General features: G+C 31.8%; 93 protein-coding genes, 2 pseudogenes and 1 riboswitch (2 of these 96 cut by a window edge). Of the genes and pseudogenes, 35 read left to right on the top strand and 60 right to left on the bottom strand.

Features of this window, described 5'->3' with window-relative positions:
• A protein-coding gene (locus FVE72_RS06245) for a hypothetical protein (RefSeq protein ID WP_146966472.1) crosses the window boundary here: on the top strand, window positions 1-215 show its 3' portion. Its footprint begins 829 nt before the window's first position; 215 of the gene's 1,044 nt are visible here — the last part of the coding sequence; the start codon falls outside the window, past its left edge; the stop codon is at window positions 213-215.
• A 147-nt stretch (window positions 216-362) separates the two neighbouring features.
• On the opposite strand, the gene FVE72_RS06240 is transcribed toward FVE72_RS06245, so the two are convergent.
• A complete protein-coding gene (locus FVE72_RS06240; RefSeq protein WP_026737684.1) occupies window positions 363-764 on the bottom strand; it encodes a hypothetical protein in 402 nt (133 codons plus the stop codon).
• Between the two features lie 167 nt (window positions 765-931).
• On the opposite strand from FVE72_RS06240, the gene FVE72_RS06235 reads away from it, so the two are divergent.
• From FVE72_RS06235 to FVE72_RS06210, 6 genes are read left to right on the top strand one after another with little or no spacing between them, the layout of a single operon-like run.
• A complete protein-coding gene (locus FVE72_RS06235) occupies window positions 932-2,392 on the top strand; it encodes a sucrose-6-phosphate hydrolase (protein WP_026737683.1) in 1,461 nt (486 codons plus the stop codon).
• Window positions 2,383-3,702 (top strand): 16S rRNA (cytosine(967)-C(5))-methyltransferase RsmB, encoded by a 1,320-nt coding sequence (gene rsmB, locus FVE72_RS06230; RefSeq protein WP_036056122.1) that lies wholly within the window; start codon window positions 2,383-2,385, stop codon window positions 3,700-3,702. The genes FVE72_RS06235 and rsmB overlap by 10 nt, the downstream gene beginning before the upstream one ends.
• A 17-nt stretch (window positions 3,703-3,719) precedes the next feature.
• Window positions 3,720-5,480, top strand: a complete 1,761-nt coding sequence (locus tag FVE72_RS06225) for an NUDIX domain-containing protein (RefSeq protein ID WP_026737681.1) — start codon at window positions 3,720-3,722, stop codon at window positions 5,478-5,480.
• Window positions 5,481-5,504: 24 nt separating this feature from the next.
• The gene (locus tag FVE72_RS06220; RefSeq protein WP_036056120.1) at window positions 5,505-7,013 is read left to right on the top strand and encodes a YfcC family protein; all 1,509 of its coding nucleotides are present in this window, start codon (window positions 5,505-5,507) and stop codon (window positions 7,011-7,013) included.
• 21 nt (window positions 7,014-7,034) lie between these two features.
• Window positions 7,035-8,471, top strand: a complete 1,437-nt coding sequence (locus FVE72_RS06215) for an aminoacyl-histidine dipeptidase (protein ID WP_026737679.1) — start codon at window positions 7,035-7,037, stop codon at window positions 8,469-8,471.
• 31 nt (window positions 8,472-8,502) lie between these two features.
• The gene (locus FVE72_RS06210; RefSeq protein ID WP_026737678.1) at window positions 8,503-8,994 is read left to right on the top strand and encodes a prolyl-tRNA synthetase associated domain-containing protein; all 492 of its coding nucleotides are present in this window, start codon (window positions 8,503-8,505) and stop codon (window positions 8,992-8,994) included.
• A 268-nt stretch (window positions 8,995-9,262) separates the two neighbouring features.
• Here the strand turns inward: FVE72_RS06210 and FVE72_RS06205 are convergent, their stop codons facing one another.
• The gene (locus tag FVE72_RS06205) at window positions 9,263-10,474 is read right to left on the bottom strand and encodes an MFS transporter (RefSeq protein ID WP_051411759.1); all 1,212 of its coding nucleotides are present in this window, start codon (window positions 10,472-10,474) and stop codon (window positions 9,263-9,265) included.
• A 118-nt stretch (window positions 10,475-10,592) separates the two neighbouring features.
• Between FVE72_RS06205 and FVE72_RS06200 the strand changes: the two genes are divergently transcribed.
• The 5 genes from FVE72_RS06200 to FVE72_RS06180 all read left to right on the top strand — a co-directional run bounded on the left by FVE72_RS06200 (window position 10,593) and on the right by FVE72_RS06180 (window position 14,544).
• Complete coding sequence (locus FVE72_RS06200) at window positions 10,593-11,591, top strand: Gfo/Idh/MocA family protein (protein ID WP_026737677.1); 999 nt, start codon at window positions 10,593-10,595, stop codon at window positions 11,589-11,591.
• 78 nt (window positions 11,592-11,669) lie between these two features.
• Window positions 11,670-12,233 (top strand): hypothetical protein, encoded by a 564-nt coding sequence (locus FVE72_RS06195; protein WP_026737676.1) that lies wholly within the window; start codon window positions 11,670-11,672, stop codon window positions 12,231-12,233.
• A gap of 113 nt (window positions 12,234-12,346) precedes the next feature.
• Window positions 12,347-13,102: a tRNA threonylcarbamoyladenosine dehydratase gene (locus FVE72_RS06190; RefSeq protein WP_026737675.1), complete on the top strand. Its 756-nt coding sequence runs from the start codon at window positions 12,347-12,349 to the stop codon at window positions 13,100-13,102.
• A 15-nt stretch (window positions 13,103-13,117) separates the two neighbouring features.
• On the top strand, window positions 13,118-13,990 hold the full coding sequence (locus FVE72_RS06185; protein ID WP_026737674.1) for a hypothetical protein: 873 nt from the start codon (window positions 13,118-13,120) through the stop codon (window positions 13,988-13,990).
• 149 nt (window positions 13,991-14,139) lie between these two features.
• Entirely contained in the window at window positions 14,140-14,544 is a 405-nt protein-coding gene (locus FVE72_RS06180) for a pheromone cAD1 o protein (protein WP_026737673.1), read from the top strand.
• Window positions 14,545-14,631: 87 nt separating this feature from the next.
• On the opposite strand, the gene FVE72_RS06175 is transcribed toward FVE72_RS06180, so the two are convergent.
• From FVE72_RS06175 to FVE72_RS06170, 3 genes are all read right to left on the bottom strand, one after another.
• A complete protein-coding gene (locus tag FVE72_RS06175; RefSeq protein ID WP_026737672.1) occupies window positions 14,632-15,228 on the bottom strand; it encodes a hypothetical protein in 597 nt (198 codons plus the stop codon).
• Entirely contained in the window at window positions 15,229-15,396 is a 168-nt protein-coding gene (locus FVE72_RS11265; protein ID WP_169728676.1) for a hypothetical protein, read from the bottom strand.
• A 130-nt stretch (window positions 15,397-15,526) separates the two neighbouring features.
• On the bottom strand, window positions 15,527-16,456 hold the full coding sequence (locus tag FVE72_RS06170) for a toxin-antitoxin system YwqK family antitoxin (RefSeq protein ID WP_026737671.1): 930 nt from the start codon (window positions 16,454-16,456) through the stop codon (window positions 15,527-15,529).
• Between the two features lie 135 nt (window positions 16,457-16,591).
• On the opposite strand from FVE72_RS06170, the gene FVE72_RS06165 reads away from it, so the two are divergent.
• From FVE72_RS06165 to FVE72_RS06140, 6 genes are all read left to right on the top strand, one after another.
• On the top strand, window positions 16,592-17,551 hold the full coding sequence (locus tag FVE72_RS06165; protein WP_146966470.1) for a hypothetical protein: 960 nt from the start codon (window positions 16,592-16,594) through the stop codon (window positions 17,549-17,551).
• A 57-nt stretch (window positions 17,552-17,608) separates the two neighbouring features.
• Complete coding sequence (locus FVE72_RS06160; RefSeq protein ID WP_006807593.1) at window positions 17,609-19,543, top strand: tetratricopeptide repeat protein; 1,935 nt, start codon at window positions 17,609-17,611, stop codon at window positions 19,541-19,543.
• 27 nt (window positions 19,544-19,570) lie between these two features.
• Window positions 19,571-20,119, top strand: a complete 549-nt coding sequence (locus FVE72_RS06155) for a hypothetical protein (protein ID WP_006807589.1) — start codon at window positions 19,571-19,573, stop codon at window positions 20,117-20,119.
• Between the two features lie 51 nt (window positions 20,120-20,170).
• Entirely contained in the window at window positions 20,171-21,001 is an 831-nt protein-coding gene (locus FVE72_RS06150; RefSeq protein ID WP_309299799.1) for an N-acetylmuramoyl-L-alanine amidase, read from the top strand.
• 126 nt (window positions 21,002-21,127) lie between these two features.
• Window positions 21,128-22,330, top strand: coding sequence for a pyridoxal phosphate-dependent aminotransferase (locus FVE72_RS06145; RefSeq protein ID WP_026737668.1), 1,203 nt, complete (start codon window positions 21,128-21,130; stop codon window positions 22,328-22,330).
• 22 nt (window positions 22,331-22,352) lie between these two features.
• Window positions 22,353-23,057, top strand: a complete 705-nt coding sequence (locus FVE72_RS06140) for an epoxyqueuosine reductase QueH (protein WP_081724187.1) — start codon at window positions 22,353-22,355, stop codon at window positions 23,055-23,057.
• A gap of 134 nt (window positions 23,058-23,191) precedes the next feature.
• On the opposite strand, the gene mscL is transcribed toward FVE72_RS06140, so the two are convergent.
• A complete protein-coding gene (mscL, locus tag FVE72_RS06135; RefSeq protein ID WP_036056117.1) occupies window positions 23,192-23,593 on the bottom strand; it encodes a large-conductance mechanosensitive channel protein MscL in 402 nt (133 codons plus the stop codon).
• Between the two features lie 132 nt (window positions 23,594-23,725).
• Here mscL and lepA point away from each other — a divergent pair, with 132 nt between their 5' ends.
• The 6 genes from lepA (at window position 23,726) to FVE72_RS06105 (ending at window position 32,300) form a co-directional block, all read left to right on the top strand.
• Window positions 23,726-25,522: a translation elongation factor 4 gene (gene lepA / locus FVE72_RS06130; RefSeq protein WP_036056114.1), complete on the top strand. Its 1,797-nt coding sequence runs from the start codon at window positions 23,726-23,728 to the stop codon at window positions 25,520-25,522.
• A 15-nt stretch (window positions 25,523-25,537) separates the two neighbouring features.
• The gene (locus FVE72_RS06125; protein WP_026737664.1) at window positions 25,538-26,125 is read left to right on the top strand and encodes a 3'-5' exonuclease; all 588 of its coding nucleotides are present in this window, start codon (window positions 25,538-25,540) and stop codon (window positions 26,123-26,125) included.
• Between the two features lie 29 nt (window positions 26,126-26,154).
• Window positions 26,155-29,259, top strand: a complete 3,105-nt coding sequence (locus tag FVE72_RS06120) for a DUF3427 domain-containing protein (protein WP_026737663.1) — start codon at window positions 26,155-26,157, stop codon at window positions 29,257-29,259.
• 20 nt (window positions 29,260-29,279) lie between these two features.
• Entirely contained in the window at window positions 29,280-29,936 is a 657-nt protein-coding gene (locus FVE72_RS06115; protein WP_146966467.1) for a trimeric intracellular cation channel family protein, read from the top strand.
• A gap of 48 nt (window positions 29,937-29,984) precedes the next feature.
• Window positions 29,985-30,374: a PBECR3 domain-containing polyvalent protein gene (locus FVE72_RS06110; RefSeq protein ID WP_232049423.1), complete on the top strand. Its 390-nt coding sequence runs from the start codon at window positions 29,985-29,987 to the stop codon at window positions 30,372-30,374.
• 480 nt (window positions 30,375-30,854) lie between these two features.
• Window positions 30,855-32,300 carry an acyl-CoA dehydrogenase family protein gene (locus FVE72_RS06105; RefSeq protein WP_146966463.1) on the top strand — a complete coding sequence of 482 codons (1,446 nt, stop codon included), beginning with the start codon at window positions 30,855-30,857 and terminating at the stop codon, window positions 32,298-32,300.
• Between the two features lie 415 nt (window positions 32,301-32,715).
• Here the strand turns inward: FVE72_RS06105 and murJ are convergent, their stop codons facing one another.
• The 12 genes from murJ to FVE72_RS06045 form a co-directional block, all read right to left on the bottom strand.
• Window positions 32,716-34,194 carry a murein biosynthesis integral membrane protein MurJ gene (murJ, locus tag FVE72_RS06100; protein ID WP_026737662.1) on the bottom strand — a complete coding sequence of 493 codons (1,479 nt, stop codon included), beginning with the start codon at window positions 34,192-34,194 and terminating at the stop codon, window positions 32,716-32,718.
• A 14-nt stretch (window positions 34,195-34,208) separates the two neighbouring features.
• Window positions 34,209-34,907 (bottom strand): segregation and condensation protein A, encoded by a 699-nt coding sequence (locus FVE72_RS06095; protein ID WP_006807036.1) that lies wholly within the window; start codon window positions 34,905-34,907, stop codon window positions 34,209-34,211.
• The gene (gene ribF / locus FVE72_RS06090) at window positions 34,873-35,880 is read right to left on the bottom strand and encodes a riboflavin biosynthesis protein RibF (RefSeq protein ID WP_026737661.1); all 1,008 of its coding nucleotides are present in this window, start codon (window positions 35,878-35,880) and stop codon (window positions 34,873-34,875) included. The genes FVE72_RS06095 and ribF overlap by 35 nt, the downstream gene beginning before the upstream one ends.
• A 71-nt stretch (window positions 35,881-35,951) precedes the next feature.
• Complete coding sequence (locus tag FVE72_RS06085) at window positions 35,952-37,475, bottom strand: bifunctional ADP-dependent NAD(P)H-hydrate dehydratase/NAD(P)H-hydrate epimerase (protein WP_026737660.1); 1,524 nt, start codon at window positions 37,473-37,475, stop codon at window positions 35,952-35,954.
• Window positions 37,476-37,493: 18 nt separating this feature from the next.
• Entirely contained in the window at window positions 37,494-38,594 is a 1,101-nt protein-coding gene (locus FVE72_RS06080; protein ID WP_146966461.1) for an autotransporter domain-containing protein, read from the bottom strand.
• 20 nt (window positions 38,595-38,614) lie between these two features.
• Window positions 38,615-39,520 carry a UTP--glucose-1-phosphate uridylyltransferase GalU gene (gene galU, locus FVE72_RS06075; RefSeq protein WP_026737658.1) on the bottom strand — a complete coding sequence of 302 codons (906 nt, stop codon included), beginning with the start codon at window positions 39,518-39,520 and terminating at the stop codon, window positions 38,615-38,617.
• Window positions 39,521-39,556: 36 nt separating this feature from the next.
• Window positions 39,557-40,084, bottom strand: a complete 528-nt coding sequence (locus tag FVE72_RS06070) for a hypothetical protein (protein ID WP_006807026.1) — start codon at window positions 40,082-40,084, stop codon at window positions 39,557-39,559.
• Between the two features lie 54 nt (window positions 40,085-40,138).
• Window positions 40,139-40,783 (bottom strand): YdcF family protein, encoded by a 645-nt coding sequence (locus FVE72_RS06065; protein ID WP_026737657.1) that lies wholly within the window; start codon window positions 40,781-40,783, stop codon window positions 40,139-40,141.
• Window positions 40,776-42,662: an ABC transporter ATP-binding protein gene (locus FVE72_RS06060; RefSeq protein WP_026737656.1), complete on the bottom strand. Its 1,887-nt coding sequence runs from the start codon at window positions 42,660-42,662 to the stop codon at window positions 40,776-40,778. The genes FVE72_RS06065 and FVE72_RS06060 overlap by 8 nt, the downstream gene beginning before the upstream one ends.
• Entirely contained in the window at window positions 42,655-44,385 is a 1,731-nt protein-coding gene (locus FVE72_RS06055; protein WP_026737655.1) for an ABC transporter ATP-binding protein, read from the bottom strand. The genes FVE72_RS06060 and FVE72_RS06055 overlap by 8 nt, the downstream gene beginning before the upstream one ends.
• 93 nt (window positions 44,386-44,478) lie before the next feature.
• Window positions 44,479-45,213, bottom strand: coding sequence for an esterase family protein (locus tag FVE72_RS06050; RefSeq protein WP_026737654.1), 735 nt, complete (start codon window positions 45,211-45,213; stop codon window positions 44,479-44,481).
• Window positions 45,214-45,246: 33 nt separating this feature from the next.
• Window positions 45,247-46,446, bottom strand: a complete 1,200-nt coding sequence (locus FVE72_RS06045) for an ATP-grasp domain-containing protein (RefSeq protein ID WP_026737653.1) — start codon at window positions 46,444-46,446, stop codon at window positions 45,247-45,249.
• Between the two features lie 148 nt (window positions 46,447-46,594).
• Between FVE72_RS06045 and FVE72_RS06040 the strand changes: the two genes are divergently transcribed.
• The 4 genes from FVE72_RS06040 (at window position 46,595) to FVE72_RS06025 (ending at window position 48,520) form a co-directional block, all read left to right on the top strand.
• Window positions 46,595-47,074 (top strand): DUF5362 family protein, encoded by a 480-nt coding sequence (locus tag FVE72_RS06040; protein ID WP_026737652.1) that lies wholly within the window; start codon window positions 46,595-46,597, stop codon window positions 47,072-47,074.
• 126 nt (window positions 47,075-47,200) lie between these two features.
• Window positions 47,201-47,614, top strand: a complete 414-nt coding sequence (locus FVE72_RS06035) for a DUF5362 domain-containing protein (protein ID WP_026737651.1) — start codon at window positions 47,201-47,203, stop codon at window positions 47,612-47,614.
• Between the two features lie 15 nt (window positions 47,615-47,629).
• Complete coding sequence (locus FVE72_RS06030; RefSeq protein ID WP_026737650.1) at window positions 47,630-48,043, top strand: DUF5362 domain-containing protein; 414 nt, start codon at window positions 47,630-47,632, stop codon at window positions 48,041-48,043.
• Window positions 48,044-48,055: 12 nt separating this feature from the next.
• The gene (locus FVE72_RS06025; RefSeq protein ID WP_026737649.1) at window positions 48,056-48,520 is read left to right on the top strand and encodes a DUF5362 family protein; all 465 of its coding nucleotides are present in this window, start codon (window positions 48,056-48,058) and stop codon (window positions 48,518-48,520) included.
• Between the two features lie 209 nt (window positions 48,521-48,729).
• On the opposite strand, the gene rlmD is transcribed toward FVE72_RS06025, so the two are convergent.
• Both rlmD and FVE72_RS06015 read right to left on the bottom strand, forming a co-directional pair.
• A complete protein-coding gene (gene rlmD, locus FVE72_RS06020; protein ID WP_026737648.1) occupies window positions 48,730-50,175 on the bottom strand; it encodes a 23S rRNA (uracil(1939)-C(5))-methyltransferase RlmD in 1,446 nt (481 codons plus the stop codon).
• 15 nt (window positions 50,176-50,190) lie between these two features.
• A complete protein-coding gene (locus tag FVE72_RS06015) occupies window positions 50,191-51,339 on the bottom strand; it encodes a pyridoxal phosphate-dependent aminotransferase (RefSeq protein ID WP_026737647.1) in 1,149 nt (382 codons plus the stop codon).
• A 149-nt stretch (window positions 51,340-51,488) separates the two neighbouring features.
• Here FVE72_RS06015 and FVE72_RS06010 point away from each other — a divergent pair, with 149 nt between their 5' ends.
• From FVE72_RS06010 to FVE72_RS05995, 4 genes are all read left to right on the top strand, one after another.
• Window positions 51,489-52,238: a GumC domain-containing protein gene (locus FVE72_RS06010; RefSeq protein WP_006807906.1), complete on the top strand. Its 750-nt coding sequence runs from the start codon at window positions 51,489-51,491 to the stop codon at window positions 52,236-52,238.
• 19 nt (window positions 52,239-52,257) lie between these two features.
• The gene (locus FVE72_RS06005; protein WP_026737646.1) at window positions 52,258-53,202 is read left to right on the top strand and encodes an aldo/keto reductase; all 945 of its coding nucleotides are present in this window, start codon (window positions 52,258-52,260) and stop codon (window positions 53,200-53,202) included.
• 156 nt (window positions 53,203-53,358) lie between these two features.
• Window positions 53,359-53,562 (top strand): type II toxin-antitoxin system HicA family toxin, encoded by a 204-nt coding sequence (locus FVE72_RS06000; RefSeq protein WP_006807908.1) that lies wholly within the window; start codon window positions 53,359-53,361, stop codon window positions 53,560-53,562.
• Between the two features lie 36 nt (window positions 53,563-53,598).
• A complete protein-coding gene (locus tag FVE72_RS05995) occupies window positions 53,599-54,000 on the top strand; it encodes a type II toxin-antitoxin system HicB family antitoxin (RefSeq protein ID WP_006807892.1) in 402 nt (133 codons plus the stop codon).
• A 158-nt stretch (window positions 54,001-54,158) separates the two neighbouring features.
• Here FVE72_RS05995 and rbsK read toward each other — a convergent pair whose 3' ends face one another.
• The 6 genes from rbsK to FVE72_RS05965 form a co-directional block, all read right to left on the bottom strand.
• Window positions 54,159-55,085: a ribokinase gene (rbsK, locus tag FVE72_RS05990; protein WP_026737645.1), complete on the bottom strand. Its 927-nt coding sequence runs from the start codon at window positions 55,083-55,085 to the stop codon at window positions 54,159-54,161.
• A 614-nt stretch (window positions 55,086-55,699) separates the two neighbouring features.
• Window positions 55,700-56,638 (bottom strand): nucleoside hydrolase, encoded by a 939-nt coding sequence (locus FVE72_RS05985; RefSeq protein ID WP_036056113.1) that lies wholly within the window; start codon window positions 56,636-56,638, stop codon window positions 55,700-55,702.
• Between the two features lie 146 nt (window positions 56,639-56,784).
• Window positions 56,785-58,002 (bottom strand): ABC transporter permease, encoded by a 1,218-nt coding sequence (locus FVE72_RS05980; protein WP_026737642.1) that lies wholly within the window; start codon window positions 58,000-58,002, stop codon window positions 56,785-56,787.
• Window positions 58,003-58,695, bottom strand: coding sequence for an ABC transporter ATP-binding protein (locus tag FVE72_RS05975; protein WP_026737641.1), 693 nt, complete (start codon window positions 58,693-58,695; stop codon window positions 58,003-58,005). It abuts the gene before it with no gap.
• A 28-nt stretch (window positions 58,696-58,723) separates the two neighbouring features.
• Window positions 58,724-59,860 carry an efflux RND transporter periplasmic adaptor subunit gene (locus tag FVE72_RS05970; RefSeq protein ID WP_036056112.1) on the bottom strand — a complete coding sequence of 379 codons (1,137 nt, stop codon included), beginning with the start codon at window positions 59,858-59,860 and terminating at the stop codon, window positions 58,724-58,726.
• 32 nt (window positions 59,861-59,892) lie between these two features.
• Window positions 59,893-61,164: a TolC family protein gene (locus tag FVE72_RS05965; protein WP_026737640.1), complete on the bottom strand. Its 1,272-nt coding sequence runs from the start codon at window positions 61,162-61,164 to the stop codon at window positions 59,893-59,895.
• A gap of 175 nt (window positions 61,165-61,339) precedes the next feature.
• Between FVE72_RS05965 and ytvI the strand changes: the two genes are divergently transcribed.
• Window positions 61,340-62,575 carry a sporulation integral membrane protein YtvI gene (gene ytvI, locus FVE72_RS05960; protein ID WP_081724186.1) on the top strand — a complete coding sequence of 412 codons (1,236 nt, stop codon included), beginning with the start codon at window positions 61,340-61,342 and terminating at the stop codon, window positions 62,573-62,575.
• Between the two features lie 324 nt (window positions 62,576-62,899).
• Here ytvI and FVE72_RS11595 read toward each other — a convergent pair whose 3' ends face one another.
• The 7 genes and pseudogenes from FVE72_RS11595 to FVE72_RS11570 form a co-directional block, all read right to left on the bottom strand.
• Window positions 62,900-63,184, bottom strand: a complete 285-nt coding sequence (locus FVE72_RS11595) for a transposase (RefSeq protein ID WP_269472560.1) — start codon at window positions 63,182-63,184, stop codon at window positions 62,900-62,902.
• Window positions 63,151-63,444 (bottom strand): transposase, encoded by a 294-nt coding sequence (locus FVE72_RS11590; protein ID WP_269472572.1) that lies wholly within the window; start codon window positions 63,442-63,444, stop codon window positions 63,151-63,153. The genes FVE72_RS11595 and FVE72_RS11590 overlap by 34 nt, the downstream gene beginning before the upstream one ends.
• A gap of 55 nt (window positions 63,445-63,499) precedes the next feature.
• Window positions 63,500-63,700 (bottom strand): transposase, encoded by a 201-nt coding sequence (locus tag FVE72_RS11585; protein ID WP_269472559.1) that lies wholly within the window; start codon window positions 63,698-63,700, stop codon window positions 63,500-63,502.
• Between the two features lie 68 nt (window positions 63,701-63,768).
• Window positions 63,769-64,044, bottom strand: a pseudogene (locus FVE72_RS11580) (transposase zinc-binding domain-containing protein); the annotation flags it as partial.
• Between the two features lie 361 nt (window positions 64,045-64,405).
• Window positions 64,406-65,350 (bottom strand): nucleoside hydrolase, encoded by a 945-nt coding sequence (locus tag FVE72_RS05945; protein WP_146966459.1) that lies wholly within the window; start codon window positions 65,348-65,350, stop codon window positions 64,406-64,408.
• A 155-nt stretch (window positions 65,351-65,505) separates the two neighbouring features.
• A complete protein-coding gene (locus tag FVE72_RS11575) occupies window positions 65,506-69,660 on the bottom strand; it encodes an autotransporter outer membrane beta-barrel domain-containing protein (protein WP_269472558.1) in 4,155 nt (1,384 codons plus the stop codon).
• A 158-nt stretch (window positions 69,661-69,818) separates the two neighbouring features.
• On the bottom strand, window positions 69,819-77,519 hold the full coding sequence (locus FVE72_RS11570) for an autotransporter-associated N-terminal domain-containing protein (RefSeq protein ID WP_146966455.1): 7,701 nt from the start codon (window positions 77,517-77,519) through the stop codon (window positions 69,819-69,821).
• Between the two features lie 316 nt (window positions 77,520-77,835).
• On the opposite strand from FVE72_RS11570, the gene fabV reads away from it, so the two are divergent.
• Window positions 77,836-79,029 (top strand): enoyl-ACP reductase FabV, encoded by a 1,194-nt coding sequence (fabV, locus tag FVE72_RS05930; protein ID WP_026737639.1) that lies wholly within the window; start codon window positions 77,836-77,838, stop codon window positions 79,027-79,029.
• Window positions 79,030-79,176: 147 nt separating this feature from the next.
• Here the strand turns inward: fabV and purD are convergent, their stop codons facing one another.
• The 11 genes from purD to FVE72_RS05875 form a co-directional block, all read right to left on the bottom strand.
• Window positions 79,177-80,442, bottom strand: coding sequence for a phosphoribosylamine--glycine ligase (purD, locus tag FVE72_RS05925; protein WP_146966452.1), 1,266 nt, complete (start codon window positions 80,440-80,442; stop codon window positions 79,177-79,179).
• 369 nt (window positions 80,443-80,811) lie between these two features.
• On the bottom strand, window positions 80,812-82,332 hold the full coding sequence (purH, locus tag FVE72_RS05920) for a bifunctional phosphoribosylaminoimidazolecarboxamide formyltransferase/IMP cyclohydrolase (RefSeq protein ID WP_026737638.1): 1,521 nt from the start codon (window positions 82,330-82,332) through the stop codon (window positions 80,812-80,814).
• Between the two features lie 38 nt (window positions 82,333-82,370).
• A complete protein-coding gene (gene purN / locus FVE72_RS05915; RefSeq protein WP_026737637.1) occupies window positions 82,371-82,970 on the bottom strand; it encodes a phosphoribosylglycinamide formyltransferase in 600 nt (199 codons plus the stop codon).
• On the bottom strand, window positions 82,958-83,956 hold the full coding sequence (gene purM / locus FVE72_RS05910) for a phosphoribosylformylglycinamidine cyclo-ligase (RefSeq protein WP_146966450.1): 999 nt from the start codon (window positions 83,954-83,956) through the stop codon (window positions 82,958-82,960). Before purM ends, purN begins: the two co-directional genes overlap by 13 nt.
• A 40-nt stretch (window positions 83,957-83,996) precedes the next feature.
• Entirely contained in the window at window positions 83,997-85,370 is a 1,374-nt protein-coding gene (purF, locus tag FVE72_RS05905; protein ID WP_051411758.1) for an amidophosphoribosyltransferase, read from the bottom strand.
• A 5-nt stretch (window positions 85,371-85,375) separates the two neighbouring features.
• Complete coding sequence (purC, locus tag FVE72_RS05900; RefSeq protein WP_026737635.1) at window positions 85,376-86,083, bottom strand: phosphoribosylaminoimidazolesuccinocarboxamide synthase; 708 nt, start codon at window positions 86,081-86,083, stop codon at window positions 85,376-85,378.
• A gap of 96 nt (window positions 86,084-86,179) precedes the next feature.
• Window positions 86,180-86,659 carry a 5-(carboxyamino)imidazole ribonucleotide mutase gene (purE, locus tag FVE72_RS05895; RefSeq protein WP_026737634.1) on the bottom strand — a complete coding sequence of 160 codons (480 nt, stop codon included), beginning with the start codon at window positions 86,657-86,659 and terminating at the stop codon, window positions 86,180-86,182.
• Window positions 86,660-86,689: 30 nt separating this feature from the next.
• Window positions 86,690-90,496, bottom strand: coding sequence for a phosphoribosylformylglycinamidine synthase (locus FVE72_RS05890; protein ID WP_146966448.1), 3,807 nt, complete (start codon window positions 90,494-90,496; stop codon window positions 86,690-86,692).
• A gap of 241 nt (window positions 90,497-90,737) precedes the next feature.
• Window positions 90,738-90,835, bottom strand: a riboswitch (purine riboswitch).
• A gap of 145 nt (window positions 90,836-90,980) precedes the next feature.
• Window positions 90,981-92,624 (bottom strand): Na/Pi cotransporter family protein, encoded by a 1,644-nt coding sequence (locus FVE72_RS05885; RefSeq protein ID WP_197734913.1) that lies wholly within the window; start codon window positions 92,622-92,624, stop codon window positions 90,981-90,983.
• A 119-nt stretch (window positions 92,625-92,743) separates the two neighbouring features.
• Window positions 92,744-93,160 (bottom strand): hypothetical protein, encoded by a 417-nt coding sequence (locus FVE72_RS05880; RefSeq protein ID WP_026737633.1) that lies wholly within the window; start codon window positions 93,158-93,160, stop codon window positions 92,744-92,746.
• Window positions 93,161-93,237: 77 nt separating this feature from the next.
• Entirely contained in the window at window positions 93,238-93,582 is a 345-nt protein-coding gene (locus FVE72_RS05875) for a winged helix-turn-helix transcriptional regulator (protein ID WP_026737632.1), read from the bottom strand.
• A gap of 107 nt (window positions 93,583-93,689) precedes the next feature.
• Between FVE72_RS05875 and FVE72_RS05870 the strand changes: the two genes are divergently transcribed.
• Complete coding sequence (locus tag FVE72_RS05870; RefSeq protein ID WP_026737631.1) at window positions 93,690-94,217, top strand: NAD(P)H-dependent oxidoreductase; 528 nt, start codon at window positions 93,690-93,692, stop codon at window positions 94,215-94,217.
• Between the two features lie 57 nt (window positions 94,218-94,274).
• On the opposite strand, the gene FVE72_RS05865 is transcribed toward FVE72_RS05870, so the two are convergent.
• The 16 genes and pseudogenes from FVE72_RS05865 to FVE72_RS05790 all read right to left on the bottom strand — a co-directional run.
• Window positions 94,275-95,015 carry a class I SAM-dependent methyltransferase gene (locus FVE72_RS05865; protein ID WP_036056111.1) on the bottom strand — a complete coding sequence of 247 codons (741 nt, stop codon included), beginning with the start codon at window positions 95,013-95,015 and terminating at the stop codon, window positions 94,275-94,277.
• Window positions 95,016-95,125: 110 nt separating this feature from the next.
• Window positions 95,126-96,610: an aldehyde dehydrogenase family protein gene (locus FVE72_RS05860; protein WP_026737629.1), complete on the bottom strand. Its 1,485-nt coding sequence runs from the start codon at window positions 96,608-96,610 to the stop codon at window positions 95,126-95,128.
• A 114-nt stretch (window positions 96,611-96,724) separates the two neighbouring features.
• On the bottom strand, window positions 96,725-97,429 hold the full coding sequence (locus FVE72_RS05855) for a radical SAM protein (protein ID WP_026737628.1): 705 nt from the start codon (window positions 97,427-97,429) through the stop codon (window positions 96,725-96,727).
• A gap of 17 nt (window positions 97,430-97,446) precedes the next feature.
• Window positions 97,447-98,169 carry a queuosine precursor transporter gene (locus FVE72_RS05850; protein WP_026737627.1) on the bottom strand — a complete coding sequence of 241 codons (723 nt, stop codon included), beginning with the start codon at window positions 98,167-98,169 and terminating at the stop codon, window positions 97,447-97,449.
• Between the two features lie 258 nt (window positions 98,170-98,427).
• The gene (locus FVE72_RS05845) at window positions 98,428-98,622 is read right to left on the bottom strand and encodes a hypothetical protein (RefSeq protein ID WP_006806271.1); all 195 of its coding nucleotides are present in this window, start codon (window positions 98,620-98,622) and stop codon (window positions 98,428-98,430) included.
• Between the two features lie 457 nt (window positions 98,623-99,079).
• Window positions 99,080-100,807, bottom strand: coding sequence for a L,D-transpeptidase family protein (locus tag FVE72_RS05840; protein WP_026737626.1), 1,728 nt, complete (start codon window positions 100,805-100,807; stop codon window positions 99,080-99,082).
• A 27-nt stretch (window positions 100,808-100,834) separates the two neighbouring features.
• Window positions 100,835-102,376 (bottom strand): L,D-transpeptidase family protein, encoded by a 1,542-nt coding sequence (locus FVE72_RS05835; protein WP_051411757.1) that lies wholly within the window; start codon window positions 102,374-102,376, stop codon window positions 100,835-100,837.
• Window positions 102,377-102,685: 309 nt separating this feature from the next.
• The gene (locus tag FVE72_RS05830) at window positions 102,686-103,516 is read right to left on the bottom strand and encodes a MetQ/NlpA family ABC transporter substrate-binding protein (protein WP_026737625.1); all 831 of its coding nucleotides are present in this window, start codon (window positions 103,514-103,516) and stop codon (window positions 102,686-102,688) included.
• 54 nt (window positions 103,517-103,570) lie between these two features.
• Window positions 103,571-104,371, bottom strand: a pseudogene (locus FVE72_RS05825) (MetQ/NlpA family ABC transporter substrate-binding protein).
• 20 nt (window positions 104,372-104,391) lie between these two features.
• Complete coding sequence (locus tag FVE72_RS05820; RefSeq protein ID WP_051411809.1) at window positions 104,392-105,033, bottom strand: methionine ABC transporter permease; 642 nt, start codon at window positions 105,031-105,033, stop codon at window positions 104,392-104,394.
• Between the two features lie 38 nt (window positions 105,034-105,071).
• Window positions 105,072-106,133, bottom strand: a complete 1,062-nt coding sequence (locus FVE72_RS05815; RefSeq protein ID WP_146966445.1) for a methionine ABC transporter ATP-binding protein — start codon at window positions 106,131-106,133, stop codon at window positions 105,072-105,074.
• Between the two features lie 345 nt (window positions 106,134-106,478).
• Window positions 106,479-107,237, bottom strand: coding sequence for an SDR family NAD(P)-dependent oxidoreductase (locus FVE72_RS05810; protein ID WP_026737623.1), 759 nt, complete (start codon window positions 107,235-107,237; stop codon window positions 106,479-106,481).
• A gap of 15 nt (window positions 107,238-107,252) precedes the next feature.
• The gene (locus tag FVE72_RS05805; RefSeq protein WP_146966443.1) at window positions 107,253-110,765 is read right to left on the bottom strand and encodes an AAA domain-containing protein; all 3,513 of its coding nucleotides are present in this window, start codon (window positions 110,763-110,765) and stop codon (window positions 107,253-107,255) included.
• A 27-nt stretch (window positions 110,766-110,792) separates the two neighbouring features.
• Window positions 110,793-111,959 carry an MFS transporter gene (locus FVE72_RS05800; RefSeq protein ID WP_026737618.1) on the bottom strand — a complete coding sequence of 389 codons (1,167 nt, stop codon included), beginning with the start codon at window positions 111,957-111,959 and terminating at the stop codon, window positions 110,793-110,795.
• A gap of 124 nt (window positions 111,960-112,083) precedes the next feature.
• Window positions 112,084-114,549, bottom strand: a complete 2,466-nt coding sequence (locus FVE72_RS05795; protein ID WP_026737617.1) for an autotransporter outer membrane beta-barrel domain-containing protein — start codon at window positions 114,547-114,549, stop codon at window positions 112,084-112,086.
• 42 nt (window positions 114,550-114,591) lie between these two features.
• Window positions 114,592-115,343, bottom strand: partial view of a hypothetical protein gene (locus FVE72_RS05790; protein WP_026737616.1) — the 3' portion only. Its footprint extends 688 nt past the window's final position; only the last 752 of its 1,440 coding nucleotides appear in the window; its start codon lies beyond the right edge, outside the window; its stop codon occupies window positions 114,592-114,594.

Here is a 115,343-nt window from a genome sequence, read left to right as displayed (position 1 = left end):
ATACTTTGATAACATTCGGAGTAAGTGATAATGGCTCAAATATATCTTTAATATTAGGATATATAAATAAATGGAAATGGAATCATGATGTAGTATATGATTTAAAAGAAAATAAAATATATATGTTGGAAACAGGAAGCCTTAATTTAGTAGATGAAGAAGAACAGCTAAGATTAATGACTGAAATAATAAATTACGGATTGGAAAAAGATTAGACAATTTAATGTTTTAGGAACATTTAAAAATGAAATGCCTAAGGGATTTTTTGAATTGAAATATTGAAAAAAAGAAATAATAAAAAACAATCTTTTCTTAGTAGAATAAGAATACGATTGTTTTTATTTTGTTTATTTATCGTGTACCTATATCATAAACATCATTGCACCGAGCAGAATATTAAGTAAAAAGACAAAAGTCAAAACAGTTCTGTTAAAAAACTTCAATATATGATTTAAAGGATAAAATGTAGAAAGCAGAAAAAAATCAATTAAAACATATACAATAAGCCCGACACTTAAATTTTCAAATATGAGATAGTGAAATTGACGTGTTCTTAAAAATAAAAGTGCAGGAGGCAATAAATATCTGAAAGAAGAAAAAAACACAAAAAATCCTATAGTCAAAATTTCAAATATAAGGACAAAAACCGTAATTCTTTCGGAAAATTTATTTTTCTCTCTTGTTATGGAGAATACTGAATTCATAGAATAAAGTCTTACAAAAATCATTAAAATTGATAAAAAAGAAAAAATTGTTATTAACATATAAACTCCTAATTATATATTTTTTAAGTATTTTAACATATTTATTATTTATAGTCTATGGATATTATAATAAAAATTTCAAATGTTTTCTAAATTTTTCTGGTATTTCTCGCAAAATGTGGTATATTATATAGTAAGACAATAAAAAATTATTATGGGGTGAGTATATGGATTTTAAGCATGTTAAAGAAAATGAAGAAAAATCGGTATCCGAGAAAAAAGAAAAAGTAAATAGTGATTATTGGAGACAGAAGTATCATATACAAGGAATAGCAGGACTTATAAATGATCCTAACGGCTTTTCCCAATTTAAAGGCGAATATCATATGTTTTATCAATGGAATCCTTTAAAAACAGATCATACTGCGAAATATTGGGGACACAGTGTCAGTGAAGATCTGTTGCACTGGAAAAGAAAAAAGACGGCTCTAAGGCCCGAAACAGTGTATTCAAAAAACGGTGTCTATTCGGGAAGCGGACTTGTAATAAATGATAAACTTTATTTATTTTATACAGGGAATGTGAAAGATGAAGAAGGAAATAGAGATTCGTATCAGTGTATCGCAATATCCGAAGACGGAGAACATTTTGAGAGAATAGAGCCTGTAATAACGAATCAGCCTGAAGGCTATACAAGACATATAAGAGATCCGAAAGTGTGGGAAAAAGACGGAACATATTATATGATTATAGGAATTCAGAGCGAAGATTTGAAAGGAAAAGCAGCTCTTTTCAGCTCACAGAATATACATGACTGGAAATTTTTAGGAGAAATAGCAGGAGGAAACAAAGGAAAATTGGGAGAATTCGGCTATATGTGGGAATGTCCTGACTATTTTCAGTTAAAAGATGAAAAAACATCTGAAATAAAAGATGTCCTTGCAGCTTGTCCTCAAGGGCTTGAGGCTCACGGCGATTTATACAATAATGTGTTTCAGAGTGGGTATTTTATAGGAAAAATGGACTATAAAAAGCCTGAATTTATTATTGAAAACGATTTTATAGAACTTGACAGGGGACATGATTTCTATGCACCTCAATCAATGGAAGATGACAAAGGAAGAAGACTGATGATCGGATGGATGGGAGTTCCCGAACAGGAAGATTATCCTACTGTTAAAAATGAATGGTTGCATTGTCTGACATTGCCGAGAGAGCTGAAACTGAAAAACGGGAAACTTTATCAGGTTCCGATTAAAGAAATGGAAGCAATAAGAGGAGAAAAATCGGAATTTTCAGGATTAGTAAAAGGAGAAAAAGAAATAGGCAAAGGAACTGCTTATGAACTGAAAGCCGAATTTTCAGAAATTTCTTCGGATTTTGGATTGAAATTAAGAGTAAGAGAAAAAAGTAAAACGATTTTAAAATTCGATTATAAAGAGAAAAAATTTATTTTGGACAGAAGTCATGGCGAGCAGCCTGATAAGAGTTTGAGAAAGGTCTATCTGGGAGATATAAAAACATTGGAATTAAATATTTTCGTAGACAATTCGTCTGTGGAAGTGTTTATTAACGGAGGAGAAGAAGTGTTTTCCTCAAGAATCTTCCCTGAAAAAGATGCTGACAAAATAACAGTTTTCTCCGAAAATAACATAAATATAAAAATAGAAAAATGGGAATGGAAATAATAAAAAATATGAATAATAATATAAAAATAGATATTGTAAATCTTCTTGATGAGATTATGAGCGGTAAATACAGTAATATTCAATTAAATCATTATTTTAAAACAAAAAATTATTTAAAAAAGGAAAAGTTGTTTATAACAAACATTATAAACATAACAATAAGAAACTTGATTTATATAGATTATCTGCTTGAAAAAACCGTAAAAAATATACAGAAAAGGAAAATAAAACAACTTTTAAGAATATCTGTCGCTCAGCTGTTTTTCACAGAAACTGATAAGGCAGGAGTATTATATGAAGCAGTAGAAATTGCAAAAATATTGAATAAACATCAAGCGGGATTTGTAAATGCAACATTACAGTCGGTTTTGAGAAACAGAGATGAGATTATTGAAAATATTCCCAAAGACAGAAAAGACGCTATTTTGTATTCTTATCCTCAATGGTTTGTGAACAAGCTGAAAGCGGATTATTCTGAAGATTACATTGATATAATGAAATCTTACAAATCAAGAAGTTATTTATCGGTGAGATATAATTCAAAAAAATTATCAAAAGATAATTTTGAAAAAATATTATCGGAAGTAAAAACGGAAATATTATTTTCGGTGGATGAAGTATACTATTTGTCAAATTCAAATATATTTGAAACAGAAGAATATAAAAGCGGAAAAATCATAATTCAAGATGCTTCATCTTATCTGGCAGTGAAAAATCTTAATGTTGCAAAAGGAGATACGGTGCTTGATGCCTGTGCCGCTCCGGGCGGGAAATCATTGGCGATTTTGCAGAATTTCGAGCCGGAACTTCTTGTAGCTGAGGATATTCATGAACATAAAATAAAGATTTTAGAAAATATGAAAAAGAAATATAATTTTTCAAATCTTAAAGTTGTTTTGAATGATGCAACACAAATAGAAAGTCTTAACATAAAATTTGATAAAATATTATTGGACGTACCTTGCAGCGGATTAGGCGTGTTAAGGAAAAAGCCCGAAAAAATATACGATTTGACAGGAGAGCTGATAAAAAGTCTGAAAAAACTACAGAAAAAGATATTTGACAGTGCTTATAATTCTCTGAAAGAAAACGGAATTATACTTTACAGCACATGTACATTTTCAATAAATGAAAATACAAATAATCTGGAATATTTTATCGAAAAATATAGAGATTTAGTCATTGAAGAAGTTGTTATTCCTGAAAATGTAGATATAAGGAAAGATCAATGGGGAGGAGTATATATAACTCATAAAAATATATATAATGACGGATTTTATATAGCAAAATTAAGGAAAAAACAGCTATAGAGAAAGGAAAAATCGGAATGCAGTTTAAGTTAAACAGCAATGTAAAATTTATACTGGAACAATTAAATAATAACGGAACGGGATTTCTGGTAGGAGGAGCGGTAAGAGATTTAATTACGGGAAAAGAGCCTTATGATTATGATTTTGCTACGAATATTGAATATGAAAGATTGAAAGAAATATTCAAAGATTTTTCTCCCAAAGAAATAGGTGCACATTTCGGAATATTAATGATAAAAGTAAACGGAAAACATTATGAAATTGCAAAATTCAGGAAAGAAACAGGAGTTTTGAACAGTAGACATCCGAAAAACGTAAGATTTATAGATACTATAGAAGAAGATTTATCGAGAAGAGATTTCACTGTAAATGCAATGGCTTATAATGAAATTCAGGGATTGACAGATTTGTTCGGAGGGAAAAAGGATATTGAAAACAGAATTATAAGATTTGTCGGTAAGCCGAAGATAAGAATAGAAGAAGACGCTCTCAGAATAATGAGAGCATTCAGATTTATTTCGCAGCTCGGATTTAAACTCAATAAAAAGACTTCCGAAGCAATCTATATGAAAAAGAAGTTTCTGAATAAAATTTCCAAAGAGAGAATTTTTACCGAATTAAGCAAAATCTTATTAGGACCGTATATGAAGAGAGCGTTAAGAATGATGAAAAAATGCGGTGTTTTGGAAATGATTATTCCTGAATTTGATTACGCTTATGATTTTGATCAGAATAATTCTTATAAAAAAGATCTGCTTTTTGAGCATATAATAAAAGTTACCGATTTATGTCCTACCGATTTGATTACAAGATTTGCAGCACTGTTTCATGATTTAGGGAAAATAAGTACAAAGTCTATTGATGCAAAAGGGAAATTTCATTATTACGGTCATGAAAAAGAAAGTGTGTTAATAGCTGAAAACTGTCTGAAAGAACTTAGAGTTCCCAATGATTTTCTGCATTCAGTAAAAAAAATAGTATTAAATCATATGATTGTATATCAGGAAATTTCCGATAGGGAAATAAAAAAACTTATTATTAATCTTGGTGAAAAGGATCTCGCCAGACTGTTCGATTTGTTCAATGCCGATTTTCTGTGTAAAAATAGCAATGAATATAAAAAAGAAAATCCTGTCGGAAAGCTCAAAAAAAGAATAGAGGAAATAAAAAGCAGAGGTTATATACCGAGTTTGAGAGAGCTGGATATAACAGGAGCGGATTTGATAAACTTGGGATTTGAGCCGATAAATATAGGAGAAATCAAAAACGATATTTATGAACAGGTCCTTGATGAAACTGTGAAAAATGAAAAAGAAGAAATATTGAAATATTTAAGCGGAAAATATAATATTTCAAAAAAGATGAAACATGAAAAATCCTGCGGAGCTGTTATTATACGTGAGAAAAATGAAGAATTTCTTATTGTTAAGATGTATCACGGTAACTGGGGATTTGCCAAAGGGCATACGGAAATGAATGAAAATGAAGAAGAAACAGCAATCAGGGAAGTAAAAGAAGAAACAGGAATTTCAGTTAAACTGATAAACGGATTCAGAGAAACTGTAAAATATGTTCCTAATGAATCAACATTAAAAAAAGTAGTTTTTTTCCTCGGAACTGCTGAAAATGAAGAAGTAAAAATAGACAAAGAGGAAATTGAAGAGTTTAAATGGTGTAATTATGAAGAAGCAATGAAATTGATAACATACAAGCTGCAAAGAGATGTTTTAGATAAAGCAGTTGAGTTTATTCAAATTAATAATAATTCAAAATTATAAATATCATATTAGGAGTTGATTTACATGAAAAAGAAAAAGTTTGAATTTCCGTCAGCTTTTACAGTATTATTTATTATAATGGTACTGTCTGCAGTGCTGACTTATTTAATTCCCTCGGGAAGATTTTCAAAGTTGGTTTACGACAGAGGATCCAATGAATTTGTAATAACGGACCAACAGGGAGAAACTACTGCAAAACCTGCTACACAGGAAGTTTTAAAAGAATTGAATATTGACCTTCCTTTAGAAAAATTTACCAAAGAGATTATTAAAAAACCGATGTCTATTCCGGGAAGCTATAAAAGGATTCCTCAACAGCCTCAAGGATTTATGGAGATTATTCAGGCACCGATTGCCGGAATAACAGATTCTGTGGATATTATGATTTTTGTTTTAATTTTAGGAGGAATTATAGGAATTATCAATAAAATAGGAGCTTTTGATGCAGGAATAGCTGCTCTTTCAAAGAAAACAAAAGGAAAAGAATTTATTCTTGCATTTATGATTTTTACTCTTATTACATTGGGAGGAACAACTTTCGGTATGGCAGAAGAAACGATAGCATTTTATCCTATCCTGATGCCGATATTTCTTGTGAGCGGTTTTGATGCCATGACTTGTATTGCAGCTATTTCGTTAGGCTCAATTATAGGAAGTATGTTTTCGACGATAAATCCTTTCTCAATGATTATAGCTTCCAATGCTGCGGGAATATCTTTTACTGAAGGTCTTGTATTTCGTATAATTGCTTTAATATTGGCAGCTGCGATAACAATAATATATATTTACAGATATACAGAAAAAGTAAAAAAAGACAGAACAAAATCTGTTGTTTATGATCAGGAAAAAGAAATTAGAGAAAGATTTTTAAGTAACTATGAAGAAGGTTCAAAATCCGAGTTTACATTGAGAAAAAAATTATCTTTGTTAATATTCGCAATGGCTTTTCCTGTTATGATATGGGGAGTTTCAATAGAAGGATGGTATTTCGGAGAAATGTCCGCATTGTTTCTGACAGTTGCAATTGTTATTATGGTTGTCTCCGGATTACCTGAAAAGAAATCTGTAAGTGCCTTTATTCAGGGGGCCGGTGATCTTATAGGTGTAGCTATGGCAGTGGGATTGGCACGTGCAATAAATGTTATAATGGATAACGGATATATTTCGGATACACTATTGGATTTTTTTAGTCATCTTGTAGCAGGTATGAATAGCGGAATCTTTGCTTTAATGCAGTTCGGTATATTCTCTGTGTTGGGTATATTTATCCAATCATCTTCGGGACTTGCGGTACTTTCAATGCCTATTATGGCACCCCTTGCCGATAATGCAGGAGTATCAAGAGAAATTATAATCAATGCATATAGCTGGGGACAAGGATTAATGTCCTTTATCACTCCTACAGGATTGGTTCTTGTGTTCCTTGAAATGGTCGGAGTTACTTTTGATAAATGGCTGAAATTTGTCTTACCGTTATTCGGAATTATAGCTGCTTTCTCTGCAGTCATGCTTGTAATTAATACAATGTTCTAAAAATATATAGGAGGTATATAGATGAGAAAATTGGAAAATATAAAACCTGAAAGAGTCTTTTACTATTTTGAAGAAATTTCAAAAATACCGAGAGATTCATACAAAGAAAAGGAAATAAGTGATTATCTTGTAAAATTCGGAAAAGAACATAATCTTGAATGCTATCAGGATGAAGTTTACAATGTGGTTTTAAGAAAAAAAGCAAGTCCCGGTTATGAAAATGCCGAAAAGATTATTTTACAGGGACATATGGATATGGTCTGTGAAAAGACTGAAGACAGTAATCACGACTTTACTAAAGATCCTATAGAATTAATAGTGGACGGAAATTATCTGAGAGCAAATAAAACTACACTGGGAGCAGATAACGGTATTGCTGTGGCGATGATGCTTGCTATTGTAGAAGATGACAGCCTGAAACACGGTCCTTTGGAATTTTTAATTACAACTTCCGAAGAAATAGACCTTGGAGGAGCGATGGCTCTAAAACCGGGAATATTACAGGGTAAAATGTTTATAAATCTGGATTCTGAAGAAACAGGGATATTGACAGTAGGGTCTGCAGGAGGAGAAAATATAGACATTTTGTTACCTGTGAAAAAAACTGAACTGAAAGAAGGGTTTACTTACAAAGTAAAACTTCAGGGATTCGCAGGAGGACATTCGGGAGCTGAAATTCATAAAGACAGAGAAAATTCCAACAAAGCCATGAACAAAGTTTTAAAATCTTTAAATGAAAAAGAAGATATTTACTTAGTTTCTGTATCGGGAGGAAGTAAAGATAACGCTATTCCGAGAGTTGCAGAAGCGGTTATTACTTCGTCGAAAGATATAAAACAGACTTTAGGAAAAATATTGAGCGAAATAAAAGAATCTTATGTAAAATCAGAGCCTCAGACAGAACTGTTTTTTGAAGAAACGGCATTTAACGGTCAGGTATTTGAAAAAGAAGTTCTAAAAAAATATATTGATTTGATTGAAGATATTCCTACGGGAGTAAATACATGGATGAAAGAATATCCAGATATAGTGGAATCATCGGACAATATTGCGATAGTTACAACCGAAGAAAAAAATATAAGAATAGCAATATCCATGAGAAGTTCCGAGCCTGAAGTGCTTGAAAAAATCAAAGAAAATATGGCGGCTACAGCCCAAAAATACGGAGCAGATTATGAATTTTCCGCTAATTATCCTGAATGGAGATACCGTCCTGTATCGACTTTAAGAGATAAAGCGGTAGAGGTATGGAAAGAATTGACGGGAGAAGAAATGGAAGTGAAAGTAATTCATGCAGGGCTTGAATGCGGAGCTATATATCATAATTATCCCGATATTGATTTTATAAGTTTAGGTCCTGATATGCAGGATGTTCACACCCCTGAAGAAAAACTGGACATAGCTTCTACAGAAAAAATATATAGCTATGTTGTTAAATTACTGGAAGAGTTGAAATAAAGCCGAAAATTCAGAAAAAGGAGTGGTAAAAATGGAACAGTTTGAAAAAGTTTATGAAAAACTGAATGAATTGAATATTTCTTTTGAAGCTGTAGAACATCCAGCAGCAACAACAACCGAAGAAGCCGACAAATATGTTGAAGGGATTGAAGGAGTTCTCACAAAATCTCTATTTCTGACTAATGATAAAAAGACAGCTTATTATTTGCTGATTATGGACGATCATGATAAACTGGATATGAATGAATTTAAAGAAATAGTCGGAGCAAAGCGTTTAAAATTTGCTTCCTCCGACAGTTTATACAAAAAAATGAAACTTCAGCCGGGAGTTGTTTCTATTTTTGGATTGCTGAATAACCCGGAAAAAGATATTAAACTTTATTTTGATACTAAAATATTAAAAGAAAAAAGAATAAGTTTTCATCCGAACGATAATACAAAAACAATATTTATAGGTATTGATGATATGTTGAAGTTTATTAAAAATATAGGATTTGAATATGAAGAAGTAAAATTTGAATAAAACAGCATTTAAGATTTTTACTACCTGTATCAGATTTAATAAAGAACAGGTAGTTTTTTCTCAAGAAAATAAGCTTATCTAACATTTTAAGAATTAAGCTTTTCAGAAATTTATACAAAAATATCCTGTTACCGACCTTTAGATTTTACAATGTGAAAAATGTGTTAGTGAGCGTAATGAAAACATCTTTTTTGTTTTCATAGCGAACGGGCATTTTTGAGTATGTAAAATTTGGGGTCGTTAGCAGGAGTGTGAGGACGGCAAGTCCTCACGATCTTTTTCCCATTTTCATAAACTCTTTATTAAAAAATTTTGTTAAAGCAAATATCGATATTAAAAAAGAAGTTCCTGCAATCAGGTAATCCAGTCTGATTTTATCGGCAAAAGGTCCGAAAAATAAAATCGAAACAGGAAAAATAAATACTCTTATAAGATTTATCATGGAAAGTACCCGCCCCATCATTTCGGGATCAGTATTTTCCTGAATAAAAGTCATTTCGGCAGTATCGCCTATTATTACAAAAATTCCTCCTAAAAATAAAGTAATCAGAAGTACATTAAAATCTCTTGTTAATCCTAAAATATAAAAATCAATTCCGATAATAAAATAGACAATCAAAAAAAGTTTAATCTTGTTTTTTACATTTTTAGTAAAAGTAACTGCAAGTCCTCCTAAAATCATTCCTATAGACCATAAAACTTCGGTCAGAGTCAGTTTTCCTATATCATCTCCGAATACACGCTTAATCAGAAGTGGATATAAAAAAGCAATAGGAGTAACTAAAATATAAATAACAGTGAAAAATCTTAACATTCTGTTTATAGCAATGTTGTTTTTGGCATATTTCAGTCCCGATTTTAGTTGAGAATATCCTGATTCGTGAATCTCGGTTTTATTCTGATTTTCGGAAATTTTCAGAAAACTTAATATTCCCACACCGATTACAGCGGTAACTATATCAAACATTAAAGAATAAATTATCCCCAAGCTGCCCAGAATTACCCCTCCAATGGCAGGAGAAAGTAAAGCAACTACAGACTGAAGAGTATTATTTATACCGTTTATTTTAAGCAGCTTATCTTCAGGAGTGATTTCCGGAATTACCGCCGATATTGCCGGTGTCTGTATTCCGCTGCCTATGGAACGTACGATTGTCGCAGCGTACATTATATACAGCGAATGATTTCCCGCAAGGAAAAATAGAACAATAATAAATGTTGCCAAAGCAATAAAAGAGTCCGATAACATTATTATAAATTTTTTGTTGTATTTGTCAGCCCAAACTCCTGCAAAAAGAGAAATTAATATTTGCGGTACAAAAGTACATAAAACAAGTATTGTGATAAATGTTCCCGATGAATATTTCAATGTTATATACCATAAAATGGAAAAATTTACTACAGACGAGCCTAATGTAGATACTGTCTGGCTGAATAAAAATAAAGTTATTTTACTTTTCCAGTTGTTATTGTTTGTCATAAATTTCAGCTCCCCGATTTTTCCAATATTATAGCATAATATCGAAAATAAATTAAAGACATTTATGTCAAATTATGTTAAAATTAAAAAAATAATCAGATGAGGAAGTGAAAGATTTATGAGATTCGGGATAATAGGAACGAATTGGATAACAGACAAACTGATAGATGCAGGAAAAGGAATTGAAGATTTTGAACTGGCTGCAGTTTATTCGAGAAAAGAGGAAACCGCAAGAGCTTTTGCCGATAAATACGAGGTAGATACAATATTTACGGATTTGGGAAAAATGGCTGAAAGTGATAAAATAGATGGTGTTTATATAGCATCTCCCAACTCTTTTCACAGCAGTCAGAGTATAATGTTTTTGAAAAATAAAAAGGCTGTTTTATGTGAAAAACCTGCAACTTCAAATTCGAGGGAACTTGAAGAAGTTATAAAAACTGCAGAAGAAAATGATACATTATACATGGAAGCAATGAAAATACCGTTTATTCCTACGTATAATGTATTAAAAGAAAATCTTTATAGAGTCGGAACAATAAGAAAAGCAGTATTGGGATATTGCCAGTATTCTTCAAGATACGAAGATTATAAAAAAGGAGATATAAAAAATGCTTTTAAGCCTGAATTTTCCAATGGAGCATTGATGGATATAGGAGTTTACCCCTTGTTTTTAGCGATTTCTATGTTCGGGAATCCCGAAAATATTAATGCAGGAGGATTGATACTGGAAAAAGGGAAAGGGATAGATGCACAGGGAAATATAAATATGTATTATAAAGATATGGATGTAACTGTATTATTTTCAAAAATTTCCGATTCTTTTGTACCGAGTGAAATTATGGGAGAAAAGGGATCTTTAATAATAGAACATCCTTCGGAAATGGATAAATTGTATTTTATAGACAGAAAAAACAAGAATGAAAAAATTGATTTGACAGTTCAAGCAAAGGAAAATCGAATGTATTATGAACTGAAACATTTTATAGAATTATTCAATGAAGGGAAAAAAGAATCGCCTGTAAATAATTTTGCTCTGATGCAGACTGTTATGAAAATAATGGATGAAGCGAGGAAGAAAATAGGAATAATATTTCCTGCGGATAAAATAAAATAACATAAAAAATCAAATGATATTTAAAGATAATAATAGTATAATTTAGAAAAATATAATAAACAAATTACAGGAGGATATATGAAAAAAATTATTATTTTGATGATAACGGTATTTACAATAAACGGATTTTCAGCACAAGTATTGAATAATAAAGTAGGATCTTTTTTTACAAATAAAGAAATTAAAAATCTAGTTTTCAATCAGTATAATCTTGATACTGAAATAGCAGCTGTTTCCAAAATAAAAGGAAAAGGAGAAGATGCTGTTTCCAAAGCCGATACAGATGCAAAAAAAGGTGTTCAAAACGGAGCAAGAGATTATGCTTACGAAATATTAAATGAATACTTAAACGGTTCATTGGTAAGTGGTCCAGGATTTAATACTTTTAAAATGAGAGAATTTGCCAATGAAGTAGCTAAGGAAGTAGCACCTAACGCTCAAAGAAGAGGCTCATGGACTACAAGTAAAAATGAAACTGTAGTTCTTTACACTATTGACAAACAACTTGTAAAATCTTCTGCAGAGAGAATATTCAATGAAAGATTGGCAGCTGTAATTCAAAAATTATCCGATTATAAAAATAATTTCGGTCAGACAAATAGAGGCGGAGGAGAAGAAGTAAGAGTAGAAACGGCTGAATAAACTGATTTTGAGTATTGTTACCGTTTCCCGCACAGTAGAGAGCAGAAATAACGGAAATATGAGGGTAAGAAAGATTAAGCCCTCATTTTATTTACATAAGAAAGGAAACATAAATGAAACATATATTTTCACGTTTTTCAATGTTGGTAGGAGAAAAAGCATTAGATAAGTTAAAAAATTCAAATATAATAATTTTCGGCATAGGAGGAGTAGGTTCATATGCTGTAGAATCTTTTGCGAGATCAGGTATAGGAAGTATGACGATAGTGGATTATGACGAAATATCCGAATCGAATATAAACAGACAGCTTCATGCTTTGCACAGTACAGTAGGAATGTCAAAAGGGGAAATTATGAAACAGAGAATACTTGATATTAATCCTGAATGCAATGTGAAATTAAGAAAAGAACTTGCATTTAAAAATATTGATACATTCTTTGAGGATAATGATGAAAAATACGATTTTGCAGTAGATGCGATAGATGTGATTTACTCAAAAATAGAACTCATAGAATATTGTTACGAAAACAATATAAATATTATTTCTTCTATGGGTTTCGGAAATAAAATGCATCCTGAGATGATTGAAATATCTACTATTGAAAATACATCGGTTTGTCCGATGGCAAGAACTGTAAGGCGAATATTGAGAAATAAAAATATAGAAAATATACCTGTAGTTTATTCCAAAGAAAAAGCACTTGTTCCCGATAAATCGGATGACTATTCTTCGGAAGAGCCTACGGATTTCAGAATGAATAACGAACTTCCCAATAAAATAACACCCGGAAGTAATGCTTTCGTGCCGGGAACAGCAGGACTTATAATGTCTTCTTATGTAATAAGAGTTTTATTGGAAATAGAATAGGAAAAGGTGATAAAATTGTTGAAAATTTTGCAGCAGAATAAAAATAAAATAATAAAAATAGCTATAATTGTAGGGATTTTACTTTGTATATTCGGATTGATGAATAAAATATTTGAATTTACAATTTTCAATTTTTTTAAAAATATGACGAAACCTTATTTGGAAAGAGCTTATGAAGAATCGAAAAAACTCTTTATAACATTGTCTTTATTAAAAGGAACTACCGATGTAATTGAAGGAAGCACGGTAAATGTCAATGTTATTTTGGGAATGAACATTCAGATAGGGGATTTGGTGCAGCCCATATACGATATAATAGATATACTTTGGAAAATTTCTCTTGCAAGTGTTGTAGTTTTGAAACTGGAAACAATATATTATGAGATATTTAAAGTGAAACTTGCTTCGATACTGATATTTATATCTTTGGTTACTTATTTTCCGTATACTTTTTATCAAAATACAGTAACCGAAATATTTAAGAAAATATCCAAATATTCATTGTTGGCTTTGGCATTTGTATATGTTTTGTTACCGGGAACTATACTTGTGAGTTCAGCCGTATCCGATTATTTTGAAAAGGAGTACAAGGAGCCTGCAATAGTGAGATTAAACGAAAGCGTAAATAAGCTGAATAAAGTAAAAGACGACTTGTTCGTAATGGAACAGTCTAAAAGTATATTCAACATTCCGGGACAGATAGAAAGCACAAAAAATAAATTTTCCAATCTCGGAAATGAAATAAGCAATGTTTCAAAAGATTTATCGGATTACACACCTGTAATAATAGGGATTACTCTTTTATCTTATATAATAATGCCGCTATTGCTTCTGATATTCCTTTATAAAATGACGAAATCTTTGCTGTTGGAGAAAATAGGGAAATAGGTTATTATAGCGGGAGTATGAGGACTGCAATGAGCCCTCATAAGATAAAATAAAAAAAGCTTGTAATTTATTTAAAATTATTATAAAATAGACGTGGAAGCAGGAAGTTATTTTAAATTATTCTACTTGCTTTAACGGAGGTGAAATTGATGAAGAAAATAATAATGTTATTGATGTTTTTAGTAGGTGCTTTGACATTTTCGGCATTACAGGACGGAATATATTATGTTGAAAAAGCTAACGGGGGAAACTGGAAAGCATTTGCAAAAATAACAGTAAAAGGAAATAAAATTATAGGTGCTCAATATGACAGAAAAAACGGTACAGGAGAGTTATTATCAATAGATCAGAAAGAAAATGAGAAATATAAATCGAAATTCGGAGAGAGTTTTAGGGATTCGAGTTTTTCTATGACGAGAACATTGGTAAGCACTCAGGATATAAATTCTGTGAGCGGAGTAAAAAATTCCGAAGCATTATCCGAATTTAAACAGTTAATACAGTTTTTGATTAACAAAGCAAATTCAGGAGAGCAGGGAAGCTTTAAAATGTAGTTTGAATAAAAATAGAACCTTCCGAAAAATAAAAATCGGAAGGTTTTTTGTGTTTAATAAAAAATCACAGCTTTTTGCTATGACTGTTTATTTTTTTAGTTTCATTATTAAAACTTTTAAATTATTTACAGATGTAAAATTTTCTATTTCTTCAAAACCAAAAGTTTTATAAAAACTTAATAATTTTTCTTTGTCTTCACATTCTAACCAAACATACCTGACATTTATTATTTTTTTAGCTTCCATTAATGTATCATATGCCAGTGTCAGTAATTGCATTCCGCTAATTTGATTATTTTCGTTAATTTCTTCTGAATAATTTTTACCTAATTGTCCTAATAAATAACTATTTACTATATAACCGTCTGACAATAATTTTTTTCCGTTTTGGCAAAGTTTTTTCCTTTGATTCTTAGTTAATAATTTATAGTTTTTTTCAGAAACTAATAAAGGTTTATTTGCTAAAGAAAAAAATCCTAATAAAATAAAATTTTCATCAAAAACTAGATGTGTACTTGATAATCCTGAATTTTCAAATTCAATTGCCTTAGTATGTAGAAAATCTTCAACATCTTTATTATATTTACTTCTAAATTTTTTTAAAATGTCTATTACAAGCTCTTTATCTTTTAACTCCTCTAATAAATCCTGTAATGAAATAATTTTTACATTTTCTATATACATTTATTTTTTTCTTCCAAATGCTTTTTGAATTAACTCACCATCTTTTATAATTTCTACATTTTTTACAGGTTTTCTATTTGGAGATTTTTCATTATCTAAGGCTTTTATTAAGCTGTTTATAGATTTTTTATCAAATGTCATTTCTGCTGTGAAACTTTTAGTTGCCATTTTTATATCTCCTTTCGCAAAATATAATTAATTATATCTTATTTTTAATAAAAGTGCAACATTGAAAAATAAAACTCCCGCATCATATTAAAATTACGGGAGTTTAAAAATAAGAATAAAATTTGATTTTCTATCTTACTACTTCCTCAAAATAAGGATTTGTAGTCATTACATTTCCGTTCTTATCATAGAAAACCCAGTCGCCGGCAGAACTGTAATTTACAATAGAGCCTTTAGCTTTAAGTTTTCCGTTGTCATAGTATTGAGTGAAACTTCCGTTTCCGTTTGTTACCTGAAATACACGTTCTTTGTTACCGTCAGGAAAATACCCTGTAATATTTCCGGAAATTTTACCATTTTGATAATTTTCTACGAGTTTTACAGTTCCGTCGGGATATTTCCATACCCATTCACCATTTCTCAAATTATTTACGTAATTTCCTGTAGATCTTAGAGTTCCGTCTAAATAATAAGAAGTGGATAATCCGCTCAAAACACCGTTATTATAATTATTTTCAAGCACAATAACACCGTTTGAAACAGTCAATTCTTTCCCGTCTTTTCTGTTATTTGTATAGTTTGTAACAGATGTAAGAACACCTGTAGGATCATATTCATAAGAAACGCCGTTTAATAATCCGTTTTTGTAATTTTTTACTGTTTTTGAGATTCCGTCAGAGTAAAACTCTATTTCTTCTCCTGTCTGCACTCCCTGACTGTATTCCAGTATTTTTAATAAATTTCCATTATCAAAGTAAAAATACATTTTTCCGTCATAAAGACCGTTTTTAAAATTTTTCACTGATTTAATTTCGGAATTTTTATTAAATTCTACAAGTTTTCCGGTAAAAGGAGCGGAATCTTCTTTTGTAATCGCAAAATTGTTTGAGAGTGATACTGTTTCAGGTGTAGAATAAACCGAATTCATAGCTTCTGTGTAAAGGGAAGAATAGTCTTGGGATCTTTTCGGATTCATATTTATATTTTCCGAGAATGACAAGCTACTCAATACAATACACGAAAATAAGATTAATATTGATTTTTTTAATGTTTTTTTCATTTGCCTAACCTCCGAAAAATATTATAGCACTTTTTTGAAAAAATAAAAATTAAAATTTCATTTGAGTATTTAATATCAAAGCAAAATGTGGTATAATTCTATAAAATGAATATAAAAAAGGAGAATATTTATAGTATGGAAGAAATAAAAGAAAAATTATCTGAAAATTATTTGAAAATTGGAGATTATTTTAATATCTCTTTTGAAGTGCTTAAGAAGATCATTTCTCAGAATAAATTACTTACAGGAGGATTATTTTTAGCTGTTTTTATTTTAGCTACGGTAAATCAGAAAATTATTGAATCACTGGGTGTTATAAAGGATATGGTAGAGGTAGGAAGCGATTACTATCCTGAAAATCTTTCTCAATATTACGGAATAAATTTTCTTATTACCCCATGTGCCATTGCAACGACTGTTATTTTAGTTGTGATTATGAAAAAAGCTGCTATTCTTATTGAAGAGAAAAGTAAGTTCAATTTAGTTGAAGTGATAAAAAAGTTTTTTATAGTTTATCTGTTTGATATCATAGTGTATATAATTGCGAATATTATTCCGTTTATTTTGATGATTACCGGAGCAACAATATTTCTGAGTAAAGTTTCCGCACATGATCCGAGAGAGGAAATACTGCCTGTTCTTATAGTTTTCGGAATTATACTTTTTATTTATTATATAACAGTTTGTACTGTAATATGGCTTAAACTTCTGTATTTCAGACCTTTATTTTACTTGAGAAATGTTAAATTTAAAGAAGCTGTTTATTATAATTTTCATTTATGCAAAGGAAACAGACTGAGAATAATATTGCCAGGAATAATATTATTTGTTTTTCAATGGTTTTTCTTTATTCCCTTTCAGATAATAAACTTTATTACATTAAATAATTTTCAGATAGTATTTATATTATTAAGTTCTATTCTGACTACATTTTTATCAACATTTTCATGTGTATTGACAGTCGTTATTTATCTCAATGTGGAATACATGGATTTAAAGAAATATAACGACAGTCAGTCTGATGATAATAATGAAATTGAAAATAAAAAAAATTTACCTAAAAATAATTTATTTGAAAATAATTCAGAAAATTGATAAAATAGAAACATAGAATAAAAAACAGTTATATATATAAATTATTTAGGAGGAAAAATGAAGATCTTCAATTTATTTAAACGTTCGGTTGAGAAAGAAGATCAGAAACCGGAAATTTTGGAAAATATAATGAATGAAAATCAGGAAATTTCATATTTGGATGAGTTCGGAAAAGAACAGAAAATACTTAAATCGGAATGGGTAAATCATCATTTAAAGCCGGCAGTTGAAAAAAACTGGAATGATGTTGAGGAACTCTATTCAATAGTAATGGATGCCTTTTCCAAAAATGTTTACTATGAGGCTAAAGATGCGTGTCTTAGGATATATTCTCTCGATAATAACAAAGAGAGAAGAACAAATGTTTTGGGAATATATTACATAAAAAATAAAGAATACGATCAGGCGATAGATTTGTACAAAAAATATACTTTTTACGAAAAACCGTCTGAAGCTATTTATTCCAATTATGCAAAAGTTCTTGAAAAAAAAGGAAATCATGAAGAAGCAGAAAAGCTTTATTTAAAAGCATTAAACCTGAATCCCAATTCATCAAATGCTTTTAAAAAATATTTCGACAATATTAAAAAAAGAAATATAGCTGAGTATAATACGAAACTGGAAGAATTTGCCCATTTGGAGGACACATGGAGAGCAAAACTTACTCTTGCCGTAAAATATTTTAAAAGTAATGAAATCGAAAAAGGAAAAGAACTTTTAAATAAGGCTTTGAAGGAGTCCGAATACGATTCGGAAGTTATGTCTATGGCTTCGGGAATTTACGGAATGAACAGTTTATTTGAAGAATTTGAAAATGAGATTCTTCCTAATTTCAATCCTGAAAAACACAGTGCATATACTGCGATGAACATACTTGAATATTATAAAAGAAACGAAGATTTTGAAAAAGGTCTGGAACTTTGTAAATTTGCATCAAAATTTGCATGGTTTGAATTTACCGATAATTTTATAAATTATGAAAAAATATTTTTAAATATGAAAATAAGAGCTGATAAAGAAATAGAAGAGGAAAATTTTTATATTGAAAAACCTCAGGAGAAGTTTTTTACTACAAATATACCTATCTGGTATTATGAGTTCAACAACCCTGCATGGATCTTAAATAAAAAGAAAAGAACATCTCCGAATTTACTCATTCTTTCTTTTACTTCCATAGGAGATTATGATAAAACATCAAGAAATCTGGCTGTTTCAATACCGCTGTTTATAAATGAAGTTTTACATTATAAAACTGATTTGAATTATCAGTTGGCTGTTGCTTACGAGGGAGATTATCTTAAAATTGCCAATAAGAGATACAGTACAGATTATATGAAACTGATAAAAAGTCAGAATCCTCATTTAGATTATGTACTTTCAGGAAATGTAGTAAAAAATGTTAATGAAGATAAGGAAGAAATATTTGAAATTGAGATTTATCTTTACGACTGTTCCAATGAAATGAAAATTAAACTTATAGATGCATCGTATAAAAAGGACGAAGTATATAAAGTACAAAAAGATGTTGTAAATAAGTTTAATAATTTCTTTGAATGTATAGATAAAAATTTTGAAGTAACTGAAACAAATTCCGAGAATTTGTTACTGTATTCTCCGAAAATAAAATTTCTTATAGGAAATCCCAAATATAAAGAGTTTCTGTCATGGAAATATAAAAAACTGCTCTTTGAACAGATAAAAGTTGTGCTGGATGACAGAGAAAATGAATTGAAAAAAGTTAATCTTGTAGCTCTTTTATATGAAATAAGCAAGACAAACAGTCAATTACTGAAATGTGAAAAACCTTCCATATATAATATGGTTTCGAGAGGAATTTTCAAATCCAAAGTGTCAAGGCTTTTAGTTCCGATTATATTTAATGTGTATAATGACGAAGCTAATTATGACGCTTATATGGAAACTTTAAATGAAGAAAATCCTTTGTATATAGACTGGGTCAATAAGTTTTTGGATTATGTGAATGAGGATTAACAGAAATAGTAAAGAGGTGAGATTTTAATGAATATTACATCAAAAAAATCCATAAGCATAATTATTTTTCTTTGTTACATTATATCCGACTTACTATTTTTAAAAACAGCCGACAGAGATTATGCCAATATTATTTTACTGTTTTCGTCAACAATTTTATTTGTTTTTGAAGTACTGTTTTGGGGAATGTTATTTTTATCATCTGACGGACGCGAAAGAAAAAGTTCAGTCGAGTTGCTCTTTTTAGGAACATTGGCAGGAGTAGGATTAAGCAGAATTTTTTTAATAAGTTCACCTTATATAAATGATTTGCTGAATGCAAATATAGTATTGGCTTATATAATCGGAATTATAAGAGTTGCTTTTATTTTTGCAGCTATTATGAATATATTTTACTTTTTTGATACTAAAAATATATTTTTAATCATAATTTCGATTTTAAATCTTGTATGTGCGATTTTAATTTGGGTTGATTTTGATTCAGGAATAAACGGGATTATAAGGCTGATAATCGGAATATCGGCCATAATATTTATGATAATGTCTAAAAATAAAACTTTTGGGGAGAGTGATTAAAATATAGAAAAAAATATAAAAAAAATATTGTTTTTATGCTCAATATTATGTTTGGCAAACGTAAGTTATTCACAAAATAAAGATATGTCCAAAGATATTCAGAGACCTCCTGCAGTAAAAAAGACTACAGAAGTTATAAGTAACGATGCGGGAAAAATAACTCTGGACAGAGAATATAATTCAAAAGGACAGAATTTCAGAGAAAGATTTATAATAGTTCATTATACGGCATTGGACAGAAACCGTTCGTTGGAAGTTTTGACTACTCAGGAAGTCAGTGCCCATTTTTTAATATCCGATGAGGAAAAAGATCCTGTTTATGCTTTAGTTGATGAGAACCGAAGAGCATGGCATGCCGGAGTAAGTGAATGGAAAACTTCAAAGAATCTGAATGACAGTTCTTTAGGAATAGAAATAGTAAATCCCGGATATATAAAAGAAAATGAGTTCGTTCCTTATAAAGATTTTCAGATTAAAGAACTTGCGGTGTTGATAAAATATTTATCGGAAAAATATCAGATTCCTGCGACAAATATTTTAGGACATTCGGACATCGCTCCTCAGAGAAAGCAGGATCCGGGACCGCTTATGCCTTGGAAAAAACTTTATACCGATTACAATATAGGAATGTGGTATGATGATGCTGTAAAAGAATCCTTTAAAAATCAGTATATACAGACTTTTTATGCTTTACCTGTGTCGGAAGTCCAAAAAGAACTTAAAAAATTCGGATATTCTATTGAGATAACAAATCAGTGGGATAAACAGACACAAAATGTAATAAGAGCTTTCCAACATCATTTCAGACCTGAATTATTTGACGGAAAAATGGATTTGGAAACTTATTCGATATTAAAAGCATTAAACGAAAAATATAAATAGAAAGGAGAATAAAGATAGAGAATTTAAGGGTGTCAATAAAATTCATATTCCTGCTAACTGCATTTTTTAAACTTTGTCAGCTTTCAGTGTGTGTATATAATTCTTTGTCTTTATTGTTAATATAAAATGGAATTTTCAAACAGAATTTTGAGTATGCAATACTCACCGATAAGAAAACTTGTACCTTATGCAGATGCAGCTAAAAAAGAAGGAGTAAGAGTGTATGAACTTCACATAGGGCAACCTGATGTTCAGACTCCGGATACATTTTTTGACGGATTGAACAACTATAAGGAAAAAATTGTAAAATATGCAAATTCTGCAGGATTAGCCGAACTTATAGATTCGTTTTCAAAATCATATATAAGTTCAGGAATGAATATTTTACCGGGAGAAATCCTTATAACTAACGGAGGAAGTGAAGCTATTCAGATAACACTCCAGACTATATGTAATCCTGGAGATGAAGTTTTGGTTCCTGAGCCTTATTATTCAAACTATGACAGTTTTTTAAAATCTGCAGGAGCAGTTTTGGTACCTATAAAAACTACTATTGAAAATAATTATCACTTGCCTGAAAAAGAAGAAATAGTAAAACTCATAACTCCGAAAACTAAGGCGATTATGTTTTCCAATCCGAGCAATCCTACAGGGATAGTTTTTACAAATAAAGAAATGGAAATGATTAAAGAAATTTCTCTGGAGCATAATTTATATATAATTACTGATGAAGTTTACAGACAGTTTATATATGATGACGATATAGAGTATAAATCATTTATGACAGTGCCTGAAGTCAGTGACAGAACTATATTGATAGACAGTATTTCCAAACATTACAGTGCATGTGGAGCAAGAATAGGGGTAGTCGCTTCAAAAAATAAAGAATTTATCGCACAGGCCCTTAAATTATGTCAGGCAAGGCTTGCTGTTTCGACAATCGAACAGTTTGCAAGTACAAATCTGATAAATACTCTAGATACGTACATTGACAATGTTAAACTTGAGTATAAAGTAAGAAGAGATTTGATGTATAATCACTTGAAAGAAATGCCGGGAGTTATTTCCTTTAAACCTGACAGTGCTTTTTACATATTTGCGGAACTTCCTGTAGACGACATCGAAAAATTTGTAGTTTGGCTTTTGACAGAATACAGATATAAAAATCAGACATTGATGTTTGCACCGGGACCGGGATTTTACTCTGAAGAAGGAAAAGGAATGAAAGAAGCAAGATTTTCTTTCTGCACTCACAATCTGACAGAAATAGAAAATGGAATGAAAGTATTGAAAAAAGCTTTAGAAGAGTATAAAAACGTTAAAAAATAACAGAAATTATAAGGAGTATACTTTGTTAGACGAAAAGGATATAAAAGATGCAAAAGATATTTTAAGCAGAATGAATCCCAATCAAAAAATAAACTATCACACAATATTGACAAAGCTCATTTCCGACTGGAAAAGCAGAGAATTAAGACCTAAAATACTGCTGCACAGCTGTTGTGCTCCGTGCAGTACTTATACTCTCGAGTTTATGACTCAATATGCCGATGTAACTATATTGTTTGCAAATTCCAATATTCACCTCGAAGCCGAGTACAGAAAACGGGCATTAGTTCAAAAAGAATTTATCGAGGAATTTAATAAAAGAACAGGCAATAACGTGGGCTTTATAGAAGATGAATATAAGCCTGTGGATTTTTTCAGGAAAGTAAGAGGACTGGAAAGAGAAAAAGAAGGCGGAGCGAGATGTACAGTGTGTTTTCAAATGCGGCTTGATATTGTTGCACGAAGAGCTCAGGAACTGGGGTATGATTATTTCGGAAGTGCTTTGACATTGAGTCCGAAAAAAAACAGTGAACTTATTAATAATATCGGACTTGAAGTTCAGGAGATTTTTGATGTGAAATATTTGCCGTCGGATTTCAAGAAAAATAACGGTTACAGCCGTTCTGTAGAGATATGCAAAGAATACGATGTTTATAGACAGTGCTATTGCGGATGTGTGTTCGCTGCAATGGATCAGGGGATAAAGTTTGAAAAAAATGAAATATAGATTTATCACGAAATAAATAGAAAGTCAATGATACCAATTTTAAATATAATTATAAAAATAAATATTATAAAACCCCCTTCGGATTATTATTCACGAAAGGGGTCGATTTTTTTGTAAATATAAATTCAGTATCTTTATTTGCTTTTAAGTATATCTCTTATTTCAGTCAGTAATTTTTCTTCTTTTGAAGGAACTTCTTCAACGATTTCTTCTGCAACTTCTTTAGCAGGTTTTCTCAATTTATTTATAGCTTTTACCATTAAGAAAATAACAAAAGCCATTATTAAAAAGTTTACAACATTTTGTATAAAACTTCCGTATAATACTGCAACTTCAGGTTTATCTCCTTCGGCAGGGGTAATAATAAGTTTTAAAGCACTGAAATTGATTTTTCCTAAAATAATTCCCAAAACAGGCATAATCATATCATCAACTAATGAAGTTACTATTTTACCGAATGCCCCTCCTATAATTACTCCGACTGCCAAATCCATAACATTTCCTTTTGAAATGAATTCTTTAAATTCTTTAAACATCAAGTTTTTCTCCTTTCTTAAATATGACATATTATAAATTATATTTTAAAAAAAAGCAACTTGAAATAAATCTCTACATATTATATAATATTTAGAAAAGTAAACAGTATATTGACCGGAGGAATATTTTAAATGTTGGATCAAAAAAATAAACGTAATTTTTCTATAATAGCACATATAGACCATGGAAAGTCTACCATTGCAGACAGACTGCTCGAAATAACAGGTACAGTGAATCAAAGAGAGATGAAAGACCAGTTACTTGACAGTATGGATTTGGAGCGTGAAAAAGGAATAACTATAAAGGCTCAGGCGGTAACTCTTAACTATAAATCAAAAAACGGAGAAACTTATGAGTTTAATTTAATAGATACTCCGGGACACGTAGATTTTATTTATGAAGTTTCCAGATCTCTTGCCGCGTGTGACGGAGCTTTGCTCGTAGTAGATGCGGCTCAGGGAATAGAAGCTCAAACCCTTGCAAATGTCTACCTAGCTTTGGAGAATGATTTGGAAATACTTCCTGTTATAAATAAAATCGATTTGCCGTCGGCAGATCCTGATAAAGTAAAACTTGAAATAGAAGATGTTATCGGGCTTCCTTCGGATAATGCAGCTCTTGTATCGGGAAAAACAGGATTGGGAATAGAAGATTTGCTTGAATCGATAATCGAGTACATTCCTGCTCCCAAAGGAGATGTCAATGCTCCATTGAAAGCCCTGATATTCGACTCTCATTATGATGACTTCAGAGGAGTGATTACTTATATAAGAATAGTAGAAGGAAAGCTTTCCAAAGGAGATAAAATCAAGATTATGTCTACTGAAAAAGAATTTGACGTATTGGAAGTCGGGATCTTTTCACCTAAAATGAAAGAAGTACCTGAACTTACAGTCGGCTCGGTAGGATATATAATTACAGGAATCAAATCCATAAAAGATACACAGGTAGGGGATACGATAACTCATGTTAAAAATCCTACGGCTATAGCTCTTGCAGGATACAGACCTGCATTAAGTATGGTTTTTGCGGGAGTTTATCCTATTTCCACAGATGATTACGAGGATTTGAGAGAAGCACTGGAAAAATTGCAGCTAAACGATGCTTCATTGACTTATACACCTGAAACTTCATTGGCTTTGGGGTTCGGTTTCAGATGTGGATTTTTGGGATTGCTGCACATGGAAATTATAGTGGAAAGATTGAGAAGAGAGTTTAATATTGACCTTATTTCCACAGCTCCGTCTGTTGAATATCATGTAACTCCCGAAGTAGGAGAGATGATGATAATAGATAATCCTGCAGAATTTCCTGCAGGTAAAAAATATATAGAAGAGCCTTATGTCAAAGGGACAATAATTGTTCCTAAAGATTATGTGGGAAACGTTATGGAGCTTTGTCAGGAAAAAAGAGGAACATTTCTGACAATGAATTATCTGGATGATACCCGTACAATGATTAGTTATGATTTACCTTTGGCAGAAATAGTAATAGATTTTTACGATAAGCTGAAATCAAGAACAAAAGGATATGCTTCCTTTGAATATGAAATGATAGGATACAAAGAGTCAGACCTTGTAAAAGTGGATATTCTTGTGAGCGGAAATCCTGTAGATGCCTTTTCATTTATTGCCCATAAGGATAATGCCTATTACAGAGGAAGAGCTATTGTGGAAAAACTGAAAGAAGTTATACCGAGACAGCAGTTTGAGATACCGTTACAGGCGGCACTCGGTACTAAAATAATAGCAAGAGAGACGATAAAAGCACTTAGAAAAAATGTATTGGCTAAATGTTACGGAGGAGATATTACACGTAAGAAAAAGCTGCTTGAGAAACAAAAAGAGGGGAAAAAGCGTATGAAGGCTATCGGTAATGTAGAAATACCGCAGGAAGCATTTTTATCGGTATTAAAACTAAATGACTAAAATTAGAGGTTTATTATGAAAAAAAATATAATATTTTTCGATGTTGAAACAAACGGAAAAATGGGAAGTTCTGTTTTATCAATATCGGCAATTAAAGTAAGTTATGATTTTGAAAAAAACAGTTGGGAAAAAGTTTCCGAATATGACAGATTTTATTTCAGGAATGAAGGAGAACCGGTAAATTTCGGTGCGATAAATGTCAACGGACTGACTGACGAAGTAATAGCAGAAAAAAGAGAAAATGTCGATTATCCGTCGACTTTTAAAGAAGATTTGGATTCGTTTTATTTGTATTGTCAGGATACGAAGCATTTTGTGGCTCATAATATAAAATTTGACAGGAGTTTTATTCCGTTTCCGTTAAAAAATCAGTTTGATACGATGATGGAAAATATTGACATAGTAAGAGCGGGAATAAACGAATACGGTTCTTATAAATGGCCTAAATTAATGGAATGTGCCAAGTTTTATAATGTACCTATGGATGAAGAACAGCTTCATGAAAGTCTGTATGACGTTCTGATTACTTTCAGAGTATTTTATAAAATGTCGAAAAATCCTTTCGGAAAGCCCAGAATAGCAGGATTTCTTGAAAAAGATTAATAATAAATTCATAAATTTGGAGTGAATTAATGGGAATTTTACTTGAAAAAGGCAATAAAAACGGAGAAATAATAAATATAGAAAATTATTCTGAAGTCCTGAAATTTGAGATTTCAGAATATTTTTCAAATAATATTTCTTCGCTTATTGAGAAAAATGATTATCAGAGAGCAATGGAATATATAGAAAATCAGCTTGATAAAAAATTTGAAATCCCTCTCAGAATAGATGAAAAAAGAGTTTCCAATGATAAATTGAATACTCTTATTATCAATGAAAAAGCCAAATTTATGAATTTTTTTGTTCATTTGAAAAAAGAGCTTTTATCCTGCAAAAAGTTTTATTTTATAGTCAGTTTTATAAAATATTCCGGGATTCAGCTACTTATTAGTATACTGGATGAATTGGAAGAAAAGGGAATACAGGGAGAAATTATTACATCGGTATATTTGAATATAACTGACCCTAAAGCTTTGAAAAAACTGTTATCTTATAAAAATATAAAAGTAAAAATATATAACAACTCCAATGAGAGCTTTCACACAAAGGCTTATTTATTTGAAAAAGAAAAATATCATACCTGTATAATAGGTTCCTCAAACATAAGCCAAAGTGCTTTATATTCTGCCGAAGAATGGAATGTTAAACTTGTAAACAGTTCATTTTTGGATATTTATGAAAAATCTTTAGTACAATTTCAAAAGCTTTGGAACAGTAATGAAGCTGTCAAATTATCAGAAGATTTTATTGAAAAATATGATGATTACAGAAATAATAACAAGCCCCAAAATACTTTTGATTATAAAAAATTACAGGTTCAAAAAAAGAATTTTGAGCCTAACAGTATGCAGAAAGAGATATTGGAAAAACTTAAAATCACAAGAAAAAACGGGAATAAAAAAGGCTTGGTAGTAGCAGCTACAGGAACAGGAAAAACTTATTTGGCAGCAATGGATATAAAAGAGTTTTTTAAAAGTAAAAATATTATCGGACACAATAGAGAAAAAGCAAGATTTCTTTTTATTGCTCACAGAGAAGAACTTCTCGAAAATGCAGCGAAAGTTTTTTCAAATATACTTGAAGTTCCTGAAAATAACTTCGGAAAAATGTTCGGAGGAAAAAAAGAAACAAATTTTGAAATGATATTTGCTTCAATCCAGTCCCTGAGAAGCTGTTACAAAGAATTTAAAAAAGATAGGTTTGACTATATAATAATAGATGAATTTCATCATGCAAGTGCCGACAGTTATAATAAAGTAATCAATCATTTTTCTCCGAAGTTTCTGCTCGGTCTTACGGCTACTCCTGAAAGGATGGACGGAAAAGAAATATTGGCTTTATGCGATTATAATTTAGTCGGAGAAATAGGACTGAAAAAGGCTATGGAAAAAGATCTTATAGCTCCTTTTCATTATTTCGGTGTTAATGATGAAACTGTAGATTATGAAGAAATTCCCTATAAAAACGGTGTATATAACGGGGAAATACTTTTAGAAAATCTTTCTCAATCTGTCAGAACTGATTATATAGTTGAGAAAATTGAAAAATTCGGATATGACGGAAATAAAATGAGTGGAATCGCTTTTTGCCAAAATATAGAACATGCGTCATATATGAAAAATGAGTTTATAAAAAGAGGATATAAATCTAAAGTTTTAACCGCAAAAACAAATAAGACTAAACGGTCTAAAATCTTAGAAAGCTTTAGAAATAAGGAATTTGAAATATTATGTGTTGTAGATATATTAAACGAAGGAATAGATATTCCCGATATAAATCTTTTACTGTTTTTAAGACCGACATTATCATCTACAGTTTTTATTCAGCAAATTGGTAGAGGACTTAGAAAATCAAGTAACAAAGATTTTGTTACAATCATCGATTTTATCGGAAATCACAAAAAAGACTATTTAATAACTAAAAGTTTTTCAGAAGAAATTCACAGTAAAAATTTTTTATATGACAAGAAACAGAAAATAATAGATGAAATCAAAAATCAGTTTTCAAATATTCCGGGAGGATCATATATTGAGCTCGACAGAATATGTCAGGAAAGAATTATAAATAAAATTGAAAAAATTAATTTTAATTCTAGAAATACTTTAAAAGATATGTATGATGAATATAAAGCAGAAATAGGAAAATCTCATGACGATATTTTGGAGATTTCAGATTTTGATTCAAATATGGAATTATTTACGGAATTAATTTTAAAGACAGGATCATTTTATAACGCTCAAATTTATTTTGAAAAAGTCGATTTTGAGAAAAAATATCCGTTAAAAAATGAAGAAACGGAATTTTTGGCTTATATAGAGAAAAAAATAAAATTAGTCGAACCTTTTACTTATTTGATAATAAAAAATCTCTTAGAAACGAAATTTGAAAGCCAAAATTTTAAAAACGGAAATATAAATTATATAAATTCTGAAATACTTTTAAGAAATTATAAAAATTATTACAATATAAAATCGGAATTTAAAAAGATATATTTAATAAACAGAATTTTTTCAGAATTAGTTGAAGACAGTATATTGGAAAACACTTTATACGGCCATAAAATTTCTGAAAAATACGAAAAACTTTTTATTGAGAAAAGAGATGAATTTGACAAAAGACTAAAACAGCTTCTCATATTGGGACTTAATGAATTTGCTAAAAACGACATGGAAGAATTTAATGAAAACATATTGCTGACCCATAAAGAATATATGAGGATAGATCTTCAGATATTACTTGATTCAAAAGTACCTAAAGGTACTTGGCGGGCAGGATATGCCAATACCGATAAAGATATTTGTCTGTTTATAACAAATGATAAATCTCATATAACACAGGAAAATCTGAAATATGATAATTCGCTCCATGCTGACGATATTATCCAGTGGATCAGTCAACCCAAGACTTTTCATGAATCAAGTGTAGGTCAAATGTTTATAAAACATAAAGAAAAAGGAATCAAAGTTCATATTTTTATAAGGAAATATGCTTTTATGGACGGAAATAAGACAAATCCTTTTATTTATCTGGGAAATGCCGATTATTATAAAAGCTATGGAGATAAGCCTATGACTATTTTATGGAAGCTGAAACATAAAATACCTCAGGAGCTTATATATGATTTATATGAGTAAAATAAAGAAAGGAACGAGAATTGAGATTTGAAATATTTTTAATAATTTGTAATTATGTGGGAACAGTAGCTTTTGCTGCTTCAGGAGTTCTTAAAGGAGTAAAACATAAGCTTGATATATTCGGAATAACTTTACTCGCTGTAATTACAGCACTTGGAGGTGGGATCTTACGTGATATACTTATAGCACAAATACCTGATGTCCTTATAAATCCTGAAGGACTTTATATTGCTATAATAACTTCCGGAATAATGTGGCTGTTTACTAAAAAAATCCGAAAAAAAATAAAAATATCAAGAAGAAGAAAAATGAAATTGTACAAATTGATAACAACTTCCAATCTTATATTTGATTCAATAGGTTTGGCAGCATTTACTTTAATTGCAGCAAATAAAAGTGTCAGTTTGGAATTAAATACGGTTACAACAGGAATACTCGCTGCAGTGACAGGAGTAGGAGGGGGTATTATAAGAGATCTGCTTGTAACCGAAACACCTATAGTTCTGAGGGAAGATATATATGCAGTACTGGCATTCGGAGGAGGAATATTATATCATATATGCATAGTTCAGTTCAGTTTTTTAAAAGTACCGACTATGGCAATATTGTTTATAATAATGTTAATAATAAGATTGGTAATAATAAAATACAAGGTAAATTTACCTAATATAAATTAATTAAAAACAAAAAATATTATCGAACTTTAAAATAAATGGAGAGATATATTGGAAAATAAAATAAGATATACAAAAACCGGAAAAAAAATAGAAATTTATGAATTTGATGCTAAACTGCATCAAAAAGTTATAATGCAAAAAAAACAGTTTGAAGAGCATATTATAAAGAAACATCCTGAAATAACATTAGAAATTATAGATGTTATATTAAATAATCCCGATTACGTGACCAAACGGTCCAATTCTAAAAAAGAACATTTTTATCAAAAGAAAATCGACAAGCTTCATTATTTTGTAGTTGTTTCCAGCCATAAAAATATACGTCATTTAAGATTTATCCTGACAGCATTTTCAGTGGATGATAAAGAGTTTCTGAAAGAAAAAAATGTTTATTATAAATATGTCGGCTATATAGATTATGATAATAATACATATTAAATTGGAAATATGGAAATTGAAAAAGTATCGGAAAATTTAAAAATAATTTTTCAGTTTGAGTCATTTTTATTGTATAATAATTTTTTGTTTTAAACTTGAAATTGGGAAAATAATAAATTTACTTATTAATTTTTCTATTTCTTCTTTCACAATTTAACGTCCGATAATATATGTTATGTATATAAAGTTTGAAAAGTAATACTGAAATTTATATGATAAACTTCTTCTACTTCACTATTTTTAAAGACGGATTCTTCTATCTGAATACTATCAAATTCCAAATATAAAACAAATATCTTCCAAAGTGGAAACTAATTGTAAAACGTTATACTATTCTTGACCAAAAGCAATATACTTTTTTCTTCATAAACTCCTTTTAGAGCCCTTCGGGGCTCTTTTTTCGGAAGAATCTTTGTATTGTTATAAGTCGTATTTTATGATATAATAACACTTATTATATTATTTTTAAGGAGGTACCGAATGCTTAATTTAATTGATGAGGCTCTTGTGAAAATGAATACGGGAGAGTTTCTGAACAATATAAAAAAAGCTTTTAACGATATATTTTCTCAGGAAAATATTAATAAAATAAATTTAATGAATTATCTGCCTGAGGACAAATGGCTGGATATAAAAAATTACGGTCTGCTGCTCCCTTTCCTTGCCGAAAAATTCGGAGGAAGAAAAGCTAATCAGTTTGAAATTCAGGAAGTATTGAGAATTGCCGGAAATTACGGCGTACCTGTAACACTGCGAACAGGGATTGAAGGAGCTTTAGTTCTTCAACCTCTTACAGAATTCGGAAATAACGAACAAATCTCTAAAGGACTTGAACTTATATTAAAAGGTGAAGGCGGAGGTTTGGCAATAACCGAACCTGAAACGTCAGGATCTGCTATTGCAAAAGAAATGCAGTCATATTATGAATATGTTGATGAAAATACTATACACTTGAAGTCGACTAAATATTGGCAGGGAAATTCCCAAAGTGATTTTCTTTTGGTTGCAGCTAAAGAAAAAAAAGACAGAAAACTCTCAAAAACAATAAGTCTTATATTCGTTCCGAAGGAATATATAAAATATGAAGTTCTTCAATCTGAAGGTCTGAAAGCCGTTAGATATGCAGTTAATAATATTGATGCTGCTATTCCTGCGAAATATTTGATGAAATTATCGGAATCCAAAGCAAATTCCTTGAGGGAATTTCAAAATATCTTTATAAGAAGTCGTCTGCAACTTATAGGTATGACCCATGGAATAATGGAATATATTGTAAAAAATATAAAAAAATATTCCAGAAATGAAATAAAATTTGTCGAACGTGAAATAGATGAAATAGAAAAAAGATACGAAGCATCAAAAATTATGTATAATTATACATGTAATAATGTTTCTCCGGATAAATCGGTAGCTGATAAACTTATGGAGGCCAATATTATAAAAAGTCTGTCTACAGATTATACTTATGAAGCTGCAAAAACAGCTCAAAAATTATTAGGTGCCAAAGGATTTGAGGCAGGTCATCCTATGAGTAACATAGCTGTTGATTTCAGACCGTTTACAATATTTGAAGGACCTAATGATATGCTTTATGCGGATATTTATGATCAGTTTTCAAAAGCTACTTCCGAAGAAAAGAAATCAGGAATAAGAATAAGCAAGGAACAGACTCTGTATGAAAGATTTCTATCTGATAAAAGATTTCAGGAAATAAAAACATCTACAGAAAATCTTCTTCAGAAAGCCGATGATATTATTAATTTCATGAAAAACCATACTCTGAATGAAATTGACCAGATAAAAAAAGTTTTTACAGGAAAAATACTTTCCAAATTATTTGTTCTTTCTCAAACTGATGCTGAAGATTTATCCACATTTCTTATAAAAGACATAAAAAAAGATATACTGGATTTTGAATACTGTTAATAAAAACATAAAAAGAGCTGTCTTAAGATAAAATATATTTCTAAAAATAAGAACTTGTCTGACAGTTCTTTTTTATTTTACGATTTTTCCAATTTAACCCTTTCATATAATCAAAAATTGATAAATACTTTTCCACATTTTTTATACAAATATATTACCAACTCTGCAAAACTTTCATAATTTTAATTATAGACAAATAAAATCAATGTATTTTCCAAAAATACAAAAGATTATTATAATCACTTTTCAACGTCTGGCAAATAAAACGAAACACAGTTTATTTTTAAACTGATGACAATATTAAATAATAAACTTGAAAAAGGTTTATTTATATATCTGATATAGGTTTATTTATCGGAAAGTAATGAATATAAAAAAATCACCGCTATTTATAACGATGATTTTCTATATTATTTTACTTTTTTGATTTCTTCGTCATTACCGGAATTGCCCATATTCCTAGATATAATACTGCAAACGCTGTAATATTTACTAAAATACCGAATTTACCCAATGGCGGAACTTTTATCATATTGGATACACAAAAGGCTGCCAGAGATATTACAAGGGATAGAACGAGGAATTTTAAATAAATCAGATTATTCAGCCTGATATGCCGTTTATTCAGAGAAATTAATAATATCATATAGTTTACCATTGCTGAAAATGAAGTTGCTATTGTAAGTCCTATATACTGATATTTTTCATATAAGAGCCAATCCAGTACTATATTTATAAAAATTGCAACAAATGATGAAATAACAGGTAACGTTCTATCTTTATATACATAATGGCTTCGGGTCAGTAAGTGTATCGTAGAGAAAAATAATAATCCCAAAGCGTAAAATTTTAATGCTCCTGCTGTTGTTATAACTCCTTTATCTGAAAAATGCCCTCTCTTATATATCAGTGTTACTATCGGTTCGGCATATCCCATTAACACTGTTGATGATGGAATAATAAGGAATGCCAGCATATTCAGTCCTTTTTGTATCGTATTTTTTACTTTTTTTCTTTGATTTTTTACTACTGCCTGAGATAATGTCGGAAAAATTACGACCGATAATGATATTGCAAATACACCTATCGGTAATAAATAAAGTCTGCTTGCATAATTTAACGCACTGGCAGTTCCTGCTGAAAGCCTTGTTGCAAAGTTATTATCTACAATTTCATTTATTTGATAGCCGAATATCCCAATCAATGTGGGAATCATCAGTAGAAACATCTCTCGGACATATTCGTCTTTTAGATTGAATATAAACTTATATTTCTTTATTATCTGAAAAAACTGAGGCAGCATCATTCCGAGCTGAAACACTCCCGATAGCAGATATGCTATCCCCAAGCCGTATATCCCGATTTTTTTGGATAAAAGCAATGTTCCTATTATGATTGTAAGGTTAAACACAAGTCCTGTAGAAGCTGCTATTGCAAATTTCTTATAATTGTTCAGGAAAGATGAAACTACTCCCGAAAGTGCAATAAACAGAAAGTAAAATGCCATTATTTTCAGTAAATTATTTGCCGTTTCAAATCTTTCAGGATCTTTAAAACCTGTAGTAATCTTGAGTATTTGCCTTGAAAATACAATCATTATAACTGATAAAGTAGACGTAAAAGCAATTATCAGATTCAATATTGAAAAAACAAAATCATTAGTTTTTTCAACACCTTTTTCTTCCAATCCTCTGTTATAAATAGGTATAAACACAGTTCCCATGGAGCCTTCACCAAATAAAGTAGTAAAAAAATTCGGAATTTTGGTGGCACTTACATAAGCATCGGTCAGTCCGGTGGCTCCGAACATGCCCCCTATTATCATTTCTCTAATTAGACCAAGCAGTCTACTCAGCATATTTATAGCCATAACAATAAAACTTGATTTAAACATTAAAATTGCCTTTCCTAAAAAGATAGTTTTTGTATATAAAATTCTTTATTTTCATTTATTATGTCAATATATCCGCTTTTAAACATTTCAAGAACACATAAAAATAACGAAACTATTCTTGATTTTGTAAATTTATTTTTCAGTAATTCACTGAATCCTATACGATCTTTAGTCTCCATAAGTTCACTTATTTCATCGGCAGCATCTTCAGTAGAATACTCCTCTTCAAGATTTAGAATCAGTTTCTCTTTATCTTCTTCTTCTAATAATGCTCTGAAACTGTTAAGCAGTGAATCCAATGTCAGTCCTGAGATATCATATTCTATCATTGCAGTTTCAATATTTTTATTTCCCGTTCTTTTATAAGGGATATTATATTCATTTTCATATTCGGAAAATAATACCGAAATTTCTTTAAATAATTTATATTCCAGTATTTTTCTTTCAAGATTTTCTATTTTTTCGTCTTTTTTCTCTTTGTTTAATATAGAGTAAGCCTTAATTTCAATAAGATCCGTTGCCATAATTAGAAATTCGACTTTAATTTTAAGATTTTCTTCTTTCTGCTCTCTTATATAATTCAAATAATCGTCTATTATTTGAGAAATATTGATTTCAGTAATTTTCATCTGCTTTTTTTCTATCAGATGTATAAGAAGATCCAACGGTCCTTCAAAATTATCTATTTTTATTTTTATTGTGGTATTTTTCATCTATTCTTTTTCTCCAATTGGAAACATTATCGCTGATTTTTTGAATAAGTTCTTCCAGCGAGTTTAATTTTTTTTCTTTTCCTACTTTTTCCAATACTTCTATCAATATAATTTTACCGTAAATATCCTGCTCAAAATCAAATATATTGGTTTCAACATTCAGTAATAAAGAATCGGATTTTACTGTAGGATTTTTTCCTATATTCATTATACCGTGATAAATATTGCTATCTCCTTCTATATGAACATATACCCCGTATACTCCCAATTCAGGATATATTCTGTTTTCAAAGGTCAGATTGGCTGTAGGAAAACCGAGAGTTCTTCCGAGTTTTTTCCCGTGAACGACTTCGCCCATAATAATAAAATTATGTCCTAATAATTCTTTTGCTTTTGATAAATCCGACTTCTGAATGTATTTTCTTATTCTTGTACTGCTTATGATTTCATTTTCATCGTCTAAAATTAAAGGCTGAATATTTAAAACAATACTGTTGTTATATTTCTCCCTTAGAATATTTTCCATAATTCTTACATTTCCGGATTTTCCTTTTCCCAATGTAAAATTGAATCCACAGTATATCTCTCTTACATTCAGTTTTTGTATAAGAATTTTTTCGATAAATTCTTCAGGAGAAAAATTTTTAACATCTTCAAAATTATCCATATAAACATAGTCAATATTAAAATTGTTGATTAATTGGCACTTTTCCGAAGGAGTAGTAATTCTGCTTTCTTTTTTTTGAGGATATTCGCAAAAAGTATAAACTATAGTTTTGTATCCTTTTTCTCGTGCTTTTTTTACCGCTCTTTCCAGTAATTTCGCGTGTCCTCTGTGAACTCCGTCAAAATTACCCAATATAACTATATTTTTACTCTGTTTCAGTTCTTCTTCATTAACACAACTTGTATTTTCAAATTTAAGAAATTCTTCAACTTCTTTTTCTTTTTTTGTAATTATTTTCATACTCATTTTTCTTCAACTTCCTAAATAGATTTTCTTCCAAACTACATTATATATATTATTTTCTTTATTGGCAAGTATTATTTTCCACAAAACAGTTTTTTCATATATTTCGGAATGTTTTCAATTATATGCGAAGCATTTATTATATACTGTTCTTTAAAAAGCCCGTCGGCAATATATCCGTGTAAAAATGCTCCTGTATAAGCACTTTCAAATAATCCGTAATTTTGTCCTGAAAGAGAAGCTATTATTCCTGTAAGGCAATCTCCTGCTCCTCCGTTAGCCATATAGGGATTTCCGGTACTGTTAATATATACTTCATTTCCGTCGGTTATTAAAGTATTTTTGCCTTTTAAAAGCAATATTACTTTGTTGGATAAGGCAAAATCTCTGCAAATTTCAAATCTGTATTTTTCAATTTCTTCAAGTGAAAATCCGGATAATCTCGAAAACTCCACTGAATGAGGAGTAAGAACAGCCCGATTTTCAATTTCTTTAAAAAGATATTTATTTTCAGACAACAGATTTAAACCGTCGGCATCAATAACAAGTTTTATATCGTTTCCTTTGATATTTTTCTTGAAACTTAGAAGTTTTTCCAATATAACAAGTGATTTTTCAGATTTTCCGATTCCCGGTCCTATTGCCATTACGTCAGAATTTAATATCATCTTTTCAATTTCTGGAAAATTTTCCTCAACAAAATCGCTGTTTATCCCTAATGTCATTGCTTCTGTCATTTTTGAGGAAACTTCATTTAAAATATTATCATATGTGAGTAAAGTAACAAGTCCTGAACCGCTTCTAATACAGGAATTTACAGCTATTTTTGCAGCTCCTGAAAAGCCTTTGCTTCCTGCGAATATCAAAATTTTTCCGAAATCTCCTTTATGAGAAAATTCATTACGTCCGATAATTATTTTCTGTATTTCTTTTTCTGTTAAATAATGAGCTTTTATTAAATGTAAAAAACTGTTTTCATTTACTCCGATATTCTCTACTCTTATTTCTCCGAAATACTCTTTATTTTTCCTGTTTAAAAATCCTTTTTTATAAATAACAAAAGAAACGGTCTTAAATGCTTTCACTGCCGTTCCCATTATTTCTCCGGTATTTCCGTTAATTCCCGAAGGTATGTCTACCGAATATATTTTACAATGCTGAGAATGCCTGTTAATTTTTTCTATGACTTCTCTATATATTCCTGTTACAGGGGAATTTAATCCTGTCCCGAAAATTCCGTCAATTACTCCTCGGGAGTTAATTAAAAGTTCATCCAGTTCATCAATATCGGAAGATATTTTTATATTCATATTTTTACATATTTCATAATTTATTTTACAGTCTTTGCTCATATTCTGATTATCAATACAAAAAACAGTTATGTTTTTGCCTAAAGCGTTTAACTGTCTTGCAATCGCATAACCGTCTCCTCCGTTATTTCCTTTACCGCATATCACAAGATAACTGTCAGCAGTCAAGTCAAGATTTTTTACAAAAGAAGCAGCTGCATTTTCCATGAGAACAATGCCGGGAATACCTAAAGTATTTATAGCATATTCGTCGATTTTCCGTGTTTCTTCATTTCCCCCTAAAAGCATTCCGACCTCCGATAATTTCTAATCTTTTATTTGATAAGTAACACTGAAATTCAAAACACGGTTGTTATAATCTCTGTTTTTCTCAAAATTATATCCGAGTTTGTATGTAACCGAATCATCTTTTTTGTACTGAACATTTGCTCCTGTTATAAACGTTCCACGCTCATAAGTATCATTATTAAGACTCTTATTGTAATTTGTTTTCCCGGTAATTACATTTTTCATATTCTGTTTATATTCAGTGCCTACTTCCCATTTTATTTTATCATTATATTTTTGTTTCAGTTTCACTCCTGCAGTAGTTACTATATCCGAATTTTCAGCAGGTATATAATTTCTTCCATTATTACCCACATTTCTTTCATTAGTATTTTTAATTTCTACTTCTGCAGAAGGCACAAGTTCTGTATCATTTCCCAAATCTTTTTTATATAAAACATTTCCTCTGGAATTTATATAATCATAATGACTTTGAGGTGTTTCATTTTTAATACCTTTTTTATAATAATATCCTTTTCCGAATTCAACTTCTCCTCTGTAGGTAAGACCGTCTTTTTCATATTCGGTATTTAAAGAAACATTATTATCATCGGCATCTCTTTTGTGACGTTTTTGATCCTTATACTGCCTTAATTCTTTATCTTTATGATTAAGACCTATTCCTACTTTAGTATTTTTATTGATCTCGTAATCATAATTTGCCTTGTATTCTTTCACCTTTTTGTTATATTTTCCTGATGAAGGTATATTTCCTTTATCTGTTTTCGTATTTGTTTCGACTACTATAGGTGTTTCAAGCAGAACTTCATCTTTGTCAGGATAAACTTTAAGAGGTTTGTTGTTTTTATATGAAGTTGTATTTTGAAAAAAAGCTGTTGAATTTTGACATACGGGCAAGTTACTTTTAGTTTTTGAAGTTTTGACTGTACATTTTGTCATATCCAACTGTTTATCTATGTTTTTTTCCTTATCTTTAATATTTTTCAGTTCTTTTTCTATTTCTTTATATCCTTCATCATTCATATCTGCTTTATTTTCAGCCTTTAATGAGAAAGCAATATTACAGAATAAAACTGTAAACATACAAAATAAAATTGTTTTTTTAACTGTTTTTATCATTGAATTTCTCCAAAGGGAATTTATTTTATACTTTCATATAACTTTTTCAGATATTCTTTCGTTCTGTCTTTTAATTCAGGATGTCTTAGTCCGAACTCCACATTTGCTACAAACATTCCGAATTTATCTCCTGTATCATATCTCAATCCTTTAAAATTGTAAGCATATAATTTTTTCCCGGAATTTTTCATATCGAGAATTGCATCAGTAAGCTGAATTTCTCCGCCTTTTCCCGGTTTTGTTTTTTTAAGAAACTCAAATATTTCAGGCTCCAGTACATATCTGCCTAAAGCTGCAAGTCTGCTCGGTGCTTCTTCTACAGAAGGTTTTTCTATAAAATTCTCCACTTCCACTGTCTGACTGTCTATTTCTTTTAAAGGATTTATAATTCCGTATTTTCCCACTTCTTTTTCGGGTACTTCCTGTACACCCAAAATGGTTCCCCCATTTAATTCTTCGTATTTGTCAATAAGCTGTTTTGTTACAGGGAGTTCTCCTTTAGACGGATCGGCATACATTATATCATCTCCGAGAAGCACTACAAAAGGCTCGTTTCCTACAAACGCTTCGGCACATCCGACTGCATGTCCCAATCCTAAAGGTTTTTTCTGTCGTACATAGTAAATGTTGGACATTTTGGAAATATCATCTACAACTTTAAGTAAATCTTTTTTTCCATTTTCCTCTAAAGTTTTCTCCAATTCATAAGAATAGTCAAAATGATTTTCAATAGAAGCCTTATTTCTCCCTGTAATAATTAATATTTCTTCTATTCCCGAATCTATAAGTTCTTCAACCAGATACTGCAACGCAGGTTTATCTACAATCGCCAACATTTCTTTCGGCTGAGCTTTTGTTGCGGGTAAAACTCTTGTTCCCAATCCTGCTGCAGGTATTACAGCTTTTCTTATTTTTTTCTGCTTCATCTCTCTACTCCTGTTTATTTTAAAATTTTATTGATTTTAGAATACGATTTCATCGGAATATTCAACATTAACACCTGTAAATAATCCCATTTGGTCAAAAATAGTTTTTCCCTGAGAATTTACTACCATTTTGTACTTATTTGTTTTTCTGTCATATTCATATTTTCCTATATAAAAGAAGTTTTTTTCAGGTTCCACATAACCGTAAAATCTTAATACTTCCTTATCAGGTAAAGGCAATCCGTTTAAATTTTTCTTGTCCACATTCTTTAAAACGTTTGTATATTCAGTCAACTTTTTATAAAAATCATTTCTGAAGTCATTATTTGTAGTTTGCGGATTTATGCCCAACTTTATTCCGATATTCAAATTATAATCACCGTTATCGATAATATAATAAGCCATTTTCAATTCATCGCTGTCGCAAAAAATGTCATTTGTCTTTTTTTCCGACTTTAATTTGTCGATTACTCTTCCGAGTAATAAATCAGGGTTTTTCATAAATTCGCAACTGAAAGACTGAACTCCCAATGCCAAAATTGCTGCTAATAATAATTTTTTCATTTTTCTCCTTTTGCTTTTAAAATCTGTTTTTTATATTATACCACAAAAAACGCATTATTTAATACTGTTTTTAGTAAAATAATACTTAATTATCGAAGCAAATTCTCTTATATAAGATTTCGGAAGGGAAATCAAAGGAGTTTTTGCTCCCAGTCCGTAAGCCTCAAATCCGAGTAATTCCGCTATTTTTTTTGATCTGTATACGTGATAATCATTCGTAACTATAAGTATTTTAAATTTTTTCTCTTTATTTTCACTTTCGTTTTCCTTTATTTTTTCTAAAGTAAATTTAAAATTTTCCACTGTATTTACAGATTTATCTTCTGTAATTATTCTGTTTTCGGAAATTCCCAATTTAACCAATTCTCTTTTTATAGCTTCGGCTTCGGAAATTTCTTCTCCTTTTCCTTTACCTCCCGAAGCCACTACTTTTATATTTTCGTGTTCTTTTAAATATTCGGCGGCTTTTTCAATCCTTTTATATAAAGAACGTGAAGGCTTTTCTCCTCTTACTCTTCCTCCTAAAACTACAACATAATCCACTTTTTTATCTTTCCCGTCTTTTTCTTTTTTCATTTCGGAAATAGTCAGAAGTTGAATAATTATAAACGGAAAAAGAAAAATAACGATAAAAATTTTTACAAATTTAAAAAGTTTTTTCTTTAAGTCATTTTCCGATATTCCGTTTTTTCTATTCAAGTTCAAATCCTCCTGTATAAAGCTGATAATAAATACCTTTCATTTTAAGCAGTTCTTCGTGACTTCCTCTTTCTATTATTCTTCCCTGATTGAGAACCATTATCACATCTGAATTTCTTATAGTCGAAAGTCTGTGAGCTATTACAAATACTGTTCTGCCTTTCATCAGTTTGTCCATTCCTTCCTGAACGATTTTCTCTGTTCTCGTATCTATACTTGAAGTAGCTTCGTCCAGTATAAGTACAGGCGGATCGGCAATAGCAGCTCTTGCTATGGAAAGAAGCTGTCTTTGTCCTTGGGAAAGATTTGCTCCTCCGTTAGCCAGATAAGTGTCATATCCTTTGGGCAAATGCTTTATAAAATGATGAGCATTGGCAAGTTTTGCCGCTGCATATACTTCTTCATCAGAGGCATTCAGCTTTCCGTAACGAATGTTATCTGCAACAGTTCCCGAAAAAAGCTGAGTATCCTGCAATACTATTCCCAACGATTTTCTCAGATAAGATTTATTTATCTTTTTAATATTGATTCCGTCATATCTTATTTTACCGTTTTGTATATCATAAAATCTGTTTATCAGATTCGTAATTGTCGTTTTTCCTGCTCCTGTTGCTCCTACAAAGGCTATTTTCTGCCCCGGCTCTGCATATAAATTAATATCGTGCAAAATAATCTTATTTTCATTATAACCGAAATCTACATGCTCAAAGACTGCATCTCCGAGAAGTTTTTCGTAAGTTACATTTCCATCTTCGTGAGGATGTTTCCAAGCCCACATTCCGGTATGTTTTTCAGTTTCTCTTATATTGTTTTCGCTGTCAAATTCAGCATTTACAAGAGTAACATATCCTTCATCAAATTCGGGATTTTCATCAAGAAGTTTAAATACTCTCAAAGCTCCCGCCGCTGCCAGCATAACAGAATTTATTTGTTGTGTTGTTTGAGCTATAGGCTGATTTAATGTTCTCGTAAACTGAAGGAAAGAAGCAAGTCCCCCCAAAGTGAATCCTCCTATGCCGCCAAGAGCCAAAAAGGATCCGATAGAAGCTGTCAGCACAAAGTTTATATTTCCCAGGTTTCCTACAACAGGGCCTAAAATATTTCCGTATTTGTTGGCTTTATCCGAACTTACAAACAGTTTTTCGTTTAAATCGTCAAATCTTTCTTTGGATTCTTCTTCATGGGAAAAGACTTTAACGACTTTAAGTCCTTCAAGCATTTCTTCTATATATCCGTTTACAGAACCGATATTTTCCTGCTGTTCTTTAAAATTCTTTCCGCTTTTTTCGGATATTATTTTTGTCGTAGTAATTATGAGAACTATCATAAATACGGCAAAAATTGTCAAAGGCACACTCAGAATAAACATCGAAGCAAGTACACTTACGATTGTTATTATTGCCGATATTATCTGGGCGAGACTTTCCGTTATCATGTCACGCAGTGTGTCAATATCGCTTGAGTAAACACTCATTATATCTCCATGAGCATGAGTATCGAAATATTTTATAGGCAGTTTTTCCATATGGATAAAAACATCATCTCTCAACTGTTTCAAAGTCCCCTGAGCTGTAACAACCATGAATCTTCCTGATAAATAAGAGCATAAAATCCCTACGGAATATACTCCTATCATTGAAAGAATGATTTTTACAAGAGGAGCAAAATCAATATTCGGATTTCCTATATTCGGTACGATATAGCCGTCAATAAGCTGTTTTGTATACATTGTTCCTTTGACCATACTGAGAGAGCTTAAAAGTATAAATATTACAACGGCTGCAAAATGAAATTTATACAGATTAAACATATATCCTATTAATCGTAAAAGTGCTTTAAATTGTTTTCCTTTATTTTCTTTGTTTTCCGATTTATTCATTTTTTCCTCCTTCCTCTTGAGAATCGTGTACTTCTTTATAAATATTGTTTGAAATAATTAATTCTTCGTGGATTCCTGTTCCGCTTATATTTCCATCGTCTAAAACTATTATTTTATCTGCTTCTTTTATCGATGAAATTCTTTGTGCAATAATAATTTTTGTAATATTCGGTATTTCATTTTTAAAGGCTTCTCTTATAAGTCTGTCAGTTTTTGTATCGACAGCACTTGTAGAGTCGTCCAAAATAAGTATTTTAGGATTTTTAAGCAATGCTCTTGCTATACAAAGCCTTTGTTTCTGACCTCCCGAAATGTTGGAGCCTCCCTGTTCTATATAAGTATCGTATTTATCGGGGAATTTTTGAATAAACTCATCGGCTTGGGCAAGTTTACATGCATGTATCATTTCTTCTTCGGTAGCATTTCTATTTCCCCACATAAGATTTTCTTTTATAGTTCCCGAAAATAATATATTTTTTTGAAGTACCATTGCCACATTATCTCTCAATGTCTTTATATCATAATCTTTTACATTTATTCCACCGACTTTTACAGTTCCGTTTAGAACATCGTACAATCTCGGAATAAGCTGAACAAGAGCCGATTTTGCACTTCCCGTTCCTCCGATTATACCTATTGTTTCTCCCTGTTTTATCTCAAGATTGATATTTTTAAGATTTAAAATATCGGGATTATTACTGTAACTGAAGTTCACATTTTCAAAAGAAATTGAGCCGTCTTTTACTTCGTATACAGGATTTTCAGGATTTTTTATAGTAGGCTCTTCATTCAGAACTTCTACAATACGTTCGGCAGATGCTCTTGAAATTGTCAATCTCACGATTATCATAGTTACCATTAAAATACTTATGATAATATTTGCCGTATATGAAAACAGACTCATAAGCTGTCCCGTAGTAAGCTCATTTACGACAATCATCTTCGCTCCGAACCATGAAAGCAGAATGATACATCCGTACATACAGAATAACATTGCCGGGGATACAAATACGGCTATTTTCTCCGCTGACAATAATGTATTTTTCAGTTCATCTGTAGCTTTTTCAAATTTATTTATTTCGTAATCTTCTCTGACATATGCTTTTACTACTCTTATCCCGTTAATATTTTCCTGTAAACTTGAATTAATGTTGTCATATTTTCTCATCGCTTTAGTAAAAATAGGATAAACAAGAAGAATAACAACGGTCATCACTATTCCGAAAATCACGATAGCCCCTATAAATATAAGAGATAATTTGGCATTTATGTAGATAGTCATTAATGTAGCAAATATAAGCATTAACGGAGCTCTTACGAAAATTCTCAAAATCATCTGATAAGAATTTTGTATATTTGCAATATCCGTAGTAAATCTTGTTATAAGTCCTGCAGTCGAAAACTTATCAATATTTGTGAAAGAAAAATCCTGTATTTTGTAAAATACTGCTTTTCTTATATTTTTTGCAAATCCTGCAGATGCTTTAGCTGCATGTTTTCCTGCAGAAAAGCCTGTGTAAAGGGAAACCATTGCAACAATCAGGGTTATAAAACCGATAAAATAAATGTGCTGCATATTTCCTTTTTCAAGTCCGTCATCTATTATCGATGCCATTAAAAACGGTATCAGTATTTCCAGCATAACTTCTACCGAAATGAATAAGGGCGATAAAATAGACGGTATTTTGTACTCTTTCACGTATGAAAGCAACTTTTTTAACATTTTTTATTATCCTTTCTTTAAAATTAAGAGAAATTTTTGTATATTTAACTGTGAAAATACGGGAACAATGATAAAAGTTCCCGTTGAATCTATCTACAGTACTTTCTTCATAAAATACCTTATCTGAACTTGCCACCAGTTCCAGTCATGTACAACGTCATATCCCCAGAAATCAACCCATGCGGGAACATTTTTCTCTTTAAGAATTATTTCCATTTCTTTATTTCCGGGAATAAGGTCTTCTTCCCAAGCTCCCTGTCCGATACAGATTATTATATTTTTCTGTCTGTATAAATCCAGATAATAATGATCCGAAGGCATATTTTTAAGGAAATGTACAGGAGAATTATCATAAACCAGATTATCCATATAATCTCCGAAAAACATTGACGGATTATAAGCACCACTTAATGAAATAAGTGTTTCAAATAAATCGGGCCTACGAAAAAACAGTATTCCCGCATGAGAACCGCCCATACTGCATCCTGTTACTATTAAATCCTGCCTTCCTGTCCACTCATAAATTTTCGGAATAAATTCTTCCGACATATATTTAAACCATTTTTCCTGTTTTTCTATTCTTTCTCTCGGATTACCGTTTCTGTCCGACCATGTTTCACTGTCAATGCTGTCCACACAGAATAATTGCAACTCTCCTCTTTCTATATAATCCGATAATGTTTCTACCATCTTAAAGTCCTCATAATTGTGATAACGACCGTCCTGAGGCGGAAAAACAAGACAAGGTTTTCCGCTGTTTCCATATCTTTTAAATTCAAATTCTCTACCTAAATGATTACTGTAATCTTTTTTATATTCCGTATACATTAAATTACCTCTTCTTTCATATGTTTTTTTTTGTTAAACAGTTTTATGAACAAAGTCAACAAATTCGTCCATATCTTCTTTTAATAAAAATTTCGCAGTATACATATTATTTCCCATAGCTGCCGAATACAAATCAGGCATTCTTTCATACATTACAAGCTGATTATTGTATTTTTCGATTATTTCTTCATGGGTGTGAACATAATTTCTTGTATCTCTTCTGCTCACGTAAACACAGAAATATTTATCAAGATCTTCATTAAGAGAAGCATTCACGATTTTCCCGAAAGCTACCATATCAGCCCATATTTGATAAACATCCGTATTATTGGCATAGTTGTACATGTCAGGAGTGTAGCCTCCTGCAGGACGCATATTTACTTCCAGTCCGATATAATCGCCTTTTTTGCCCAATCCTTCTTTATCCTCTTTTAATCTGAAAAATTCCGTATGAATAAATCGGCTTTTTACTCCGAAACCTTTTACCGTTCTTCTTCCCGCATCAACCAATTTCGGCGGCAATTCCTTTCTGACATAGTAATATAAATCAAGTCCTTCATTGACTATATCCATAATTGTAGGTTCCCAAGTTATACCCGACTCAAAAATAGGATTTCCCTCTCCGTCTATTATGGCATCATATGAAACAAGATCCCCTGAAACGTATTCTTCCATAATATATTTTACATTGGGCAGATTTTTATAAAATTCTGTCAATTCCTTTTCATTTCTTATTCTGTAAGTATTGCTCGCCCCTACTCCGTTATCAGGCTTCACTACTACAGGATATCCGACTTTTTTTACAAATTCTTTCCCTTCTTCCAAAGTGGAAACTGTATGATAATGTGCCGTTCCCACTCCGGCTTTTTTATAAGAATTTTTCATAAGAGATTTTTCTTTTATATTAAGAATTTCATCAGATTTTATCCCGGTATTTATATTGAAATCCGTACGTAATCTTGCATCCTGTTCAAGCCAGTATTCATTATTGGATTCAAGCCAGTCGATTTTTCCGTATTTAAAAGTAAAATAACCCACTGCTTTCAATACTTCATCATAATTTTCAAGTGAAGAAACTTTATAATATTCCGTCAAAGAATTTCTAAGTCTTTCATCCAGTTCATCATACGAAACATCTGCAATCCCCAATACAGTTACTCCGTTTTGTTTTAATCTGTCGCAAAAATTCCAATTTGTTTTAGGAAAGTGCGGCGAAATGTAAATAAAATTCATGTTGTCCCATCTCCTCTTTACTTTAATTTATTAAAGTATTATAGCACATCTGTTATATTTTTAGAATTGAATTTTCTTTTTTCGGTTGCCCTATTGACATTTGATTCTAATTGTATTAATATCTATATAAAAATGAAGGAGGTTAAAAATGAGCTTTGAAGATGATGTTAGAAAAAAACTGAATGACGATGAGAAGGAAGAAAAGAAAGAATTACTCGAATTTGAAAATACTCCCGCTCCTCTTAATCAATATGAAAGTTCATATCAGGGAAAAGATTCTTCTGTTCCCGAAGTAAAATTGAAATTGGATGAAATGATGAAAAAAGAGCTCAAAATGATTTCATTGTTTAATAAAATTATAGGTGTACTCATGATGATACAGGGAGTATTGACAGCAATATATATTATAGGTATTCCGTTAATTTTTATCGCATTAAAACTGTTTAATGCATCAAAAGCGATTGAAAGACTTTTGTATAGTAATGATGAAAACGATTTAAGAGAGTATTTCATAGCTAAGGGAAAATTTTCAAAATATTCATTGATTTATTTGGCAGTTTATCTAGTTATTACAGTATTAGCATTTTTCGTTTTTATTGTAATTTTAGCAATTGCTGCAAATTCATAAATCTGATATTAAAATGAAAAAGGTTCTTTATATAAACAGTTAAAGTTTTAAAAGAATCTTTTTTATTTTTATTGACATTTTTCTGTAGTTATATTAAAATTTATATAAATTATGAAGGAGGTCAAAATGAACACAGAAATATCGAATGAAGAAATAACTGAACTTTCAGAGTATTCTTCAAATGTTTACGAAAATGAACCGAATAACAGTAATGAAATATCTTTTGAACTTGATGATTTGACCGTTAAAAATATAAATTCTATTTCTCTAATACTTAAAATATGGGGAGTTTTAAATATAATAATCGGAATAATGGAATGTCTGACAATAATCAAAATAATCAGCGGAATTCTTAAAATAATAGCTGCTTTTTCTTTGTTTGAAGCGGCAAAGTTTTTAAAACAAAGTCTTTACAGCAAAGACGAACGAAATATAAAGGGCTATTTTAATGCTGCCTCAAAAGTTCTTGTATTGACAGTTATTATTTTTATATTAGAAGCGGCTTTTTCAATATTTAGAATAATAACTCATTTAATTTAAAAAACGGAGTAGAAAATGAGTATAGCAGATGATGTGAGAAAAAAACTGAATAGTAAAGATAAAGGAATACCGGAGTATTTTTCCGATGATTCCGAAACTCAAAGAAAAATAACTTTTAATGTCGATGATTTAATAATAAAAAATTCAAATACAATATCATTGACATCAAATATAATCGGAATTATATATATAATGCTGGGAATCCTGTTTTGCATTACTGTAATCGGTGCTATTGCGGGTATTCCTTTAATAAATGTTGCTTTAAAAATTTTTGATTCAGCAAAACTTTTGAAAGAAGGAATAAGCCAAAAAAACGGTGAAAAGATAAAAACATATTTTGATATTTTAGCGAAAGCTCTTAAATTACTTATTGTTGTTACTGTTTTGGAAATTATTTTAGTAATATTGTATTTTAAGGCTTTCAGATAAGAAGGAGATAAAATGACTATAGAAGATGATGTAAGAAAAAAATTGAATGAAAAAGATCAGGAAATATACAATTTTCCTGAAAATACAAATGAAAATAACGATTTTTTAAGTCGGGATCAGTCTCAAAAAAATGTTATGGAACTTAAATTGGATGCTGAAATGGTAAAAGCTTTAAAATTTTTATCAATAGTTTGTAAAATATTCGGAGTGTTTATTACTGTAGGCGGTGTAATTTATGCTTTATTTCTGATAGGTATACCTCTCATATTTATAGGAATAAAAGTTTATAAAACAGGAGAATATATAGATAGTGCAATTATAAATAAAAACGGAGAGAATCTTCGTTTGTCTATTTTAACTATAGCAAAAGCAATAAAATATTATTTAATTCTTTATGTAGGAATAATTGCTTTGATGTTCTTTATTTTCTTTCTGATAATGTCTTTCGGACTTATTGCTGCACTTCTGGGAAATTAGAATAAAAAAGAAGCTGTAAAAATTAGATTTTTTTCTATTTCACAGCTTCTTTTTATAAATTATATATTTTTTTCACTGACTCTAATTGATAACGCACTCATAAATATGCCTCCTCGTATTTCATTTGTAATATGTTATAGCTTAAAATTAAATTGTTCTATCACTATAATTACAAAATATACCATAAAACTTCTCTCCTATTTATAGATTTATATACTATTTTTTACCAACAAATTCACAACTTCCACATGCGGCGTCTGCGGAAACATGTCTACAGGGCAAGATTTTACAAGTCTGTAGCCATTATTATGAAATATTGCTAAATCTTGTGCCAGTGTTTTCGGATTACACGAAACATAGATTATATTTGAAACATTATATTTTAAAAGTTTTGTTATAGTTTTTTCTCCCACTCCGGGCCTTGGTGGATCAAGAATAATAATATCGGGTTTTACATCCCTTTCTTCAAGTTCATCGAGTTTCTCAAATACATCTCCTGCAATAAATTCAGCATTTTCTATATTGTTGAATTTAGCAGTTTCATTGGCTTTCTTCACAGCCTCTTCGATTAATTCTATTCCGTACACCTGTTTTGCTTTTTTTGAAACAATTTGTCCTATTGTTCCTGTTCCGCTGAACAAATCAAAAACAACACAGTCTTTTACATTTTGAGGATTTTTTATAATATCTGTATTGCTGTTATCCAGTTCTTCATTTTCACTTATAACATCAATATATTCCATAACTTTTCCGTAAAGCAGTTCCACTCCGTCGGAATTTGTCTGAAAAAAAGAATAAGGACTTATTTTAAAATTCAGATCAAAAATCCTCTCATTTATATCCCGATTTCCGTATAATATATTTTCTTCATCCGACTGCACCGAATCCGACAAATTATCGTTAATAGTATGAATTATACCGTAAATTTTATTTTTCAGTTCTAAATTCAGCATTATCTCTTTCCACTCGGATAAATCAAAATCGATTTGTGATGTTGTTATAAGATTTATACTTATTTCTCCTGTTTTTTCGCCCTTTCTTATAACAAAATTTCTCAAATATCCTATATGCTGAATACGATGATAAAATGAAAGTTCTCCCTCTTCTTCCTTTTTTCTGAAATAATCTGCAGTTGCAGTCAATATTTTCCTGAAATCAATATCCATGAGTTTACATTCATTTACTGTAATAATATCGTGAAAACTCCCTTTTTTGTGCATTCCCAAAGTCAAAGGTCCGTCTATTATTTCATTTCCGAAACTGAATTCCATTTTATTCCTGTATTCAAATTCCTTAGGACTTTTTATGATTTTTTCATATTCAAATTCATAATTTGCCGCTCTTTTCAATATGTTAAGTACAAGACTGCTCTTCAATTCAGTCTGATCACCATAATTCATATTTTGAAATGTACATCCACCGCATATATTAAAGTGAGGACAAAACGGCTCTATTTCATTTGCTGCTTTTTCCAAAATTTCTATTTTTTTAAGTTCAGACTTTTTATTTCTTATTTTTGTGACAGTTCCTTTTAATTTGTGTCCGATAATATAATTCCCAACCGGATAAACTTTTTTCTCCCCGTAAACTCCGTAAGGCTTGTTGGGAAACTCTATTCCCGTAACTTCTATTTCGATTTCCTCTCCTCTTTTCACTTATATTCCCTCTCTTTAAAGATTTTCCACATATTCTTTTAGTCTTTTCACCGCTTCTTCCAACACAGGTATATCGTGCACTATTGAAAATCTCATATATTTTTCCACTTGAAATGTAGATCCCGGAACTATTGCAAGACCTGTTTTTTCGAGTAAATCCAAAGCAAAATCCAAAGACTTCATATTTTTCAGTTTATCAATATTTTCATATCCTGCAAAAATATAAAAAGCTCCTTCAGGTTTGATACACTTAAATCTCATTTTTTCAAGTTCTTTTAAAAAATACTCTACTCTCTTCCTGTAGATTTCAGAAACCTGTTTTCTGTCCGAACATTTTTCAAGTGCTGTCAATGCCCCATATTGTGATAATGTAGATGTACTCGTAACATTATACTGGCTTACTTTCTTTACTTGCAGCTGTAATTCAGGATTTGTAATAATATAACCTATTCTGTATCCTGTCATTGAGTGGGATTTTGAAAATCCGCTGATTATTATTAACTGCTTTTTCAATATTTCCGAATATTTTCCAAAAGATGTATATTTTCCGAATGTTATAGAACCGTATATTTCGTCGCTTAAAAGATATATTTCTTTGTCTTTTAAAAATTCGGCAATTTTCTCCATTTCTTCTTCGTGTAATATCGCTCCTGACGGATTATTCGGGTAAGTCAGTATAATCAGTTTTGTTTTTTCCGTTACGTTTTTTTCAAGAATTTCTTTTGTCAAATTAAAGTCATTTTCCCTCAAGTCAATATATTTAGGTACTCCGCCTGTCATTTTTATAAGGGAACCGTATCCGACATATGCAGGAGTGGGCATTAACACTTCATCTCCTTCGGCAATTACTGCTTTCATAACCGAGGCCAATCCTTCTGTAGAACCTACAGTTACTAAAACATTGTCCATCGTGAAACTTCCTTCAAAATTTTTATTATAAAATTCAGCAATTTTCCCCCGTAATTCAGGTATTCCACCTACGGGAGAATACTTTATTCTTGTATTCAAAGCGTGATATGCTACCGCTTCTTTTACTTCATCAGGCACATCAATGTCAGGTTCTCCCAAAGACATATTCAGAGGATTTTCATGTGTCTGCATTTTTTCATATATTTTTCTTATATCCGATATTTGAATTTCTTTTACTGTTTTATTTATATACATATTTTTCCTTTCAATTCTTAATGTTACTGCCTGTTTATTCTATCATATTTTATATTATATATCAAAATTTTTAAAAATTTAGTTTGTATTATCCGACTTTTTTTGATAAAATTTATATAATATAAGAATAATTTTGAAAGGAAGTAAATATGAGCAACGAAAAACAGCAATCCATAAATTTGAATATAATAATAAAAATACTCTACAAAAACCTTGTAATGATAGTCTTAATAACGGCAATGATAACAGCACTCGGAGCTGTGTATGCGTTTACGAATAAATCCTACAAATCGGAAATCAATTTATACGGAAATGACAGAGTTTTAAACGAAATTGGAGAAACTTCCCAATATTCACTGAACTCTTTTGATTTTTTCCTGTTTATAAAGAAAAATTCCAAAACTTTGAAAAATACAGGATTATCCGATGAAAAATTTTTAAAAGATATGTCTTCAAGGCTGAATGCCCAATCAGAAACAAACAACCCTACTATCAAAGTAAAATTTTCTACAAAAAGTAAAACCGAAGGCGAAGAATTTTCCAAAGAATATGTTCAACTCGCCACAGAATATTTAGGAAATAAAGAAAATAAATTTTTGGATACACAAATAAAACTGTTGGAAGAACAATATAATTTTATAACTAAAAATACGGATATAAGAACTACTAAAGATTCATTGAGCGACACTCTAGTTTCAAGACTTGCGTATTACAGACTGTTGAAAAATGATACGAGCCCTGTTGTAAAACTAATTTCACTGAATACAAAACCTGCTTTAAGCAAAAAAATTATCCTTGCAGGAGCACTGTTTTTAGGACTGTTTTTAGGGGTGTTTGCAGCATTTATTAAAGAATTTTCCAAAACTCTTGACTGGAATGAAATAAAAGACAAAAATTAGTTATTATCGGAGGAAAACTATGAAAACTATAGATTTGGGAAAAGTCGGACTACCCGTTTCGGAAATCTCGCTCGGTTGTATGAGAATAGCCGATATTCCTTACGAAAAAGGAGAAAAAGCCGTTTTAACCTCTATTGATAAAGGAATCAATTTTTTTGATCATGCAGATATTTACGGCAGAGGAAAATCCGAAGAAATTTTCGGTAAAATTATAAAAAGCAATAATATTAAAAGAGAAAACATATTTATACAGACAAAATGCGGAATTATTGTAAAAGATTATCCCGACGGTACTTACAAAACTCATTTTGATTTTTCAAAAGAGCATATTATAAAATCCGCAAACGAAAGTCTGAAACGCCTGAATACTGATTATATTGATGTATTTTTACTTCACAGACCTGATACCCTTATGGAACCTGAAGAAGTTGCCACAGCTTTTGATACTCTCTATAAAGAGGGAAAAGTAAAATACTTCGGAGTAAGTAATCAAAATCCTGCACAAATGGAACTTTTACAGAAATATGTCGATCAGAAACTGATTGCAAATCAGCTTCAATTCAGTATTATGCACTCGGGAATTATTGATAACGGAATAAATGTAAATCTGAAAAACGAAAGGGCATCTGACAGGGACGGAAGTATTCTTGAATATTGCCGTCTAAAAGATATTACTATACAGGCTTGGTCTCCTTTCCAATACGGATTTTTTGAAGGCGTATTCCTGAATAATGACAAATTCAAGGATTTGAATATTATTATAAATAAAATTGCTCAAAAATACGGAGTTTCGGATACTGCTATTGCTACAGCGTGGATTTTAAGACATCCTGCAAAGATTCAGGTAATAGTCGGAACAATGAATTCAAATCGTATTTCCGATATTTCGACAGCTTCAAATATAACTCTTTCCAGAGAAGAATGGTATGATATATACAAAGCTGCGGGAAATATATTGCCTTAATATTATTGTAAAAATTTAAGAAAGTTCAATATAGTGTTTTTTATAATTCAATTTTTCATATTTTATAGGTCTTTCTAATATTTTAATGTAAATTTTCAAAAAAAATATTGACACGTACTAAAATACGTGGTATTATATTTTTGGGAGGAATGTTGAATGAAGTCTTACATTTCTAGGGAGATTATTAAAATATTGAAGGACAATGGATGGGAAGAAACAGGAGAGTCGAGAGGGAGTCATCATTATTTTGTTAATCCCGATAAGCCTGAATCGGGTAAAGTGACAGTTCCTCATCCTCGAAAGGATATTCCCATTGCAACTGTAAAAGCAATATTTAAACAAGCGGGCATTCAATTTTAAAATTTCCCCTCCCCTTGTTAAACAGGAGGTATAATAATGACAAAAGACAGCTATCTTTATCCGGCGATATTTAAGTATGGTGAAGACGGTATTACTATTACCTTTCCTGATTTGCCCGGATGTATTTCATGCGGGAAAAACGATGAAGAAGCCTTATATATGGCGAGAGATGTTCTGGGCGGCTGGATGTACCAAATAGAAAGAGCAAAAGAAAAAATTCCGAAGTCTTCATCTTTAAATATGATAAATTTAAACTTTGACGAGAAAGTTCTCTTAATTGACGTGTGGATGCCATCTGTAAGAAAATCTATCAGAAATAAAGCAGTAAAAAAGACACTGACTATACCTCAATGGCTAAATGAACGTGCAATAGAAAAAAATTTAAATTTTTCACATATATTACAGGAAGCTTTAAAAGAAGAATTAGGAATCAAATAAGTAAAATCGACTTTAAATATTAAGAATCTACATAATTTTTTTGAAAAGAGATATTTTAGTCAAACTTAAAAATAAAATGAAGTGTATCAAGATAATGTTAGTTTTATCTAACTTTTTTAATACACTTCGTTTTTTACAGTTTTATTTCTATTGTTGTGTTATCTGATCGGGTGTTTTTCAATAAATTCTTCAATTTCTTCAGGTGAAGGTATAGAATCCTGTGCTCCTTGTCGAGTTACAACGATAGCTGATGTTGCAGTTGCATATTTAATAGCTTCATCAGGATTATTTGTTTCACAGATTTTTAAAGCAAATGCTCCGATAAATGAATCTCCTGCTGCTGTAGTATCTACAGCTTCTACTTCGTACGCATCAAATTTTTTAACATTATCATTTTCATCAAAAAGTACACTGCCGTTCTCACCCAGTGTAAGTATAATATTTTTAATACCGCACTCTTTCTTTTTATGAAATATCCTTCCTATATAAACTTTGTCATGAATACCTATATCAAAAATTTCTTCCATTTCCGTTTCATTTAATATTAAATAGTCAATATTTTGATACATTTTATCACTTAACTTTCTCGCAGGTGCAGGATTAAATATCGTAATTTTTTGAAGCTCTTTAGCTTTTAAAAGTGAGTATTCAACTACTTCCGAAGGAATTTCATTTTGTAATATAACGATATCACTTTCAGCTATAACTCCGATTTTATCTTGTATATCTTTTTCAGAAATTTTAAAGTTGCATCCCGGAATTACAATAATGTTATTGTTTCCTTTTTTATCTACAGTTATTATTGCTCTTCCCGTTAAATCGTTACTTTTTATAATGTTATCTGCTTTAACATTATGTTTTATAAGATTATTGATTAACCTATCTCCTTGGGAATCATTTCCTACCATTCCTATCATTTCTGTAGTCATTCCCAATTTTGACATTGCAACTGCCTGATTTGCTCCTTTACCTCCACAACTTTCATAAAATTCATTACTGAAAATAGTTTCGCCTAATTTAGGAAGATTTTCCACTTTTGCCGTCATATCCATATTCAAACTTCCTATTACAAGTGCTTTTTTCATATTTATTCTCCTTATTTTGATATTATTTATTAACGATATATCTTTTTAAACACAGATTTTACTATATTTGAAAGCAAAATCCCTCCCAAAAAAGAAATCTGCATAAAAAACCATAGTAAAGTTAAATTTTTTAAATTACCATTAGGAAAAAATGTTTTTGCATATAATATTATAGGTGCAGTAAAAATTTTTGAAAAAAATAAACTTATTTTTTTAAAATTGACTAAATACGGTATTCCTACTAATAGAATAAAAATAATATCAACTAATATTATTCCCAGTTTCTCTTTTTTTGAACATTTTCTTTCAATATAAACTCCAAATATTACTTCAAAAATCATATATACTAATCCTGAAATTATTATATACAAAGTTTTATAAAAATTTAGAGGAAAAAGTATTAAGCTCAAAACAGACGAAAAAACAGGAAGGATAGTTAATTGAAAAAACATAAAAAGAACTGCCCTAACTATTTTTTTTAATATTTTTTGCATTAATAATACTCCAGCTAAATAAGATAATAAAATAAGAAGCGGAAAAATAAATAAAATTATATACGAATACGAGTATAATAATAGGCAAATTGTGTTACAAAATATTGTCATCCTCCCCCCCTAATATTTCTCAATCACTTCGAAAATAATTTCCCAGAACTTATCCAAGTCAATTTCCACAGCTGTCTGAATATTTGAGCTCGAAATATTATTATTGTCTTTACAGTCGCAATTACTGCAAATTGTCTGTCCGTATTTTTCTTCATCTTTTGTTTCGATTTCACAATTTATTTTTTCCAATTTTACTGTATTTTGATCTATTAAATAAATCAAAGTAACCACATCATGTAACGTATGATATATAAAATTACCGTTTTCATCGTATCTCTTAGGAAAATGTAGTCCCTGATTTAAAAAGTCTGCTGCCTTTGTTTTCAGTCTCTGAATTTTTTTCACGATTTTCTCATCAGGTGCAGTTTTATTCGTAACTTCAAGTCCCATCATAAATATAGGTACTCCCGAAGAAAATACTATAGATGCTGCTTCAGGATCCGCATATATATTAAATTCAGCAAAAGGTGTTACATTTCCGCCTTTACAGCTTCCCCCCATAAGAACAATTTTTTCTATTTTTTCTTTTATTTTCGGCTCAAGTTTCAGTGCCATTGCTATATTAGTCAAAGGTCCTACAGGTACAAGAGTTATTTTTTCATTACTGTTCAAAAGAGTATTTATAATAAAATTAACTCCGTGTTCTTTTTCAGGCTGTCTATCGGTTTTATCAAGTTTTATTCCGTCAAGACCTGTTTCTCCGTGGAAATCTGTTGCAATTATCTGATTTTTTCTTACTAAAGGCTCGCTCATTCCTCTGTATACAGGTGTTTTAAAATTGAAATAATCACATATCCTCAAAGCATTATTTGTAGTTTTTTCTATAGTCTGATTTCCTGCTACAGTAGTAATTCCGAGTAACTCAAAATCTTCATGTAATCCTGCAGCCATTATTGCTATCGCATCATCATGACCCGGATCACAGTCTAAAATAATTTTCTTTTTCATTTTTCCTCCTGAAATTAATTTTAAAGCTCTTTTATCTAATTATACACTATTTTTTCAATTTTTTCTTCTGTTTTTTAAAAATCCTGCTTACTATGAAAAATTTAAATCATAGTCAGCAGGAATCTATTTAAGTCATTTAATTAAAATTAATCTACTCTCAATGCTTCAATAGGATCAAGTGCTGCAGCTTTTTTAGCCGGATAAACTCCGAATATCAGTCCTGTCATGGTTGAAACTACTAATGATACTATAACTACTACAGGGCTTAAAATAGGGGTTGTTTTAATAAATATTCCTACAAGTAATGCTCCTCCATAACCCAAAAATACTCCGATAATCCCTCCGAAGCAAGTAAGGATAACAGCCTCTATAAGAAACTGAAGTAATATATCTTTTGTTTTGGCCCCTATAGCTTTTCTAAGTCCAACTTCTCTGATTCTTTCAGTAACACTTACAAGCATTATATTCATTACGCCTATTCCACCTACAAATAGGGAAATAGCTGCAACTCCGCTTATACATAAAGAAATCATATTAAGTATGTTATTAAATTCATCCAGTCCCTGTGCCGAATTTCTGACACTGTATGTTTTAGGAGAACTTCCTCTGCTCTTTAAAAATTCTCTTACTCTTTCCATTACAATTTCAAGTTCTTTAGCATTACCGGCTTTCATATCCAAAGATGTAAACTTATTTTGTGCGTTTCCGTTTATATGGTTCAGATACTCATTAGGAAAAAGAGCAAAAACCGGTAAATCGGGGCCTCCTCCGCCTCCTAAATTTGCAAAAGGATTTTTATATACTCCTACTATTGTTACAATTTGCATATTTTTTCTGAAATTCAGTGCCAGTTTTTGACCCACAGGATTTTGACCGGGAAAAAGCATATCGGCACTCGTGCTGTCAATTATTATATATCTGCCGTCTTTTCTGTATTCATCAGGTAAAAATTTTCTTCCTTTAACAATTGTATAATTCGTAATTTTAAAAGTATCCTGAGTTACTCCCGAACCTACAACCATTGCACTTTGATTTTCTCCTATATTTATTCTCGCATAGGCATCGGAACTGGGAGATACCGCTTCTACTCCTTCTATCGCCTTCAAATTTTCAATATCCTTAGTCGTGAATAAATCTTCACTTTTATAAGTTTGACCGGGAGAAGTATCAATAAAAACCTGAAAGTTTCCTACTCCCAATTTATTCAAATCTCCCACAATATTTTCTTTTACTCCTGCTCCGAGAGAGGACATCATAACAACTGCCGAGATACCGATTATTATTCCGAGCATTGTTAAAAACGATCTCACTTTATAGCTGAATAAATTACTGACAGATAATTTCAGTGATTCAAAAAAATCCATTTACACTCCTCTCCTGTCTTCAACAATATAATCGGATTCTATAACTCCGTCTTTTAATCTCACTATTCTTTTACAATGTTCGGCAACATCTTCTTCGTGAGTTACCATTACTATTGTTGTCCCGTTATCATTTAATCTTTTAAAAATTCCCAAAACTTCTTCCCCTGATTTGGAATCCAGATTTCCTGTAGGTTCATCGGCAAGAAGTATTTTAGGATCGTTTATTATTGCTCTTGCTATTGCTACTCTCTGTCTTTGTCCTCCGGACATTTCACCGGGCTTATGGTGTATTCTTTCACCCAATCCTACACTTTCCAAAGCCTTCTTTGCTTTCTCCATTCTTTCTTCTCTTTTAACTCCTGCATAAAGGGCAGGAAGAGCTACATTTTCAAGTGCCGACAATCTGGGCAGCAAATTAAAAGACTGAAATACAAAGCCGATTTTTTCATTTCTGACTTTGGAAAGTTCATCACCTTTCATTGTGGAAACGTCAACATTGTCGAGTATGTATTTCCCGGAAGTAAGTCTGTCAAGACATCCAAGTATATTCATAAATGTAGATTTTCCGCTTCCTGACGGTCCCATTAATGCCACGTATTCTTTCTCCGCAACAAATAAATTAAGTCCTTTTAAAACTTCCAGTGACATATTTCCGTTTTTATATATTTTTACTATTTTTTTTACATCTATCATAAAAGTACCTCTTAAATTATTGATTTATCTATCTTGGCGGTGCTTCAAAACTTTCCTGCTTTACGTCTCCTTTACCTTTTGCACCTTTTTGAGGTTTGCCGGGATCGGCAATTTTTATCTTTTGTCCGTTTTGCAGAGCTTCATCTACTACAGTAATTATTTTTTCACCTGAAGAAAGTCCTGTAGAAATTTCATAATACAGATTATCAGTTTCTCCTACAGTAACTTCTTTCTTAGTTACTTTATTATCTTTTCCCACTGTAAATACATAATATTTACCGCTTTCATTTATAACTGCACTGTATGGTACTTTTAAAATATTTTTGCTTTCTTTATAGTAAATTATTGCATTAATAGTCGCTCCCGGTCTTAATCCTTTAGGATCTGAAAGTTTTATACTGACTGTCGTATTACTTTCATCCAGATTTGCATTTTTAGTTGCAACTCCGGATATTTGCGATACAGTTCCTTCTATCTGCTGTCCTTTAGGCAAAGCATCTGAAGATATTTCAACTCTCTGACCTACAGCTATATTCTGTATCTCTGAATCGGTAAGACTCACTTCCACTTTCATGTTTTTTGCATCCGATACTTTAAACAAAGTAGTTTCAGTGTTTACACGATAATTCTCATCAGCAGTCATCGCAGTTATTACTCCGTCAACGGGACTTTTTATATTGTCTACCAGTAACGCATAATCTTCTCTTAACGAAGACAGTTCCAACTGAGCTGTTTGAAGTGCTATTCTCGCATCATCTACAGACACTGCAGAAGCTCCTCCTATTTTTTTCAGTTCCGATGCATTTCTCAAATCTCTCTGTTTCTGTTGTACTTCCAAACTTTTAATCTGTATTTTTCTTTGCAGTTCATTTCTGTCGACAGGATAAAAAGTCAACACTACATCGCCTTTTTTCACATTATCTCCGGCTTTAAAAAACACCTTATTAACTCTCTGATTTGCCGTAGTATAAACGGCTACTTCATTTTCAGATACTACTTGTCCCGTTTTTTCAATAGAAAGGCTTATATCTCCTCTTTCTACCGTAGTAACTTCATACTCTTTCTCAACATTTTTCTTTCCGCAGGCAACTAAAAACAAAACAGCCAATATTAAAAGGCATATCGCTTTATTATTGCAGAAAGGTTTAAATTTCTCCTTTAACACAAAATCACCTCATAAAACTTTCGTTTAAATTATTATTTATAGTATTTAATCTTCTTTGTAAATGCAGCCAGTTCGTTTTTCGCTATTTCATAATCCATGATTGCTTTTTCATATGTATTTCTTTTTTCCACATAGTTGGCAAAAGTATCAGATCCCAATTCATATTTTTTGGCATATATCGCATAATCTTCTTTTGCTATATCCAGTGCTTTTTTGCTTATCAGTTCATTTGTCTGATAAGTGGTATAATTAAGCATCTCCTGACCGGCATTGGAAAGAATTTCATTTTTCTTCTGTTCGTATTCCAGTCTTAATTTTTCCGCTTCATTTTTCAGGTCTTCAATAGTGTCATTATACAATTTAAAAGTCTTTGATACTCCCACTCCTACTGTAAAACTTTTCTTTTCAAAAGAATATCCTGCATCAGCGGTAATTTTCGGAATATTATAGTCAAACTTTTCTTTTCTCATTTTCTCTTCATTTAAAGTTTCATTTAATTTTATTTTTTCAGCCTCTGATAACTTTAAATTATAGAAATCTTCCTTTTTCAGTTCTACAGTTTTCAAATCTTCCAGTTTTTCCTTTTTAGGAAGAGTAACATTATAAATCATAAAATTTTCACCGAGTATTTTAAGTTCTCTTTCGGTATTCTGCTTCTTGAGATCCGTAGTTTCATATTCATTTTTTGCCAGATCATAATCAAACTTTGAAGCAGTTCCTAACTGATATTTTCTTGCGAGTATATCATAGTCTTTTTTCTTACCTTGAAGAGAAATTTTACTCTGCTCCAATTCTTTTTCCTTATTTTTATAATTTTTGTACAAGTCTATCAAATTACGAATTTCGGTATTTTTATTTGTTTCATTACTTATCTTCTGTATATCCCTTGAGATGTTATTGATATTCGTATTATATTTATTGTCGCTGTAAAAAAAATCGTTCAGCGTTTTCGATACTCCCACTTTATTTTCGGTAAATTCTTTGTTGGTAAAATTATAACCGTTTTTATAATAAAGCATTCCGAAACTTGCTGTATTTTCCATGCTCACTCCGTCATAAGTTTTGTTTTTTTCGTAGGAATTTTCCGAAGTCAGTTTTATTGTATTCCAGTCTCCTTTCTTCAATGCTTTATCTTTTATGTCGTATGTCCTCAAGTTGGCCTGATTTATTTTGGTTGTATACGACTTCTGCTCATATTCGGAAATCACATCATCTACCGTTGCACCGTAACTTAAAGCACTTACAAAAAATAAAAGTAAAAGTTGAAATTTTTTATTTTTCATTTCAGGAATTGCTTTCAGCATAAACTTCCCCTTTCTTTTGCAAATTAAAACTATTGTACTCTTGTATACTTAGAAATTACTTTTTATTTTATATATAATTATTATAATTATAATTTTTTCAAATTTCCGATTTTTATTTACAATTTTGATTATTTGGTCTATAATATCCTTATCAAAATTTATTTAAGGGGAAATTATGTCAAATTATAAAAGATTCGATTTTAAAAAATTATACTTTATACTGTATATAGTTTTAATACTTATTATGATACTTCTGCTTTTCAAATTGGGAATATTTCTTTTTCCTTTTGTAATAGCTGTATTTTTTTCCATAATAACTCAGCCTTTTGCAAATTTTTTACAAAACAAACTGAAATTTTCCAAAAAATTTGCCACAATTACGTCAATAGTTGTATTCTTATTATTTTTCCTAAGTTTTATAAGTATTACTTCTCTCAGACTTTTCGGGGAAATTTATAAACTTTCCAAAAATATAAACAATTATGCTGAAGAATTTAAAAGATTATGGACTTTGACTATCGATCAGAGTCATATATATTTAGGTTATCTGCCCAAAGGATTTACAGAACAGATTAAAAATTCCGTTGCCGGATTTATCTCAATGGGATCATCAAAATTCGGTCGTTTTATAAACGGTCTTATATATTTTGTTACTTCGATCCCGACAATAATAATATATATATGTATTACAGTGTTATCAACTTTTTTCATAAGTCTTGATAAAAAAGAAATATTGAATTTTCTCGAACAGCAGCTTCCTGAATCGTGGCTCAGAAAAGTATATAATATAAAAAGAGAGATGTTTACAGTGCTTGGCTCTTATGTTAAAGCACAGATTATTCTTATGACGATATGTTTTTTCGAGTTACTGATTTCTTTTAATATATTATTTTTCCTCGAATTTAATGTTTCATATCCGTTATTAATATCTATTGTAATTTGTCTGATTGATGCATTGCCTATATTGGGAGCAGGTGCTGTTTTACTTCCGTGGGCAGGAATATCGTTTATTCTTGGAGATATAAAGCTCGGAATAGCACTAATTCTGATTTATCTGCTGGTGCTTTCTGTAAGACAGATGCTTGAGCCTAAACTTATAAGTCAAAACATAGGTGTACATCCTCTGGTAACTTTAATATCAATGTATTCGGGATTCAAGTTTTTCGGAGTTATGGGATTTCTTATAGGGCCTGTAGTTATGATTATATTGAAAAATGTTTTTTCAAAAGAACTAGAGATAGGATTTTTCAGGGAAATATTCAGCGACACTTCGGAAGATAGCGATGATTCAGCTTCAAGAAATAGTAGGGATAACAGTCCTAAAGAAAACAACAATCCTATAATAGACAATATGCCTGAAAACCTTAAAAAACTTATGGAAGATGAGTTTATTGATGATACAGAATGCTAATATTATATTTATGAGGGCTTAAACGTCGCCCTCATACTCCCACTTAACAACCTCAAATTTTACATACTCAAAAATGCCCGTTCGTTATGAAAATAAAAAAGATATTTTCATAACACTCACTAACACATTTTTTTCGTTGTAAAATCTGGAGGTTGTTTTTTTATTCCTAAGGAAAGTAAATTTAAATTTAATGATTATAAAAATGTTTAAAAAGTGATTTAATAATATATTTTGCAAATTATATAAGAGGCGTAAGCCTCTTTATTATCTTTTTATCAAAAAAAATGTATGACAAAATATCCAACATAGTTGGATTAAAAAGATTTAATAATATCTTTTAGGTTTGGGATATAAATAATGATAAAATTCCCATACAATCATTCTAATGTTACATATAGGACAATAGAAAGGATTTATACCGAAAGTTTTAAATGTTTGTCTTTGATAAAAAGAAAATTTATTAGGGACAATATTCTTCTTAAAAGGAATAACAGCTCTTTTTAGCTTATTGGAAATATGTCTTGCATATAGTCCATATCTATTAACCATTTTAAAATTTTTAGGAGGTACATGGATTAAAATTTGGGAAATAAATTTTTGAATAGGCATAGTAATAAATGTTTTTGTTTATCATTAGCTAAATCATTGTAAAAGAAAGTAACTTCATTGTCAGTAATATCAGTAATTTTATACTCAGCAATAGGAGAACGTGCAAGATATCGACCTAAGTATTTGATAATACCTTTGGTGTTATTGACATCACCGCTTCTGACATTAAAAAAGAATCTTGCATTTTGACTATATAGCTTATTGACAGTAATTTTAGCTAATCTTTTAATTTTTTGATTAGGATAGTTCCCCTTAGAAATAATATCAAGGACGTGATATTTCCATTGAGCTGCAATAGTATCAACATTAAAGTATTCAAGTTTTTAAAATCAAAATTTTATTAAATCCTCCGAGAGAAACGATAGCGTGAATATGAGGATTCCATTTTAAATCACGCCCGAAAGTATGAATAACAGAAATAAGACCATAATGAAGAATATCAGAATCAGTGAAGTAATATTTAGAAGATTTGGAAATTTTATTAATTCTTTTATTCTTTTTAGAAATATTCTGCATGCTTTAGGAATAGTAAAAAGAACATGTCTGTGAGGAATGTTTAGAATATGTTTATGAATATTATCAGTCCAAAGTTGCGAATATTTGTAACCGCAAGAAGGACAGAGTCTGGATTTACAGGAAAGAGGGAATTTGTAAGTAATAGGACAGTTAGGGCATTTGAAAGAAACAAAGCCTTTGGATAAATCTCTACAAGCAAGAAATTTAGAGATAGAAAATTTAATATATTGAAGGTGTTTAGGGTTAAGATAATTTTTCTTGCAAAAGTTTAAAGAATTTAGTACAATGTTTTTATTACTGAAGATAGTTTTCAGTTTATTTTGTATAAAGTGTTTACTAGTCATAAATACAGTATACAAAAAAATCAGCCGAATTTCAATTCGGCTTTTTTTATCTTATCTATTTCATTATAAAAATTTCCCTTACTATTTTATACTTTGATTGTCAGGTTTAAAATTATTAAAACTATCTCTTGCATATTTTTCTGCAAGTTTCCATGTCTTATTTTTAATTATTACTCTAATATTATCTGACTTTCTCCCGACATTAAAATTTTACTTTGAAAAATACGAATGAAACGTTACAAAAACAACAGACTCGCTACGCTCAAACAGTTGTTTTTGTTGTGGAATGAGTTATTTTGAATTAGTAAAATTTTAGTCGGATGTTTTTTCGCTTCCTTTTTTGAAAAAAGGAAGTTAAAAACTATTGCTTCGCCAAATCCGTTATATACTCAAAAAAACTGTCTCTGTCAACATGATAAACCAAATCTACAGGACGTCCGTTTTCTTTTCTGACAGTTCTTCCTCTGTTTGGACCTTCTGTTATTACATCACTGTTTACAACTTCTCTTTTTACAAGGTTTTCTTTACCGAAAGATGCAGTTGTCAGTACATCCCACAAAAAATAAGTGGAATTTGTTACAAAATGAGTTAATGGAGATACTGTTGCATAACATTGACCTAAAAAGTCCACTCCTTCATATTTTCGCTGACTTGCCCACATATCACGTACTTCTGCCGTTAAAGGTACCATTCTCGTACTTTCCAAAGCTACAAGTTCTATTTTTATATTTGATTCCCATACTCTTTTAGCTGCAAAGGGATCCCAGTAAACATTCCATTCTGCCGTTCCGTCATGTTCAGGTTCTTCTACATTACCGTGTTCCAAGAATGTTCCTCCCATCCAGTACAATTTCCCGATTTTTTCTTCTATACTCGAATCTTTATCCAATGCTCTTGCCAAATCTGTCAGTGGTTCTATAAATACAAGATCAGTTTTTTCATCAGATTCTTTCAGCACACGAATTATATCTTCATGTGCTTTTATATTTGATTCTTCTACTGTTAAAGGTTTCTTTTCGTTTAAAATAGGAAGTGCATCTACAACAAACGCATGCATTCTCCAATCTTTCGGAAAAGGATTTACTGCCCTTGAATCCGATAATGCAATTTTTATTTTTTTATCTTTTTCGGAACCGAATTTTTCTATAATTTTTCTTGTTGCCGAAGCTGCCGGTTGTATATAACAGTCCGCATCCATAACACTTACTCCGACTAATTCCGCATCTTCCATTTTCAACAGCAGATATAATGAAATCAAATCGTCCACTCCGCCGTTATGATTCAAATAAATTCTTCTTTTTTTCATAATTCTCCCATCTTCTATAGTTAACGATTTATTTTTAATATTTTTTAATTATAGCAAATAAAACCCGAAAATGATAGTATCTTTATGCCTTTGATAAAAGAAAAAGGCTCTCTCAAATTATATTGAGTCAAGCCTCTTTCATTTTAAGATACGGATTAGTAAATAACTCTAATTCCCAATCCTCCTCTTATATTTTTACCTTTTGTGTCATATCCTCCGTTTAATGTTACTCCGAATCTCTGATTTTCTATTCCGATATTCAAGTCGGCTTTAAAGTTTCCTTTTCTGTCGTCTTTTTCTCCTCTTATATCAAACCAGTCCGCATCAGTATATGCCACTCTTCCTTTATTTTTTGTATCTCCTACTTTTCCAAGCTCGTTTTCATATCCTAAGCCTAATGTAGTTGTAAACATTGTTTTAACTGCCATAGGTTGTTTATATTTGAATTCGATTCCTACTTCAGGTTTTACAGAGTAATAATCGTTTCCTTTTATTTCAAGTCTCATTTCTCCGTCTTTTTCCTTAATTGTGTTGAATCTTCCGTATTCAAGTTTTAAACTTCCGTAAGGTCTTATACTGAATTTTTCTCCTGTTCTGAACTCTTTGCTTATTTCATTTTTGATTGCAGTTCCGTAAGTATTATAGCTTGATTTTGCGTTAAAGATTTCATCTACTACTAAGAATTTTCTATGCATATCGCTTCTTGCTATATAACCTTCTCCCGATACTGTCCAGTTCAAGCTTCCGTTATGGTCGAATGCTGTCGACTTAAATGCTCCGAGTTTTAACATAGTAGTGTTTTCTTTTGATCTTCCTATGTCTTTAAACTTGAATGTATTGTTTACAGCTCCTGCATACCATCCGCTTGAATTTCCCAACTTAATTGTTTCATTTTCATGAACATAAGCCACTCCGTAAGCATTACTTGTGTAGTCTATTATTCCTGCGGTATCTGTATTATATTCATCTTTCATTCCGAACACTTTTATCTTATTGGAATTTTTAGTTTTATTATCCCATTCTTTTCTCAAATGAGTAATTTCTTTATCCAATGCTCTTCCTGTAGATGCTGTTCTTTGCTGAACATTCGCATACTGATGTCCCATCATTTCGTCAAATGCCTGTGTCAAGAGAGTTTCTTCATTTTTTCCGATTCCGTTTAACTTATTGAATATTCTTTTTTCAGCAGAATCAAGAGTATTCATATCGTATCTTTGTTCCAGTCCGTCTGTGAAGTTATAAGCATTGTCCGTCGTTCTCACAAAAGAAGTATAAGCCAATTTTGCCATTGCGACACCTTTTATCTGTCCGTGATTATCAAGGACAGGAGTTGCTACCCAAGTCAATGAACCTGCCAAAGAAGTCAATTTGAAGTTTCTTCCCTGAATCTGGTCAAGGAAAGGTTTTATTACGTCTTCTTTTACAAACCATTGTTTCTTATTAGTTTTTTCAGAGTATTCAGTACCGATAATCAACTGGCTGTTTATCGGAGGAGTTGCTCCGTCAATATCAATAGGTTTTGTTCTTCCTAAAGTATCAATATAGAATCCTATATCCGACAATCCAAGATTTGACTGAGTTCCCAATATTTTGTCAATTTCTTCAATTTCATCTTCGGAAACTTTTACTCCGTTTCTTGAGAAAGTAGGTTTTCCGTCTTTTACAGTAATTGTAACATCTTCAAAGCTTTTATCCGTTCCGCCTGCCTGTCTCAATTCCTGTCCGCTCGGATCCGAAGATAATCTGCTGTTAATTTGTCTTTCCAATTCTTCAATGTCGGCTCTGCTTACATTTTTCCAGCTGATTCCTGTTGTTCCTTTACCTCTTACTCTTATTTCTCCGTAGTTTTTAATTACTGCATATTTTTCCACAGTACCATCTGCAGCTCTTTTACCTCTTATAACTACTCCGTAACTGTTATCGGCATCTATTAAGATTTTTCCGTGATTTTCAAGAGTAGATCCGTTCATAACCGCAACTCCCGCAAGTCCACTGACATTAGGATTTACTTTTCCGTCTCTTCCCGCATAAGAATCCGTTGTCTGGATAGTTCCGTAGTTTCTGAAAGTAGCTCCTTCATCCACGTAAACACCTGTCATTGCCTGAATTTTATCAGTAGCAGTCGCTCTGCTTCCATCCAGTAAGATTCTTCCGTTAGGAGTATTTTCGACTATTGTTCCTGCTCCCGATCCGAATAATCCTATAGATTTATTTCCGTAAACTCTTACTTCTCCGTCATTTATAAGATGTCCGCCGTTATCTGCAGCCATTCCTATACCGTATACAATTTTAGTCGGATCTGTATAAACATTTCCTGTTAGAGGATCTATATCGTCTGTAAGACCTACCAGTACTCTTCCTTTGTTTGTTGCAGTTCCTCCCGGTGCATAAATTCCTATATTACCTTTTCCTGTGGAGAAATCAACAGTTCCGTTATTAGTAAATTCTCCGCCGTTTTTAATATAGAACCCTATCAAATGTTCCGAACCGTTTGAATTTAAATCTCTGTTATTGTTAATAACGGCTTTTCCGTTGGAATATAAGAATACACTGTTATTTCCCATAGTTACAGGTCCGAAATTTGTATTATTATATACGTTGGTTTTAATCGGATCTGTATTATTCAGAATAAATCCGTAAGATTTATCGCCTATTGTGATTTTAGAAGCCTGATCGTTTATTTCAGCTCCGTTTACTCCATACACTCCTGTAGGCTCTGAATTTACTGCTGTTGCAGTGTGAGGATCTATGTTCAGTTCACCTCTTAAATCAACTTTTCCGTCCTGTTTATATATTCCGATTCCCTGATCTTTAACATGGATTTTACCGCTGTTTATTTCCACATTGGAATTAGTTGTAGAATAAATACCTATGGATTTTTCTCCTACTTCTATTGTTCCTGTATTATGTCTAATATTTGAAGTTCCTTCTGTAGTAAATATACCTATTGTCGGCTCTGTCGCATTTGCAGAATCTCCTATATTTATATTTGCATTATTTTCAAAAGACTGTCCGCCTTTCAGGAATACTCCCAGTGTTTTCTTACCTGATACAGTTAATTCTCCGTTATTGATTACATTTTTTGTATTATCGGCATTTGAATAAATTCCTATAGAATTATCTCCGCTTAACTCAATTTTACTGTTATTTGTCAAATTGGAATTTACGGATAATATTCCTTTTGCATCTTCCTGAGTTCCGATAATTTTGTCAGCTTGTGAAGTAAAGTTTGCATCTTTTAAGAAAAGTCCCGTAGATCCTCTTCCCAATGTAATATTTTTTATTCCTGTCAGTTGCGAATTTCCTTCAATGTATGCTCCCGTATATCCGTCCGCCACGTCCATATCAACAGATGTTCCGGCTCCGTCTAATTGAGCGATACTGTTTTTCAGATAAAGCATTGTATTTTGAGTGGAACTCAAATTTCCCAAATGAGAAATAAATCTGGAATTTTCAAGATATGCCAATACTCCTTTATTTGAAATATTTGCAGTACCTCTTGCAACTATATCCGAATGTTTTCCGTAGAAAGCAATTCCTTCCTGTCCTACAGTAATATTTGAATTTGTATCCAAATTAGTATTTTCAGCATAGAATGCAACCGAAGGATATTCTTTTTTAGGTGTTACACTTGTGTCTTCCAATTTTTTGCCTACAGTAACATCTCCTGTATTAGTTACAATATTTCTTACAGTATCCGACTGTCCTTTACTGTAAAGTCCTACTGAACCGTCTCCTAAAGTTATTTTAGCAGCTGTATTCATTGTCAGAACTTTATTATTTGCAGCTGTTGTATCATGTCCGTTTATTGCATATATACCGACGTTTCTTGTTGCTCCTGTATCGGATTTTATTTCTCCGCCGAGATTGTTTATTGTTTGGGCATTTATCAGATACATTCCTGTTGAATTATCGCCTAAAATTATATCTGAATTTGCTGTTGTTTCCAATTTTAATTCATTTTCAAAGCCTGCAGGTGCTCCGTCGTATTTTCTTGTATCATGTTTATAAATACCGTAAATAGCCGTTGAATTTTTTCCAACTTTTATTACTCCGTCATTTTGAACTCTCGCTGAATTGGCAAAAATTCCTGTAGATTTTTCAGCTGCCGAGAAATCAACAGTTCCCTGATTTACAACTTCAAAGTTAGGGTATCTCCATCCTCCGGCTAATGGAGAAGTAGGATTTTTAATTCCTTCTGCCATAAGTCCTATATTTTCTGTGGCTGCTATAGATCCGTCAGCTACGGATGTAACTGTTTTTCCGCTGTCTATTCCTGTTTCTCCGTTAATAACATGAGTTAATACCATTCTCGGATTTAAAGTTTTATTGGTAGTAACGTAAGCTCCGCCTTCTTCCGAACGGATTTCTTCAGCCTGATTTCCGTTATTTTCAAAATTCCAGCTTCCTACATTGATATTTGATCCTTTTTTACCGTAAACTCCTACACCTTTGATGTTCGTACCTACTAATTTAATTGTAGCAGTTCTCCGTTAATTGTAGTACCTTCCGAAGCAATAACCGCAACTCCTCCTGTTCCTAACAATTCGATTGTGTTTGAAGTCAGAGTTACACTTCCTCCTGTTGCTCCTTTTTTCTTAGTAATAAATATTCCCGTTCCGGCAGTTGTTCCGTCTCCGATTTTCATATTTCCGCTGTATTTAATGTGACTGTCTTCATCGGCAAATATTCCTACTCCGTTTTTACCTGTTGTAATATCGGCTTTTATTTCATAAGGCGTTGCTGCAGTTGTTCCCTGACCGTCAGCATATACACCTATTGCATATTTTGCTTTATCTCCCGAAACAGCAGCATTTTTATCAACAGTATCTCCCACAGTAATTTTCTTTGTATAGTTGCTTATATCCGTATTGCCTTTTAATAACAGTCCTATTATTCCGTTTCCGCTAAGTCCATTATTTTTATAATTCAATTCAGGCGTAGATGCAGTCAATGCAGCAATATCCGAAGCCGAATTTCCCTGTAAATAAACTCCTACTCCGTATCCGGAAACTTTTCCGATATTTGTACCTGCCAATGAGCTGTTAGCACCGTTTACATAGTATGCAACTCTGTTTTGATTTACAGTACCCAGATTGATAACCGCACTGTCTGTATCTGCTACTTTTCCTCCCTCTGAGACATATACTGCCGAAGAACCGTTTGTGTCAACAGAATCTTTCAAATTAACTGTTCCTACTTTGGAAACAGTTGCTTTCGGTGCATAAATTCCTGCAGATCCGGCACTGTTTATATTTATTGTTCCGTTTTGATTATTTAATATTACAGCTGACTCGGTATTTGCAGCATCATTTTTTGCGTACATTCCTACTGATTTATTTGTATTTACATTAATAATATTTGCATTTTCCACATTTGCATTTTTTCCTGCTTCTGCCTGTGCAAACATTCCTATCAATGATTCGTAATTTTGTCCTGCAGCTCCTGCCAAATTAATAATTCCCGAGTTTTTAGCAGAATTTCCTGTTCCGTTATTTTTAGCGAAAATTCCAACTGCATTTTTATTTTTAAGATTAATTGTTCCTGTAGAAGTATTTTCTCCTGTTCCCGTTCCTGTTCCGTTATCACGGACAAATATTCCTACTCCGCTTTCAGCTTCTACTTCTATATTCTTATTATTTTTTACAGATGCCGAATCTTCCGACAGCATACCTAATGATTTTTTACCTCTTACATTGATTGTATCTTTGTTGTCAGCTTCGGAGTTTGCTCCTTTTGCTAACATGCCGACACCTTCTTCACCTGCCAATGTAACAGTTTTTTCATTTGTAATTTTAGCTCCGCTTTCCGCCATCATTCCTAAAGATTTATTGGCAGTAATATTTATTAAATTTTTGTTTATTGCTGAAGAATTTGTTCCTTTTGCCAACATGCCGATTGCTTCTTCACTTGCCACAGTAACAGTTTTTTCATTCGTAACATCTGAAGCGGCCTGTCCCAACATACCTACAGATTTTTTACTGTTTACATTTATTGCTCCTTTATTTATTCCTGTAGCATTTTTATTTGCCAGAATACCGATGTTTTCTTCATTGCTTGTGCCTGCTGTTAATGTAATTGTACCTGTATTTTCAGCTTTTACATTTCCTTTTGCAACTGTTGTAGAATCATTGTCTACCATCATTCCTACAGATTTTTTTGCAGTAACAATAATATTATTTTTATTTTCCAATGTTACTTTGGAACTTGCCGAAGGTCCTGATGCTGAAGTTATTTTTCCTAACATTCCCGCTGAAAGTTCATTGTTTATATTAATAGTTCCGGTAGACGCATCATTAACTCCCGAAAGAACTTTGTCTTTTCCGTCTAACTGAATCAATATTCCCGCAGACTCTTTTCCATCAACATTTATATTTTTCTTATTTATTGCATTTGTATTTTTAGCAAACATTCCTGCAGACTTCTCGTCTTTTGTTGTTATAGAGTTACTGTTTTCAAGCTCTGCTTCATCTCCCAACATTCCCGCTGAACTTTTCTTTTCCATTACTATAGTTCCGAGGTTTTTAGCCGTTGCAGAATTTGATTTGGAATATATTCCTACCGAACTGTCTTCTTTTAATGTAATCGTTCCATTTGTGTCGTTCAGCAAAGTAGAATTATCCTGACCGAATATTCCTGTGGAGTTTGCTTTATCCAAAGTAATAATATTCTTATTAGTTACTGTAGATGCTTTTCCTGCCATACCTACCGCATACGCTTTGCTTCCTGTAATACTTCCTTCATTTGTCAGTGTCGAAGCAGCTTCACCGAATATTCCTGTAGAGTATTCTGTTCCCAGTATAATTTGTCCTGTTGAAGTATTAGTAGCAGTTGAAGCATTCAAGGAAATCCCTGTCAGTCCTTCGCCGGCATTTGCAGGCGTTGCTGTCGTAGTCTCTATTTTTCCTGCATTTGTAACAGTAGAATTAACTTCACCGAATATTCCTGTAGAAGTTTTTCCTTTTAGAGTAATTGCGGCTCCGTTATCATTATATATTTTCGAGCTTTCTCCTACTATACCTACAGCTTTTTCTGCATTTCCGATAATGTTACCTTTATTTCTTAGTTCCTGACTTGTTTTACCGAATATTCCTGTAGATTCTTTTTTGTTTAAAGTTATAGTTCCTGCAGCTTCATTAACAGCCGTAGAATTATCAGCTGCCATACCTACTGCATTTTTATTATTTCCTGTAATATTTCCTTTGTTTGTTAATGTTGAACTGTTTTTACCATACATTCCTGTAGAGAAATCAGTTCCCAAAGTAATTTTTCCCGAAGTTTCATTAACTCCTGTCGAGTCGTCCAGTGAAATTCCTACTAATCCCTCAGCGGCAGCTGTAGGCGTTGCTGTTTTTGTTTCTATATTTCCGCTGTTAATTACATCGGATTTTGCATTTCCTATCATTCCTGCTGTTTTTATAGCCGACAGAATAATTCCTTCATTAGCAGCAGTTGGAGTATTTTTTAAAGTTGATTTTTCTCCCAACATTCCTGCAGAGCCTTCTTTTTTAACAGTAATTATTTTGTTGTTAACAGCATTGGATTTAGTTTTATCCTGAGTGCTTTCATTTTTAGCAAAAATACCCACTGAACCTTTTTGATCTACATCAATAGTTCCTGTATTTGTTGTATTTAAAGTTCCTGTTGCAGCACTGTCGTAGAGACTGTAAATAGCTGCCGATTTTTCAGGAACACCTGTCGGAGTCAATAGTGAAATTGTTCCCGCACTACTTACATTTTGAGTAGCTCCGGTTGTTAAATTTGCATATATACCTACTGAATTTTTATCTTTTACTTCTATATTTCCTGAAGATGTATTAGTAATATTTCCGTTTTTAACGGATATACCTGTTGAACTTTCTTTAGCCAAAGTAACTGTTCCCGAATTTGTTACAGCTCCTCCTTCACTTGATATAGCTGTACTTGATAAAGTCCCTATAGTAATAGTTCCGCTATTATTGGCAGTAGAAGTTCCATCTACTGAAATACCGACTAAACCTGTTCCTGCTGTACTTTCTATTCTTCCGCTGTTATTAACTTCAGAATTATCACTTGCCAAAATTCCTGCAGAGCCGTTTGCCGAAAGTTCAATTCCTTTGTTAGCTCCCGTTCCTGAATTTGTTATTTTGGATTTCTTTCCTGTAATTCCTACCGAATTTGCTCCGCTTACTTTAATAAATCCGCTGTTATTAACTTCTGATTTTGTATTATTTTGTGCAGAAGCATTTTCCGCATAAATTCCTGTTGAACTTGTCTGTACTACTTCAATAGTTCCGCTGTTATTAGTAGTCAATTTATTTGAAGTACTTGTCAGTTTTGCATAAATTCCTGCCGAACCTGATTTGGCACTCCCTTCAAGTTTTATTAGTCCTTCATTGCTTAAAGTTTTATCGGCATTACTAGACAACAATCCGTAAATTCCTGCTAAGCCTGAATCCTGAACATAAATTCCGGTATTTGGAGATGTTGCTCCTTTATTTGTAATATTTGAGTTACTTCCATAAATTCCTGCTGACTGTCCTTTTTCCAATACTATTTTTCCTGTGGTATCATTAAGTAATGTAGAATTATTTTCTCCTAAAATAGCAACAGAAGCTTGATTTTTCATTGTAACAGTTCCTTTGTTAGTTCCTGTACTTCCTTCTGTATAAATTCCTATTCCGTTATCTCTGTTGGACACAATATTTCCTGAGTTTAATGCTGTCGAAGCAGTTCCGCTTCCTTTAGTTGCAATAAGTCCTACATTGGTATTTGTTGTCAATGTTTTTCCTGCAGCAACTTCTACAGTAGATCCGTTTGTTCCTACCAATACCGAAGTTGAAGCTGCTCCGCCGTTTGTTACAGTATAATCAGAATCTAAAACAGCTTTTCCAGTATCTGTAGCATAAAATATACTTGCTCCTTCTCCAAAAGTAGTTATATTTATTTTATTTGACGAATTATTATTTAAATATTTACTTAACAACGGTGAAGTAGCATTCCCTTTTAAAAGTCCAAAAGTTGAATTTTTACCTAATACTACTTCTAATGTTTTTCCGGCGTTAATTTCAAATGTATTATTAAATTTTGTTCCGTCAGATGAATAAAGTCCTACTGCTCTTTCACCTATTGTTAGTTTTGTACTGTTAAACTTAACTTTTGCATTTCCGTCAGAATATATTCCTATTGTTGTTCCTGCATTAGCACCTGTTCCGCTGTCAGATAATACTATAGGAGCTTTTACATTTACTTCTCCTGTTGCATCTTTCACATAGAAAGCAATAGCATTGCTTCCTGCTTTTACAGTTCCGCCATTATGATCAAATTTATAATTTCCTTGAGCATAAATTCCTATATTTTCGGTTCCGATTAAGTTTGTATTCCCGTTTTCTCCCACATTTACATATATATTACCTGTATTAGTGAAATTTATTTTATTCGCTGCCGTCTGTCCGTCCAAAACGATAGCTTTATTTTTCTTTTTAGTAGATGTTACCTGTATTGTTCCGGTATTTGCAAAAGTGTCTTCTTTTCCATAGAAACCAATAGAGTTTTCTGCATTATCTTTTACACTTATTGTTCCGCTGTTTGAAGAATTTCCACCTTTTATTAAAGCAAAACCGACAGATTCATTTCCTGTTACGTTTATTGTTCCTTCGTTTATTCCTCTTCCATGATTCACTTTATCGACACTGTATCTTAAGTCATCTAAAGTAGCACCGAATTCTGAAGAATGAGCAGAGTTATTTACTACAAATCCGTAGTTTTTTATTCCTCCTACAGTAATAGTTGAGCCTGATTTTGCAGTAATATCCCCACTTCTATTCAATTTACGTCCTGTTGTTTGTGTACCGTTTAATTTACCGTCATTCAGGTCTACAGAGGTATCTCCAACCAAAGCCCCTATACTGTTTTCCGCAACTGCCCCTAAAGTGATATTTTTGTGTAATTCTACTGTTTTTGTACCTACTACATCTCCTGAAGTATTTCGATTTCCCATACTATCAATTTCATTGACCTTTACAGGACGGGTAGGTACTCCCGCAAATACTCCTACTGCTTCTTCTACTTTATCTGTTTTTGTTTTACTGTTTGCATTACTTCCTTGAGTAAGTGATGCCTGATTTCCGATATTGATATTTCCTTCAAGAATTACTTCCTGTATTTCTTGTAATAAACCGACAGCAATACTTTCATCTCCAAGTATATTTATACTTCCTGTGTTGTATATTCCACTTATATATTTTTTATTGGCATCTCCTGCAAGAGCAGAACGTCCCAATTCTCCTCCTGGTAAATAACGTACACCTGCCATATTTCTTTCTGCTTTTAAATTATGATTATTTGCGTTATAATTAGCCCCCGGAGCCATCAAACTTGCTGGAACACCGGCATTAAACACTGTTAATATTCCGAAACTCTTACTTCCATTTAAATTAACTGTTCCTGTATTATCAGCTTTCATCAATACTTTTGCACGTTCACTTTTAGGATCTCTTGATACTATTCTAAGAGGTGTCACTCCCCAACTTCCAGGTTGCCAGTTATTAGGATCTTCAGGTTTTAATTGTATTCCGGCACTTGAAGGTGCATTTAATTCTATTTTATTTTCGTTTATCATATGTGTCATTGTTGTATTGTTGGAAGCATCAGCATTATTGAAACCAAAAGCTATGTGCTCTTTATTCGCAGTCCCTGTACTCGGATCCGTTGCAAGTCCGGTAATAGTTCCTGCATTGACAACAGTTGCTATTGTAGGAGCTGTTGCAGAACCGCTATGTCCTCCCTGCAAATCAATTCCTACATTTTTTACAGCTTGTAGATTAATCGTAGCTTCTGATCTTATAGTTCTTGTTTGATTTACCTCATCTACAACTAAAGCTCTATTATTTCCTTTTGTTACATTTATTGTTTGAGTCCTTGGAACAGTAAATACATTACCTACACCGTTATTTATAGTAACAAAATTACCATTATGATTTTCGGTTACATTCAATGTTGTAGGGATTGCACCTAAATAATTCCAAGCTTGACTTCGCATAATATACCCATTTTTAGCATCCCCTGACGGATCAATAACAAAATCAACCGGCTTAATTTGTGGTGAAACAACTTGCGGAGCCACTACAGTCGGCGGTGTAGCTATCGTCAAAGCATTAATACTTGGTGCTGTTACATTTATATTTATGTTCGGTGCTGTTAAAACGCTTGGTGCACTTGGTGTAACTGAAATATTTGGCACTGATGGTGCACTTGGTGCTGTCAGTGCATTTGGTGCGTTTGGTGGTGTTATACTTATATTTATAACAGGAGCTCCCGGAGCAGTCGGTGCTGTAGGAGCACTCGGTGCAGTTATATTTAAAGCACTGATTTCCACTTTCTCAACTTCAGGAAGCGTAATTACAGGGGCATCCAGAGGTTTATTTACCTGAGGATTTACTATAGGTGCCTCCAGTTCGTTTATTGCAGGCTGAGTAATGTTCAATGTTATAGCCTGTTTTGTAACTTCTTTTGGAGAAATACGTGCCAATATCTCAACTTCCGATGTAGGTTCTTTAAGATTTCTCAAATCTACCAATCCCCAACTTCTGTTTCCGTTAGTCGAAGAGCTTATTGAATTATCCCTGTCAATAGAAATACCGCCTGAAGAGTTACTTATGTTTTGCCACGAACCCAAAGGATCATTTCCCGGAGTTAAAGGACCTCCTCCTGTACTTTTATTTTGAACCATATCCATTGCATTTCTGACTTTCCAGTTACTTCTTGAATAAATACCTTCATAGGGATATTTTTCCTGTTTATCTCCCAATCCTTTGTATGTTCCGCTCCAATTGTTGTAAAAGTAGTTCATTCCGAACTGCCATGAACTCCATGGAGATTTTATAACCTGATCTCCCTGTTCCATTAGTTGAATTAATTCCAAATTGGCATTTTTCAATAACCTGTTATTATCTCTTTTTGCCTGTCTGAACATAATTTTCATATCGTTAATGGATGAATTTAAATCTTTTTTAGCCGAATTTATAGAATTTTCAGTATTTTCCAATTCGGAAGATGTAAGACCCGCTGAAAAAGAAAGCATACCTGTCAATAAAAAAGTCAATAATAAACTTCTTGAATACTTAACATCTTTGCATCTTTTTGCCAATGCTCTTAAATCCTTTTCCATCTGTTTAAGATTATTACTCATTTTTTCACTCCTTTTTGTTATTTTTAATTTTCTTTAGTTGAATATTATAAATTACTTATAAAAAAATCTAATCATAATAGTTTTTTCTTATTTTTTATACATGTTTTAGTGTACAAAAATAACATTTCTTTACTATAACATTTTTTACATAATTTTCAAAGTATTTTAAAAAAATTTTTTTACATTTTTTTTCTGAAATTTCCAATATTTTAGAGTTTGTATCACTTGTTTACTATATTAAAAAAATTTCTTTACTATTGTAAATTTTAAATAATTATTGTATACTTTAGTGATAAATTATTTTTAGGAGGGAAAAATGGTTATAAAACCTAGATTAAAAGGAAGTTTGGCTCTTGTTAATCATCCTATCGGAGCCTACGAATTTGTGAAAAGGCAGATTGATTATGTAAAATCGCAAGATAAATATACAGGACCTAAAAAAGTACTTATAATAGGATCATCTTCAGGATACGGACTTGCTTCAAGAATTTCTTTGGCATTCGGAGCAGGAGCTGACACTATCGGAGTAGCTTACGAAAAAGGTGTAGAAGGAAAAAGAACAGGAAGTGCAGGTTGGTGGAACACTATTGCTTTCAATGAAGCTGCAAAAAAAGAAGGTTTAATTTCAAAAAACTTCATGGGTGATGCTTTTTCAAATGAAATGAAACAAGATGTTATAAAATATATAAAAGAAGAATTCGGCGGGAAAATAGATTTATTGATTTACAGCTTGGCAAGTGCTGTAAGAACTGATCCCAAAGACGGAGTTACATACAGATCGGCTTTAAAATCTACTGAAAAAGAAATTGTCGGTCCGTCAATCAATCTTGAAAAAGAAGAAATTGAAGAAACTATTATGGGGGTTGCCACTCCCGAAGAAATCCACAGTACAGTAAAAGTAATGGGTGGAGAAGACTGGAAACTTTGGGTTGAGGCTCTTGACGAAGCGGGAGTTATTGATAACAGATTTAAGACAGTAGCTTATTCGTATTTAGGACCTAAAGTAACATACGGAATTTACAAAGACGGTACTATCGGAGCTGCGAAAAGAGATTTGGAACATACTTCCGACACATTAAACGATTTCTTAAAGAAAAAATATGACGGAGAAGCTTTTGTATCATTAAGCAAAGCACTTATGACAAGGGCAAGTGCTGTTATACCGATATTCCCTCTGTATGCCGCTTTACTTTACAGAGTTATGAAAGAAAAAGGACTGCATGAAGGAACTATCGAACAGAAACACAGACTTCTGAAAGATATGATTTACGGAAATAAACGTGAAATTGATTCCGAAAGAAGATTAAGACCTGACAACTGGGAAATGCGTGAAGATGTTCAAGCTGAAGTGGAAGATTTATGGGATAAAGTTACTCCTGAAAACTTCAAAGAAATAAGTGATTATAAAGGTGCAAGAGAAGAATTTATGAACTTAAGCGGTTTCGGCTTTGATAATGTCGATTATGACGCTGATATTGATTTGGACGAACTTGCAAAATTACAACCGTAATTGTTAAAAAAAATTGTCTTAGACTGAGGAATTAATTTTCCTGTTTAAGACAATTTTTAAATACTTCTTATTATTCTGATCTACTGTACTCCTGTATTTTTTCAATATTCCCATCTAATTCTTTTTTCTGTTTCAATCTGATTATTGTTACACCCCTATATCTTTTCTGTAATAAATATTATCAAAGTTTATTTTTTTTATCTTATCGTAAGCTGTTTTTCTTGCTTCTTCAGGGGAATCTCCCAAACTTACGACATTCAGAACTCTTCCGCCCGCAGTAAAAAAATCTCCGTTTTCCTTTTTTGCTCCTGCTATAAACAATATATTTTGCTCATCTTCCTGAAAATCCTTTATTCCTTTAATTATATCACCTTTATTGTATTTTTCAGGATAACCTCCTGCTACAGCTACAACACAGCACGAATATAACGGTTTCCACTTTATTTCTACTTCCGATAACCTTTTATCAAATGAATTTTCTATTATGTCCATTAAATCTGTTTCAAGCAAAGGTAATACTGCCTGTGTTTCCGGATCTCCTAATCTCATATTGTATTCCAGTAAATATACACCTTTTTTCGTAATCATCAATCCGAAAAATATTACTCCTTCAAAGTCCATCCCCTCATTTTTAAGACCTTTCAATGTAGGTGCCATTATTTTTTCCTTAAATTCCTGAAATACTTCATCAGTTACGTATGGATTCGGAGAAATTACTCCCATGCCCCCTGTGTTCAATCCTGTTTCATTTTCTCCGATTTTTTTATGATCCTTTGCAGATAATAGCGGCAGAATTACATTACAATCGGTAAAAGAAAGGATAGATGCCTCTTTTCCATCCAGATATTCCTCTATCACTATTTTATTTCCTGAGGAAGCAAATTTTTTATTAATCATAATGTCCGTTACCGCTTCTTTTGCCTCTTTAAGATTTTGTGCAATTATTACTCCTTTTCCTGCTGCAAGCCCGCTCGCTTTAACTACTACCGGAAAATTTTCTTTTCCATAATTATCCAAATAATTCATCGCATCTTCATATCTGTCAAAAATTTCATAAGTTGCCGTTTTTATGTCATATTTTTTCATAAAATCTTTTGCATAAGCCTTACTTCCTTCAAGTAAAGCTGCTTTTTTATCCGGTCCGAATATTTTGAGATTATTTTTTCTAAACTCATCAACTATTCCCTGCATCAGCAGTTCTTCACTTCCGACAATAGTCAAATCAATACTGTTTTTCTTTGCAAAATTTATATATTCTCCTATACTTGACAATTCCAAATTTTCTACAGTATCTATCAGTTCTGAGCCTGCATTTCCGGGTGCAATATATATTTTCTCAACTTTTCTGTTTTGGGAAAGTTTCCATGCAATCGCATGTTCTCTACCGCCTGCACCTACTATAAGTATTTTCATTATTCCTCCTTTAAATCCTCCGGTTTCTGATGTTCAGGACAATCTTCCAAATAGCATTTCCTCATAAATTTAGGACATATTTTTATTTCAGGTTTATGATCACTGCTTACAATTTTTTCATTTCTTTTCTTAAATTTCTTTCTATTTTTTCAAAATCCTTTTTTATTACATTTTTTATATAATCTCAATTTTCTTCAATTTTTAGATACTCTTCCACAACCTTCAAATTTTACAACGTGAAAAATGTGTTAGTGAGCGTAACAAAAACATCCTTTTTGTTTTTGTAGCGAACGGGCATTTTTGAGTATGTAAAATTTGAGGTTGATAAGTTTTTTGCCCTACTTTTTTTCAAAAAAGTAGGTATAAAATTTAATGTTTAAAATGTCTTATCCCTGTAAATACCATACTTATCCCATGTTCATTGCAAGCATCTACAGATTCCTGATCTCTCATCGAGCCTCCCGGTTGTACTATAGCTTTTATTCCGTATTTGGCAGCTTCATCCACACAATCTCTGAACGGGAAAAAAGCATCAGATGCAAGCACTGCTCCTTCCAATGATTCTCCTTCTCCTTTGGCATGTTCAAGAGCATGAATTGTAGCCCATATTCTATTTGTCTGACCTGTTCCGATACCTTTGGCAGTACCGTCTTTCACTACTACAATCGCATTAGATTTGACGTGTTTTACCACTTTCATTCCCAAAATCACATCCTGTTTTTCTCTTTCACTCGGTTGTTTTTCAGTTACGACTTTCATTTCTTCTATCATTTTTGTGTTTGTTTCCTGAACAAGTATTCCTCCGTCCACTTTAATATACTCAAGTTTATCCTGAGAACAAGGAACTTCACACTGTATTACTCTCAAATTTTTCTTATTTTTCAATATTTCAAGGGCTTCTTCAGAATAAGAAGGAGCGATTACTATTTCTAAAAATATTTTATTTAATTCTTCGGCAGTTTTTGCATCTATTTCTCTGTTTATTGCAACAATTCCTCCGAATATAGAAACAGGGTCGCTGTCATGAGCTTTCTTATAGGCTGTAAATACGTCTTCTCCTATAGCCGTTCCGCATGGAGTCGAGTGTTTTACCGCACAGCAGGCTATCTCATCAAATTCTCCAGTTACTTTCCATGCTATGTCCATATCTCTTATATTGTTAAAAGACAATTCTTTTCCGTTTAACTGAACAAAATTTTTCATACTTCCATTTTCCGTAGTTGACACATAGTAAGCTGAAGTTTGATGAGGATTTTCTCCGTATCTTAAATCAAATTTCTTTTCATAAGACAAACTCAAATATTTCGGATATTCTTCATCAAGAAGGAAATTGGAAATAGCCGCATCATAAGCAGACGTGAGGTTAAACACTTTTCCTGCCAGTTTTTTTCTTGTTTCTAAAGAAGTTTCCCCTTTACTTTCCAATTCTTCCCGTACCTTTGCATAATCTTCGGTATCACATATTACTGTTACATCTGCAAAAGACTTTGCAGCGGATCTGAGCATTGTAGGTCCGCCTATATCGATAAATTCGATTTTCTCGTCAAAACTTTTATCTGTCTGTACTTCTCTGAAAAAAGGATAAAGATTTACAATTACAAAATCTATCGTTTGAATCCCTTCTTTTTCAATAGTTTCCATATGTTCCTTATTATTTCTTACAGCGAGTATTCCTCCATGTATATTCGGATGCAGAGTTTTCACTCTTCCGTCAAGCATTTCCTTAAAATTGGTTACTTCGGAAATTTCAGTTACTTCAAGCCCATTTTCTTTCAAATATCTGTATGTTCCTCCTGTAGATACTATTTCTACATTTTTCTCATATAAAAATCTTGCAAATTCAAGTATTCCGCTTTTATCAAAAACACTTATCAAAGCTCTTTTTTTCAAATTAATATTCCTCCCGTTAATTTATTTTCCCCGATTTTTTAAACTCTTTCATTTTCCAGAAGTTTTATTATCCCCTGTGTCAGCAGTATATGCTCTTTTTCCAGAACTTTTTTTTGCAGACTTTCAGGCGTATCATTTTCAGAAACTTCTACTTTAATGCTCATTATAGGCTCTCCTGTATCTATCCCGGAATCCACATAATGAATGGTGCAGCCGCTTTCTTTTTCCTTATTTTTTATGACCGCCTCGTGTACTTTCATTCCGCACATTCCCTTTCCTCCGTATTTAGGAAGTAATGACGGATGAATATTGATTATCTTTTTTTCCCATTTTCCGATAAATTCTTCTGACAATATGGACAAATATCCTGCCAGTATTATATAGGAAGTCTTTTCATTATTTTTCTCCAAAATTTTATTTATTTTATCCGAAAGTTTATCCCCGTATATCTTTCTATCCAGTAAAACTGATTTGATTTTATGTTTTTCAGCTCTTTCCAAAGCATAACAGAATCTGTCGGCTATCACATATGAAATTTCACAATTCAAATTTCCGTTTTCAATATTATTAATAATTGTTTGCAAATTTGACCCTGAACCTGATACCAAAACTGCGATTTTCGGTTTTATTTCAGACATATTTTTTTATCTCCTTTACTTATATAGCCTATTTCATATGCAGTTTCACCGTTTTCTCTTAAAATTTCCATAGCTTTTTCACTGTCTTTTTTATCAAGAATAACTGTAAATCCTACTCCCATATTAAATGTTCCCCACATTTCATCTTCATTTACATTTTTAAATTTATCATTTTTAAATAACGGATGAATTTGTATTTTTTCTTTTTCAATATTGGCACACAATCCTTCAGGAATTATTCTCGGAATATTTTCTATGAGACCTCCTCCTGTTATATGAGCCATTCCGTTCACTTTAATATTTTCAGTCAATTTTTGAATTGATTTTACATATATTTTTGTAGGTGTGAGCAGATATTCTCCTACAGTTTTTCCTTCGTATTCTTCATTCAAATCGGTAAAAAGTTTTCTTATTAATGAAAATCCGTTACTGTGAGCACCGCTGGAAGAAAGAGCAATAATCACATTTCCTTCCTTTATATCGGAGCCGTTTACAATTTTATCTTCTTCTACGACTCCCACTGCAAACCCCGCTATATCATACTCTCCGTGAGCATAAAATCCGGGCATTTCCGCCGTTTCTCCTCCTATCAGTGAAGCTTCCGACTGGAGACAGCCTTCAACTACTCCTTTTATTATTTCCGAAGACACATCCGAATCAAGTTTTCCGCATGCAAGATAATCCAAAAAGAATAAAGGTTTCGCTCCGTGACATAATATGTCGTTTATACACATTGCCACGCAGTCAATTCCTACAGTGTCGTATTTTCCTGTTTCAAAGGCAATTTTCAATTTCGTTCCGACACCGTCAGTTCCCGACACAAGCACCGGCTTTTTATAATCTCCAAGCTTATACAATGCTCCAAAACTGCCCAGTTCATTCATAACATTACTGCTGTATGTGCTTTTTACCTTTTCTTTTATTTTCTCTACGGTTTTATATCCTTCTTCCTTATCCACACCGGAATCTTTATAAGAAATCGCCATTTTATTTTTCCTTTCTATTTACATTAAATACTTAAAAAATTTAATCTTTAAAACAATCCAAATTCACATCTTTATTCTGTAATGCTTTCTTTATATTTTCTATTGAAAGATAATCCAACGATGTTGCACCGATATAATCTCTTATTTCATCGATTGTCATTGTATTTCCTATAAGTTCATTTTCACTGGCAATATTCACTCCGAAATAAGACTCGCTTATAACGACAGGAGATGCCGAACGGAAATGCACTTCTTTTGCTCCCGCCTCAAAAAGAATTTTTATAAGAATTTTTGAAGTAGTCCCTCTTACAAGCGAATCGTCCACTACAACGATTCTTTTATTCTCAATAAGACTTTTCATCGAATTAAGTTTAACTCTTACGGCATTTTCTCTAAGTTCCTGTGTAGGCAAAATAAATGTTCTTCCTACATATTTATTCTTCAGAAGAGCCGTTCCATAAGGAATACCGCTTGCTTCGGAATATCCGATAGCTGCAGGCACTCCTGAATCCGGGACTCCTATTACCAAATCAGCTTCTATCGGATTCTGCTTATATAAAAGTTTTCCGGCTTCATGTCTTGAGCTGTATACATTTATCCCGTCAATAACACTGTCGGGACGTGCAAAATATATATATTCAAAAGATGAAAAGGATTTTTTCTTTTTATTCGCATATCTTATTGATTCTATTCCCTGTTTGTCGATAACTACTATTTCTCCCGGCTCTATATCCCTCACAAACTCAGCATTTACTGCATCCAATGCACACGATTCGGAAGCCAGAACGTAAACTCCGTCTTCTCTCATTCCCAGACATAAAGGTCTTGTTCCTAAAGGATCTCTTATTCCGATTAATTTATCCTCTATTATAACCGCAATAGCAAAAGAGCCTTTCAGTTTTTTCAATGTGTTTAGAATAGCCTGATCATATCCGAATTTCCCGTTTTTTCCCAATAATTTCAGAATAATTTCCGTATCGGTTTTAGTTTGGAAAATCGAGCCGTTTTTCATCAGTTCTTCTTTCAACTCTTTTGTGTTCAATAAGTTCCCGTTATGAACAATAGCAACTTTTCCCATGATCGATTCGCCTCTTAGCGGCTGATAACTGTGTGAAGACGCTCCTCCTTCGGTAGCATATTTCAAATGTCCCACAAGGATATTTCCTGAATAAGACTGTAAGTCTTTTAATGAAAATACATCGGCTACAAGACCTCTTCCTTTAACAGTTTTCAGTTTTACTTCGTTTTCCGATATAGAGTCTGCAATACTGAAACCTGCACTTTCCTGTCCTCTATGTTGTAACGCATACATTCCGTAGTATGCAAGTCCCGCAAGATCCGTTCTCAATTTTCTTGAATAAAGAGCAAAAACTCCTCCTTCTTCAATTTTATCTGCACTTTTTACACTCGCCATTTTTCTTATGCCTCCAGTCTTTTTAATATCTCGATGTAAGCCTCTTCTATTCCTCCCAAATCCTGTCTGAATCTGTCTTTATCAAGTTTTTTTCCTGTTTCTTTATCCCAAAGTCTGCAAGTATCCGGAGTTATTTCATCAGCCAAAAGTATTTCTCCTTTGCTATTTTTACCGAATTCTATTTTAAAGTCGACTAAAGTAATTCCTTCTTCATCGAACACTTTTTTCAATAAATCGTTTATTTTTGAAGTTGTTTCATAAATATATTTCAATTCTTCAAAAGTCGTAAGTCCCATGGCTACCGCATGATAATCGTTAATTAACGGATCTCCGTATTCATCATTCTTATAGCAAATTTCAAAGATTGTAGTTTTAGGTATTGTACCGTCTTTTATTCCCACTCTTTTTGCCATTGATCCTGTTATAACGTTTCTTACTATTACTTCAAGAGGAACAATCTCAAGTTTTTCACAAAGCTGATCTCTTTCATTGAGCATTTCTTTAAAATGTGTTCTTATCCCGTTTTTTTCAAGCACCGAAAACAATTTTGCCGTAATTTTGTTATTTATAATTCCTTTATCCTTTATTGTTCCTTTCTTTACTCCGTTTCCTGCTGTTGCATCGTCTTTATAGTGTATAATTACAAGATTTTCGTCATCTGTAGAATAAACCTGTTTTGCTTTTCCTTCATAAATAAATTCTTTCTTTTCCATTTTTCCTCCATTTTCTATAATCAAATTTATATTTTAAATAACAATTTTATTCTTTTAACTTTTTGCGATTCCTAATTAAACCTCTCAAATCTTCTATTAAAACTCAACTTTTTGCTCATTTTCTTTTATAAATTTTTCTTTCATTTCTTTTCTGAATTTTACAAGTTTTTCTTTTATATCTTCATATTTTACTGCGAGTATTTCTACTGCGAGCATTCCTGCATTATACGAATTGTCTATCCCTACAGTAGCTACAGGTATTGACTTAGGCATCTGTACTATGGAGTACAGAGAATCTGTTCCTCCCAATGCCGCATTCAATGGAACTCCTATTACAGGCAGAACTGTTTTTGAAGCTATTACTCCCGGTAAATGTGCCGCAAGTCCCGCTCCTGCGATTATTACTTCTGCTCCCTTTTTCTCAACTTCTGCCAAAACTTCCTCAAGTTTTTCGGGAACTCTGTGGGCCGACAATATATAAGCCTCGTATTCTATCCCGAATTCTTTCAGGCAATTAGCCGCTCCTCTCATTTTCTCCGTATCCGATTTACTTCCGAAAAATATTGCTATTTTCATCAGTTTTTCTCTCCTTCCCTGATTATAAAATTATTTAAAGAACTTTATCCCGTTTTTGAATATATTCTGTTCCTTATTGCCGTATATATTTTTATATAAATTTGTTCCTGTTCTTTCTGAATGAGCCATTTTTCCGAAAATTCTTCCGTTACAAGCCAGTATTCCTTCTATCGCATAATATGAGCCGTTCGGATTAAATTCCGTTTCCATGCTTGGATTCCCTTCAAAATCCACATATTTTGTAGCAATCTGATTATTTTCCATCAGCTGTCTGTATTCTTTTTCGGTTATTACAACTCTTCCCTCTCCATGAGAAAGAGGAACAGCATGAATTTCGTCTGTTTCTATTCCTGTAAGCCACGGCGAATCATTTGTTATAATTTTGGTTCTCACAATTTTCGACATATGTTTACTTATAGCATTATGAGTCAATGTCGGCGAATCTTCATTTAATTCTCTTATTTCTCCGTAAGGCAACAATCCCGACTTTATCAATGCCTGAAAACCATTACATATTCCGAGTATAAGCCCGTCCCTTTTCAAAAATCTGTCTACCGCTTCCGTAATTTTTTTATTTTTCAATACAGCAACTATAAATTTTGCCGAGCCGTCAGGCTCATCTCCTGCACTGAATCCTCCCGGAAGCATCAGTATTTGCGAGTTGTCTATTTCTTTTGCAAAGTCATCAATAGAATTTAATATATTTTCATAAGAAAGATTATTGAATATACTCATTTTTACAACTCCGCCTTCTTTACTGAACGCTCTTTCCAAGTCATATTCACAGTTTGTTCCCGGGAATACAGGAATAAACACTCTCGGCTTTGCAAACTTCTCCACTGCCTGAGCCGAATTAATTTTTTTCACTTCAAAGTTCAGACTTTTTGAAGAATTTTCTTTTTCTCTCTCTGATACTCTTGTCGGAAATATTTTTTCAAGCGGTTTTTCCCATTCTTCGATAAGCTGTTCCAATTCTATTTCTGCACTCTCATCAGATGTATTCAATGTTATATTTCTATCGTTTATAACACTTCCTATTAAAACGGCATTTTTATAATTCAGTTCATCTTCCGTTTCAATAATAAATACTCCGTAACTCATCTTAAACAAATCGTCAGAACTTATCTCATCAAAGTTTATATTTACACCTTTTTTATTTCCGAATGTCATTTTCCCGATTGTTTCGGCTATCCCTCCGCCTTTAACTGCATTAGCCGATATTATTTTCTTATTTTTAATATTTTCCGTCAAAAAGTCAAAATTTTCTTTCAAATCTCTTAAATCCGGCAAATTATTCTTATCATAAGCCGTTTTTATAAGATATATTTTATTTCCTCCTTTTTTTAACTCTCCTGAAATAACATTTTTCGAGTCGGTAACACTCACTGCAAAAGATACTAATGTCGGAGGAACAGATATATCATGGAAAGTTCCGCTCATGGAATCTTTTCCTCCGATAGAAGGAAGACCGAATTCTTTTTGAACATATAAAGTTCCTAATAGAGCCGATAAAGGTTTTCCCCATTTTTTCGGATCATTCCCTAATCTTTCAAAATATTCCTGAAAAGTAAATCTTACATTTTTGTAATTTCCTCCTGAAGCAACGATTTTACACAATGACTCTATAACTGCAAAAGCTCCTCCGTGAAATGTCGACTGTTTTGCAATATAAGGATTATATCCGTACCCGACCATAGATGCAACATTTGTTTCTCCATTTACAACGGACACTTTCTGCACCGAAACTTCCGACGGTGTAAGCTGATACTTACCTCCGTAAGGCATTAAAACTGTAGTTGAACCTATCGTAGAATCAAAACTCTCCATTAATCCTCTTTGAGAGCATACATTCAAATCTTTCATATTATTCACAAATTTTTCTTTCAAAGTTTTTCCTTCTATTTTTCTTGTAAAGTCCAATTCTCCTGTGTTTTCTATTTCAATTTTTATATTGGACTTCGCTCCGTTCGTATTTAAAAAATCTCTTGAAATATCTGCGATTATCTCATTGTTATATTTCATTACAAGCCTGTTTGTATCAGTAACTTCAGCTACTTTATATGCCTCGAGATTTTCTTTTTCAGCATATTCTATAAATTTTTCTATATTTTCTTTGGCTATTACTACTGCCATTCTTTCCTGCGATTCGGATATAGCGAGTTCCGTTCCTGTAAGCCCTGTATACTTCACTTTCACTTTATTTAAGTCGATTTCCAGCCCGTCGGCGAGTTCTCCTATAGCTACTGAAACCCCTCCTGCCCCGAAATCATTACATTTTTTTATTAATTTTGTTACATCTTTATTTCTGAATAGTCTCTGTATCTTTCTTTCAATTATCGCATTTCCTTTTTGAACTTCGGCTCCGCATTTTTCGGCAGATTCGGTTGTATGTTCTTTGGAAGAGCCTGTTGCTCCGCCTATTCCGTCCCGTCCCGTTCTTCCTCCTAAAAGTATTACTACATCACCTTTTTCAGGCTTTTCTCTTATAATATTTTCGGCAGGTGCGGCTCCGACAACCAATCCGAGCTCCATTCTCTTTGCCTTGTATCCTTCATCATATATTTCGTTTACATAAGTTGTAGTCAGTCCTATTTGATTTCCGTAAGAGGAAAATCCGTGTGCTGCCTTTTGTGTAATAACTTTTTGTGGCAATTTTCCTTTTATGGTATTTTCTATTTTTTCGGTAGGATCTCCCGAACCGCTTATTCTCATAGCCTGATATACAAAAGTCCTTCCTGACAGCGGATCTCTTATTGCCCCGCCTATACAAGTGGAAGCTCCCCCAAAAGGCTCTATTTCTGTAGGGTGATTATGCGTTTCATTTTTAAACTGCAATATCCATTTTTCATCAGTTACAATTTTATTACCGTTTTCACCTATTCTCTCTACAGGCACGTCTATATATATCGAACACGCATTTATTTCATCGGAAACTTCCAAATCCGAAAGAAGTCCTTTTTTTCTAGCTTCTTTCCCGAAAATAGTCGCCAAATCCATTAAAGTTACAGGTTTTTTATCGATTTTTTCTCCATGTACGTATTCTCTGCTTTTAATATACTCACTCAAAGTTTTTTCAATAATATCTTTATATTTTTCATTTTCTATTTTTATATCGTCTATTATCGTTTCAAAGGTTGTGTGTCTGCAATGATCCGACCAGTAAGTATCGAGAACTCTTATTTCCGTTTCACTCGGATCTCTTTTTTCTTCATTTTTAAAATAATTCTGAATAAATAGCAAATCTTTCACAGTCATTGCAAGTTCAAGATTTTTCTTAAATTCTTCCATTTCCTTTTCGCTTTTTTCTCTAAAGCTTTTAAAAACAGGAACTTTTTCAGTGTTTTCCTTTTCTCTGTTTTCAATTAATATTGCCAAATCCTTTTCTTTCATTTCGACTTCATTTATATAATATTTCTTTATTCTTTTTATATCTTCTTCGGAAACTTTTCCGTATAAAATTATCAATTTCCCGCTTTTTACGGCTACATTTTCACTGTCCGACAGGAGATTTATACATTGAACTGCCGAATCCGCTCTCTGATCATATTGTCCTGGTAAAAATTCCGTTGCAAAATATATTTCATTTTCTCTTTTTACCCCTGTCTCTTCCAATACATCTTCAAGATAATAATAAATATCATCGGCATTAATTTCAGAAAATACCGAAGTATCAAGCTTTTTCAGATCTTTCTTGTTCAGATTGAAAATATCGTATATATTCAATATTCTGACATTCTCAAGATTTTTAACAGATAAATTATCTTTTAAATCATTTAACAGACTTTGTGCTTCCACCCTGAAATTTTTCTTTTTTTCCACAAATATTCGATAATTCATTATACAACTCCTTAAAATTTTATTTTAAATAAAAAATCTAAGCGAATTTATACACTTAGATTGTAAAAATATCTATACTTATTACTATCAGCCGCTGAATTTCCAAACTCATCAAACAAAGACAAACATTTAATTTGTCCGCAATGAAATATTTGAAACATAACAACTGAACTTTTTTTCATTATTCCTCCAATAAAAAATCTGTTTTAAAACTGCACACCAAAAATGAAGCAATAAAACAGATATCTATGCTCTCACTTATAGTAAGCAATTTCCGGTCGCTCGTAGAAACTCTTTGCCTTATTCAAAGAATATATAAGTAACTTATTTAATTTTTTATTTACAGAAAGAGTATATCAGACTTTTTTGATTTTTTCAAGGAATTTTTTTAATTTCTCATTCTCTCTTAATTATCTTCTGTTTTTATATCCATATACCCTCAAATATTATAAAAATTCTTTCTTTTTCCTCTCACCGACAAAATCTAAACTCTGTTTTCAATGACTTTTTCAACCATATTTCTTGCATGATCTCCCACCCTTGTAAAGTGAGAAATCAAATCAATATAATATAATCCTGCCCGAAGTTCACATTCCTGATTTCTCATTCTTTCTATATGATTTTTTCTTATTTTTTTCTCCTGAGCATATAATTTATTGTGTAAATCCAGTACTTCTATAGATTTTTCCTTATCGGAATTTTTTAATGCTTCTATAGCATTTTCTATAATTAGAGTTGAAGTTTCAAGTAACTGATCTACTTCCTCATGAGCAAAATGAGAAAATTTCATTTTTTTCTTAATTTCATAATTAACATCTTTTACTATTCCGAAAGCATGGTCTCCTATTCTTTCCACATCACGGCACATATCAAGGTAAATTCCTATCTCTTCTCCTTCTTTAACACTAAAATTTCCTCCTGACAGAAGTGTCAGATAGTTGGATATTTCCTGATCGAGATTATTTATTCCTTCTTCTGTTGTCTCGATTTCTTCTGCCAATTTTTCATTATGGTTATGGAAGAAATCAACTGAAGCTTTAAGATTTTCCAATACCAGCGAAGTCATATCCGTTATTTCAGCTTTAACCTGCCCTAAAGCTATTACAGGTGCTGTCAATAATGCCATATCCAATTTTGTCTTATATTCTTTTTCACGTTTATTGCTTTTTATAAGTTTAACTACTAAAAATTCAAGTACCCTTATAAACGGAAAGAGCAAAATTGTAGTTGCTGTATTAAATGCTCCGTGTGCAAAAGCTATTGTCATTTTCGGATTCAAATGGAGCATATACTGCATTTTTTCTATAAAAAACGTAAAAGGTGTTAAAAATATCATGAAAATTATAGTTCCGATTACGTTAAATATAACGTGGGAAGCAGCCAGTCTTTTAGCAGCCGTATTTGCACCGATTACAGCAATAATAGCCGTTATTGTTGTTCCGATATTATCTCCGAACAGTATAGGCAACGCTCCTCTTAAAGTTACAAGATTTTCCTGATATATATTCTGTAAAACACTGATTGTGGCACTTGAAGCCTGTACGAGAACCGTTACTAAAGTACCGATAAATACTCCCAATACTGAATTGTGGCTCAAATTTATCATCAACTGTCTGAATTCCGGAAGATATTTTAAAGGCTGCATTGCTCCCGACATTAAAGTCAGTGCAAAAAATATACCTCCAAATCCGAACAGTATTCTTCCTATGTTATTTATTGCTCTCAACTTTGTAAAAAATAAACATGCCGCTCCCAAAAACAAAATAGGAAGTGCATAATCGGTAATATTAAATCCGATTATAAAAATCGTTATAGTAGTTCCGATATTTGCTCCCATTATGATTCCTATGGCCTGTCTTAATGAAAGCAGTCCCGCTCCTACAAGCCCTATCGTTATAACCGAAGTTCCCGAGCTTGACTGAATTAACGCCGTTACAAGTATTCCTACAAGGACACCCAGAAAAGGAGAAGTTGTATATTTATCGAGAATATATCTCAATCTGTCTCCTGCCATTATCTGCAATCCTTCACCCATGTACTTTATACTGAATAAAAATAATCCCAGTCCGCCTAAAAATGCAAAAGCCATCTGTTGATAATTTATAGTATTTACTGCTATGTTATTCACTATTTTCTCTCCTTTATAACTATTAATTTTAAAATTTTCATCTAATAGTATCATAATTACATCAAAAAAAAAAGTCGAAATGAAAAAAAATCGACTTTTCTTTTAATTATTAAAATTATTCACGATTTTTTCCTGTTTTTATAATCCTGTATCATTTTAAAATAATCGTTTAATGCGGGAGAATTGATATAATCTGTCCACTTCTGCTCAGGTATAAAGCAATTTTTCGCATAATATTTATCGGTTACAACTACAGGATCGCTTTCTTTTTCAAATTCTCCCTCAAGCTGTATTATTCTTCCGTATGTTTTCAAAGAATCATTAAAAGTATCAATCATTTCCTTATTTTGATTATCAATGTGAAAAGATCTCAATAAAACTTGTTTTATTATAAATTTACATCTGAAATCTCCTCCGAATACTTCGGGAACGTTTTTAAATACATACTCAAACTTCTCATCTTTAAAAGGGTCTTTTAAAGCACTTAAAGCTGATATATTTAACAAAACAAATAGTAATAAAATGATTTTTTTCATGTTGCTTCTCCTTAAATTCATATAGTTTCTTTTCTAATCAATATTATACCTCATGTTTTTCCAAATGCAAATAAAAATTATATTTTCATATTTCTTTCTCCCCAATCACACATCATATTTAAAATTGGAATTAAAGTTTTTCCTTTTTCCGATAAGCTATATTCTACTCTCGGTGGAATTTGAGGATACTCTTTTCTTATTATAAGATCGTCATTTTCAAGTTCTTTTAATGTGCTTGTCAAAGTTTTAAAAGAAATTATTCTTATGCTTTTTTTCAATTCGTTATATCGCATAAAAGGGGCATTTTCATATAATTTATATATAACTGTCATTTTATACTTACCTCCGATTAAAGACAAAATATAACCGAATCCTGTAGTCGAAAGTTTTATATCAGGTTTTACACAACTACCATTTTTCATTTACACTCTCCTTTCAGTTAGTATCTTACTATTTTGTGCGTACTTACATTTAATTATAATATACGCTATAATATTTCCAAAGTCAATAACTAAAAACAGGAGGTTTTATGAAAACACTTATAATTCTTGCACATCCCGATCTTGAAAAATCCAAAGTAAATAAACGTTGGATTGAAGAGGCAGAAAAATATCTCGATAAATTTACTGTTCATAAATTATACGAAGCATATCCGAATGAAATAATAGATATTAAAAATGAACAGGAATTAATTGAAAAACATAAAGGACTGATTTTGCAATTTCCTATTTACTGGTTTAACTGTCCTTCACTATTGAAAAAGTGGCTTGATGAAGTATTTACTGACGGTTGGGCATACGGAAAAGGAGGAGATAAGCTTTCTGCCCGAAATATTGCTTTGACAGTAACAGCAGGAATAGACGAAAAAAATTATTCAAAAAACGGTAAATATAAATATTCTTTAAAAGAAATTCTTATACCTTTTGAAATAACTTTTGATTACTGCTCAGCAAACTATAAAGGATTTTATGCCTTTTACAGTGCCGAATTTGAAGCAACAAAAGAAAGAATAGGAGATAGTGTTAGAGAGTATATTGATTTTATAAATTCGATATAGTATTTCTTAAAAAAATCTACCTTGATTTCTATTTAAAAATTAGGGTAGATTATTTTTTTATTTTCTGAAAGTTATACAGTAAAATTTTTTGTCCCAAACTAATTCCGTACTTCTGTCTTTTACACTTTCAGGAATACATTTTTCAATTTCACTTAAATCAACTGTTTCATTTTTATAATATTTCTTTGTAAAAATACTTTTCTTATACTGTTTTTCAATAAAATCGGCTGTTTCATCTGCTATCATAAGTTTGGATCCCGGTTTTGCAACACGAAGCATTTCTCTGACAGCCTGTTCTTTATCACTGAAAAAATTTATTCCTCCTACATGAAAAACAATATCAAAAGTATCATCTTTGAACGGCAAATCTTCAGCACAGCAATTTACTAAAGAAATATTTGTTTTATTTTTCCAGACAGAATTACATTTATTCAGCATACCTAAAGAAATATCCGCTCCGGTAATATCAAGCAATTTCAAATTTATATTTTTCGGTATATAATTCAAGTCTTTACCTGTACCTATCGAAACATACAAAATTGAAGCTCCCTCTTTCCATTCCAAATGATTCATAAGATCTCTTCTCATTTTTTCAACAGAATTACCGTATACAAATTTACCTATCCACTTTTCTCCGAAATCATACCATGCAGAAAGTTTGTTATACATTTTCATATATTTTCTGTTATCCCCTGAAATATACTTGTCATTCAAATATATTATAATTCCTTTTTTCTCTTCTAATTTTTGAAAATCAATATTTGCTTTGAATTTTTCTTTTATTTTTTTGTCTATCATATCCGTCCTCCTGATAACTGACTGTTTTTCCTTATACTCTTTCTTTTGAATCTTTTACAACCGAACAGAAACAGGGATGAACCTGTACCCAATTCATCCCTTAAAAATTTTTATTTTGTCTCATACATTCCTATAGTTTTTTCATTTAAGTTTATTATAATGTTCTTCATTTGTGTGTAATGTTCAAGTATTATTTTATGAGTTTCACGGCCTATTCCCGACTGTTTGTATCCTCCGAAAGGAGCTCCCGCAGGGAATGCGTTATATGTATTTACCCACATACGTCCTGTTTCTATTGCTCTTGCCACTCTTATTGCACGATTCAGATCACGAGTGAAAAGTCCTCCTCCAAGACCGTATATACTGTCATTAGCCATTTTTATAACTTCTTCTTCACTATGGAATTTCTCAATTACTACAACAGGTCCGAAAATTTCTTCCTGTGCTATACGCATATCATTTTTAACATCGGCAAAGATTGTAGGTCTTAGATAGAATCCGTCTTTATGCTCTTCATCTTCTATACGAACCCCTCCTGTTACAAGTCTTGCTCCTTCTTTCTTACCTATTTCAATATAATTAAGAACATCTTTCAAATGACTTTCGTAAATCAAAGACCCCATTTGAGTATTCGGATCCAAAGGATTTCCTACTTTTACTTTATCGAATATTTTTGCCAATGAATCTACAAATTTATCATAAATCGTATCCTGAACAAATATACGCGATCCTGCAGAGCATACCTGTCCCTGATTGAATAAAATACCTAATTGTGCGCCTTCCATTGCTATATCCCAATCGCAATCCTCAAAGAAGATATTTGCTGATTTTCCTCCAAGTTCCAATGTTGCCGGTATCATATGAGAACATGCAGCAGAATAAACTTCCTGACCTACTGCTGTTGAGCCTGTAAATGCCAACTTTTTAAATCCTTTATGCTTCAACATAAAGTCTCCTGATTTGGATCCGCTTCCTGTTACAACGTTAATTACTCCTTTAGGAACAACATCTCCTATTAATCTCATTAATTCAAGCACTGAAAGAGATGTATGGCTTGACGGTTTAAGAACTACAGTACATCCTGCAGCCAAAGCCGGTGCCAATTTCCATGCAGCCATAAGAAAAGGGAAATTCCAAGGGATTATTTGTCCTACAACACCTATAGGCTCTCTTAGAATGATATTCATTGTATTTCCGTCCAGCATATTTGCTGTACCTTCTTCGGCACGAATAGCTCCCGCAAAGTATCTGAAATGATCTGCTCCTAATGGAATATCTGCAGCCATAGTTTCACGGATAGGTTTACCGTTATCCATAGTTTCCACTGTAGCCAAAAGTTCTTTGTTTTCATCAATAATATCAGCTATTTTCAACAATAAATTTTGTCTTTCTATCAGAGAACTGTTTTTCCAGCTGTCAAATGCTTTCTGTGCAGCTTTTACAGCCTTATCCACATCTTCCGAAGTCGCTTCCGAGATATTTGCAATCTCCTTTCCCGTAGCAGGATTAATAACTTTCAACGTTGCACCGTCAGAAGCAGGCACCCACTTTCCGTCGATATACAAGTCATATTTTTCCTGTAACCTTACATCCATTACGAATCATCTCCTTCAAATCTATATTATATTAATAATTTATATTATTATGTATAGTATACCTCAATTTTTCGTTTTTTCAAAACTTTATTTTCCATTTGATTTGCTTTCAGCTTACTGGACATATACTCCAAAATCTTTGTTATCTACAAGTATTTCAACATTATTTACTTTATTCAGTTCAGGATAGACTTCTTTTAAAAACCATTCTACAAGTTTTTCATCTCTCCTGATTTCCGTTCCGTTATCTATAAATATACTTACTACTGTTTCTCTGAAATTTTTTCTTGCCTGCTCTATATCCGATAATATCTGTTCTTTCGTCTGTCCTTCAGTGCAAATTAGCAGCAACGCTGTCTGATATTCCTTTTTTAACTGCTCAAGAACATTTTCATTTAATATAAAATTTTTCTTCAATATTTGTGTCCGATAATGATTATCAAAAGTTTCTATTCCTATTATAAATCTTACTTCCTGATTTTTAAAATATTCTCTTATTTCATTCAATCTTTTCAGATATCCGAAATATGCTTCAAAATACAGTATTTTTATATTCTTGGTATCACATATTTCTTTAATTCTTTTTAATGTATTTTCACTTAATTCAAAAACCGATCCTGAATTTATTACTTCCAATGTCCTCAAATCTCCCGTTACATTACTTAATGCTTCAAAATTTACTCTTTCCATCTCATTTTCATCATCGGTATTATCAAGTATGTAATTACAAAAAGCACATTTTCCGTAAGCACATCTATGACCTTTCAGCAACACGATTTCTCTCGGATTTTTTTCTTTTATTACATTATATCTTATCATTTTTTTCCTTCAAAACTCTAATCTTCATTTATTTTCCCTTTATTTTTCCACATTGTCGTAATATACACAAAAGGTGTGTCCAGTAATGCAATCAATACTTTCAGGAAATATGTGGAAAATATAATTACGATTATAACATCCAACGGATAAATTCCTGTAAATGCCAAAAATGTAAATACAATATTATCAAGTATTTGACTCAACATTGTACTCGCATTATTTCTAATCCATATATCCTGAAAACTCGGACGAATCTTTCTTATAGCCTGATAAGACCATATATCAAAAGCCTGTGAAGCTGCAAATCCGCATACACTGGCTATTGCGATTCTCGGCAAAAATCCGAATACTTGAGATAAAGGTCCTTGCATAACATCACTCGGTGCTGCCTGAATTTTTAAAACAATCTGCATAATAAATGTCGTAAAAAGCATCGAAGCAAATCCCAGTGAAACCACTTTTTTTGCATATTTCTTTCCTTCATTTTCAGAAAGTATATCCGATGCCAAATAAATTCCTCCGAATGCAATATTCCCCATAGTTGTATCAACACCGAACAGTGTCATCATTTTACCTACCTGAATATTGGCAACAACAATAGAAAGCGGAACAATAGCAAGCAATCCCGACTTTCCCCAAAATCTGTAAGCTAAAATAACAGCCGTAAAATTCAATATTAAGTACCCCAGCCATAAAAGTTCATTTGTTCCGAATTGGAAATTTCTAAAAAATTCTAACATTTTATCCTCCATTTTTATTTTTTAAAAAAAATGTATCGCCCTTTTTGACAACGATACATTTTAAAATTCTGTTATCTTATAAAGGTTTTTTTTATAGATGGTATTTCCCAAACATCTTTCTTTTTTACATATATTTGACTAAAAGTTCTGAACAAAATATTTTTATGTTCATTTTTCTTTTTAGAACTTTCATATTATAATAAGGTTTTTTCTATTTGTCAAATTTTTTTGTTTTTAATTCCCTTATTTTTACTTCTTTTATTCTTTTTCATATTTTTTAAGTAATTTCAGTATGCTTTCTGTCCTTTTACCTCCGATTTTATCGAGTACCTTGTATATATACTCTCTTTCATCTTCAGTCACTTTAAAACTTATCGTTTTATCTCTTTCTCTGCCTGTAGGTTTTCTCCCCGCTCCCTTTCTTATCCCCCCTCTTTTTTCATTATTTTCCATATTATAAATTCCCTTCTTGACTTCTTAACCCGATTAGTGTATAATATTTTTAAGAAGTTCATGCAGTTAAGCCCCTAAAATTTTGCGAGTAGGGGTTACTTTTTTTTATAAAGAATATATAATAATAAAATCAGGTTAATTACTGATAAAACTGTATTTATATATTGTAACATAATATCACTTCCCTTTATTTATTAGTAGAGAGGGGGAAAAGCCCCTCCGTATCGATTATTTTCGTGTCTTCAAAAAATAATCAACTGTAATAGCTATGGTGCATATGTTTGCGAGCAATGCGATTACTTCTGTTAAATTCATGCAGTAATTCACCTCCTCTCTACATACTTATAATATCGCATTCAAAAATAAAAGTCAACCCCTTTTATCAAAAAAATAGAGTCTTTTAAAACTCTATTTTTCAGTATATTTTTTATCTTTTTACATAATACACTATTTTTAATTACTTAACAAGCATAACCGTAGGAACTGAAGGAACTCTGCGTCCTAATTTATTTCCCGGCGAAGAATTTCCAAGCCAGTCATATATAAATTTAATCTGATCATCATAATGTCTTATACATTTATGTGATTCAGGGAAAGTTCCTATTTTTCTTGCAGTAACTGCTTTTCTTGATTTTCTTGTTTCTTTAGGTTCAAATAACGAAGGTATACTGTGCATATATCCACCGCCACTGAATCTGACAGCGTTATTGGCATCTCCTACAACAGTTTTATTATCTGACCCTGTATACTGCATTACAGGTTTTGAATAAGCTATCAAAAATGTTCCGTAAGGAGTTGCATAAGAATTTCCCGCATCTTTTCCTGTTGTAACAAACGATGTAGTTACTACATTCCAAGTATTTGCATTGGTATTTTTCTCTATAATCATTTCATTTTGACTATGTCTGTCAACGTATATAAATCTTGTGATTTCTCCTGTTATTTTACTATCTTTTAAAAGTGATTTTTTAGACTTTTTCAGATAATAAGTACCGTTATCATAAGCATCGACTTTTACTTTCAAATATTTGTCGGTTTCTTCCAAAATTGTCATCATAGTTCTGTCAGGCAGATTTATAAACTCTTTGAAGTCTGCACCTAAATATCCTCTTTCACTTTGATTTTCCCTGTTTCCGAACTTATCTTTGGACGAACCGCTACCGCCGCCTAAAGGCACATAATCATCAAGAACATATATTGTTTGACCTTTTGAAACTGCTTCATTAACAAATTTATTAGTTTTTTCGACTTTTTTCATCATGTCCTGCCAGTCAAATTCTCTTTTAACAGCGACAGAGTTTAATACATATCCCAATTTTCCGTCAAAATAAACTTCATACCATTCTGCTGTTCCGCCTTTGGCATTTGTCTTAACTTTTCCGACTACTTTATATTTATGCCCGTAGCTTGCTTTTTTTATGGATGCTGCATTTGCATTAGGCTCTCTTCTTATACTTGTAGCAGTTTTTATAAAAATAAATTCATCCATATCTCTCGGAGAATTTTTTGCATATTTATAATCAAAAGTCAAATTTTTAGGTCTTTCTTTTAAATAATAAGTTACATAAGGATAAGGTCCTTTTATTAATTCTTCTTTTTTGTCTACAGGTTTACCGTCGACTTTTTGTATCTCCTTATCTGTCTGCTCGTCAGGAATTACTTCCTTAGGATTTTTTCCTGTTTCTTTCAAATCCTGAGGAACTGTCGCCTTATCCTCTACTTCTTTTCCTACATTTTGAGTAGGAGGAATTAGAGGCTTATCATTTTTAACAGGCTGTTTATTCTGAGTATTGGGTTGCACATTTGTAACTGTTGTATTAACAGGCTTTGAAGTCGTTTTTATTTTTTTCGGGTAATTTTTTACAAATTCTCTGGAAAAATTATTAAAATCTTTCTGAAAATTCCCTCTTTCAAATATTTTTTCAACAGTCTGCCCTTTTACAGCTTTATTACTGTCATCATTGACATAAGGAGTAAATTTTGTATAAATTTTATCATTCTGTTCCGAATACTCAATTACCAGTTTGTCTTTCTTTCCGTCTTTATCAAGATCCGGTGTCATTTCTACAGTTTTCCAGTTTTTTAAAGTTCCCGTATTCACAGGAGCTGTTCCTAAAGGAGCTGCATACATTAAAGATGACATCAAAATGATCATCCCTAAAAGCTGTAATTTTCTTAATTTCATAATTCACCTCGTAAATATTATAATTTGCTATAATACAACTGCTATCACAGGTTCATCAGGTATTGTATTATCTCTTTCTTTTGTTGTACTGCTTCCGTTTATCCAATTTACTATAAATTCTATCTGATCGTCATAATGTCTTACACATTTATGGGATTCCTTATACGTTCCTATTTTTGAGGCAGTGTAAGCTTTTGTAGATGCTGAAGCACCGTATGAAACCGGTATTCCGTGCATATAAGCCCCTCCGCTGAATCTTACCGCATACTGAGCTTCTCCCGCTATAACCAATCCTTCTTTTCCTGCACTTTTTCTCGTATCTCCTTCTCTCTGTCTTCCCGTAAACAGCATATAAGGTCTTGTAAATGCTATTAAAAAAGCTCCGTGAGGTGTTTCATACGAAGAATAACCGTCATCTTTTCCTGTCGTTACAAAAGAATAGGAAATTATCGAGAAATTATTTGTATCTTTAATTCTTTGAAGTACGGCTTCAGTCTGATTATTAGGGTCAATAGCAATAAATTTATTTACCTGTGTTTCCAAGTTCCATTTTTTCATTATTTCAGGATTATCAGCTATATAGTAAGGACCGCCGTATAAAGGAGTTTCTATTTTCAACATATCGTTTTCTTTCCCGATTATTTTAAAAATAGTCTGATCCGGTATATTTATTATCTCACCTTTTTTATCAGGATTTATATATCCTGTTATACTTTGATTTCTTCTGTTTCCGAACTTGTCTTTTTCGCTGTAAATATCATTGGCAAGAGGTCTGTATTGGGTAATTATGTATAAATCACTTTTATCTTTCATCGCATTATTTATAAAATAGTTTACTTTTTCTATTTTTGAATGCATTTCATCCCAATAAAATCCCCTTCTTTGAATAGTTCCCGATACTCCGGAAACATATCCTTTGACTTTACTCTTATCTTTACCTTCCTGCATTTCTGTAAAATACCACGCAGTGTGTTTATTATCTTTTTCGGACAAAAATTCCAGCAATATTCTCGGTTTGTCTTTATAATGAGCTGTATATGCAACTCCCGAATGATGTTGAGGGCTTTGATTAAATACAGTTGTTTTTTTAACAAATATAAAATTATCCAAGTCTTTAGGAGAATGTTTGTCAAATTTCATATCAAAAACAATCTGCTCATTAGTATTGTCATCAAGTAATCTCACATATCTGACTTCACCTTTTTCCAAGTCTTTAGAATAATCTTCGTAATGTTCTTTAACTTTTTTCAGCATATCTTCAGCTCTTTTTACAGAAAAAATATTAATATCTTCTTTTAAAGGAATTTGATAAGCAAATCTGTACTTACCGTCTTCCATAATATAAACAGAAATAACAGCTTTAACACTGAACTCGCCTTTTTTAGAATTTACAAGAACTTTCTCTTTTATTCCATCTTTATTAAAATCATATTCAAAAATATCCGAATCAAATCCCGATACTGTAATATTTTCAGAAAACTCTACCGGAACCTGAAGTTTCTCCATTGAGAATAAGTTTAAATTGCAGAACAAAACAAATCCAACCAATAGTATTACTTTTCTCATCATATAGTTTCTCTCTCCTTAATCATCTTAACCTTTCAATATATATTTATTCGTTTGCACATTTGTTTGTATATTATGTAAATATTTTATCATATGTTTTTAATATTTTCAACAATAAAATGTGTTTTTTAACTTTTATTTTCCAACAATTCTCTTGACCAATCAAAAAAATCAATCTTTCAATTTTAAAGCACAGAAACATCTTTATTTATTGATATAAAAATTCTCATAACAAAGATTTTCTTTTGACATATAAAATTTTAGATTGATTTTTATTAAAACATTAAAAATATTAATTGTTAAGTTTCAAATTTAGAATGAAGGAATTACACTTCCTGAATATTTTTCTTCCAAATATTTTTTAACTTTTTCACTTTGTAATGCTTTTACAAGTTTTTGTATTTTTTCTTCATTTTCTCTTCCTTTTAATACAGTCACGATATTTACGTAAGGAGAGTCTTTATCTTCTATAAATATAGTATCGTCTTTAAAGGAAAGTTTAGCATCTAAAGCAAAGTTACTGTTTATAATAGCTGCTGTAACTTCTGAAAGTCTTGGAGCCAGTTGTTCAGGTGCCAACTGTTCTATTTTTATTTTTTTATTATTTTCAACTATATCCGCTACTGTAGAATCCAATTTTGTATTATCTTTCAATTTTAATACTCCTGCTTTATCAAGTAATATTAAAGCTCTTCCTCCGTTTGTAGGATCGTTAGGTATTAAAATAGTGTCTCCTTCTTTCAAATCATTTATATTTTTGATTTTTTTCGAGTAAATAGCCATAGGTTCCAAATGTATTTTTCCTACTGATACCAGTTCCATATTATTTTTCTTTGCAAATTCTTCCATATAAGGAATATGCTGGAAGAAGTTTGCATCCAGACTTTTATCTGCCAATCCTTTATTCGGTTGAACATAGTCGTTAAACTGAACTATTTCCAAATCAATCCCTTCATTTTTCAAATCATCCTTTACCAATTCAAGTAATTCCTGATGAGGTACCGGAGTAGCTCCTACCACTAATTTTTCAGTTTTTTTAGGTTCTTCGGCACTTCCTTTCTGATCTTTCGTTTCTTCTTTCTTTCCACCGCACGATAACACAAATAACAGTGTCAGTACTCCCAATAATAATAGTTTTTTCATTTCGATTTCCTCCTGTAATTTTAGATTTATATAATATAATAATTTATATCCTGATTAAAATGCCGGTATTATTACATCTTTGTATTTTTCTTCTATGTATTTTTTCACTTTTTCCGACTGTAATGCTTTTAACAGTTTCTGTATCTTTTCTTCGTTTTCTCTCCCTTTTAATGTAGCCAGTACATTTACATAAGGAGAATCTTTATCTTCAGACAGTATTCCGTTATCTTTAGGGTTAAGCCCGCTGTCCAAAGCATAACTTCCTGTAATGAAAGCAGCATCCGCCTCTTTGTATCTCGGTGCAATCTGCTCTGCCGATAATTCTACAAATTTAAGATTTTTCGTATTTTCAACTATATCCGATAATTTTGAGTCAAGTTTTGTGTTATCTTTTAATTTTATCAATCCTTTTTTATCAAGTAATAACAACGCTCTTGTCAAATTTGTAGGATCATTGGGAATAAATATCGTAGCACCGTCTTTCAGTTCTTCCAATGATTTGACCTTATCCGAGTAAAGTGCCATTGTCGGCAAGTACACTTTTCCTACCGCCGCCATTTCAAAATTATTCTTTTTCCCGAAATTATTCATGTAAGGTGTGTGCTGAAACAGATTCGCATCCACGCTTTTATCCTGAAGAGCTTTATTCGGCTGTACATAGTCATTGAAAATAACTACTTCGAGATCTATCCCCTCTTTTTTCAAATCATCTTTTACAAGTGTTACCAATTCTCCTGCCGGAATCGGTGTTGCCGCCACTGTCAATTTTTCATTTTATTTTTTACTTTCTTTTTTCTCTCCGCAAGATACTGCAAAAATCAATGCAACTGTTAAAAATAAAATTATTTTTTTCATATTTTTGTGACTCCTTTCATTTATTTTGTTCTCTTTTTATTTATAATTTTCACAAAAAAGTCTCCTATAAACTGGATTATTTGAACCAGTATAATTATAACTATTGTTGCCTGCCACATTATTTCAGGATTTGATCTCGTATAGCCATCTACAACAGCAGAGTTTCCTAGTCCTCCTCCTCCAATCGAACCGGCTATTGCCGAATATCCGATTAAGCTTATTATTGTCAATGTCAAGCCGTGAATTAATGCAGGCATTGCTTCGGGTATCATAACTTTAATGATTATTTCCCAAGTCGTCGCTCCCATTGATTTTGATGCTTCAATCAGACCTTCGTCCACTTCTTTTAATGCTCCTTCTATTATTCTCGCTACAAAAGGAGCCGCTCCCAAAGATAAAGGAACTATAAATGCAATACTTCCGTAAGATTTATGTACTATCATTCTGGATAACGGTATAAGGAGCACCATTAATATTACGAAAGGTATGGATCTTGTAATGTTTACCAATATCATATCAAGTATTTTATGCAAAGTTTTATTCGGCTTGACACCTTTTGAATCACTGACAACGAGTAGCACTCCTATCGGAAGTCCTATTAGAAGAGATACGGCTGTCGCTATTGCAACCATATATATTGTTTCCCAAAGAGGTATCAGCATATTATTAAATTGTAAAAATTTTACCCAGTCAAATCTCACTATAATACCTCCAATTCTACATTATTCATTTCAAGCCATTTTAATATAACGTCTATTTTTTCTTTTTCTGCAATAATTTCTACCGTCAGATGACCTACTACCGTATCACTCAGCTTATCAATAGAGCCGCCTAATATACTTATTTCTGCATCGTATTTTTTTATTATTTCCGCAATATAAGGTTTATCAACCTGTTCTTCAGTAAATTTTAGCTTTAACTTGATTCTTCCTTCGTTTTTTTCTTTTCCGCTATTTTTTTCTTCTACTTCAAAGTCGTCATTGTGGGATATATTCGCTACAAACTCTTTTGCCAAAGAACTTTTAGGATTTAAGAATATATCTCTTGTTTTTCCCTCTTCTATAATTTTGCCGTCAGACATTATAGCCGCTTTATTACAAATTTTTCTTATTACTTCCATTTGATGTGTAATAAGTATTATTGTTATGCCGAATTTTTTATTTATATCTTTCAGTAAATCCAATATAGAATTTGTAGTTCTTGGATCCAAAGCACTCGTTGCCTCATCCGAAAGGAGTATTTCGGGATTATTTGCCAAAGCTCTTGCTATTGCTACCCTTTGTTTCTGTCCTCCTGATAACTGTTCAGGGTAATTATATTTTTTTGAAGTCAATCCTACGATTTCCAATAGTTCATCTACTCTTGCATTTATCTCGTTTTTTCCCCAGCCTGATATTTCCAGAGGAAACGCAATATTTCCGGCTACATTTCTTGAATTTAAAAGATTAAAATGCTGAAATATCATTCCCGTTTTTTTTCTGTATTCTCTAAGTTCATCCTGTTGAAAATACATTATGTCTTTCTTCTCGATGCTTTTTTTATCTTTTACAATATGATTTACAAGTATTTCTCCAGATGTAGGTTCTTCCAGTCTGTTTATAAGTCTTATCAATGTCGACTTCCCGGCACCGCTAAGTCCCATTATCCCGTAAACATCTCCTTTTTCAATCTCAAGATTTACTCCATCTACGGCTTTTAATTCTTTTCCCTCACTCGTCTTATATATTTTCACCAAATTATTCAGTGTAATAAATTTTTCCATGATCACCTCTTAATATAATTTTGACTTTTAAATTTTTTCAGAAAAAAAGCTCTCATTTTTCCTGAGAGCTTTTTCTATTTATTTACAAAAGATTTAGCATCACAGGTACAATTCTTATCAATACAACATAAGCCTGTACCCGTTACTTCAGCACAAACTTAATACCTATGACATACACATCGCTTCTCTAAATCTTTTCATTTTTATTTCCTCCAAAATTTTTACTAATTTTTCTATAAGGTTATTATATGTTATTATATTCCAAAAGTCAATAATTTCAAATATATATGTTTTTAAAATGAGCTATAATTTTTATATATAATTAAAACATTATGCTCATTTTTTCTACTCTCTATGAACATTAAATCCTGTAGCCTGTTTTGTCGCCATTATGGTAATGTCCGATATTTGAACATGCTTAGGCTGATTTGCCGAATATAGTACTATATCCGCTATATCTTCAGGTTTCAATGCCTCTACACCTTTATACACATTGCCGGCTTTTTCTTTATCCCCGTAAAATCTGACTTCGCTGAAATCAGTTTCCACAATTCCCGGCTGTATTGTTGTTACTTTTATATTTTTATCTATTGTATCTATTCTTATTCCGTCACTTAAAAATCTCACTGCAACTTTTGTAGCACAGTAAACCGCTCCGTTTGCATAAGAGTACATGCCTGCAGTAGAGCCTATGTTTATTATATGACCTGAATTTTGCGAAATCATATTCGGTATTATTTCTCTTGTCACATACAAAAGCCCTTTTACATTGGTATTCAGCATTATTTCCATATCACTTATACTGTAATCCTGAAATTTATCCAATCCCAATGCAAGTCCGGCATTATTAATCAACACATCAATATGTATGTTTCTGTTTACAGCCTCTTTCACAACAGAAACAACTTCCTCATAAACTGTAACATCAAGTTTATAAATATCAACTTTCACATCGTATTTACTTTCAATATCTTTTTTGATTTCCTCAAGTTTTTCAAGCCTTCTTGCACACAGTATAAGATTATCTCCGTTTTTACCGAAAGCATAAGTGATTGCTTTCCCTATTCCGCTTGAAGCTCCTGTAATAAATACATTTCTTTTCATATAAAAACCTCCGAATTATATATAACTTGCCATATCAAGCAACTTATACTCGTATCCCATATTTTCAAACATATTTTTTCTGTAAATTATTGATTTATAAGCGGTATTCCCTGAAAAATTATTTACACTGTTCAAATCTATAAGTATTTTTGCTTTTTCATCATTTTTATCTTTAACTGCATACTCCAGAGTAAATCCTCCGATTTTATAGTTTTTCACTATTTCATCATTTTCTCCGACTTTTATTTCATTTTTTATAATCTCAATAATTTTTTTATCTGTATCTTCTATTTTTTCATAAAGAATATTTGTATTTTTCATTTTATCTCCCGATAAAACTTCCAAAATTCTGCTTTCCGCTTCTCTGTCATTTTCAGAAACGGCTTTTGCATAAGCAAGATATGCGTAAAATATTCCTCTTCCGTTATTTCCATTTTTAATAACTTCATTTTCCCAACTGTTTATGTTTTCATCAGGAATGGAAGTAAACACGGAAAATCTGTATTTTGCTCTTGTTATAAGCACGTTCAGCAGTTTATACCCTTTATTCTGATTATTCAACGGTCCGAAATTTTGAATAAATTTACCTTCTTCACTTTTACCGAAAGTAGTCGAAAGGAGCATTATATCCCTTTCATCTCCCTGAACATTTTCCAGATTTTTGACAAACATATTATTTTCAAGAAGCTGATTATATCTGTTTTTCGTTTCTTCATTATCATTTTTTCTCAGATAGTTGTTTATTTTATTGACTATGTTATTTTTCTGTTCCAGATTTAACGTAACAATTCCTACACTCGGCAATTTCCCGTCTATAAGTACTTTCTCTCCGAATATATATTCTACAATTTTATCAGCTTCGTCATCATTTTTTCTTGCCTTATATATTCCGTCCACTTTAAAATATTCTATCGGAATGTATTCTTTTTTTTCAGGCATCGGAACGAGTCTTGATTCATAAAAAGCAGCATTGGAAAAATTAATCAGTTTAGGATGCTTTGATCTGTAATGAAAATCCAAATACGACATAATAACGTCATCTTTTAAATTATTTACATAATCAAGCAAAGATTTACTATCCGACAAAAACAACGTTTCTTCGTCTATTTCTTTATTTTCTGTCAATCCGGTCTGTTCCGTTTCCGCCCCGAAATAATTTGAAGGCGGCATTTGATGAATATCCCCTGAAACAATCTTATATTTTCCTCTCATCATTGAAGGTAAGACTTCTTCGAGTTTCAACTGACTCGCTTCATCAAAAACAACCAGATCGAAAATTCCTTCCTGTAAAGGGAAAACAGCACTGCATGTATTCGGATCAGTCATAATTATCGGAAACATATCTTTGAAAAAATTAACATTCGTTGCCACTATTTCTCTCAGTGTATTGATTTTTCCATATTTGGCATTTTTTCTCAAATTATAAAGCATTTTTATATTTTCGCCTGTTCCCATATTGCTCAATGCTCTTTTTCTTATATCATTCCAGTATTTTTTAATTCTGTATCTTTGATTTTCAGTAATATATTTATCATTTTCGATTAATTTCGGTATATTTATTCCGAAATCTTTGTATCTTTGATTTTTCAAATCGCTATTCTGTAATAACGAATAATAATAAGATGTTGTTAAAAATTCAGGCTTATCATTTATCCCTTTTTCTTCCGAATATTTTATAAAGTTATTTATAAATGCTTCATCTTCTTTGGAAATACTGTCATTTTTCTTTTCGTCTATAAAACTTATGAATTCTTTTCTGTTATTTATTATTTCATTCAGCATGTCCGAAAACTCTTTCAGTTCCTTTAAATAAACTCCGTAATCATGCTCCGAAAATCTTTTATTTATATATTTTCCGTTATAATTTCGGACTTTTTGTGAATCCGAATAAATATCATTCCATGCATTTTTTATTTCTCTTATTTTGGCATTGAATATAGAAAATACAGATACTTTAAGTTTATTTGCTCCGTATGAATTTTTAAATTCATCACCGTATTTTTCTAAATTCTGCTCCACAATAGAAATCAACTTTTTAAGATTTTCCAAAGTGTCCGACGTTTCACTGAAAAATATTTCATAAGAAGAAATTTGCCCTAATTTCTCGTTATAAATATTTTCAAATTTCTGAATATTGGAAATATTACCTATTTTTGACAAAAGATTATCTATTCTGTCCAAAATTTTATAAATACTGTTTATGTCGTTCTTTGTCGTGTCCACATAGTAATAATCACTATAGTTTTTATCTTCCAGATATTTTATTGCGGTATCGTTTATACTGGAAGAATCATCTGATTTTAAAGGTTTTTTCAGTAAATTCTGATGTTCGTTATATTTATTTTTCAGATCTTTATAGCTGTTGACAGTATATTCATATTTCTGCTCATCGTACTGCTCTGTTTTAGGGAATTTTTCTTCCAAATCTCTTACTCTTTTAACTATAGCTTTTCTGTCTGCAGCAGGATCATTGAGCATTGCTGTCAAATCCCCCAGTCCCAACTCTGCCAGTTTTTCGTAAATAACATCAAGGGCAGTCTTTTTCTCACATACGACCAGTATATTTGCACCATTTTCAAGAGCATTTGTTATAATCGCAGTCAAAGTTTGACTTTTTCCCGTTCCCGGAGGTCCCTGTATTATCTTATACTGGGTATTTGTAAGAGTTTCCACAACATTCTGCTGACTCGGATCTGTTGAAACCGAGCTGTTTTTATTTGTCATCTGAAAATCATCTCTGTCGGATACATTAAACTTGAATTTATTGAAATTTTCTCTCAAATCGTTAAAATCCTGAATTATCCCCTCGTTCTGTCTTTTAAAAAGCCCCAATATTCCTCCATAAAATATAAAAGGTTTTTCTATCCCTTTTTTATCAATCTCCTCGGCTTTTTCAGGAAATTTTTCCAGTTTGAATTCTTCCGAAAAGTCTATTTTCAGCTTTTCATTTATTTTTTCGATTATTTTTTTTATTTCTTCAAAAGTCAATACAGATTTCTCATTTTCTTCAATTTCGTCCGAATAAACATCAGACAGACTTATTTTATCATCGGAAAGAAGTTGTATAAGCAAAACTTTATTAATTTCAACTTCAGAATTTTCTTCTCTTGAAATGATAAATTCATTCATATCCGTTTTTGATCTTTTTATATCGAGTTTCCATATAAATAAAGGAGATTTCATCACTGATTTTGTTTTATTATTCTGCTTTACAAGAATAGGATAACCTAACGCAAAACTGCTGATCCCTTCTTCTCTGAACATATTCATATTTTCATTGAACAGATATTGTATTTTTCTTTCAACAGTTTCATTTTTCTCATCATTGGTCAATTTAATCTTTACATTAAAAGTATCTTTGCTGAATAAATTTTCAAAAAAAACTTTGGAAAAATTACTGTTTATTTTATCCAGTTCCGACAAATCCATTCTTGCCCTATATCTTCCGGGCATTGCACTCAAGTAGATACTTCTCATTGAGCCCACATTCAGTTTTTCTGATAATAAATTTAAAAAATCAATGTTCATATTTCCTCCATATTTTTAAAATAACATCTATTGATTAACCGCATTTTTTCTGTGTATTTTACTCATTCCTATAATTACTAAAATAACACTTCCTATTACCATTTGGTAAAACAGGTTATCATAATTTTTCGTCTTGTCTACTACATATCCGAATACTAAAGGCATAATACCTCCAAGTACATAACCGATCGCCTGAACTACTCCTGTTATAACTCCTGCTTCTTCTGAATTTTCCGAATATTCCAGAGGCAATATCATCGCAATAGGGAAGGAGCCTCCAAGTCCTATGGACATGAGAGTAATTATTATTATAGCTGTTATAATATTTGTTTCAAATAAAACAGGTATCAAAGAGCCCAATGCCATGGACCCTGCACTGAAAGTTCCCCATTTTCTTGCACTTCCTATTTTGTGCATCAGCACGGGAATAATAAATCCGAATGCCATTTGCATCGCCACATAAAAAGTAAGTAAGGAAATTGTGTATTCTTCTTTTATTCCTCTATCTTTTAAAAACGGTATAAGCCATGCCGAAAAGCCGTAAAATATACCCGACTGTACTCCGAAAAACATTATCATTTTCCAGATATTAATGTCCGTAAAATCTATTTTCACATGGATTTTTTCAGTATTTTCGGTACTTTCTTCAGGAGAAAATATAATCCATACTATCCCTGCCGCTATTGAAATAATCCCCCATACAGCCAATCCCCATTGCCAGTTCCACAAGTCGGTAATTCCTTTTGTAGTATTTGATACGACAAGAGAACCTATTCCCATAGCTGACGAGTATATTCCTATAAGAATACTTCCGTGATCAGGAAATTCTTTTTTTATAAATCCTGATAACAACGGACCTATTATTGCAATGGAAAATCCTATGCAAAAAGTAGTTATAAGCAAAAATACATAATCATTTACAAAACCTCTCGCAAGAGTCCCTATTCCCAACACTAAAAGTAATGCAAATATACTTTTTCTCATTCCGTATTTTTCCTGCACTTTTCCTACAAGAAAAGCAAATATTCCCATACATATAACAGGCATTCCCGTCAGTAAACTTACTTCTAAATTAGACAGCTTCAAACTTTCCTGTATTATTAACTGAATAGGCGGAACACTCGATATTCCCAATCTTAGATTAAATGCCACTATAAAAATCAAAAGGGCATAACTGTAATTAAACTTTTTCATATTTCTACCAATTTCTCCAATTTCTATTTTAATTTTTTGTATTTTATTATAGCATATTTTAAACTTCAATCGTAGTCCCAAAATAAAAAACTGATAGAATTTTATTTCTACCAGTTTTCCATGATTAGTAAATTACTCTAAATCCTAATCCTCCTCTTACATTTTTACCTTTTGTGTCATATCCTGCATTCAATGTTACTTCGAATCTTTGGTTCTCTATTCCAAGGTTCAAGTCTGCTTTAAAGTTTCCTCTTCTGTCATCCTTTTCCCCTCTTATATTAAACCAGTCTGCATCTGTATACGCCACTCTTCCTTTATTCTTAACATCTCCTACTTTTCCAAACTCGTTTTCATATCCTAAACCTAATGTAGTAGTAAATGTCGTTCTTACTGCCATCAGTTGTTTATATTTGAATTCGATTCCTACTTCAGGTTTTATAGAGTAATAATCATTTCCTTTTACTTCAAGTCTTACTTCTCCTGTTTTTTCCTTTATTGTATTGAATCTTCCGTATTCAAGTTTTAAACTTCCATATGGTTTTATACTTGTTCTTTCGCTTGTTCTGAATTCTTTAGAAATCTCATTTTTGATTGCTGCTCCATAACTGTTGTAGCTTGATTTCGCATTAAAGATTTCATCTACTATTAAGAACTTTCTATGCATATCGCTTCTTGCTATATAACCTTCTCCCGATATTGTCCAGTTCAAACTTCCGTTATGGTCAAATGCAGTCGACTTAAACACTCCAAGTTTCAACATAGTAGTATTTTCTTTCGATCTTCCTATATCTTTAAACTTGAATGTATCGTTTACTACTCCTGCATACCATCCTGAACTGTTTCCAAGTTTTATTGTTTCATATTCATGAACATAAGCCACTCCGTAAGCATTACTTGTGTAGTCTATTATTCCTGCAGTATCTGTTTTGTATTCGTCTCTCATTCCGAATACTTTTATTTTGTTCGATTGTTTAGACTTATTATCCCATTCTTTTCTTAAATGTGTGAACTCTTTATCCAATGCTTTTCCTGTAGATACCATTCTTTGTTGGACTGTTGCATACTGATGTCCCATCATTTCATCCGTCGCCTGAAATAACAATATTTCTTCATTATTTCCTATTTTATTCAGTTTATTGAACAATGCTTTTTCTCTTGAAGAAAGCTCATTCATATTATATCTTTGTTCCAATCCGTTAAGGAAGTTATACGTATCTGTTACTTCTACAGGTGTTGCTTCTTTTCCTGCCCACTGAGTATAAGGTACTTTCACTAAGTAAGCATTTTTTATAGAATTATTACTTTGATCCTGTGCTATACTTGCCATCCATGTCAATGATCCCGAATAAATATTCCATCTTTCAATTTGAGAATTTGCAAGAATTGCATCATTATAAGGTTTCAGCAATGAAGGATCCACCAATATATATTTACTGTTTGTATGTTCTGCGGCTTCTGTACCGATAATCAAATCAGCATTAGTAACTCCCGAAAGATTATTCATTCCTGCAATAGGTGCTGTCGGAGTTATTGTATCTATATACATTCCGATTGTAGACACTTCAGGTAGTCTTTCTCCCTGTATTTTAGATACTAATTCAGGTTGTACGACTACTCCCGGAGTTGGAGGAGTAACTGTAATTACAGCTGTTTCAGAGCCTGCAGGAGCATCAATTTTAATTCCTCCCATTGATTTCCCCAGATCTTCTTTAGCCTGATATTCATCATCTTTTGCTCCCGGACCTGTAATTATTATATTTTCGTAGTTTTTAATAATTCCGGGATTTTGTCCGCCTTCATCTCTTTTGGAAATAAATCCACGGGCATTTGAAGCATTTATTTGAATAGTACCGTGATTTTCTATTGTTGCTCCGTTTCTTACAACAATTCCCACAATATTTTTCAATCCTGTTCCGTTACTTTGAATAGTTCCGTAGTTATATCCGTAGGCTCCTGTGTCTAAGAACATTCCTATTGTATTACTTTTATTCAAATTAATAGTTCCGTGATTTTCCACTCTGCTCCCTGCATGTGCCCCATACATACCGACACTGTATTCTCCGTTCACATTAATAATTCCGTTATTAACTGCAAAACCTACTGTTTCTCTCGGCACTCTGTTTCTTACAGCAGGGTTTGAACTGTTTAAATTAATTTTATCCTGTGCACTGTGAGCATATCCCGCTGCCATACCTAAAGCATATTTATTGTTTTCTGAATGTCCGTTAGGATCAATATACGAATCTCCCACTTCTATTTTATATCCGTTATGATTTACAGCTTTTGTATGGGAAGTGTTAGCCGTATTGATATCAATACTGCTGTATATTCCTACATTTCCGTATCCTGTTTTAAAATCAATATCTGCATAGTTATTGATTTCTCCTGCTCCGTATAATCCGTAATTTACATTTCCTGTACTTGTTAATTTTGTGTAGTTATTTATATTTCCTGTTGCATCTTTGGAATACATATACACTGTATCGTTTTTAACAGTTTGTGCAGTATTTCTTGAATTTACAGTGTTTCCTGTACCGTCATTTATAATTCCGTAAGAACCGTTTCCTATATCAAGGCTTGTTCCATTCAATTCGATTATGCTTCCGATTCCTTTTGTGTATAATACTGTTGCCTACTGATTTCCTACAGTAATACTTCCGGCTGTCAGATTAACATTTCCGTTTTCACTGTAAATTCCTGTTCCTGAATCTCCGACTTTTATATTTCCTGTGTTATTTATATTACTTTTTCCGTAAATTCCTACTGACTTACCACCAACTGTAATATCTCCGGTATTTGTAATATCATTTATACCTCTTGTATAAAGTCCTACACTTGATTTATTTCCCGGAATCGGATTATTCAAAGTAACAGTTCCGTTATTTACTATATCTGTTCCTTCTATAATGATTCCGTAACCGTTATCGCCTGAAACAGAAGCATTATTAGTTAAAACTCCTCCGTTACTTGCGTATAAACCGACAACTCCGCCTGTAGAATTTACCGCATTAACTAGTTTTACATCAGTTGTATTTGTTCCTCCTGCATTATAAAACAACCCTACTCCTGTTCCTGTAGTAGAACCTGTATATTTTATTTCCACAGTTTTTCCTGAAGGAATAAGAAAACTGTTCTTTAAGAATATTCCTGTTCCGTTATCTTTTACTTCAAAACCGTAATCACTTAACAAAGTAGTAGAAGAATTTTCAGCATATACTCCTATTCCGTTTGTTCCGACTGTAATATCGGAACTTCCTGTTCCGTTTAATTCAACAGTATTTCCTTTTGATAAAATACCTACAGCCTTATCTCCTGTCATAACAATTTTATTATTATTTTTTATTAAACCTTGTCTTGAATTTAACGGATAAGGAACTCCTGAAT

The organism is Pseudoleptotrichia goodfellowii, assembly GCF_007990505.1.
GTDB lineage: Bacteria > Fusobacteriota > Fusobacteriia > Fusobacteriales > Leptotrichiaceae > Pseudoleptotrichia > Pseudoleptotrichia goodfellowii.
This window is presented reverse-complemented; position numbering and strand designations above follow the sequence as displayed.

Coding starts and splice junctions, on each gene's coding strand:
- FVE72_RS05870 (WP_026737631.1), top strand. CDS start 93,690: ATGAAAACACTTATAATTCTTGCACATCCCGATCTTGAAAAATCCAAA.
- FVE72_RS05805 (WP_146966443.1), bottom strand. CDS start 110,765: ATGAACATTGATTTTTTAAATTTATTATCAGAAAAACTGAATGTGGGC.
- rbsK (WP_026737645.1), bottom strand. CDS start 55,085: ATGAAAAAAGCACTTGTAATAGGAAGTTTGAATATGGATATGACGGCA.
- FVE72_RS06045 (WP_026737653.1), bottom strand. CDS start 46,446: ATGAATTTTATTTACATTTCGCCGCACTTTCCTAAAACAAATTGGAAT.
- FVE72_RS05845 (WP_006806271.1), bottom strand. CDS start 98,622: ATGGAAAATAATGAAAAAAGAGGGGGGATAAGAAAGGGAGCGGGGAGA.
- FVE72_RS05945 (WP_146966459.1), bottom strand. CDS start 65,350: ATGAAAAAAAGAAGAATTTATTTGAATCATAACGGCGGAGTGGACGAT.
- FVE72_RS11265 (WP_169728676.1), bottom strand. CDS start 15,396: ATGGCAACTAAAAGTTTCACAGCAGAAATGACATTTGATAAAAAATCT.
- FVE72_RS06015 (WP_026737647.1), bottom strand. CDS start 51,339: ATGTATATAAATAAAACAGTAAAAGAAATTCAAATATCGGATATAAGA.
- FVE72_RS06235 (WP_026737683.1), top strand. CDS start 932: ATGGATTTTAAGCATGTTAAAGAAAATGAAGAAAAATCGGTATCCGAG.
- FVE72_RS05975 (WP_026737641.1), bottom strand. CDS start 58,695: ATGATAGATGTAAAAAAAATAGTAAAAATATATAAAAACGGAAATATG.
- FVE72_RS06055 (WP_026737655.1), bottom strand. CDS start 44,385: ATGTTAAAAAAGTTGCTTTCATACGTGAAAGAGTACAAAATACCGTCT.
- FVE72_RS06005 (WP_026737646.1), top strand. CDS start 52,258: ATGAAAACTATAGATTTGGGAAAAGTCGGACTACCCGTTTCGGAAATC.
- purM (WP_146966450.1), bottom strand. CDS start 83,956: ATGGCGATTTCTTATAAAGATTCCGGTGTGGATAAGGAAGAAGGATAT.
- FVE72_RS06240 (WP_026737684.1), bottom strand. CDS start 764: ATGTTAATAACAATTTTTTCTTTTTTATCAATTTTAATGATTTTTGTA.
- purD (WP_146966452.1), bottom strand. CDS start 80,442: ATGAAAATACTTATAGTAGGTGCAGGCGGTAGAGAACATGCGATTGCA.
- FVE72_RS06025 (WP_026737649.1), top strand. CDS start 48,056: ATGACTATAGAAGATGATGTAAGAAAAAAATTGAATGAAAAAGATCAG.
- FVE72_RS06225 (WP_026737681.1), top strand. CDS start 3,720: ATGCAGTTTAAGTTAAACAGCAATGTAAAATTTATACTGGAACAATTA.
- ribF (WP_026737661.1), bottom strand. CDS start 35,880: ATGAGTATGAAAATAATTACAAAAAAAGAAAAAGAAGTTGAAGAATTT.
- FVE72_RS05830 (WP_026737625.1), bottom strand. CDS start 103,516: ATGAAAAAACTATTATTATTGGGAGTACTGACACTGTTATTTGTGTTA.
- murJ (WP_026737662.1), bottom strand. CDS start 34,194: ATGTTTAAATCAAGTTTTATTGTTATGGCTATAAATATGCTGAGTAGA.
- FVE72_RS06205 (WP_051411759.1), bottom strand. CDS start 10,474: ATGACAAACAATAACAACTGGAAAAGTAAAATAACTTTATTTTTATTC.
- FVE72_RS06060 (WP_026737656.1), bottom strand. CDS start 42,662: ATGAATAAATCGGAAAACAAAGAAAATAAAGGAAAACAATTTAAAGCA.
- FVE72_RS06180 (WP_026737673.1), top strand. CDS start 14,140: ATGAAGAAAATAATAATGTTATTGATGTTTTTAGTAGGTGCTTTGACA.
- FVE72_RS05815 (WP_146966445.1), bottom strand. CDS start 106,133: ATGGAAAAATTTATTACACTGAATAATTTGGTGAAAATATATAAGACG.
- FVE72_RS06200 (WP_026737677.1), top strand. CDS start 10,593: ATGAGATTCGGGATAATAGGAACGAATTGGATAACAGACAAACTGATA.
- purN (WP_026737637.1), bottom strand. CDS start 82,970: ATGTCTGAAATAAAACCGAAAATCGCAGTTTTGGTATCAGGTTCAGGG.
- FVE72_RS06095 (WP_006807036.1), bottom strand. CDS start 34,907: ATGAAAAATACCACAATAAAAATAAAAATAGATAATTTTGAAGGACCG.
- FVE72_RS11585 (WP_269472559.1), bottom strand. CDS start 63,700: ATGCAGAATATTTCTAAAAAGAATAAAAGAATTAATAAAATTTCCAAA.
- FVE72_RS05810 (WP_026737623.1), bottom strand. CDS start 107,237: ATGAAAAGAAATGTATTTATTACAGGAGCTTCAAGCGGAATAGGGAAA.
- lepA (WP_036056114.1), top strand. CDS start 23,726: ATGTTGGATCAAAAAAATAAACGTAATTTTTCTATAATAGCACATATA.
- FVE72_RS05880 (WP_026737633.1), bottom strand. CDS start 93,160: ATGAAAAAAATCATTTTATTACTATTTGTTTTGTTAAATATATCAGCT.
- mscL (WP_036056117.1), bottom strand. CDS start 23,593: ATGTTTAAAGAATTTAAAGAATTCATTTCAAAAGGAAATGTTATGGAT.
- rsmB (WP_036056122.1), top strand. CDS start 2,383: ATGGAAATAATAAAAAATATGAATAATAATATAAAAATAGATATTGTA.
- FVE72_RS06080 (WP_146966461.1), bottom strand. CDS start 38,594: ATGATAAAAACAGTTAAAAAAACAATTTTATTTTGTATGTTTACAGTT.
- FVE72_RS05820 (WP_051411809.1), bottom strand. CDS start 105,033: ATGCTGATACCTCTTTGGGAAACAATATATATGGTTGCAATAGCGACA.
- FVE72_RS06155 (WP_006807589.1), top strand. CDS start 19,571: ATGAATATTACATCAAAAAAATCCATAAGCATAATTATTTTTCTTTGT.
- FVE72_RS05835 (WP_051411757.1), bottom strand. CDS start 102,376: ATGATGAGAAAAGTAATACTATTGGTTGGATTTGTTTTGTTCTGCAAT.
- FVE72_RS11575 (WP_269472558.1), bottom strand. CDS start 69,660: ATGGTATTAACTCATGTTATTAACGGAGAAACAGGAATAGACAGCGGA.
- FVE72_RS06035 (WP_026737651.1), top strand. CDS start 47,201: ATGAACACAGAAATATCGAATGAAGAAATAACTGAACTTTCAGAGTAT.
- FVE72_RS06120 (WP_026737663.1), top strand. CDS start 26,155: ATGGGAATTTTACTTGAAAAAGGCAATAAAAACGGAGAAATAATAAAT.
- FVE72_RS06105 (WP_146966463.1), top strand. CDS start 30,855: ATGCTTAATTTAATTGATGAGGCTCTTGTGAAAATGAATACGGGAGAG.
- FVE72_RS11595 (WP_269472560.1), bottom strand. CDS start 63,184: ATGCCTATTCAAAAATTTATTTCCCAAATTTTAATCCATGTACCTCCT.
- FVE72_RS06030 (WP_026737650.1), top strand. CDS start 47,630: ATGAGTATAGCAGATGATGTGAGAAAAAAACTGAATAGTAAAGATAAA.
- FVE72_RS06125 (WP_026737664.1), top strand. CDS start 25,538: ATGAAAAAAAATATAATATTTTTCGATGTTGAAACAAACGGAAAAATG.
- ytvI (WP_081724186.1), top strand. CDS start 61,340: ATGTCAAATTATAAAAGATTCGATTTTAAAAAATTATACTTTATACTG.
- FVE72_RS06210 (WP_026737678.1), top strand. CDS start 8,503: ATGGAACAGTTTGAAAAAGTTTATGAAAAACTGAATGAATTGAATATT.
- FVE72_RS05860 (WP_026737629.1), bottom strand. CDS start 96,610: ATGGATGTAAGGTTACAGGAAAAATATGACTTGTATATCGACGGAAAG.
- FVE72_RS05865 (WP_036056111.1), bottom strand. CDS start 95,015: ATGATAGACAAAAAAATAAAAGAAAAATTCAAAGCAAATATTGATTTT.
- FVE72_RS05850 (WP_026737627.1), bottom strand. CDS start 98,169: ATGTTAGAATTTTTTAGAAATTTCCAATTCGGAACAAATGAACTTTTA.
- FVE72_RS06145 (WP_026737668.1), top strand. CDS start 21,128: ATGGAATTTTCAAACAGAATTTTGAGTATGCAATACTCACCGATAAGA.
- purC (WP_026737635.1), bottom strand. CDS start 86,083: ATGGAAAAGAAAGAATTTATTTATGAAGGAAAAGCAAAACAGGTTTAT.
- FVE72_RS05995 (WP_006807892.1), top strand. CDS start 53,599: ATGACAAAAGACAGCTATCTTTATCCGGCGATATTTAAGTATGGTGAA.
- FVE72_RS06215 (WP_026737679.1), top strand. CDS start 7,035: ATGAGAAAATTGGAAAATATAAAACCTGAAAGAGTCTTTTACTATTTT.
- FVE72_RS06000 (WP_006807908.1), top strand. CDS start 53,359: ATGAAGTCTTACATTTCTAGGGAGATTATTAAAATATTGAAGGACAAT.
- purE (WP_026737634.1), bottom strand. CDS start 86,659: ATGAAAATAGCAATATTTTTCGGAAGTAAATCGGATACGGAGAAAATG.
- FVE72_RS06050 (WP_026737654.1), bottom strand. CDS start 45,213: ATGTATACGGAATATAAAAAAGATTACAGTAATCATTTAGGTAGAGAA.
- FVE72_RS06160 (WP_006807593.1), top strand. CDS start 17,609: ATGAAGATCTTCAATTTATTTAAACGTTCGGTTGAGAAAGAAGATCAG.
- FVE72_RS05875 (WP_026737632.1), bottom strand. CDS start 93,582: ATGAAAAATGGTAGTTGTGTAAAACCTGATATAAAACTTTCGACTACA.
- fabV (WP_026737639.1), top strand. CDS start 77,836: ATGGTTATAAAACCTAGATTAAAAGGAAGTTTGGCTCTTGTTAATCAT.
- FVE72_RS06010 (WP_006807906.1), top strand. CDS start 51,489: ATGAGCAACGAAAAACAGCAATCCATAAATTTGAATATAATAATAAAA.
- FVE72_RS06040 (WP_026737652.1), top strand. CDS start 46,595: ATGAGCTTTGAAGATGATGTTAGAAAAAAACTGAATGACGATGAGAAG.
- FVE72_RS05840 (WP_026737626.1), bottom strand. CDS start 100,807: ATGAAATTAAGAAAATTACAGCTTTTAGGGATGATCATTTTGATGTCA.
- FVE72_RS06220 (WP_036056120.1), top strand. CDS start 5,505: ATGAAAAAGAAAAAGTTTGAATTTCCGTCAGCTTTTACAGTATTATTT.
- FVE72_RS05980 (WP_026737642.1), bottom strand. CDS start 58,002: ATGGATTTTTTTGAATCACTGAAATTATCTGTCAGTAATTTATTCAGC.
- FVE72_RS06085 (WP_026737660.1), bottom strand. CDS start 37,475: ATGCTTTTAGGGGGAAATGAAGAAACACGGAAAATCGACGAATATGCT.
- galU (WP_026737658.1), bottom strand. CDS start 39,520: ATGAAGCAGAAAAAAATAAGAAAAGCTGTAATACCTGCAGCAGGATTG.
- FVE72_RS05965 (WP_026737640.1), bottom strand. CDS start 61,164: ATGCTGAAAGCAATTCCTGAAATGAAAAATAAAAAATTTCAACTTTTA.
- FVE72_RS06070 (WP_006807026.1), bottom strand. CDS start 40,084: ATGAAAAAATTATTATTAGCAGCAATTTTGGCATTGGGAGTTCAGTCT.
- FVE72_RS05890 (WP_146966448.1), bottom strand. CDS start 90,496: ATGAATTATCGAATATTTGTGGAAAAAAAGAAAAATTTCAGGGTGGAA.
- FVE72_RS05800 (WP_026737618.1), bottom strand. CDS start 111,959: ATGAAAAAGTTTAATTACAGTTATGCCCTTTTGATTTTTATAGTGGCA.
- FVE72_RS06175 (WP_026737672.1), bottom strand. CDS start 15,228: ATGTATATAGAAAATGTAAAAATTATTTCATTACAGGATTTATTAGAG.
- FVE72_RS05855 (WP_026737628.1), bottom strand. CDS start 97,429: ATGATAAGATATAATGTAATAAAAGAAAAAAATCCGAGAGAAATCGTG.
- FVE72_RS06190 (WP_026737675.1), top strand. CDS start 12,347: ATGAAACATATATTTTCACGTTTTTCAATGTTGGTAGGAGAAAAAGCA.
- FVE72_RS11570 (WP_146966455.1), bottom strand. CDS start 77,519: ATGAGTAATAATCTTAAACAGATGGAAAAGGATTTAAGAGCATTGGCA.
- FVE72_RS06170 (WP_026737671.1), bottom strand. CDS start 16,456: ATGAAAAAAACATTAAAAAAATCAATATTAATCTTATTTTCGTGTATT.
- FVE72_RS06195 (WP_026737676.1), top strand. CDS start 11,670: ATGAAAAAAATTATTATTTTGATGATAACGGTATTTACAATAAACGGA.
- FVE72_RS06165 (WP_146966470.1), top strand. CDS start 16,592: ATGGAAGAAATAAAAGAAAAATTATCTGAAAATTATTTGAAAATTGGA.
- FVE72_RS05985 (WP_036056113.1), bottom strand. CDS start 56,638: ATGAAAAAGAAAATTATTTTAGACTGTGATCCGGGTCATGATGATGCG.
- purF (WP_051411758.1), bottom strand. CDS start 85,370: ATGGCGAGTGTAAAAAGTGCAGATAAAATTGAAGAAGGAGGAGTTTTT.